This window comes from Duganella aceris, from assembly GCF_011090165.1.
Lineage (GTDB): Bacteria > Pseudomonadota > Gammaproteobacteria > Burkholderiales > Burkholderiaceae_D > Rugamonas > Rugamonas aceris.
The window spans coordinates 114042-225448 of sequence record NZ_JAADJT010000003.1; the positions used below are offsets into that span (position 1 = coordinate 114042).

General features: G+C 65.5%; 118 protein-coding genes (2 of these 118 cut by a window edge). 33 read left to right on the forward strand and 85 right to left on the reverse strand.

Translation table 11 applies throughout. The features are described from left to right. The 15 genes from GW587_RS07690 to rpsF all read right to left on the reverse strand — a co-directional run. Positions 1–265, reverse strand: the 5' portion of a protein-coding gene (locus GW587_RS07690; protein WP_166100680.1) for a hypothetical protein. Its footprint begins 122 nt before the window's first position; 265 of the gene's 387 nt are visible here — the first part of the coding sequence; it begins with the start codon at positions 263–265; its stop codon lies off the left edge, out of view. Between the two features lie 16 nt (positions 266–281). Next, a complete protein-coding gene (locus tag GW587_RS07695; RefSeq protein ID WP_166100682.1) occupies positions 282–641 on the reverse strand; it encodes a DsrE family protein in 360 nt (119 codons plus the stop codon). Next, the gene (locus GW587_RS07700; protein ID WP_166100684.1) at positions 638–2179 is read right to left on the reverse strand and encodes a sulfurtransferase TusA family protein; all 1542 of its coding nucleotides are present in this window, start codon (positions 2177–2179) and stop codon (positions 638–640) included. Before GW587_RS07700 ends, GW587_RS07695 begins: the two co-directional genes overlap by 4 nt. Positions 2180–2196: 17 nt before the next feature. Then, on the reverse strand, positions 2197–2955 hold the full coding sequence (gene phnC, locus GW587_RS07705; protein ID WP_166100687.1) for a phosphonate ABC transporter ATP-binding protein: 759 nt from the start codon (positions 2953–2955) through the stop codon (positions 2197–2199). Beyond that, a complete protein-coding gene (phnE, locus tag GW587_RS07710; RefSeq protein ID WP_166100688.1) occupies positions 2952–3782 on the reverse strand; it encodes a phosphonate ABC transporter, permease protein PhnE in 831 nt (276 codons plus the stop codon). Before phnE ends, phnC begins: the two co-directional genes overlap by 4 nt. A gap of 2 nt (positions 3783–3784) precedes the next feature. Next, on the reverse strand, positions 3785–4672 hold the full coding sequence (locus tag GW587_RS07715; RefSeq protein WP_166100691.1) for a phosphate/phosphite/phosphonate ABC transporter substrate-binding protein: 888 nt from the start codon (positions 4670–4672) through the stop codon (positions 3785–3787). A gap of 31 nt (positions 4673–4703) precedes the next feature. Further along, positions 4704–5066: a DsrE family protein gene (locus GW587_RS07720; protein ID WP_166100694.1), complete on the reverse strand. Its 363-nt coding sequence runs from the start codon at positions 5064–5066 to the stop codon at positions 4704–4706. A gap of 55 nt (positions 5067–5121) precedes the next feature. Next, the gene (locus tag GW587_RS07725) at positions 5122–5367 is read right to left on the reverse strand and encodes a sulfurtransferase TusA family protein (RefSeq protein ID WP_166100697.1); all 246 of its coding nucleotides are present in this window, start codon (positions 5365–5367) and stop codon (positions 5122–5124) included. 319 nt (positions 5368–5686) lie between these two features. Further along, a complete protein-coding gene (locus tag GW587_RS07730) occupies positions 5687–6700 on the reverse strand; it encodes an inorganic phosphate transporter (protein WP_166100699.1) in 1014 nt (337 codons plus the stop codon). A 17-nt stretch (positions 6701–6717) separates the two neighbouring features. Continuing rightward, a complete protein-coding gene (locus GW587_RS07735) occupies positions 6718–7344 on the reverse strand; it encodes a DUF47 domain-containing protein (RefSeq protein ID WP_166100701.1) in 627 nt (208 codons plus the stop codon). A 74-nt stretch (positions 7345–7418) separates the two neighbouring features. Further along, positions 7419–8804: a replicative DNA helicase gene (locus tag GW587_RS07740; protein ID WP_166100704.1), complete on the reverse strand. Its 1386-nt coding sequence runs from the start codon at positions 8802–8804 to the stop codon at positions 7419–7421. Positions 8805–8924: 120 nt separating this feature from the next. Beyond that, a complete protein-coding gene (gene rplI / locus GW587_RS07745; RefSeq protein WP_166100708.1) occupies positions 8925–9377 on the reverse strand; it encodes a 50S ribosomal protein L9 in 453 nt (150 codons plus the stop codon). Between the two features lie 34 nt (positions 9378–9411). Continuing rightward, positions 9412–9702: a 30S ribosomal protein S18 gene (gene rpsR, locus GW587_RS07750; RefSeq protein WP_008450941.1), complete on the reverse strand. Its 291-nt coding sequence runs from the start codon at positions 9700–9702 to the stop codon at positions 9412–9414. Positions 9703–9717: 15 nt separating this feature from the next. Then, positions 9718–10023, reverse strand: a complete 306-nt coding sequence (gene priB / locus GW587_RS07755; RefSeq protein WP_166100710.1) for a primosomal replication protein N — start codon at positions 10021–10023, stop codon at positions 9718–9720. A gap of 30 nt (positions 10024–10053) precedes the next feature. Then, positions 10054–10443 (reverse strand): 30S ribosomal protein S6, encoded by a 390-nt coding sequence (gene rpsF, locus GW587_RS07760; RefSeq protein ID WP_166100713.1) that lies wholly within the window; start codon positions 10441–10443, stop codon positions 10054–10056. Between the two features lie 307 nt (positions 10444–10750). On the opposite strand from rpsF, the gene lexA reads away from it, so the two are divergent. Then, complete coding sequence (gene lexA, locus GW587_RS07765; RefSeq protein WP_166100715.1) at positions 10751–11386, forward strand: transcriptional repressor LexA; 636 nt, start codon at positions 10751–10753, stop codon at positions 11384–11386. A 16-nt stretch (positions 11387–11402) separates the two neighbouring features. Here lexA and GW587_RS30970 read toward each other — a convergent pair whose 3' ends face one another. The 20 genes from GW587_RS30970 to GW587_RS07865 all read right to left on the reverse strand — a co-directional run bounded on the left by GW587_RS30970 (position 11403) and on the right by GW587_RS07865 (position 33807). Continuing rightward, the gene (locus GW587_RS30970; protein ID WP_207393388.1) at positions 11403–12182 is read right to left on the reverse strand and encodes a tetratricopeptide repeat protein; all 780 of its coding nucleotides are present in this window, start codon (positions 12180–12182) and stop codon (positions 11403–11405) included. Positions 12183–12269: 87 nt separating this feature from the next. Continuing rightward, positions 12270–13514, reverse strand: a complete 1245-nt coding sequence (locus tag GW587_RS07775; RefSeq protein ID WP_166100718.1) for a cystathionine gamma-synthase family protein — start codon at positions 13512–13514, stop codon at positions 12270–12272. 153 nt (positions 13515–13667) lie between these two features. Next, positions 13668–15194 (reverse strand): amidophosphoribosyltransferase, encoded by a 1527-nt coding sequence (gene purF / locus GW587_RS07780; RefSeq protein WP_166100720.1) that lies wholly within the window; start codon positions 15192–15194, stop codon positions 13668–13670. Between the two features lie 38 nt (positions 15195–15232). Beyond that, positions 15233–15721: a CvpA family protein gene (locus GW587_RS07785; protein ID WP_166100723.1), complete on the reverse strand. Its 489-nt coding sequence runs from the start codon at positions 15719–15721 to the stop codon at positions 15233–15235. Position 15722: 1 nt separating this feature from the next. Next, positions 15723–16745: an SPOR domain-containing protein gene (locus tag GW587_RS07790; RefSeq protein ID WP_166100726.1), complete on the reverse strand. Its 1023-nt coding sequence runs from the start codon at positions 16743–16745 to the stop codon at positions 15723–15725. 22 nt (positions 16746–16767) lie between these two features. After that, positions 16768–18054 (reverse strand): bifunctional tetrahydrofolate synthase/dihydrofolate synthase, encoded by a 1287-nt coding sequence (gene folC, locus GW587_RS07795; RefSeq protein ID WP_166100729.1) that lies wholly within the window; start codon positions 18052–18054, stop codon positions 16768–16770. 81 nt (positions 18055–18135) lie between these two features. Then, a complete protein-coding gene (gene accD / locus GW587_RS07800; RefSeq protein ID WP_166100731.1) occupies positions 18136–19008 on the reverse strand; it encodes an acetyl-CoA carboxylase, carboxyltransferase subunit beta in 873 nt (290 codons plus the stop codon). 380 nt (positions 19009–19388) lie between these two features. Continuing rightward, positions 19389–19658 (reverse strand): BrnT family toxin, encoded by a 270-nt coding sequence (locus GW587_RS07805; protein WP_371875556.1) that lies wholly within the window; start codon positions 19656–19658, stop codon positions 19389–19391. A 92-nt stretch (positions 19659–19750) separates the two neighbouring features. Further along, on the reverse strand, positions 19751–20548 hold the full coding sequence (trpA, locus tag GW587_RS07810) for a tryptophan synthase subunit alpha (protein ID WP_166100735.1): 798 nt from the start codon (positions 20546–20548) through the stop codon (positions 19751–19753). A gap of 9 nt (positions 20549–20557) precedes the next feature. Further along, a complete protein-coding gene (trpB, locus tag GW587_RS07815) occupies positions 20558–21790 on the reverse strand; it encodes a tryptophan synthase subunit beta (protein ID WP_166100738.1) in 1233 nt (410 codons plus the stop codon). Next, the gene (locus GW587_RS07820; protein WP_166100740.1) at positions 21756–22463 is read right to left on the reverse strand and encodes a phosphoribosylanthranilate isomerase; all 708 of its coding nucleotides are present in this window, start codon (positions 22461–22463) and stop codon (positions 21756–21758) included. Before GW587_RS07820 ends, trpB begins: the two co-directional genes overlap by 35 nt. 10 nt (positions 22464–22473) lie before the next feature. Further along, positions 22474–23277 (reverse strand): tRNA pseudouridine(38-40) synthase TruA, encoded by an 804-nt coding sequence (gene truA, locus GW587_RS07825; protein WP_166100743.1) that lies wholly within the window; start codon positions 23275–23277, stop codon positions 22474–22476. 49 nt (positions 23278–23326) lie between these two features. Then, positions 23327–26143, reverse strand: coding sequence for a motility hub landmark protein FimV (locus GW587_RS07830; protein ID WP_166100745.1), 2817 nt, complete (start codon positions 26141–26143; stop codon positions 23327–23329). A gap of 266 nt (positions 26144–26409) precedes the next feature. After that, the gene (asd, locus tag GW587_RS07835) at positions 26410–27537 is read right to left on the reverse strand and encodes an aspartate-semialdehyde dehydrogenase (protein ID WP_166100748.1); all 1128 of its coding nucleotides are present in this window, start codon (positions 27535–27537) and stop codon (positions 26410–26412) included. 24 nt (positions 27538–27561) lie between these two features. Continuing rightward, positions 27562–28632: a 3-isopropylmalate dehydrogenase gene (gene leuB / locus GW587_RS07840; protein WP_166100750.1), complete on the reverse strand. Its 1071-nt coding sequence runs from the start codon at positions 28630–28632 to the stop codon at positions 27562–27564. A gap of 13 nt (positions 28633–28645) precedes the next feature. Continuing rightward, complete coding sequence (gene leuD / locus GW587_RS07845) at positions 28646–29293, reverse strand: 3-isopropylmalate dehydratase small subunit (RefSeq protein ID WP_166100753.1); 648 nt, start codon at positions 29291–29293, stop codon at positions 28646–28648. A 22-nt stretch (positions 29294–29315) separates the two neighbouring features. Next, positions 29316–29438 carry an entericidin A/B family lipoprotein gene (locus tag GW587_RS07850; RefSeq protein WP_166100755.1) on the reverse strand — a complete coding sequence of 41 codons (123 nt, stop codon included), beginning with the start codon at positions 29436–29438 and terminating at the stop codon, positions 29316–29318. 25 nt (positions 29439–29463) lie between these two features. After that, a complete protein-coding gene (gene leuC, locus GW587_RS07855) occupies positions 29464–30867 on the reverse strand; it encodes a 3-isopropylmalate dehydratase large subunit (protein WP_166100758.1) in 1404 nt (467 codons plus the stop codon). A gap of 205 nt (positions 30868–31072) precedes the next feature. Next, the gene (locus GW587_RS07860) at positions 31073–32971 is read right to left on the reverse strand and encodes a chemotaxis protein CheA (protein WP_166100760.1); all 1899 of its coding nucleotides are present in this window, start codon (positions 32969–32971) and stop codon (positions 31073–31075) included. Further along, entirely contained in the window at positions 32971–33807 is an 837-nt protein-coding gene (locus GW587_RS07865) for a protein phosphatase CheZ (RefSeq protein WP_166100762.1), read from the reverse strand. The genes GW587_RS07860 and GW587_RS07865 overlap by 1 nt, the downstream gene beginning before the upstream one ends. 310 nt (positions 33808–34117) lie before the next feature. Between GW587_RS07865 and GW587_RS07870 the strand changes: the two genes are divergently transcribed. From GW587_RS07870 to GW587_RS07895, 6 genes are all read left to right on the forward strand, one after another. Beyond that, positions 34118–34591 (forward strand): universal stress protein, encoded by a 474-nt coding sequence (locus GW587_RS07870; protein WP_166100764.1) that lies wholly within the window; start codon positions 34118–34120, stop codon positions 34589–34591. Positions 34592–34678: 87 nt separating this feature from the next. Further along, positions 34679–35323: a response regulator gene (locus GW587_RS07875; protein ID WP_090314830.1), complete on the forward strand. Its 645-nt coding sequence runs from the start codon at positions 34679–34681 to the stop codon at positions 35321–35323. A 269-nt stretch (positions 35324–35592) separates the two neighbouring features. After that, positions 35593–36387 (forward strand): Crp/Fnr family transcriptional regulator, encoded by a 795-nt coding sequence (locus GW587_RS07880; protein WP_166101571.1) that lies wholly within the window; start codon positions 35593–35595, stop codon positions 36385–36387. A 155-nt stretch (positions 36388–36542) separates the two neighbouring features. Continuing rightward, positions 36543–36743, forward strand: a complete 201-nt coding sequence (hemP, locus tag GW587_RS07885) for a hemin uptake protein HemP (RefSeq protein WP_207393389.1) — start codon at positions 36543–36545, stop codon at positions 36741–36743. A 92-nt stretch (positions 36744–36835) separates the two neighbouring features. After that, a complete protein-coding gene (locus tag GW587_RS07890) occupies positions 36836–37168 on the forward strand; it encodes a hypothetical protein (RefSeq protein ID WP_166100767.1) in 333 nt (110 codons plus the stop codon). Between the two features lie 14 nt (positions 37169–37182). Beyond that, a complete protein-coding gene (locus tag GW587_RS07895; RefSeq protein ID WP_166100770.1) occupies positions 37183–38475 on the forward strand; it encodes a DUF2325 domain-containing protein in 1293 nt (430 codons plus the stop codon). 106 nt (positions 38476–38581) lie between these two features. On the opposite strand, the gene GW587_RS07900 is transcribed toward GW587_RS07895, so the two are convergent. From GW587_RS07900 to GW587_RS07920, 5 genes are read right to left on the reverse strand one after another with little or no spacing between them, the layout of a single operon-like run. Beyond that, a complete protein-coding gene (locus tag GW587_RS07900) occupies positions 38582–39946 on the reverse strand; it encodes a sulfite reductase subunit alpha (protein ID WP_166100772.1) in 1365 nt (454 codons plus the stop codon). Next, positions 39943–40968 (reverse strand): FAD:protein FMN transferase, encoded by a 1026-nt coding sequence (locus tag GW587_RS07905; protein WP_166100775.1) that lies wholly within the window; start codon positions 40966–40968, stop codon positions 39943–39945. Before GW587_RS07905 ends, GW587_RS07900 begins: the two co-directional genes overlap by 4 nt. Before the next feature lie 7 nt (positions 40969–40975). Further along, complete coding sequence (locus GW587_RS07910) at positions 40976–41800, reverse strand: DUF4198 domain-containing protein (RefSeq protein ID WP_229259350.1); 825 nt, start codon at positions 41798–41800, stop codon at positions 40976–40978. Between the two features lie 9 nt (positions 41801–41809). Beyond that, positions 41810–42319, reverse strand: coding sequence for a DUF2271 domain-containing protein (locus tag GW587_RS07915; protein ID WP_166100778.1), 510 nt, complete (start codon positions 42317–42319; stop codon positions 41810–41812). 18 nt (positions 42320–42337) lie between these two features. After that, on the reverse strand, positions 42338–42985 hold the full coding sequence (locus GW587_RS07920; protein ID WP_166100781.1) for a PepSY-associated TM helix domain-containing protein: 648 nt from the start codon (positions 42983–42985) through the stop codon (positions 42338–42340). A gap of 201 nt (positions 42986–43186) precedes the next feature. Between GW587_RS07920 and GW587_RS07925 the strand changes: the two genes are divergently transcribed. Continuing rightward, entirely contained in the window at positions 43187–43684 is a 498-nt protein-coding gene (locus GW587_RS07925; protein ID WP_166100783.1) for a pyridoxamine 5'-phosphate oxidase family protein, read from the forward strand. Positions 43685–43742: 58 nt separating this feature from the next. On the opposite strand, the gene GW587_RS07930 is transcribed toward GW587_RS07925, so the two are convergent. The 6 genes from GW587_RS07930 to GW587_RS07955 all read right to left on the reverse strand — a co-directional run bounded on the left by GW587_RS07930 (position 43743) and on the right by GW587_RS07955 (position 50756). Continuing rightward, positions 43743–44102 (reverse strand): KGG domain-containing protein, encoded by a 360-nt coding sequence (locus GW587_RS07930; RefSeq protein ID WP_166100785.1) that lies wholly within the window; start codon positions 44100–44102, stop codon positions 43743–43745. Between the two features lie 128 nt (positions 44103–44230). Next, positions 44231–44887 (reverse strand): ligase-associated DNA damage response endonuclease PdeM, encoded by a 657-nt coding sequence (gene pdeM / locus GW587_RS07935; RefSeq protein WP_166100787.1) that lies wholly within the window; start codon positions 44885–44887, stop codon positions 44231–44233. Next, entirely contained in the window at positions 44884–47343 is a 2460-nt protein-coding gene (locus GW587_RS07940) for a ligase-associated DNA damage response DEXH box helicase (RefSeq protein WP_371875564.1), read from the reverse strand. Before GW587_RS07940 ends, pdeM begins: the two co-directional genes overlap by 4 nt. A 359-nt stretch (positions 47344–47702) precedes the next feature. Then, positions 47703–49334: an ATP-dependent DNA ligase gene (locus GW587_RS07945; RefSeq protein WP_166100791.1), complete on the reverse strand. Its 1632-nt coding sequence runs from the start codon at positions 49332–49334 to the stop codon at positions 47703–47705. Further along, positions 49327–50490, reverse strand: a complete 1164-nt coding sequence (locus GW587_RS07950) for a ligase-associated DNA damage response exonuclease (RefSeq protein WP_166100793.1) — start codon at positions 50488–50490, stop codon at positions 49327–49329. The genes GW587_RS07945 and GW587_RS07950 overlap by 8 nt, the downstream gene beginning before the upstream one ends. 83 nt (positions 50491–50573) lie before the next feature. Beyond that, positions 50574–50756, reverse strand: a complete 183-nt coding sequence (locus GW587_RS07955) for a hypothetical protein (protein WP_166100796.1) — start codon at positions 50754–50756, stop codon at positions 50574–50576. Positions 50757–50951: 195 nt separating this feature from the next. On the opposite strand from GW587_RS07955, the gene msrC reads away from it, so the two are divergent. Next, positions 50952–51458: a free L-methionine (R)-S-oxide reductase MsrC gene (msrC, locus tag GW587_RS07960; RefSeq protein ID WP_166100798.1), complete on the forward strand. Its 507-nt coding sequence runs from the start codon at positions 50952–50954 to the stop codon at positions 51456–51458. On the opposite strand, the gene GW587_RS07965 is transcribed toward msrC, so the two are convergent. From GW587_RS07965 to GW587_RS07990, 6 genes are all read right to left on the reverse strand, one after another. After that, the gene (locus GW587_RS07965; protein ID WP_166101579.1) at positions 51455–52678 is read right to left on the reverse strand and encodes an RNA polymerase sigma factor; all 1224 of its coding nucleotides are present in this window, start codon (positions 52676–52678) and stop codon (positions 51455–51457) included. The two genes, msrC and GW587_RS07965, sit on opposite strands and share 4 nt — an antisense overlap. Positions 52679–52709: 31 nt before the next feature. Further along, positions 52710–53522: a YciI family protein gene (locus tag GW587_RS07970; protein ID WP_166100800.1), complete on the reverse strand. Its 813-nt coding sequence runs from the start codon at positions 53520–53522 to the stop codon at positions 52710–52712. A 39-nt stretch (positions 53523–53561) separates the two neighbouring features. Then, on the reverse strand, positions 53562–53975 hold the full coding sequence (locus GW587_RS07975) for a YciI family protein (RefSeq protein WP_166100803.1): 414 nt from the start codon (positions 53973–53975) through the stop codon (positions 53562–53564). A gap of 10 nt (positions 53976–53985) precedes the next feature. Beyond that, a complete protein-coding gene (locus GW587_RS07980; protein ID WP_207393390.1) occupies positions 53986–54447 on the reverse strand; it encodes a VOC family protein in 462 nt (153 codons plus the stop codon). 85 nt (positions 54448–54532) lie between these two features. Further along, positions 54533–55942 carry a heavy metal sensor histidine kinase gene (locus tag GW587_RS07985; protein ID WP_166101584.1) on the reverse strand — a complete coding sequence of 470 codons (1410 nt, stop codon included), beginning with the start codon at positions 55940–55942 and terminating at the stop codon, positions 54533–54535. Further along, positions 55942–56613, reverse strand: coding sequence for a heavy metal response regulator transcription factor (locus GW587_RS07990; protein WP_166100804.1), 672 nt, complete (start codon positions 56611–56613; stop codon positions 55942–55944). The genes GW587_RS07985 and GW587_RS07990 overlap by 1 nt, the downstream gene beginning before the upstream one ends. Positions 56614–56751: 138 nt before the next feature. Between GW587_RS07990 and GW587_RS07995 the strand changes: the two genes are divergently transcribed. The 3 genes from GW587_RS07995 to GW587_RS08005 are packed head-to-tail and all read left to right on the forward strand — an operon-like array spanning position 56752 to position 58866. Beyond that, a complete protein-coding gene (locus GW587_RS07995; protein ID WP_166100806.1) occupies positions 56752–57081 on the forward strand; it encodes a CzcE family metal-binding protein in 330 nt (109 codons plus the stop codon). A gap of 4 nt (positions 57082–57085) precedes the next feature. After that, positions 57086–57499, forward strand: a complete 414-nt coding sequence (locus tag GW587_RS08000; RefSeq protein ID WP_166100808.1) for a DUF305 domain-containing protein — start codon at positions 57086–57088, stop codon at positions 57497–57499. Continuing rightward, positions 57496–58866, forward strand: coding sequence for a YncE family protein (locus tag GW587_RS08005; RefSeq protein WP_166100810.1), 1371 nt, complete (start codon positions 57496–57498; stop codon positions 58864–58866). Before GW587_RS08000 ends, GW587_RS08005 begins: the two co-directional genes overlap by 4 nt. A 128-nt stretch (positions 58867–58994) precedes the next feature. Here the strand turns inward: GW587_RS08005 and GW587_RS08010 are convergent, their stop codons facing one another. After that, a complete protein-coding gene (locus GW587_RS08010) occupies positions 58995–59738 on the reverse strand; it encodes an alpha/beta fold hydrolase (RefSeq protein ID WP_166100813.1) in 744 nt (247 codons plus the stop codon). A gap of 87 nt (positions 59739–59825) precedes the next feature. Then, on the reverse strand, positions 59826–60725 hold the full coding sequence (locus GW587_RS08015) for an alpha/beta fold hydrolase (protein ID WP_166100817.1): 900 nt from the start codon (positions 60723–60725) through the stop codon (positions 59826–59828). Between the two features lie 189 nt (positions 60726–60914). On the opposite strand from GW587_RS08015, the gene GW587_RS08020 reads away from it, so the two are divergent. Then, positions 60915–61277 (forward strand): MerR family transcriptional regulator, encoded by a 363-nt coding sequence (locus GW587_RS08020; RefSeq protein WP_166100820.1) that lies wholly within the window; start codon positions 60915–60917, stop codon positions 61275–61277. A gap of 17 nt (positions 61278–61294) precedes the next feature. Then, positions 61295–62047: an SDR family NAD(P)-dependent oxidoreductase gene (locus tag GW587_RS08025; protein WP_166100824.1), complete on the forward strand. Its 753-nt coding sequence runs from the start codon at positions 61295–61297 to the stop codon at positions 62045–62047. 2 nt (positions 62048–62049) lie between these two features. On the opposite strand, the gene sigJ is transcribed toward GW587_RS08025, so the two are convergent. After that, on the reverse strand, positions 62050–62949 hold the full coding sequence (sigJ, locus tag GW587_RS08030; protein WP_166100826.1) for an RNA polymerase sigma factor SigJ: 900 nt from the start codon (positions 62947–62949) through the stop codon (positions 62050–62052). Between the two features lie 115 nt (positions 62950–63064). Between sigJ and GW587_RS08035 the strand changes: the two genes are divergently transcribed. After that, positions 63065–63700 carry a hypothetical protein gene (locus tag GW587_RS08035; protein WP_166100828.1) on the forward strand — a complete coding sequence of 212 codons (636 nt, stop codon included), beginning with the start codon at positions 63065–63067 and terminating at the stop codon, positions 63698–63700. Positions 63701–63705: 5 nt separating this feature from the next. Further along, positions 63706–64674 (forward strand): lipid A deacylase LpxR family protein, encoded by a 969-nt coding sequence (locus GW587_RS08040; protein WP_166100830.1) that lies wholly within the window; start codon positions 63706–63708, stop codon positions 64672–64674. On the opposite strand, the gene GW587_RS08045 is transcribed toward GW587_RS08040, so the two are convergent. The 3 genes from GW587_RS08045 to GW587_RS08055 form a co-directional block, all read right to left on the reverse strand. Further along, positions 64671–65585: a hypothetical protein gene (locus tag GW587_RS08045; protein ID WP_166100832.1), complete on the reverse strand. Its 915-nt coding sequence runs from the start codon at positions 65583–65585 to the stop codon at positions 64671–64673. The two genes, GW587_RS08040 and GW587_RS08045, sit on opposite strands and share 4 nt — an antisense overlap. Before the next feature lie 97 nt (positions 65586–65682). Then, positions 65683–68685 carry a sensor histidine kinase gene (locus tag GW587_RS08050; protein ID WP_166100838.1) on the reverse strand — a complete coding sequence of 1001 codons (3003 nt, stop codon included), beginning with the start codon at positions 68683–68685 and terminating at the stop codon, positions 65683–65685. An 82-nt stretch (positions 68686–68767) separates the two neighbouring features. Next, positions 68768–70222: a Gfo/Idh/MocA family protein gene (locus tag GW587_RS08055; RefSeq protein ID WP_166100843.1), complete on the reverse strand. Its 1455-nt coding sequence runs from the start codon at positions 70220–70222 to the stop codon at positions 68768–68770. Positions 70223–70503: 281 nt separating this feature from the next. On the opposite strand from GW587_RS08055, the gene GW587_RS08060 reads away from it, so the two are divergent. Then, on the forward strand, positions 70504–71094 hold the full coding sequence (locus tag GW587_RS08060) for a hypothetical protein (protein WP_166100847.1): 591 nt from the start codon (positions 70504–70506) through the stop codon (positions 71092–71094). Between the two features lie 18 nt (positions 71095–71112). Here GW587_RS08060 and GW587_RS08065 read toward each other — a convergent pair whose 3' ends face one another. Next, positions 71113–71412 carry a hypothetical protein gene (locus tag GW587_RS08065; RefSeq protein ID WP_166100852.1) on the reverse strand — a complete coding sequence of 100 codons (300 nt, stop codon included), beginning with the start codon at positions 71410–71412 and terminating at the stop codon, positions 71113–71115. Positions 71413–71582: 170 nt separating this feature from the next. Between GW587_RS08065 and mutS the strand changes: the two genes are divergently transcribed. Together mutS and GW587_RS08075 are read left to right on the forward strand one after the other, a co-directional pair. Further along, complete coding sequence (gene mutS / locus GW587_RS08070) at positions 71583–74264, forward strand: DNA mismatch repair protein MutS (protein WP_166100857.1); 2682 nt, start codon at positions 71583–71585, stop codon at positions 74262–74264. Then, a complete protein-coding gene (locus GW587_RS08075; RefSeq protein ID WP_229259351.1) occupies positions 74261–75325 on the forward strand; it encodes a hypothetical protein in 1065 nt (354 codons plus the stop codon). Before mutS ends, GW587_RS08075 begins: the two co-directional genes overlap by 4 nt. Positions 75326–75337: 12 nt before the next feature. Here the strand turns inward: GW587_RS08075 and GW587_RS08080 are convergent, their stop codons facing one another. Then, entirely contained in the window at positions 75338–75877 is a 540-nt protein-coding gene (locus GW587_RS08080; RefSeq protein ID WP_166100860.1) for an FKBP-type peptidyl-prolyl cis-trans isomerase, read from the reverse strand. A 126-nt stretch (positions 75878–76003) separates the two neighbouring features. On the opposite strand from GW587_RS08080, the gene GW587_RS08085 reads away from it, so the two are divergent. From GW587_RS08085 to GW587_RS31230, 9 genes are all read left to right on the forward strand, one after another. After that, entirely contained in the window at positions 76004–76927 is a 924-nt protein-coding gene (locus GW587_RS08085; protein WP_166100862.1) for an AraC family transcriptional regulator, read from the forward strand. A gap of 93 nt (positions 76928–77020) precedes the next feature. Then, positions 77021–77575: a carboxymuconolactone decarboxylase family protein gene (locus GW587_RS08090; RefSeq protein WP_166100864.1), complete on the forward strand. Its 555-nt coding sequence runs from the start codon at positions 77021–77023 to the stop codon at positions 77573–77575. Position 77576: 1 nt separating this feature from the next. Then, positions 77577–78641 (forward strand): acyl-CoA dehydrogenase family protein, encoded by a 1065-nt coding sequence (locus GW587_RS08095; protein ID WP_166100867.1) that lies wholly within the window; start codon positions 77577–77579, stop codon positions 78639–78641. Between the two features lie 287 nt (positions 78642–78928). Continuing rightward, the gene (locus tag GW587_RS08100; protein WP_166101589.1) at positions 78929–79729 is read left to right on the forward strand and encodes an ABC transporter ATP-binding protein; all 801 of its coding nucleotides are present in this window, start codon (positions 78929–78931) and stop codon (positions 79727–79729) included. A gap of 10 nt (positions 79730–79739) precedes the next feature. Further along, on the forward strand, positions 79740–80978 hold the full coding sequence (locus tag GW587_RS08105) for an ABC transporter substrate-binding protein (RefSeq protein ID WP_166100869.1): 1239 nt from the start codon (positions 79740–79742) through the stop codon (positions 80976–80978). Positions 80979–81061: 83 nt separating this feature from the next. Beyond that, positions 81062–81751, forward strand: coding sequence for an ABC transporter permease (locus tag GW587_RS08110; RefSeq protein ID WP_166101592.1), 690 nt, complete (start codon positions 81062–81064; stop codon positions 81749–81751). A 119-nt stretch (positions 81752–81870) separates the two neighbouring features. Then, entirely contained in the window at positions 81871–82992 is a 1122-nt protein-coding gene (locus GW587_RS08115; RefSeq protein ID WP_166100871.1) for a cupin domain-containing protein, read from the forward strand. An 18-nt stretch (positions 82993–83010) separates the two neighbouring features. Beyond that, on the forward strand, positions 83011–83487 hold the full coding sequence (locus tag GW587_RS08120) for a DUF7931 domain-containing protein (protein ID WP_166100873.1): 477 nt from the start codon (positions 83011–83013) through the stop codon (positions 83485–83487). A gap of 294 nt (positions 83488–83781) precedes the next feature. Then, entirely contained in the window at positions 83782–84012 is a 231-nt protein-coding gene (locus GW587_RS31230) for a hypothetical protein (RefSeq protein WP_166101595.1), read from the forward strand. Between the two features lie 95 nt (positions 84013–84107). Here the strand turns inward: GW587_RS31230 and bamC are convergent, their stop codons facing one another. From bamC to GW587_RS08170, 9 genes are all read right to left on the reverse strand, one after another. Next, complete coding sequence (bamC, locus tag GW587_RS08130) at positions 84108–85295, reverse strand: NlpB/DapX family lipoprotein (RefSeq protein WP_166100876.1); 1188 nt, start codon at positions 85293–85295, stop codon at positions 84108–84110. Positions 85296–85377: 82 nt separating this feature from the next. After that, entirely contained in the window at positions 85378–86253 is an 876-nt protein-coding gene (gene dapA / locus GW587_RS08135) for a 4-hydroxy-tetrahydrodipicolinate synthase (RefSeq protein ID WP_166100878.1), read from the reverse strand. Positions 86254–86337: 84 nt separating this feature from the next. Continuing rightward, entirely contained in the window at positions 86338–86886 is a 549-nt protein-coding gene (locus GW587_RS08140; RefSeq protein WP_166100881.1) for a class I SAM-dependent methyltransferase, read from the reverse strand. A gap of 18 nt (positions 86887–86904) precedes the next feature. Next, positions 86905–88107 (reverse strand): tryptophan--tRNA ligase, encoded by a 1203-nt coding sequence (locus GW587_RS08145; protein WP_166100883.1) that lies wholly within the window; start codon positions 88105–88107, stop codon positions 86905–86907. A 9-nt stretch (positions 88108–88116) separates the two neighbouring features. After that, the gene (locus tag GW587_RS08150) at positions 88117–88791 is read right to left on the reverse strand and encodes a site-2 protease family protein (RefSeq protein ID WP_166100885.1); all 675 of its coding nucleotides are present in this window, start codon (positions 88789–88791) and stop codon (positions 88117–88119) included. 74 nt (positions 88792–88865) lie between these two features. Then, positions 88866–89489, reverse strand: coding sequence for an L-threonylcarbamoyladenylate synthase (locus GW587_RS08155; protein WP_166100887.1), 624 nt, complete (start codon positions 89487–89489; stop codon positions 88866–88868). 3 nt (positions 89490–89492) lie between these two features. Then, a complete protein-coding gene (gene htpX, locus GW587_RS08160) occupies positions 89493–90374 on the reverse strand; it encodes a protease HtpX (protein WP_166100890.1) in 882 nt (293 codons plus the stop codon). Between the two features lie 75 nt (positions 90375–90449). Beyond that, positions 90450–91283, reverse strand: a complete 834-nt coding sequence (locus tag GW587_RS08165) for a 3',5'-nucleoside bisphosphate phosphatase (RefSeq protein ID WP_166100893.1) — start codon at positions 91281–91283, stop codon at positions 90450–90452. A gap of 39 nt (positions 91284–91322) precedes the next feature. After that, positions 91323–92207: an alpha/beta fold hydrolase gene (locus tag GW587_RS08170; RefSeq protein WP_166100895.1), complete on the reverse strand. Its 885-nt coding sequence runs from the start codon at positions 92205–92207 to the stop codon at positions 91323–91325. Between the two features lie 141 nt (positions 92208–92348). On the opposite strand from GW587_RS08170, the gene GW587_RS08175 reads away from it, so the two are divergent. Together GW587_RS08175 and hslO are read left to right on the forward strand one after the other, a co-directional pair. Then, complete coding sequence (locus GW587_RS08175; RefSeq protein ID WP_166100897.1) at positions 92349–92873, forward strand: gamma carbonic anhydrase family protein; 525 nt, start codon at positions 92349–92351, stop codon at positions 92871–92873. Between the two features lie 4 nt (positions 92874–92877). Next, positions 92878–93837 (forward strand): Hsp33 family molecular chaperone HslO, encoded by a 960-nt coding sequence (gene hslO / locus GW587_RS08180; protein ID WP_166100899.1) that lies wholly within the window; start codon positions 92878–92880, stop codon positions 93835–93837. Here the strand turns inward: hslO and GW587_RS08185 are convergent. Continuing rightward, the gene (locus GW587_RS08185; protein ID WP_166100902.1) at positions 93827–94801 is read right to left on the reverse strand and encodes a bile acid:sodium symporter family protein; all 975 of its coding nucleotides are present in this window, start codon (positions 94799–94801) and stop codon (positions 93827–93829) included. The two genes, hslO and GW587_RS08185, sit on opposite strands and share 11 nt — an antisense overlap. Beyond that, positions 94798–95109 carry a hypothetical protein gene (locus GW587_RS08190; RefSeq protein ID WP_166100905.1) on the reverse strand — a complete coding sequence of 104 codons (312 nt, stop codon included), beginning with the start codon at positions 95107–95109 and terminating at the stop codon, positions 94798–94800. Before GW587_RS08190 ends, GW587_RS08185 begins: the two co-directional genes overlap by 4 nt. A gap of 114 nt (positions 95110–95223) precedes the next feature. On the opposite strand from GW587_RS08190, the gene GW587_RS08195 reads away from it, so the two are divergent. Beyond that, positions 95224–97602, forward strand: coding sequence for a TonB-dependent receptor (locus tag GW587_RS08195; RefSeq protein ID WP_166100908.1), 2379 nt, complete (start codon positions 95224–95226; stop codon positions 97600–97602). An 83-nt stretch (positions 97603–97685) separates the two neighbouring features. Continuing rightward, complete coding sequence (locus GW587_RS08200; protein ID WP_371875565.1) at positions 97686–98792, forward strand: glycerophosphodiester phosphodiesterase; 1107 nt, start codon at positions 97686–97688, stop codon at positions 98790–98792. Positions 98793–98891: 99 nt separating this feature from the next. Here GW587_RS08200 and GW587_RS08205 read toward each other — a convergent pair whose 3' ends face one another. Further along, positions 98892–99683: a cysteine hydrolase family protein gene (locus GW587_RS08205; RefSeq protein ID WP_166100913.1), complete on the reverse strand. Its 792-nt coding sequence runs from the start codon at positions 99681–99683 to the stop codon at positions 98892–98894. 122 nt (positions 99684–99805) lie between these two features. Between GW587_RS08205 and GW587_RS08210 the strand changes: the two genes are divergently transcribed. Further along, positions 99806–100645, forward strand: coding sequence for an AraC family transcriptional regulator (locus tag GW587_RS08210; protein WP_166100916.1), 840 nt, complete (start codon positions 99806–99808; stop codon positions 100643–100645). Positions 100646–100726: 81 nt separating this feature from the next. Here the strand turns inward: GW587_RS08210 and GW587_RS08215 are convergent, their stop codons facing one another. The 13 genes from GW587_RS08215 to kdsA form a co-directional block, all read right to left on the reverse strand. After that, positions 100727–101878 carry a hemin-degrading factor gene (locus tag GW587_RS08215; RefSeq protein ID WP_166100918.1) on the reverse strand — a complete coding sequence of 384 codons (1152 nt, stop codon included), beginning with the start codon at positions 101876–101878 and terminating at the stop codon, positions 100727–100729. Positions 101879–101888: 10 nt separating this feature from the next. Next, a complete protein-coding gene (locus GW587_RS08220) occupies positions 101889–104234 on the reverse strand; it encodes a TonB-dependent receptor domain-containing protein (protein WP_229259352.1) in 2346 nt (781 codons plus the stop codon). 121 nt (positions 104235–104355) lie between these two features. Next, complete coding sequence (locus tag GW587_RS08225) at positions 104356–104886, reverse strand: gamma carbonic anhydrase family protein (protein WP_166100920.1); 531 nt, start codon at positions 104884–104886, stop codon at positions 104356–104358. A gap of 5 nt (positions 104887–104891) precedes the next feature. Next, on the reverse strand, positions 104892–105530 hold the full coding sequence (locus tag GW587_RS08230; protein WP_166100922.1) for a glutathione S-transferase: 639 nt from the start codon (positions 105528–105530) through the stop codon (positions 104892–104894). Positions 105531–105541: 11 nt separating this feature from the next. Then, complete coding sequence (locus GW587_RS08235) at positions 105542–106237, reverse strand: aspartate/glutamate racemase family protein (RefSeq protein ID WP_166100925.1); 696 nt, start codon at positions 106235–106237, stop codon at positions 105542–105544. 8 nt (positions 106238–106245) lie between these two features. Continuing rightward, complete coding sequence (locus GW587_RS08240) at positions 106246–106629, reverse strand: VOC family protein (RefSeq protein WP_166100927.1); 384 nt, start codon at positions 106627–106629, stop codon at positions 106246–106248. Positions 106630–106659: 30 nt separating this feature from the next. Continuing rightward, a complete protein-coding gene (locus tag GW587_RS08245) occupies positions 106660–107115 on the reverse strand; it encodes a DUF4124 domain-containing protein (RefSeq protein WP_166100929.1) in 456 nt (151 codons plus the stop codon). Positions 107116–107187: 72 nt separating this feature from the next. After that, positions 107188–108105: a L,D-transpeptidase family protein gene (locus GW587_RS08250; RefSeq protein WP_166100932.1), complete on the reverse strand. Its 918-nt coding sequence runs from the start codon at positions 108103–108105 to the stop codon at positions 107188–107190. Between the two features lie 101 nt (positions 108106–108206). Then, positions 108207–108602 carry a VOC family protein gene (locus tag GW587_RS08255; RefSeq protein ID WP_166100935.1) on the reverse strand — a complete coding sequence of 132 codons (396 nt, stop codon included), beginning with the start codon at positions 108600–108602 and terminating at the stop codon, positions 108207–108209. An 18-nt stretch (positions 108603–108620) separates the two neighbouring features. Further along, positions 108621–109415 (reverse strand): transporter substrate-binding domain-containing protein, encoded by a 795-nt coding sequence (locus tag GW587_RS08260; RefSeq protein ID WP_166100936.1) that lies wholly within the window; start codon positions 109413–109415, stop codon positions 108621–108623. A 5-nt stretch (positions 109416–109420) separates the two neighbouring features. Next, entirely contained in the window at positions 109421–109756 is a 336-nt protein-coding gene (ftsB, locus tag GW587_RS08265) for a cell division protein FtsB (protein ID WP_166100939.1), read from the reverse strand. Between the two features lie 43 nt (positions 109757–109799). Continuing rightward, the gene (gene eno / locus GW587_RS08270; protein WP_166100942.1) at positions 109800–111083 is read right to left on the reverse strand and encodes a phosphopyruvate hydratase; all 1284 of its coding nucleotides are present in this window, start codon (positions 111081–111083) and stop codon (positions 109800–109802) included. Between the two features lie 108 nt (positions 111084–111191). After that, positions 111192–111407 carry the end of a 3-deoxy-8-phosphooctulonate synthase gene (kdsA, locus tag GW587_RS08275; RefSeq protein ID WP_166100945.1) on the reverse strand. Its footprint extends 639 nt past the window's final position, so 216 of the gene's 855 nt are visible here — the last part of the coding sequence; its start codon lies beyond the right edge, outside the window; its stop codon occupies positions 111192–111194.

The following is a 111407-nucleotide window of genomic DNA, read 5'->3' on the forward strand; positions in this document are numbered from 1 at the left end:
GGCAGCGGTTGGCCGGATAGTAGCGCGGCGCGATCGGCGCGTCCTCGCTGTCGTAGTGGGTGCCGTGCGGATGGTACTCGGTGTAGGTCGGATCGTCATACGGATCCTCGACCAACGTCGCGACCTCCTCGAAGCGGTCCAGCTCCAGCGTCGGCGGCAGCCGCTGCCAGGCCAGCAGCGGCACCGCGTGGCAGCTGCAAGTGCCGGTCACCGCCGCCGACGCCTCGGCCAGTCGTGTCAATGTCGCAAAATCAATCGCCTGCATGTTCAGCCTCCAAGTCTCAAAACACCATGAAGCGGCCGCCCGGTGCCAGACCGGCGGCCAGCAGCGACGGCGCCCCGCGGATGCCGACCACGCCGCTCATCAAATCCTCTTCCTGCATGCCCTGCCCGGCCAACGCCTGCGGACAGGCGTATAACTCCACCCCCAGCTCCAGCGCCTGCGCCAGCGACGCCAGCCAATCCGCGCCGGCGGCCGCGTCGCGATGCAGCAAGGCCACCGAGGCGCTGACGGCATGCAGCTCCACCGCCACATCCATCGCGGCGGCGGTGCTGGCGTAGCGCAACGCCGACTGCGCCGCCTCCACCGTCACCGCGCGGTCGAGCAGGATCACCAGCCGCGCGCCCGCGTCGGCGCTCATGCCGCGATCCCGTGACGCTGGCGCAGGATCGCCGCCGCCTTGGCCAGCACCGCCAGCTTGGCCTCCGCCGTCGCGCTCGAATTGAGCGGATTGTCGGCGAAGGTGGCGAAGCCGCAGTCCGGCGTCAGCAGCACCCGCTCGGCGCCGAACAGCTGGATCGCGTGCTCGGCGTGCGCCACCACGTGCTCCACGCTTTCCACATGCGCGTGCTTTTGGTTGCAGGCGCCGACGCCGATGCGGATGTCGTCCGGCAGCGATGTCAAGATCTCCATCTCGCCGGCGCGCGGCGTGCACAGTTCCAGGAACAGCGTGCCGACCTGCATCTGCCCGAGCGTATCGACCAGCGGCTGATAGTCGCCGGCCAGCGCCTTGCTCTCGTCGGCGGTCCAGTTGCCGCGACACATGTGCAAGGCGATGCGCTCGCGCGGGAAGCCCTTGGTGACGGCGTTGACCAGATCGCGCGCGAACGCCAGCTCGGTCGGGCTGTCGCCCTTGGCGCCCAGCGCGCCACACATGAAGCTGCGCTGGTTGGCGGGCCCGCTGAACACCACCTCCGACAACACCGGCTCGTCCAGCTGCACCAGCGCCGCGCCGGACGCAAGCAGGCAGGCGATCTCTTCGCGCAGCACCCGCACGATGTCCTGCGCCAAGTCCTCGCGGTTGGCGTAGGCGCGGTCGGAGATGCATTCCATCCACATGGTGCGCGTCAGCAGATACGGCCCCGGCAGCGCGACCTTGATCGGCGTCTGCGTCAGCGCGCGCGCGAAGTCGACCTCGTGCACCGCGATGCCCCGGCTGCGTCCCAGCGGACCGAACACAGCCGGATGGCGCACGTCGCCGGCCGGCACGTCCAGCGCGCGCAACTCGCGCTCAAACTCCTCCGGATCGTCGACCAGCGGCAGCAGATCGGTCAGCGGGATCAGCTGGCAATTGTCCAGCCGCGAGGCGACGAAGCTGGAATAACTGTCGCGCCGCTGCTCGCCGTCGCTGACCACGTCGGCCCCGGCGCGCAACTGCGCGCTGATGGCCAGGCTGACCGCGTCGTCGGCGGTGGCGTGGAACGAGGCCTCGTCCAGCCGGCCCTCCATGTGTTCATGCATCGCCTGCAGCATCCAGCGCGGACGCGGCCAGCTGCCGATGCCCATCACCGACAGCGGCCGGATCGCCGGCGCCGGCGCCACCGGCGGGAACACGGTCATCGGCTTGACCTCGACCAGCTCGATGCCGCCGCGCTGCTGCGCCGCTTGCGCCGCCTGCACGCCCGCGCCGCGCCGCTCCTCCAGCCTGCCCTTGGCCACCAGGAAACTGCGCTGCTTGTCGCGCTTGACGAACGACACCAGCTCGTTGCCGGTCATGCGGCACCAGGCCGGCAAGTCCTCGTCGACCGAGGTTTCGGTGGAGCGGATCTCCAGCAGGCCGCCGCGCTCCAGCGGATCGATATGGCGCCGGATCAGCAACAGCAGGCCGTTGCCGCAATCGAGATCGCCGCCGTCGAAGGCGACGTCGGCGTCATGCGGATGGTTGAACGGATTGGTCATGAGAACTCCAGGTGATGTCAGGCGGCGGCCGGAATGGCGGCGCTGCCGTAAAGTTGATGCAGCGCCGCCTCGTCGCAGGCGGACGCGGCCACGTCAAGCACGATGCCGCCCTGCCGCAGGCCGACGATGCGGTCGGCGTAGCGGCGCGCCAGCTCCGGCTGGTGCAGGCTGCAGATGACGGCGATGCCGCCCTCGCCTTCGTGGCAGATCGACGCCAGCAGCGCCATCACGCCGGCGCCGATGTGCGGATCGAGGCTGGCCACCGGCTCGTCGGCGATGATCAGGTCCGGCTGCTGCGCCAACGCGCGCGCGATCGCCACCCGCTGCTGCTGGCCGCCGGACAACGCATCGGCGCGCTGGTTGGCGTGGTCGAGCAGGCCGACCCGCTCCAGGCACTCCAGCGCCAGGCGGATGTCGTCGCGGCTGAAGCGGCGCAGCCAGCCGCGCCAGGCCGGCACATGGCCCAGCCTGCCGGCCAGGACGTTGTCCAGCGCGCTCAAACGGTTGACCAGGTTGAATTGCTGGAACACCACCGCGATCTTGCGCCGCTGCCTGCCGCGCATCGCCGCCACGTCGTGGCCGTGCAGCAGCGCCGCGCCGGCGTCGAGCGGCGCCAGGCCGGCCAGGCAGCGGAACAAGGTGGTCTTGCCGGCACCGCTGGGGCCGAGCACCGCCAGCATCTCGCCGCGCTCGACCCGCAGGCTGGCGCCGTCCAGCGCGACCCGCTCGCCATAGCTTTTGCGCGCGGCGCGCACTTCGAACAAGGGCGCCGTCATACCAGCTTCTTCCGCAGCCAGCCGCTGAGCTGATCGAGCAGTGTGACCACCACCAGGATCAGCGCGATGATGGTGAACAGCCGCGAGAAGTCCAGCAAGTCCATGCTGTTCTTCAGCTCCTGCCCGATGCCGCCGGCGCCGACCACGCCCAGCACGGTCGAAGCGCGCACATTGAATTCCCACCAGAACAAAGTGGTCGACAGCAGCACCGGCAGCAGATCCGGCAGCAGCGCGTAGACGATCGCCGTGCCGCGCCCGGCGCCGGTGCTGCGCACCGCGTCCAGCGGCCCGGTGCCTGCGTTCTCGATATGGTCGGCGAACAGCTTGGCGGCGCTGCCCCAGGTGTGCAGCGCGATGCCGAGCACGCCGGCGAACGGCCCCAGCCCCACCGCCGCCACGAACAGCAGCGCGAACACGAAGGAATCGATGCCGCGCAGCGCGTTGAGCAGCCAGCGCGCCGGGTAGTACAGTTTAGGGAACGGCGTGATGTTGCGGCTGGCCAGCACCGCCATCGGCAGCGCCAGCAGCGCCGCCGCCGTGGTGCCGAGCAAGGCCATGGCCATGGTCTCGGCCATGCGCTCGGCGAACACCGGCAGCTCGTTCAGATTCGGCGGCCAGGCCTGCGCCAGCCAGTGGCCCAGCTTGGGCAGGCCGGTCGCCAGCTTGACCACGTCGATCTGCGCCAGCTTCCAGCACAACAGATACAGCCCGCCCACCGCCAGCGCGATCGCGGCCAGCTTCAGCCTGCGGCCGGCGCCGTCGCGACGCGCCAGATGGCCGGCCAGCGCGGCCTTGACCGCGCCCTGCCCGATGAACGGAGAGCTCATGCTCAAGCCTTCTTGAGTTTGCCCAGCGTGTTGCCGGCCTTCTCGATCGACGCATAGTCGGCGTGGCTGGCCGCGACGAAACCGGTGTAGTGGTTCGGCAGCAGCGTCTTCGCCTGTTCCACCGTGATCGCGGTCAGCACCTTCTGGATCTGCGCGATCAGCGCCGGCGCCGTGCCTTTCGGGACGGCGATGGCATCGTTCGGCAGCGGCGCCGAGGTCCACAGAATCTTGTTGCTGTCCGGCTTGATCTTGCCCGACTCGATCATCGCGTTGCGGTTGCGGTCGAAGTCGGTCGCCATGTCGGACTGGCCGGCCTGCACCGCGACTTCGTTGGCGGCGTGGGTCGCGCCCTCGCTGTATTTCCAATAGCTCTTCGGATCGATCTTCCACACTTCCTTGGCGTACCAGGACGGGATCAGCCAGCCCGAGGTCGAACCGACGTCGGCGAACGAGATCGACAGGCCCTTGGTATCGTCCGGGAACTTGGCGACCTTCAGGTCCGGCTTGCCGATGATGATGGCGTGGTAGACCGGCTTCTCGTCGTACTTGACGGTGGCCAGCGCGGTGCAGCCGGTAGCGTTGTTGGCGATGATGTAGCCCCACGGCCCCATCCACGCCAGGTCCAGCTGGCCCGAGCCCATGGCGACCGCCATGCCGGCCCAGTCGGTGGTGGCGAACAGCTCGAAGTCGGCGTTCAGTTCCTTGGCCAGGTGCGCGAAGAACGCGTTGTAGGCCTTCTTGGTGTCCTCGACGGTCGGCAGCAGCGGGCCGACGCCGAAGCGCAGCTTGCGTTTGGTCTGCGCCAGGACCGGCGCGGCGGCGCCCAGCGCCACGGTGCCGGCGGCGATGGCGCCGGCGGCCAACAATTTCCTGCGTTGCGATGCGATCATGATGTTCCTTTTCTTGTTTTTGTTTGTGGGATTAGTAGCTGATGCTCGGGCAACCATCGCTCATGAACTCGACCAGCTTGGCGCCGCCGACCACCGCCGCGCCGGCCACCAATACCGCCTCGTCCAGCTTGCGCTTCTTGAAGCACGGCGAGCAGACGAACATGCGGCCGCCGGCTGCGGCGAAGTTGTCCATCAGTTCTTTCAGCGGCGCGAAACCCTCCTCATGCACCGCATCGGCCACGCCCTGCTGCGACAGGCGCACGCCCTCGATCGACAGGAACACCACGGTATCCTTGTCGGAAGCGACGGCCGCGTTGGCGACCACGAAGGCCACGGTCGCCTTGTCTGTGTTGTCGAGACCGCAGGTGAGGTTGATCAGGAATTTGCCGGACATAATGTCTCCTTGGAGGTAACAACGAAAAAGCGCGGTGATCCGCGCGAATGGGGGGTTATGACTTGGCGCGTATCCACCAGGTCTGCGCCGGGACGTCCTCGGCCAGCAGCTGATGGCCGGTCATGCCGCACCAGGCCGGCAGATCCGCCGGCGCGCCCGGATCCCGCGCGATCAGCTTGAACACCAGTCCCGGCGCGGCGCGCACCCGGCGCCGCAACTCCAGCACCAGATCACCGCAAGCCAGATCGCCGGCGTCCCATTCGACGTCATGGACGGGAGGAGCAGAGGAAGTGGAAGGCATAGACGAAAACCAAATATTGATATTTGGTCAGTCTACGGCATAGCAGAGCAAGCGCGCAATACCGCAAAGGCAGCAAACGCCCATCTTGGGGGCCTTCTCCGGCGCGATCCGGCCTGATTCGGCCTGAATGGCGCCACATCAGTCTCATCGCGTCTGAAACGCGGCACTGCCGGTCTAAAACAGTCGATAAAACAGCTCAAAACTCATTCGATCTGGCCACACGCCCCGGGGTCAAACCTGAAGCCTTCCTGATCCATAGCCACAATGAAAAACGGCCCGATCAAGATATCGATCGGGCCGCTGAAGGCTTGGTGTTCTTTTACAAAATATGCTGCCCGATCCACCAGGCGATCGCCGCCACGAAGGCCGAGGCGGGAATCGTGAAGATCCACGCCCACACGATATTGCCCGCCACGCCCCAGCGCACCGCCGACATCTTCTGCGCCGATCCGACGCCGACGATCGCGCCGGTGATGGTGTGGGTGGTCGACACCGGCACGCCCAGCGCCGTCGCGGTGAACAGCGTGATCGCGCCGCCGGTCTCGGCGCAGAAGCCGCCCACCGGTTTCAGCTTGGTGATCTTCTGCCCCATGGTCTTGACGATGCGCCAGCCGCCGAACAACGTGCCGAACGAGATCGCCGTGTAGCACGAGATGATCACCCACAGCGGCGGCATCGCGTCGCTGGCGTTCGAATAACCGGCCGCGATCAGCAACATCCAGATGATGCCGATGGTCTTCTGCGCGTCGTTGCCGCCGTGGCCCAGGCTGTAGGCCGCGGCCGAGAACAACTGCAGCCGGCGGAACCATTTGTCGACCCGCCGCGGCGTCGAGCGCACGAACACCCACGACACCAGCAACATCATCAGCGAGCCGAAGATGAAGCCCAGCAGCGGCGACAACACGATGAACACCACCGTCTTGATCAGCCCGGCCGAGATCAGCGCGCCGGTGCCGCTCTTGGCCACCGCCGCGCCCACCAGGCCGCCGATCAGCGCGTGCGACGACGACGATGGAATGCCGTAGTACCAGGTGAAGATGTTCCAGACGATGGCGCCCACCAGCGCGCCGAAGATCACGTACTGGTCGACCACGCCGGGGTCGATGGTGCCCTTGCCGACGGTGGCGGCCACGGTCAGTTGATGGAACACGAAGATGGCGACGAAGTTGAAGCAGGCCGCCATGGCGACGGCGGTCTGCGGCTTCAGCACGCCGGTCGAGACCACCGTGGCGATCGCGTTGGCGGCGTCGTGGAAGCCGTTCATGAAGTCAAACACCAACGCCAGGGCGATCAGGATGCCCAGCACGTAGATGCTCATTTGTATGGTATTCATCGGTGCTCTTTTTTGAATTATGCGTTTTCGACGATGATGCCTTCGATGATGTTGGCCACATCCTCGCAACGGTCGGTCACGGTTTCCAGCAATTCGTAGATGGCCTTCATCTTGATCAGGTTGCGCACGTCCGGTTCGTCGCGGAACAGCTTGGACATGGCGGCGCGCATCACGTGGTCGGCGTCCGACTCCAGGCGGTCGATCTCTTCGCAGATGGCGACGATCTGGCGCGAGTTGTCCATGTTGTGCAGCAGCGCCACGGCGTCGCGCACCTTCTCGGCGCAGGCCAGCACCAGCTCGGCCAGGCGCTTCGCTTCCGGCGTCACCGAATGCAGGTCGTACAGCGACACGGTCTGGCCGGCGTCTTCCAGCAGGTCCAGGATGTCGTCCATGCGGGTGATCAGCTTGTGGATGTCGTCGCGGTCGATCGGGGTGATGAAGGTCTTGTGCAGCAGGTCGACCGTGGCGTAGGTGATCTTGTCGGCCTGCTTCTCGATCGATTCGATGGCGTGCACGCGGTTTTCCAGATCGTCGAAGTTGGACATCAGGCCCAGCATCTCTTTTGCACCTTTGACGCACAGCTCGGCGTGTTGGTTGAACAGGTCAAAAAATTTGCCCTCGGTGGGCATCAAACGTCCAAACATATTATTCTCCGTTCCATTAATTACTGCAGATCGCCGCCCAGCACGAGGGCGGCGTAAAGATTAGTGGCGCTGAATTAATCGCCTTGATACAGCGCCAGATTGCCGGCGTAGTTGCCAAACTTGGTGTACTGGCCGATCCAGGTCAGGCGCACCGAGCCGATCGGCCCGTTACGCTGCTTACCGATGATGATTTCGGCCGTTCCCTTATCGGGCGAGTCCGGGTTGTAGACCTCGTCGCGATACAGGAAGATAATGACGTCCGCATCCTGCTCGATCGCGCCGGATTCGCGCAGATCGGACATGACGGGACGCTTGTTGGGACGTTGTTCCAGCGAGCGGTTCAGCTGGGACAGCGCGATCACCGGGCACTGCAGCTCTTTGGCCAGGCCCTTCAGCGAACGCGAAATTTCGGAAATCTCCGAGGCGCGGTTGTCGCCCTGGGTGGAGCCCTGCATCAGCTGCAGGTAGTCGACCACGATCAGGCCCAGCTTGCCGCACTGGCGCGACAGCCGGCGCGCGCGGGCGCGCATCTCGATCGGGTTCAGCGCCGGCGTCTCGTCGATATAGACCTGGGCGTCGTTCATTTTCTGGATCGCGTGCGTCAGGCGCGGCCAATCCTCGTCGTTCAGCTTGCCGGTGCGCAGGCGATGCTGGTCCAGCTGGCCGACCGAGCCCAGCATACGCATCGCCAGCTGCACGCCGCCCATCTCCATCGAGAACACCGCCACCGGCAGGCCCTCCTCCACCGCCACGTTCTCGGCGATGTTCATCGAGAACGCGGTCTTGCCCATCGACGGGCGGCCGGCCACCACCACCATGTCGCCCGGCTGCAGGCCGGAGGTCATGCGGTCGAGGTCGATCCAGCCGGTCGGCACGCCGGTGATCTCGGACGCACCCTCGCGCGAATACAGCTCGTCGATGCGCTCGACCACCTGGGTCAGCAGCGGCTGCACCGGCAGCCAGCCGGCGGCGCCGCGCGCGCCCTGCTCGGCGATGGCGAAGATCTTCGACTCGGCCTCGTCCAGCATCTGCTTGACTTCTTTGCCCTGCGGCGTGAAGGCCTGGCCGGAAATCTCGTCGGCCACGGTGATCAGCTGGCGCAGGATCGAGCGGTCGCGCACGATCTCGGCATAGCGGCGGATGTTGGCCGCCGACGGCGTGTTCTGCGCCATCGCGTTCAGGTAGGCCAGGCCGCCGACATCGTCCGCCTTGCCCATCTGGGTCAGGTTCTCGAACACCGTGATCACGTCGGCCGGCTTGGAACCGTTGATCATCTTGACGATCTGCTCGAAGATGATGCGGTGGTCGTAGCGGTAGAAGTCGTCCGGATTCATCATGTCCGCGATGCGGTCGAACGCGGCATTGTCGCGCAGCAGGCCGCCTATGACGGACTGTTCTGCTTCGATGGAATGCGGCGGGACGCGGAGGGCATCTAATTGCGGATCTGGGGGGGTGTTCATGGCGCGAATTATACCTGCTTGTGCCGGACTACAAAATTTATGACGAGAAAAAAGCCGGGACAAGCCCGGCTTTTTTCAAGGGTGTTGCTAACTAGACAGGCGTTGCCGCCCGCGCCAGTATTAGGCTGCTTCGCCTACGACGGCAACGGTCACTTCCACCACCACGTCGGTGTGCAGAGCGACGCTGACTGGGTGCTCGCCGGTGGTCTTCAGAGGACCGGTAGGCATGCGGACAGCAGCTTTTTCAACAGCGAAACCAGCTTTGGTCAGCGCTTCAGCGATGTCGAAGTTGGTGACCGAACCGAACAGACGGCCGTCGACACCAGCTTTTTGCGAAACGTTCACGGTCATGCCGTTCAGTTTCTCGCCTTGGGCTTGAGCGGCCGCCAGTTTCTCGGCTGCTGCTTTTTCCAGTTCGGCGCGCTTGACTTCGAATTCAGCGACGGCCGACGCGGTAGCGCGGCGAGCCATTTTTTGCGGAATCAGGAAGTTACGTGCGTAACCGTCTTTAACTTTAACGACTTCACCCAGGTTGCCCAGGTTGACGACTTTTTCTAACAGAATGATTTGCATAGTTCTTCTCCAGGATCTTATCTAAACCAGGCAATTAAGCGTGGTGCAGATCGGTGTAAGGCAGCAGCGCGAGGTAGCGGGCGCGTTTGATGGCGGTGTCAACTTGACGCTGGTAGTGCGCCTTGGTGCCGGTCAGACGTGCTGGCATGATCTTGCCGTTTTCCTGGACGAAGTCCTTCAGGGTGTCGACGTCTTTGTAGTCAACTTGTTCAACGTTGGCTGCGGTGAAGCGGCAGAACTTCTTACGCTTGAACAGTGGGTTTTGTTGCTTACGCTTTTCTTTAAGCTTGAGCTTGTTTTTGTCGAACTTTTTACCGAATGCCATTTTAGGCTCCTGTATTTAAATTGAGCTGTCTGTGACAGCACTAAAATCAATGATGTGAAACACCAGGCTTTTGCTATTGCGCGTCTTCTTGTTCAAAAAACCGGTGAACTGGTACATGCCGCCCAGTGGCGCCTGGCTGAAGCGGCCTGAAATCTCGCCCGCGGCGACCGCGGAAATTTCAAACTCGCTCAATCGGGCGATGCCCGCCTCCATCTGCTGCGACCGGTGCTGGAGTACAGCGTTCACGATCGGCATGCCGGCCGGGGTGTAGCGCAAGGCGTCCCGTTCGGCGATGAGGGCAATAAATTGGCTTTGGTTCACTGGAGCTGTGTCAGCCCGGTTTTAAAACAATCAGGCCGCTGCAGGAGCTGGAGCAGCTGCTGGGGCTTCGGTGCGATGCGATTTGGCCGCATCTTCACGCTGTACCGACTTCATCATAGGCGAAGGAGCGGTTTCGGCTTTCTTCAGCTTGACGGTCAGGTGACGCAGAACTGCATCATTGAATTTGAATGCGGTTTCCAGCTCGACCAGGGTCTCGTTGTCGCATTCGATGTTCAGGCAGATGTAGTGTGCTTTCGCCAGTTTCTGGATCGAGTAAGCCATCTGACGACGGCCCCAATCTTCAACGCGGTGCACGGAGCCGCCGCGGGTCGTTACGGTTGCTTTGTAACGTTCGATCATGGCGGGCACTTGCTCGCTCTGGTCCGGATGGACGATAAATACTATTTCATAGTGACGCATGCAAACTCCCTTAAGGACTGTGAATATAGCCCACCCTGGCGTCAAGACAGGTGTGGGAAGAGGTAAGCCCGCGACTATAGCAGCATTTTCGGCAAATGGCTAGTGTCCTACTCCGGGGTCAGAGCTAAAAACTGGACACGGGCTCTGCCGTAGCGGCCGCTACGGCAGAGCCCGTGTCCAGTTTTTAGCTCTGACCCCGGAGTGGGACATGAAATTATTTCGTGCTGAGCAACAAATTCCCTTGCATTCCGGCCCATACTGTACAAAAATACAGACTGTCTATATACACAGGCCAAGAACCGCACTCATGATCAAGCTCACCGCACGCCAGGAACAAATTCTTAATCTGATCAAGGATGCCATCGAGAACACCGGCTTCCCGCCGACCCGCGCCGAGATCGCCAACGAACTGGGCTTCAAGTCCGCCAACGCGGCCGAGGAACATCTGCAGGCGCTGGCCCGCAAGGGCGCGATCGAGATCGCCGCCGGCACCTCGCGCGGCATCCGCCTGCTCGGCGTGCACGCCGAACCGGCCGCTTCGAAGATGCCGGGGCCGCTGATGATGTCGCTGCCGCTGATCGGCCGCGTCGCCGCCGGCTCGCCGATCCTGGCGCAGGAAAACCTGGAAACCAGCTACAGCGTCGATCCCGCCATGTTCTCGTCCAAGCCGGACTATCTGCTGAAGGTGCGCGGCGAATCGATGCGTGACGCCGGCATCATGGACGGCGACCTGCTGGCCGTGAAGAAGGTCGATAGCGCCAAGAACGGCCAGATCGTCGTTGCCCGCATCGGCAACGACGTCACGGTCAAGCGCTACCGCAAGACCGGTTCGACGGTGGAACTGTTGCCGGAGAACCCGGACTTCAAAATCATCACCGTCGACCCCGAGGAAGAGTTTGCGCTGGAAGGCCTGGCGGTCGGCCTCATGCGCAGCTGGCATTAAGCGCAGCCGGCATCGCTCACTTTCTACCGACTTCCTTGGCGGTGGCCTGCATCGAAAGGTTCGCGCCGATGCGCTCCTGGTCGGCGATCATCTGCTTGGCGCGCGCGGCGGACGTCTTGACGTCGTCGTCGGTCTTGACGCGCCAGGCTTCGCGCGCGGCCAGGATCTGATCGGCCTGCTGCTTGCCGCTGGCGTTGACGGCGGCGTAGGCCTTGTCCATGCGTAGCGTGGCCTGCTGCATTTCGGCGTCGGTCATCAGATTGGCCAGCTCGTCGGGAATGGCTTTGCCGGCCGGCAGCTGGTTGGCCAGATTCTTCAGGAAGCCGTCGTAGCAGCTCATCCAGCCATCGACGCGGTCGCTGACCGACTTGATCTGCTGCGCCGTTTGCGACGTGGCCGGGATCTCCGGCTTGGCGCAGCCGAAATTGCTCAGCGCCACATCGGCGCCTTCATACCGCTGCACATAGAAGTCGATTTCGGCCTGGCGCGCCTGGCGCTTCGGCGTCAGCGCGAGCGCCGCCTTGGCTTCGGGATAACCGGCCTGGTCCGCCTTGTGGAACCACTCGTCGGCCTTTGCGCTGTCGGCGGGCACGCCGGCGCCGTACCAGTAGATCTCTCCCAGCTGGTACTGCGCCTTGGCGTTGCCGGCGTTGGCCAGCTTGGTGTAGATCGGCAGCGCGGCGGCGTAGTTCTTGGCGCCGGCCAGTTTCTCGGCATCGGCCAGATCATCGGCGCGCACCATGCCGCCAGCCAACGCCAGCGCCATCCCCATCACATAAGCAGCTTTCATCATCATCCCCATTGATCGTTACCGAAAAACTAAGTATATGGAAAAAGCCAACGGCTGACAAACGCGAAATCGCTGATTTACCACAACCGCCGGTTAACACGCCTCCAGCGCGCAGGCGAAGTCGTCCAGCAGATCGTCGGTGTCCTCGATGCCGACCGAAACCCGGATCAGCGATTCGGCGATGCCCATCGAGGCGCGGCGCTCGGCGCCCATCTCGAAGAAGATGGTGTGCGCCACCGGGATGATCAGCGTGCGGTTGTCGCCCAGATTCGAGGCCGGGATCGCCAGCTTCAGCCGGTTGAGGAAATCGAAACAGTCGATGCCGTCCTTCAGCTCAAAGCTCAGCAACGAACCGTGGCTGCGGAACAGCTCGCCGCTGATGGCGTGCTGCGGGTGCGACTTCAGGCCCGGGTAGTAGACGGCGGCGACCCGTTCGTCCGCCTCCAGCAACTCGGCCAGCGCCTGCGCATTGGCGCTGGTGCGCTGCATGCGCAAGGCCAATGTCTCGGCGCCGACCGCGATGTGGTGCGCCGCTTCCGGCGCCAGCGACGAGCCGAAGTCGCGCAAGCCCTTGGCGCGGATCTGCGCCAGCCCCCACTGCTTCGGCGCCGCCTTCTTGTAGTTCTCGAAGATGTTGGCGAACCGGGTCCAGTCGTACTCGCCGGTGTCGGTCAGGCTGCCGCCCAGCGCGTTGCCGTGGCCGCAGATCGACTTCGTCAGCGCGTTGACCACCAACCCGGCGCCCACCGTTTTCGGGCGGAACAGATACGGCGTGGTCATGGTGTTGTCGACCACGTACAGGATGCCGCGCGCCTGGCACAGCTCGCCGATGCGCTTCAGGTCCGCCACCTGCGTGCGCGGGTTGGCGATGGTCTCGACGAACACGATGCGGGTCTGCTCGGTGATCGCCGCCTCGACGTTGGCGACATCGGTGGCGTCGACGAACGAGACGCCGACGCCCTGCCCCATCGCGGTCTGCCACAGGCTGTTGGTGTTGCCGAACAAGTAGGCCGACGACACCACGTGGTCGCCGGCGCGCAGCAGCGCCTGGAACACCGCGCCGATCGCGCCCATGCCTGTGGCGAAGCAGAGGGTGCCGACGCCCTGCTCCATCTGGTTGACCTTGTCCTCCAGCGCGGAGATGGTCGGATTGCCCTGGCGGCCGTAGCGGAAGCCCGGCTCCTTGCCCTGGAATACCGAGGCCAGCTGGCGCGCGTCGGCGTAGCCGAAGGCGACCGAGGTATGGATCGGCTTGTGCAGCGAGCCGTGTTCGATGCCCTTCTGGCGGTCGTTGTGCAGGATGGTGGTGGTGAAGCCGTAATGCTTTTTATCGTTCATGTGCGTAGCCCTGGGGACGGGGGAAACTGGCATCGGCCTGCGGCGCGTGACATGGAGGTCCGCCGCAGCGCCTGCTTTACCCCGCACAGCGAAACAGGGGTCAGACCCCATGCGGGGTCTGACCCCGCGTCCGGGTGCGGGGTCGCGGGTGAATCAGCCTTCGGCGGTCGCGAGATTCAGGTTCAGCTGCGAGCGTCCCGCGTCTTCCGGCGCGGCGGCCTTGGTCGGGTGGTGACGCTCGTATTCCAGCTTGTCGAGGTACTCGCGCGAGACGTCGCCGGTGACGTAGATGCCGTCGAAGCACGAGGCCTCGAAGTTGACCAGCTCCGGATTCACGTCCGAGATCGAACGCTTCAGCGCCTCGATATCCTGGTACACCAGGTGATCGGCGGTGATCTCGCGGCACACCTCCTCGACCGTGCGGCCGTAGGCGATCAGCTCGTCGCGGGTCGGCATGTCGATGCCGTACACGTTCGGGAAGATCACCGGTGGCGCGGCCGAAGCGAAGATCACCTTCTTGGCGCCGGCTTCGCGCGCCATCTGCACGATCTCGCGGCTGGTGGTGCCGCGCACGATGGAATCGTCCACCAGCAGCACCACCTTGTCCTTGAACTCGGAAGCGATCGCGTTCAGCTTCTGGCGTACCGACTTCTTGCGCGCCGCCTGGCCCGGCATGATGAAGGTGCGGCCGATGTAGCGGTTCTTGATGAAGCCTTCGCGGTATTCCACGTTCAGCGCCAGCGCCAGCTGGATCGCGGCCGGACGCGACGAGTCCGGAATCGGCATCACCACGTCGATCTGCATGTCCTTGCATTCGCGCTTGACCTTCTCGGCCAGGTACTCGCCCATCTTCAGGCGGGTGGCGTACACCGAGGCGCCGTCGATGACCGAATCCGGACGCGCCAGGTAGACGAACTCGAACACGCAAGGGTTCAGCGACGGATTGTCGGCGCACTGGCGCGCATGCAGCTGCTTGTCGTTGTCGATGAAGACCGCCTCGCCCGGCGCGATGTCGCGCACGAAGCGGAAGCCCATGCCTTCCAGCGCCACGGACTCGGAAGCGATCAGGTACTCGGCGCCCTGTTCGGTCTCGTTGATGCCCAGGCACAGCGGACGGATGCCGAACGGATCGCGGAAGGCCAGCAGGCCGACGCCGGCGATCTGCGCCACGGCGGCGTAGCCACCGCGCACGCGGCGATGCAGCACGGTCACGGCGTCAAAGATGGTCTCGGCGTCGATCGAGATGCCGGTGGTGGCTTTTTCGATTTCGTGCGCCAGCACGTTCAGCAACACTTCCGAATCGGAATCGGTGTTGATGTGGCGGCGGTCGTTCTGGAACATTTCTTTTTTGAGCTGTTCCCAGTTGGTCAGGTTGCCGTTGTGCGCCAGCGTGATGCCGAACGGCGCGTTGACGTAGAACGGCTGCGCCTCTTCCTCGCTCGACGAGCCGGCGGTCGGATAGCGGCAGTGGCCGATACCGGAATTGCCTTGCAGCGTACGCATGTTCCGGGTGCGGAACACGTCGCGCACCAGGCCGTTGGCCTTGTGCATGGCGAACATGCTGCTGTGATTGGTCGCGATACCCGCTGCATCCTGGCCGCGGTGCTGCAGCAGCAGCAAGGCGTCATACAGCAGTTGATTGACAGGTTGATGGGAAACGACGCCGACGATGCCACACATGATGGTGCTCCTGGACTGGTATTACAGATTTAAAGAATTCAAAAATTCACATGCTGCGCCATGGCAGCGGGAAGGAAGGCCTTGACCATGCGCGCGCCGGTCCCGGCGTACGGGCTCAACAACGCCTCCCTCCAAAATTCCTGTTTCGGCAGCGACGTCATCCCGCATAAGATGACGGCGGCCAACACAATTACAAGGCCCCGGCCGAAACCGAACACCGCGCCCAGCAGGCGGTCGACGATGCTCAGGCCGCCCGCGTCGAGCAAGGCGCTCAGCGCCATCGCCAGCAGGCCGGTTAAAATCTTCACGCCGATAAACAATGCGATAAACGCAAGGATCAGGCGCAGCACCTCGCCCGGCACCACCGGCGGCAACATCACGGCCAGCTCGGCGGCGTAGGCGTTGGCGACCACGAAGGCCACCACCCAGCCCACCAGCGACAGCACTTCCTTGACCAGCCCGCGCATCATGCTGATGACGACCGACGCCGCCAGCACAAAGATCACCAAGTAATCGAACAGCGTCACGTCAGACGGTTTCCAGACGGCCGCTCAGGCCCATGCCGCTCAGCTTGGCCCGTACTTTCTCGGCTTCTTCCTTGCTGCCGAACGGGCCGACGCGGATGCGCGTCACGCCGCCACCCGGCGCCTTTTGCGTGAACGAACTGATGCCGGCTTTTTTCAGTTTCTCGCGCAGCTCGTCGACCTTGTCCTGGTCGGCCAGCGCCGCCACTTGCAGGACGAATTTTTGCGTGGACTCGGCCGGCGCCGCAGCGGCCTTCCCTTCCAGGATGGCCAGCGCGCGCGCGTCCTCCGATTTGCTCGCAGCGGCGGCCGGGGCCGGCTTGGCGGCGGCCTTGGCTTCGGCCAGGCGGCGCTCGGCGTCGATCTTGTCGGCCTTGAGGCGGGCTTCGGCCTTGACCTCGGCCTGCTTGCGTTCCAGCTCCAGCCGGTAGTCGGCTTCCTGGCGCAGTTTCAGTTCGCGTTCGGCCTTGGTCTTGGCCAGCGTGTCCGCCTTGGCTTCGGCCTTCAGCCTGGCGTCGGCCTTGGCTTCGGCGTCCTGTTTTGCGTCCGGTTTCGCGTTGTCGAGCTTGACGGCCGACACGGCGGGCTGCTCGGCCACGGCGGCGGCCGGCGCCTTGGCGGCCGGCTTCACGTCATCGACGATTTCTTCCTTGCTGTCCAGCGAAGCGCTGGCGGACACCGGCGCCGGGGCGGCGGCGGGCTTGTCTTTCGACGGGATTTTGATATCGATATCGGACGAGAACGGCTTCGGCTCGGAATCGAGCACCATCGGCAAGCCGACCGCGACCGCCAGCGCCAGCGCGATCGCGCCGACCAGGCGCCGGCGTGCGCGTTTCTTTTCCGGCAACACCGGATCGTCGGCTTCGCGGTCCTTGGAACGGCGCGACTTGGCGTTGCCGTCAGCCGACGAGGCGCGCTTGGAGCGCGCGCGCTCCGATGCGGCCTGGTCATCTGCACTGGTGTAATAGCCGCTGTCTTGCGCAGCGGCGTCTTGCTTGTTTTTACCGGATTTCGAGAACAAGCCCATGCGTGATTTCAGTCCTGTGCGTTCAATGGAATGAGGATTTTCGCGCCGCCATGACGCCGGCGACCGTGAGGAAAGATCCAAAGACCACAATTCTATCATTCTCCCCGGCCCGGCTCAGCGCATTTGCATAGGCCGCGGCCGGATCGGCGAAGATATTGATGGTGCGCTCGGCTTTTTCCTCTTGCACGATTTGCACCTTGGCCGCCAGTTCCGAAGCGCTGGCCGCGCGCGGCGACGGCAGGTCGGTCAGGCACCAGTGGTCGACGTGCTCGGACATGGCGGCGATCACGCCGTCGATATCCTTGTCGTGCATCGAGCCGAACACGGCGTAGGTGTACGGGTGGAAGCCCATGTTGCCGAGGTTCTGGTTCAGCGCCGACGCCGCGTGCGGATTGTGCGCCACGTCGAGGATCACCGTCGGGCGGCCCGGCAGCACCTGGAAGCGGCCCGGCAGTTCGACCGTCACCAGGCCGGTGCGCACTTCCTGCGCGCCGACCGGCAGTTCCAGCTTCAGCGCCTCCAGCGCGGCCAGCACGGCGCAGGCGTTGAGGATCTGGTTGGCACCGCGCAGGCTCGGATAGGCCAGCGAATTGCGCCGCTGCGAACGGCCGCCGTAGTTCCACTGCTGCTTGTCGCCGGAATAATTGAAATCGCGGCCCATGATCCACAGGTCGGCGCCGATGGCGTCGGCGTGGTCGATCAGCGATTGCGGCGGCACCGGATCGGAGCAGATCGCGGTCTTGCCGGCGCGGAAAATGCCGGCCTTCTCGAAGCCGATCTTCTCGCGCGTGTCGCCCAGGTAATCGGTGTGGTCGATGTCGACGCTGGTCACGATGGCCACGTCGGCATCGACGATGTTGACCGCGTCCAGGCGGCCGCCGAGGCCGACTTCCAGGATCACCACGTCCATGCCGGCGCCCGACAGCAGGTGCATGATCGCCAGCGTGGTGAATTCGAAATAGGTCAGCACGGTATCGCCGCGCGCCGCCTCGACCGTGTCGAAGGCCGCGACCAGGACTTCGTCGCTGGCCAGCTCGCCGTTGACGCGGGCGCGCTCGTTAAAGTCGAGGAAGTGCGGCTTGATGTACAGGCCGACCTTGTAGCCGGCGCGCAGCAGCACCGACTCCAGCATGGCGCAGGTCGACCCCTTGCCGTTGGTGCCGGCCACCATCACCACCGGGCAGCTGAACGACAGCTGCAGGCGTTCCTTGACGGCGAGAACGCGGTCCAGGCCCATGTTGATGACGGTTTCGGCGTGGCGCGATTCAAGCAGCGCAAGCCAGGCGGGCAAAGTAGTTGGGTTCGACATGATGGTGACTCAAAAGTGAAAACGGCGCGCAGGCCGGCATGATAGCCGATTGCGCGCCGTAGCGTCAGGGAGCGGGTGCTTTTACGCGATCACTTCCACAGCTTGATTTTGCAGCAACGCCAGCAGATGGGCGATTTCTTCGCGCATCTTGCGGCGGTCGACGATCATGTCGACGGCGCCCTTGGTCACCAGGAACTCGGCGCGCTGGAAGCCTTCCGGCAGTTTCTCGCGCACGGTGTTTTCGATCACGCGCGGGCCGGCGAAGCCGATCAGCGCCTTCGGCTCAGCGATGACGACGTCGCCCATGAAGGCGAACGACGCCGACACGCCGCCCATGGTCGGATCGGTCAGCACGCTGATGAACGGCAGCTTTTTCTCGGACAATTTGGTCAGCATGGCGGTGGTCTTGGCCATCTGCATCAGCGACAGCAAGCCCTCCTGCATGCGGGCGCCGCCGGTGGCGGTGATGCAAATGAACGGCACCTTCTGTTCCAGCGCCACTTGCGCGCCGCGCACGAAGCGCTCGCCGACCACGGAGCCCATCGAGCCGCCCATGAATTCGAATTCGAAGCAGGCCACGACCACCGGCATGCTCATGATGGCGCCGCCCATGACGATCAGCGCATCGGTCTCGCCGGTGGCTTCCATGGCTTGCTTGAGGCGGTCGGGATATTTCTTGCTGTCTTTGAACTTCAGCGTATCGACCGGCAGGGTATCCATGCCGATTTCATAACGGCCGCCAGCGTCGAACAGGCTGTCGAGGCGCTCGCGGGCGCGGATGCGCATATGGTGGTCGCATTTAGGGCAGACGTGCAGGTTCGATTCCAGATCGGTACGATACAGCACGGCTTCGCAGGAAGGGCATTTGACCCACAGGCCCTCGGGCATGGTCTTGCGCGCGGCAGCGTCGGAACGCTGAATTCGTGGGGGCAGCAGTTTTTCCAACCAACTCATAAATTCTCCTTGCAGCTAACTTTGTGGCCGAAGTGTAGCCGTTTCTCGCCCCCCTGTCGAACTTTCCCGTACATCAATCTTTGACTTTCGTCATGAAAATAACGTTTTTTAGAGTGTATCCCCTAGTACGGCGAAAGCCTCGTCCGCTTGCCGCGGGGGGATGTCGATATGGATCTTATGGCCCGTGTAGACAATATTTCTTAGATAGGTTTCCATAATATGCTCGGCAGACAATCCAATTTCGTCGCCGATTCGCTTAAAGTATTCTATATCCGAGTAAGCTAGCCCAATCGTTACCTTTGTCCCGATCCGATCCGCTAACGGATTTGGAACACTAACGCACCGGTTCATATCAAATTCCTCGTCACACATAGGTCACCTCATGGATAAAGTTTCATTTCGGCCGGCGTAGCCCTTCGAGCGGAAAGAATGCGCACAATATCGTCAAGTCGATAACAGTGGCAAAAAAGTAACATTCTCGTGCTACTGCTGATTCCAATTGCCCAATATCGGTCTTCATCGTCAGAGTGGTCGAAGTCCAGTTTAAATATGACGCGCGGGTCCTTAAAAACGGTGATGGCCTCATCAAAGCTAATGCCGTGCTTACGGAAATTCTCCTTTGCCTTACGCTGGTCCCATTCGAAGCGCACGGCCACTCTCCTTCAACATAGTCAGTACTTAACTATGTATCAAGGTGAGCGGCGTGAATTTGATGCCGGCCAAGCGGGCCGGCGTGCGTGGATTACGCGTCGAGTGCGGCGCGGATGCCGCTGACGAAGGTCTGGACGGCGGCGACCGCGCCGTCTTTGCCGGCGCTTTCGATTTCCTGGATGATGCGGCTGCCGATGACGACCGCATCGGCCACCTCGGCCACGGCGCGCGCGGTGGCGCCGTCGCGGATGCCGAAGCCTACGCCGATCGGCAATTTCACGTGCTTGCGGATCTCCGTCAGGCGCGCCGCCACTTCTACCGTGTCGATATTGCCCGCCCCGGTCACGCCCTTCAGCGAGACGTAGTAGCTGAAGCCGCCGCCGACCTTGGCCACCTGTGCGATGCGTTCCTCGGTCGAGGTCGGCGCCAGCAGGAAGATCAGGTCCAGTCCGGCCGCGCGCATCGCGGCGGCGAAGTCTTCACACTCCTCCGGCGGATAGTCGACCACGATCGCGCCGTCCGCCCCCACCGCCGTCGATTGCGCGATGAAGGCGTCCGGGCCGATGCGCTCGATCGGATTGGCGTAGCCCATCAACACCACCGGCGTGGTCTGGTTGGTCTTGCGGAACTCGGCCACGTAACCAAACACGTCGCGGATGCCGACGCCATGCGCCAGCGCCCGCTCGCACGCGCGCTGAATCACCGGCCCCTCGGCCATCGGATCGGAAAACGGCACGCCGAGTTCAAGGATGTCGGCGCCGCCGGCCACTAGCGCGTGCATCAGCGGCACGGTCGATTCCGGCCCTGGATCCCCGGCGGTGATGAAAGTAACCAGGGCGGTTTTGTGTTGCGCCTTCAAGGCGCTGAAAGTTGCTGCGATTCTGGACATGCTGGTTCCTTAATTGAAGTTCAAACCCATACGCTCAGCGACCGTATGCATGTCCTTGTCGCCCCGGCCCGACAGGTTGGCCAAAATGATCTGATCCTTCGGCAAGGTCGCCGCCAGCTTGGCCGCATAGGCCAGCGCATGCGACGACTCCAGCGCCGGGATGATGCCTTCGATATGGCAGCAGTCATGGAAGGCCTGCAGCGCCTCCTCGTCGGTGATCGACACATACTGCGCCCGCCCGCTGTCCTTCAGATACGCATGCTCCGGTCCGACGCCCGGATAATCCAGCCCCGCCGACACCGAATGGGTCTCGATGATCTGCCCGTTCTCGTCCTGCAGCAGATAGGTGCGGTTGCCGTGCAACACGCCCGGATAGCCCTTGGTCAGCGACGCCGCGTGCTTGTCGCCGTCCAGCCCCTCGCCCGCCGCCTCGACGCCGATCAGCTTGACGTCCTTCTGGTCGATATACGGATAGAAGATGCCCATCGCGTTCGAGCCGCCGCCGATGCAGGCGACGACATGGTCCGGCTGGCGGCCGGTCATTTCCGGCATCTGCACCAGACATTCCTCGCCGATCACCGACTGGAAATCGCGCACCAGCATCGGATACGGATGGGGGCCGGCCACGGTGCCGATGATGTAGAAAGTGTTTTCGATGTTGGTGACCCAGTCGCGCATCGCCTCGTTGAGCGCGTCCTTCAAGGTCTTGGAGCCGGACTCCACCGGCACCACCGTCGCGCCCAGCAGCTTCATGCGGTAGACGTTCTGCGCCTGGCGCTTGACGTCCTCGCTGCCCATGTACACCACGCACTCCAGCCCGAAGCGGGCGCAGATGGTGGCGGTGGCCACGCCGTGCTGGCCGGCGCCGGTCTCGGCGATGATGCGCGGCTTGCCCATGCGCTTGGCCAGCAAGGCCTGGCCGATCACGTTGTTGATCTTGTGCGCGCCGGTATGGTTCAGGTCTTCGCGCTTGAAGTAGATCTGCGCGCCGCCGGCGATCTCGGACCAGCGCTTGGCGTGGTAGATCGGCGACGGACGGCCGACAAAGTGCTTGAGCTCGTAACGGAACTCTTCGAGGAATTCGGGATCTTTGCTGTAGCGCTCGTAAGCTTCGTTGAGCTCGGCAAGCGCGTAGGTCAGGGTTTCGGCGACGAACGAGCCGCCGTAGGGGCCGAAATGGCCCTTGGCGTTCGGCAGGTCGTAATCTTTAGCGTGGAACAGGGCCTTCGCTGGAGCGTTCATGATGGGTTTCGCTTTCAATAATGGCATCTCCGGCCCGCACCGCCGCGACGAAGTCGGCGATCTTGCGGGCGTCCTTGATCCCCTTGGACGCTTCGACACCACTGCTGATGTCGACGGCGTAGGGGCGTACACCGACCACCGCGTCAGTCGCGTTGTGTACGCTCAAGCCACCACTTAAAACGACCCGAGGCGCGAGATCTTTTGGAACGAGAGACCAATCAAAACCCTTTCCTGCGCCCCCGTAGGCGTCCACATAGGTATCCAGCAACAGGCTGGTGAACAAGGGACTGGCGGCGCGGCATTGCTGCTCGTATTCTAACAAATCGGACGGCCGTGTGTCGGGTTTGACGCGGAAGACGCGCATGAACTGTCGCCCGGCCGCCGCCGCGATGGCGGCCGACTCGGCCACGGACTCGTCGCCGTGCAGCTGGATCAGCGAAATCGGCGCGATCGCGCAGGTGGCCGCGACCTCTTCCGGCGAGGCGTTGACGAACAGGCCGGTGCAGGTGATGAACGGCGGCACCGCGCGCATCAGCTCGGCGGCCTGCTCCGGCGTGACGTAGCGCGGGCTCTTTGGATAGAACACAAAGCCGATCGCATCCGCGCCGGCCGCGACCACGGCCAGCACATCCTCGACGCGGGTCAGGCCGCAGATCTTGATTCGGGTGCGCATCGTCTTCCTTTTAGAACCAGGGCAAGGCGCTGGTCGTCTCCAGCGGCAGTTCCCACTTGGGATCGTAATCGATTTTGGCCAGGTACAAGCCATCCGGCATGAAGGTCGGCGCGGCGGCGTGGCGGTCCTTGGTTTCCAGCAGCTGCCCCAGCCACTCCGGCTTCTCGCGGCCGGTGCCGATGTAGACCAGCGAGCCGACCAGGTTGCGCACCATGTGGTGCAGGAAGGCGTTGGCCGTAATCGTGAACACCACCAGCTCGCCGACCCGCTTGATCTGGATCTCGTGCATCAGTTTGACCGGCGACTTGGCCTGGCATTGCGCGGCGCGGAAAGCGGTGAAGTCGTGCCAGCCCAGCAGCGGCTGCACCGCCTGCTGCATCAGCTCCACATCCAGCGGACGGAAGCAGAATCCGGCGCGCCCTTCCAGCAGCGGCGAACGGGTCGGATTGTTGTACAGCACGTAGTGGTAGGTGCGGGCGCGGGCGCTGAAGCGGGCGTGGAAGAAATCGTTGACCGTCGGATCGCCGTCGAGCTGCTTGGCCCAGCGCACCGCGATCGACGGCGGCAGGAAGGCGTTGACGCCGCGCACCCAGGAATGGGTGTCGCGCTCGAGTTCGGTATCGAAGTGGACCACTTGCTCCAGCGCGTGCACGCCGGTGTCGGTGCGGCCGGCGCAGGTGGTGGCCAGCGGCACCCTGGCGAACTTCTCCAGCGCCTGCTCCAGCTTGTCCTGCACCGTGTGGCCGTCTTCCTGCTTCTGGTAGCCGTGCCACGCGGTGCCGTCGTACTGGACGCCGATTGCTATCCGTTTCAATTGCTGCCCAATCTAAAGTCTGAGTCAGCCATTATATAACGTGCGGCGCTTACCCCAGCTGCGCCTTCATGGCGTTGGCCTTGGCGATCTGGTCGTCGCTGCCGCCGCGCAGCACTTCGTCCAGCAGCTCGCGCGCGCCTTCCTTGTCGCCGATTTCCTGGTAGGCGATGGCGAGGTCCAGCTTGGTGTCCATTTCCATGTGATGGGCCGACAAGGCGTCGTCGCGCGCCGGGGCCGGGGCCGGGCTGGCGTCGGCGGCGGGGCCGTCCGCGGCGCTGTCCAGGTCGAGGTCGATGCTCGACAGGTCGAACTCCGGCGCGGCCGGCGGCGGCGCGGCCGTGACCGACTCGATATCCGCCGGCAGGTCCAGGCTGTCGTTGAAGTCCAGCGCGGACGGCTCGGCTTTCGGCGGTTCGCTGAAAGCCGGCACTTCCGGAATGTCAAAGCTCATCAAGTCCATTTCCAGCGGATCGGTGGACGCCGACGGGATGCGGCTTTCGCTGGCGGAGGCCGGCAGGTCGAGGCCGAAGTCCATGTTCAGGTCGTCCAGCGGCTCGGCGGCCGGCACCGGAGCGGGCGCCGGTGCCGGTGCCGGGGTGTCGAACGCCAGGTTGAAGGCGTCTTCCAGCGGCTGTTCGTCGGCCGGGGCCGGCATTTCGATGGCCGGCGCCGTGGTGCCGACCGGCTCGAAGCTCAGGCCGCCCAGGTCGAAGTCCATCAGGTTGTCCGATTCCGCCGCCACCGAGGCCGGCGAGACCGACGCGTCGGCCGCCTGCGGCAGCGCGGTTTCCATATCGCCGCCGAAGTCCATGGCGCCGCCGGCCGGCGCGGCGTCATGGCCCAGATCGAAGTCTAGCCCGGAGGATGGCTCGACGCGGCCGCCTTCTCCGACGCCGCTGCCGCCGAAATCGCTGCTGCCGCCCTGGTCGAAGTCGTTGCCGAAATCGTTGTCGAAGCTGGCCGCCGTGGCTGCGGCCGCCGTCGCGGCCGCGACCGGCGCGGCGGCGAACATGGTCGAGCCGTCGCCTTCTTCCTTGCCCATCGAGTACAGCGGATTGGACGGATCCAGCGCCAGGCCCATCGCGGCGGCTTGCGCCCACTCATCGCCGTCGCCGCGCGTCAGCGAATACAGCTCGGACGCCTGGGTCTCGAACGAACGCAGATCCTTGCGGGTGGCGTAGATTTCCAGCAGTTTCAGGCGCACCGGGTGACGCTCGGGATGCGAGCGCAGCGCTTCTTTCAGGATCTCTTCCGCCTGGGCATCGCGGCCGTAGGCGATGTAGACATCGGCCTCCGCCACCGGATCGACTTCGTTGGTGTCGAGCTGGCTGGCCGATGGCGCGAAGTTCGAATTGAACACGCTGTTGTTGGTGTCGACGCTCTGGCCGCCGGCTTCGGCGATCAGCGCTTGCGACGGCATGGCGGTGTCGCCGAGGATCGAAGTCTCGTCCTTCGGCACCACGAACTGCTTGCGGCGGCGCGAGGCGATCAGCGCGCCCAGGCCGGCCAGGATGGCGGCCAGCGCGATGCCGACGTAGTTCAGGTTGTCCATCAGGATTTCGAACACGCTCGGCTCGGCGATATTCTTCGGCGGCAGCACCAGCGTGCGCTTCGGCTTCGGCGGCTCGACCGGGACGCTGGCCTCGGCCGACGCGGCGGCCACCGGCGGCTTGACCTCGGCCGCCGCCTTGCTCTTCACGGCCATCAATTTTTCGAGGTCGTTGACGTTCTTTTCCAGCTCCTTGACGCGCGCGGCGGCCTCCTCCGCCTGCTTCTGCTTGGCGACCTTGTCTTCCTCGGCCGCCTGGCCGGTCTTGCCTTCGACCGGCGCGCTCGGCGTGGCCTTGGACAGCGTCAGCTTATCCTTGGCGGCGTTGACCGCGTTCGGCTTCTCTTCCACCTTGGCGGTGATCTTGCCCGACACGTTCTGCGAGGTTTCCGGCTCCTTGGCCGGGGTGCTGTTGGCGACCTGGCCGGCCAGCTTGGCGCGGTAGGCGTTGAAATCGACCGCGTGCGCGACCACCACGCCGCGCGCCTCGCCTTCCGGCGCGCTGCTGCGGATCGCGTCGGAATCCGGCACGGCCAGGATCTGGCCCGACTTCAGGCGGTTCATATTGTTGCCGCTGAACGCTTCAGGATTGGCGCGATACAGCGCCACCAGCATCATGTCCAGCGACACGTCGGCCGGTTTGACCTGGCTGGCGATGCGGCTCAGGTTGTCGCCCGACTTGACGGCATACTCGCTTGCGGCGCGCTTGGCCGGGGCCGGCTGCGGCTGCGGCTGTGTCTGTTGCGGTTGCGGCGACGCTTGTTGCGGCTGCGGCTGGCGCACCGGCGCCGACGGCGCCTGGCTCACCACCGGCGCCGGGGTCTGCACCGGCGCCGGCACGCGGCCGCCCAGGTCCACCGGCGCGGCCACTTGCGGCGGCTGCGCGTTGCGGATGTCGGGCGGATCCAGCAGGAAGGTGTACTCGCGGACCATGCGGCCGCCGGTCCAGTTCAGTTCCAGCAGCATGTCGACGAACGGCTCGTTGATCGGCTGGGTGGAGCTGACGCGGATGATTTGCCGCCCGTTGCGCTGGTCGACCTCGAAGCGCAGCGACATCAGCGCCGGATTGAAGTCGATGTTCGCGGTGCGGAAGGCCTCGACCGGCGCCAGCTTGGCGACCAGGGCGCCGGCTTCCTCGGCGGTGACGGCGGTCAGTTCGATCTCCGCTCGCAGCGGCTGGCCCAGCGAGGACATGACGGTCAGCTTGCCGAGTCCCGCCGCGTTGGCCGTGGCGGCCACCAGCACCGCGCTGGCTACCGCGCCGGTGAGGGTTTTCAACGCGAACGAAACGATGCTGGAGCGAGTGTTTACAGACATAGTGGGCGGCAGTAGGTTGTCAGAGGGAAAATGTTACTTTCCCAGATATACCAACATATCATCATGCACAGGAGCATGCAAGCTTTGCACGGTGTTTCTCTAGTGATACATGAACATGTGTAACGTCTATGCCTACTTTAAACCAAAAAAAGGGGTTTTCCCTATGAGAGCACATAGAGAAAACCCCTTCTGCTGTAACAATTGCAGGCCGATCAGTCGTAGGGTCGGACCCCGTACGGGGTCCGACCCTTTTGTCGCTGTGCGGGTTACGCGTCCAGCACGATGCGCAGCATGCGGCGCAGCGGTTCGGCCGCGCCCCACAGCAACTGGTCGCCGACGGTGAAGGCGGACAGGTAATCGTCACCCATGCTCATCTTGCGCAGGCGGCCGACCGGGATCGACAGGCTGCCGGTGGCGGCGGCCGGCGACAGGCCGGTCACCGACGCTTCGCGGGTGTTCGGGATGACCTTCACCCACTGGTTGTTGGCGGCGATGATGTCGTGGATCTCGTCGATCGGCACATCTTTTTTCAGCTTGATGGTCAGCGCCTGCGAATGGCTGCGCATCGCGCCGATGCGCACGCACAGGCCGTCGACCGGGATGGCTTTGGAACCGAAGTCCGCGCCCAGGCCGAGGATCTTGTTGGTCTCGGCGCCGCCCTTCCACTCTTCCTTCGACTGGCCGTTGCCCAGGTCCTTGTCGATCCACGGGATCAGGTTGCCGGCCAGCGGCGCGCCGAACTGCTTGGTCTCTTCGGCGGAAAGGCCGTGCTGGGTCGCCAGCACCTGGCGGTCGATTTCCAGGATGGCCGAGGCCGGATCGTCCAGCAAATGCTTGACCGAGCTGTTGATGGTGCCGAACTGGGTCAGCAGCTCGCGCATGTGCTGCGCGCCGCCGCCCGATGCCGCCTGGTACGTCATCGAGGTCATCCACTCGACCAGGTTGTGCTGGAACAAGCCGCCCAGGCCCATCAGCATGCACGACACGGTGCAGTTGCCGCCGATGTAGTTCTTCACGCCCTTGCCCAGCGCGTCCTTGATGACGTTCAGGTTGACCGGGTCCAGCACGATGACGGCGTCTTTTTCCATGCGCAGCGTCGACGCGGCGTCGATCCAGTAGCCGTTCCAGCCTGCGGCGCGCAGTTTAGGGAACACTTCGGTGGTGTAGTCGCCGCCCTGGCACGAGATGATGATCTCGCACTTTTTCAGTTCGTCGATGTCGGTCGCGCTTTTCAGTTTGGTTTCGTTCTTAGCCATCGCCGGCGCGTTGCCGCCCGGATTCGAGGTGGTGAAGAACACCGGTTCGATGTGGGCGAAATCGCCCTCTTCCTGCATGCGCTGCATCAGGACCGAACCGACCATACCGCGCCAACCTACCAAGCCTACTAATTTCATGTTGCTCTTCCTTGTCTAAAATTTTTATGCGAGCGCTTTGACCACAGCGTTGCCCATCTCTTCCGTGCCCACCTTGGTGGTGCCGGCCTCGTAGATGTCGGCGGTGCGCAGGCCCTGGGCCAGCACCTGCTTGACGGCGGTCTCGATGCGGTCGGCCTGTTCCGCCTTGTTCAGCGAGAAGCGCAGCATCATCGCGGCCGACAGGATCGTCGCCAGCGGATTGGCGATGCCCTTGCCGGCGATGTCCGGCGCCGAACCGTGCGACGGCTCGTACAAGCCCTTGTTGTTGGCGTCAAGCGAAGCCGACGGCAGCATGCCGATCGACCCGGTCAGCATCGCCGCCGCGTCGCTCAGGATGTCGCCGAACATATTGCCGGTGACGATGACGTCGAACTTTTTCGGCGCGCGCACCAGCTGCATCGCGGCGTTGTCGACATACATGTGCTCCAGCGCCACGTCCGGATATTCCTTGTGCACGTCGGTGACGATGTCCTTCCAGAACTGGAAGGTCTCCAGCACATTGGCCTTGTCGACGCTGGTCAGGCGCTTGTCGCGCTTCTGCGCCGCCTGGAACGCCACATGGGCGATGCGGCGGATTTCGCCTTCCGCATAGCGCATCGTGTCGAAGCCTTCGCGCTGGCCCTTGAACGGACCGTCCGGGCATTCGCGCACGCCGCGCGGCTGGCCGAAATAAATGTCGCCGGTCAGTTCGCGGATGATCAGGATGTCCAGTCCGGACACCACTTCCGGCTTCAGCGTCGAGGCGCCGGCCAGTTCCGGATACAGGATCGCCGGCCGCAGGTTGGCGAACAGGCCCAGGTTCTTGCGCAGGCCGAGGATGGCCTGCTCCGGACGCAGCGGACGATCCAGCTTGTCGTACTGGTAGTCGCCGACGGCGCCGAACAGCACCGCGTCGGCGGCCTTGGCCAGCGCCAGCGTGCCTTCCGGCAGCGGATGGCCGTGGGCGGCGTAGCCGGCGCCGCCGACCGGCGCGGTTTCCAGCTCAAACTTTTCGCCCAGCACGTTCAATACCTTGACGGCTTGTGCGACGATTTCCGGGCCGATACCGTCGCCCGGGAGGATAGCAATTTTCATAGAATTCGATCTGTTAGATGACGTTGGCCAGCCAGGGCTGGCTTGCCAGATGACGCTCTTCGAAGTCGCGGATAACGTCGGCGTGACGCAGCGTCAGGCCGATATCGTCGAGCCCGTTCATCAGGCAATATTTGCGGAAGGCGTCGATCTCGAAGGGATAGGAGACGCTGCCGTTACTGGTGGAAATGCGCTGCTGTTCAAGGTCGACCACCAGACGGTAACCGGGGAAGGCCTTGACTTCATTGAACAGATGATCGATCTGCGCTTCGGGAATGACGATCGGCAGCAAGCCGCTCTTGTAGCAGTTGTTGAAGAAGATGTCGGCGAACGACGGCGCGATGATGGCGCGGAAGCCGTACTGGTCCAGCGCCCACGGCGCGTGCTCGCGCGACGAGCCGCAGCCGAAGTTCTTGCGGGTCAGCAGGATCGAGGCGCCTTGATAGCGCGCTTCGTTCAGCACGAAGTCCGGGTTCAGCGGACGGCGGCTGTTGTCCATGCCGGGTTCGCCGTGGTCCAGGTAGCGCCATTCGTCGAACAGGTTCGGGCCGAAGCCGGTGCGGTGGATGGACTTCAGGAATTGCTTCGGAATGATGGCGTCGGTGTCGACATTGGCGCGGTCGAGCGGGGCCACCAGTCCTTCGTAGATCGTAAATTTATCCATAATGCTTTATAAAAGTCGGGTATCAATGGCCGGCGGCGCCCTGCACCGCCTGGCCGGCTTTCTGCACATCCTTGCCCATGCCGGCGATGGTGTTGCAGCCGGTCAGTACGAAGGCGAGGATGCTCAGTGCGATCAGTTTTTTCATGATAGGTCTCGGAGGATGATTGAGATCAGCGCAAAGCGCGTACGTCGACGAAGTGGCCGGCGATACCGGCTGCCGCGGCCATCGCGGGAGACACCAGATGGGTGCGTCCGCCTTGTCCTTGGCGTCCTTCAAAATTACGGTTGGAGGTGGAGGCGCAGCGCTCGCCCGGTTCCAGGCGGTCGGCGTTCATCGCCAGGCACATCGAGCAGCCCGGTTCGCGCCACTCGAAGCCGGCATCCTTGAAAATGCGGTCCAGCCCTTCGCGTTCCGCCTGGTCCTTGACCAGGCCCGAGCCCGGCACCACCATCGCCAACTTGACGTTGGAGGCGCGGTGCTTGCCGCGCACCACGTCGGCGGCGGCGCGCAAGTCCTCGATGCGCGAGTTGGTGCAGGAACCGATGAACACCTTGTCGATGCGGATGTCCGCGATCGCGGTGTTCGGCTTCAGGTTCATGTAGACCAGCGCCTTTTCCATCGCGTCGCGTTTGACGCTGTCTTTTTCCAGGTCCGGATCCGGCACCCGGCCGTCGATCGCGGTCACCATTTCCGGCGAGGTGCCCCAGGTCACCTGCGGCTTGATCTCGGCCGCGTTGAGCGTGACCACCAGGTCGAATTTCGCGCCGGCGTCGGAATGCAGCGTGCGCCAGTACTCGACCGCGCGGTCCCAGTGCGGACCGGCCGGCGAAAACGGCCGGCCCTTGACGTAGGTGATGGTGGTGTCGTCGACGCCGATGATGCCGGCGCGCGCGCCCGCCTCGATCGCCATGTTACACACCGTCATCCGGCCTTCCATCGACAGCGCGCGGATGGTCGAACCGCCGAACTCGATACAGTAGCCGGTGCCGCCGGCGGTGCCGATCTTGCCGATGATGGCCAGCACCACGTCCTTGGCGGTGACGCCGGCCGGCAGCGCGCCGTCGACCTGCACCAGCATCGCCTTGGATTTCTTTTGCAGCAGCGTCTGGGTCGCCAGCACGTGCTCGACTTCCGAGGTGCCGATGCCGTGCGCCAGCGCGCCGAAGGCGCCGTGGGTCGAGGTGTGCGAGTCGCCGCAGACCACGGTCATGCCCGGCAGGGTCGCGCCCTGCTCCGGCCCGATCACGTGGACGATGCCCTGGCGCTTGTCGTTCATGTTGAAATACGTCAGGCCGTAGGCCTTGGCGTTGTTGTCCAGCGTCTCGACCTGCAGGCGCGAGACCGGATCGGCGATGCCCTCGGCGCGCGAGGTGGTCGGCACGTTGTGGTCGGCCACCGCCAGGTTGGCCGAGATGCGCCACGGCTGGCGGCCGGCGGCGCGCAGGCCGTCGAAAGCCTGCGGGCTGGTCACTTCGTGCACCAGGTGGCGGTCGATGTACAGGATGGTGGTGCCGTCTTCCTCGGCCTTGACCACGTGGGATTCCCAGAGTTTGTCGTAGAGCGTCTTCATCATGATGTGTGCTTCCAGCTACTGCTTGTGTGAGTGATCCACTTCGATTATGCCATAGTGTGCAAGCCGACCGCGGCCGCCGCCGCCCCGGCCTCGTGAGCCGGCGCGGTTCCGCGCGTCGTTGCAACCAGAATGACTCCTTTAAAAACGGTGAAAAAAAAGCCTGCGTGGACGCAGGCTTTTGGGCTTACTGGCCTTGTCTTTTCGACTAGGCCGCCATGCGTACACTACCTCGACATCCGTCCATTAGGAAGGATAGGCCCACCACTAGCACCAGTTCGCCTTCGGCGGAACGGGCGGTGCCGGTGATGCCCTCGACGGTAATCGCGGTCATCGGTTTGATCACCAGGTCGGCGGTGCCGTCGACCGCTTCCACCGCCAGGATGTACGGTTGTGGCGCGGCGACAACAATGCCCACCTTCTCGCGGCAGCTCTCGTAGCCCAGCGAGTCGGCCAGCGAACGCACCGGCAGCGGGCGGCCCTGGTCCTTCAGCACCGGCGCGCCGCCGACTTCCATGAACACTTCCGGCAGCTCGACCACGCGCTGCACCACGGCCATCGGCAGCGCCAGCGCGGCGCCCGAGGTCGAGACCAGCATGGTCGGCACGATCGACAACTCGATCGGCAGGCGGATGGCGAACTTGGTGCCCTTGCCCAGCGACGATTCGATATGGATGGCGCCACGGTTCTTCTCGACGGCGGTCTTGACCACGTCCATGCCGACGCCGCGTCCGGAGACGCTGGACGCCACTTCCTTGGTCGAGAAACCCGGCAAGAATACCAGCTGGAAGCATTCGTCGTTGCTCAGGTTGGCCGATTCGCTGATCAGGCCCTTTTGCTGGGCCTTGGCGCGCAGCACCACCGGATCCATGCCCTTGCCGTCGTCCTGCAGCACGATCATGACGCTGTTGGCTTCCTGCCACGCTTTCAGCGAGATGTAGGATTTGGCGGGCTTGCCGGCGGCCAGGCGGTCCTCCGGCGATTCGACGCCGTGGTCCAGCGAGTTGCGCAGCATGTGCACCAGCGGATCGTACAGGCTGTCCACCACCACGCGGTCGACTTCGGTCTCCGCGCCTTCGATGGTCAGTTCGACGTCCTTGCCCAAGTCCTTGGCCAGCTCGCGCACCAGGCGCGGGAATTTCTGGAACAGGCGGCCGACCGGCTGCATGCGGGTCGCCAGCGTGGCGCGCTGCAGTTCGGTGGAGTAGCGCGAGGCGCGTTCCAGCGTTTCCGCCAGCGTCGCCATCAGCGTCTGGGCCTGGCCCTCGAATTTGAATTGCAGCAAGCGTTCCAGCAACACGGCGGCCTGGTTGGCGGCCTGCACCGATTCGCCGGCCACTTCCAGCAGCGCGTCGAGCTTGACGGCGTCGACGCGGATCGATTCTTCCTTGGCCGGCGCGGCGTGCGGACGCTCTTCGCGCTTTTCGCTGGGCTCGCGCACGCGGGTCGCCGGCGCGACCTGCACGGCGGCGGCCACGGCCGCGAGTTCGGCGGCCGGAATCGGCGCCGACGGGGCGGCCACCGGCGCGGCGACCGCAGCCACCGCAGGGCGGGTGTAGCTGCCGGCCGGCATTACGGCCTCATACATGCCTTCCCAATCCAGGCCGCCTGCGGACGGGGCGGCGGATGGCGCGGCCACGGCGGCGACCGCGACCGGGGCGGCGACCGGCGCCGGGGCCGCTACCGGGGCGGCGGCGGCCGGCTTGGCCGGCGCCGCCTGGGTCTTGCCTTCGATGGCGTCGGTCAGCAGGACCTCCAGGTCCTTCGGCAGCGCCGGCAGGCTGTCCGGCTCGGCGCCGTTGCTCAATTCGGCGAGTTGGTCGGCGACGAAGCCCGACGCTTGCAGCGCCGCCTCGATCGCCAGCGGCGTGACCGGCGCGGCGCCGGTGCGCAGCGCGTCGAACAGGTTCTCGGTCAGGTGGCAGGCGGTGACCATCGCCGGCAGGCCCATGAAACCGGCGCCGCCCTTGATCGTATGGAAGGAGCGGAAGACGGCGTTCAGTGTTTCCTTATTGTCCGGGTCGCGTTCGAGCCGCAGCAGATGCTCTTCCACATTGACCGCAAGATCCATCGCCTCGACGACGAAATCCTTGAGCATATCGTCCATTAGAATCCCAGATCAGCAAGCAGGTCGTCGACATTGTCCTGGTTCAACGCCACGGCTGGAGCCGATGGGCCGGACATCAGGGACACTTCTTTTTGTGCAATCTTCTCGCGCACCGCCGGCGGCGCGTTGTCGCGCAACAGCTCCGCCAGTTCGTGCTCGACGGTCTTGGTGATGTTCACCACTTTTTTGATCAGCTGGCCGGTGATGTCCTGGAAATCCTGGGCCATCATGATTTCCAGCAAGCGGGCCTTTTCCGACTCGGTGGCGGCCGACACCGCGACCGCGAAGGCCTGCGAGTCGCCGGCCAGTTGCTTGAACTGGTCCAGGCTCAGCTTGCCGGCGAACAGCTCGGCCCAGCGGGTTTCCATGTCCTTCGATTGTTTCGACAACACGTCCTGGGCCGGCATGCCTTCGTCCAGCGTGTTGAGCACCTTGTTGGCGGCCTGTTCGGTCAGCGTGGCGACGTATTCCAGGCGGTCCTGGGCGTCGTTGATCTGGGTCGAGGCCTCGGTCAGCGCCTTGTCGTAGCCGAGTTCGCGCAGCGAATCGTGCAACAGGCGCACGATGCCGCCCAAGCGCTCGAACATCGGCTTGTCGCCGCCCTCTTCGCCTTCGGCCGGCTCGGCGGCGGCTGCGGCGGCCGGAGCGGGCGCCGGGGCCGGGGCCGGTGCGGCGGCGGCGGGACGGGCCGACGCTACTTGATCAAACAGGCTTTCCAGGTCATCTTCCGCAGCGGCGGCCGGTGCTGGGGCAGGCGCTGGAGCGGACGCTGCGGTCTTGCTCTGAGCAGACACTTCTTCAAATAATGCGTCGAAATCATCAGCGGCGTTAGTCATAATTCCTGCTTCTCCATAATTTGTCAAAATTGCTGCCTAAACCAGCCGGCGATGGGACGCGCTTCGCCAGCAAGTTTACTGTTCTATCGTATTTGCAGATACTAACATTGGATAGATCGCCAAAGTACGCCTGAGACACAAAAGTAGTGCCTGAATGCAAAAAAAACCCGGCGCGAAGTCGAAATGTACACACTCTGGCCACAGTATAAAGCTGTTTTATTTGATAAACATCAAGTCTTTCCATACTAACAATAATGTAAATCGCGACTACAATGAAACCGTGACGCGGGGTTTGAAAAGGAGATTGACCATGTATAGCAAAATCTTGATCACGACCGACGGTTCCGCCGTCTCCAGCAAAACCGCCTGCGCCGGCGTCACCTTCGCCGAGCAGCTCGGCGCCGAGGTGCTGGCGCTGTTCGTGGCGCCCGAGTACCAGTACCCGATCTACGTCGAGATCATTCCCCCCAGCTATCCCAGCGAGGACGAATACCGCGCCGCCATGCGGCGCGCCGGCGCCGAGCACACCCAGGACGTGGTCGACTCCTGCGCCCGGCGCGGCGTGCGCTGCGAAACCATGACCGCGTTCGCCGAAAGCGCGGCGCTGAAAATCGTCGATGTGGCGCAGAGCAACGGCTGCGACCTGATCTTCATGGGCTCGCACGGACGCAGCGGCTGGGGCCAACTCTTGCTGGGCAGTGTAACCAACAAGGTGCTGTCCCATTCCAGGATACCGGTGCTGGTGCACCGCCTGATCAAAGAGCCAACCGCAAATAAAAAGTAAGTTTCATACTTTTTATAGTAACATTCGCGGGTTGATTCAAACGCAACACCTTTTACTCTTAATCACTTTCGATAGCAGCCCCTTCCTATGATTCGTATAGTCATCGCGGACGACCACACCATCATGCGTGAGGGTCTCAAGCGCATACTCGACGGCGCCCCGGACATCGACATCGTAGGCGAGGCCATCGACGGCTTCGAGGTGCTCGGCCACGTGCGCCAGGGCGGCTTCGACCTGCTGTTGCTGGACTTGTCGATGCCCGGCCGCAGCGGCGTCGACCTGATTCGCCAGATCAAGGCCGAGGCGCCCAAGCTGGCGATCCTGATCCTCACCATGCACGAGGAGGAGCAGTACGCGGTGCGCGCCATCCGCGCCGGCGCCCAGGGCTACCTGACCAAGGAAAGCGCCGGCACCCAGCTGGTAGGCGCGATCCGCAAGGTGGCCTCGGGCCGCCCGTACATCAGCACCGAGGTGGCGGAGCAGCTGGCGCTGAACATCATGATGCCGAACGAGAGTTTGTTGCATAAACAGCTGTCGGACCGCGAGTTCGAAGTGTTTTCGCTGTTGGTCGCCGGCAAGTCGATCACCGAGATCGCCAACAGCCTGCACCTCAGCGTCAAAACCGTCAGCACCCACAAAACCCGCATCATGCAGAAGATGGGCATGAATTCCCTCTCGGAGATGGTGCAATATGCCGTCGCCCATCGGCTGTTATCCCCGTTTAAAACCTGAGGACCAGACTGGGCAGTAGGAAGATTCCTACAATGCTGCGCTGGCTCCTACGTCCATATTCAGCTATTGCTGATATCTATCTCCCCCTCCTGTTGGCATACTGAAACCATCGATTCATGCTGCATGGCTACAGCATTCGCAGCAGGATTCCGCACGGCACCAGTACCGACCCTACGAATAGCAATACCTGTCTACAGGAGATGATTATGCTGTCCACGCAAACGTCTGAAATTCGTCCATCCACGACGGCGACCATGCAGTCATCGTCGATGGAAGCCGGCCGCCAGCGTCAGGGGCGGCTGTGGTCGAACCTGAAAGAGGTCTGCGATCTGCTGCACATCCCGGCCGCCTGTTCGGTGACCACCGAGGAATTGCTGTTCCAGCACGTGCAGTTCAAGACCGGCCAGCGCATCCACACCATCGGCCAACCGTTCGACACCTTATACATCGTCAACTCCGGCTTCCTCAAGACGGTGCTGATCGACGAGTTCGGCAACGAGCAGGTGCTCAGCTTCCCGATGAAGGGCGACATGCTGGGCGTCGACGGCATCCACACCCGCCACTACTCGTCGGAGGCGGTGGCGTTGTCCGACTGCGACCTGATCCTGCTGCCGTTCAAGAAGCTGACCGCGCTCGGCCGCGTCCACCTGGAGCTGGAAAACATGATGTACGGCGTCATGAGCCGCGAGCTGGTGCGGGAACAGGCGATGATCGGCATGCTGGGCGCGCTCAGCGCCGAGGCGCGGGTGGCGCGCTTCCTGGTGGCGCTGGCCGAGCGCTTCTCCCAGATGGGCTATTCGAGCAAGCTGTTCAACCTGCGCATGACGCGCCACGAAATCGGCAGCTATCTGGGGTTGACGCTGGAAACCGTCAGCCGCACCTTGTCGGCCTTCAACGAGATCGGTCTGATCAGCGTGGACCAGCGCACCATCGGCATCAAGGATGCGGAGGCGCTGAAAACGCTGCGCCGGCTGCCGCCGTCGCGCACCCGCGCCAAGCAGCAGGCGACCGCCAAGACCAAGGGCGAAACCATCGCCCCGGCCCAATTGCTGGCCGCACTGTAAACCGCTTTGTATAACCCAGCCTTGGGCCCGGTCTTCCGCCGGGCCTTTTTTTCGTTCTCCTGATCATTACGTATCAAATAACGCTTGCATTCCGCCCTTGCATCCACAATAATGAATGCAAATACGAATCATTCTTATTTAAGGAGAAAACGACCATGACCACGACCGTCCCCGCCACGCCGCCGGCCATCAGCGCCCGTCCAGCCCACACCGCGTCGATGCAGGCCATCGTTCCGGTCAAGCGCGTCACCACCGCCGGCCTGATGGAGTCCGGCCGCGAGCTCGAAATCGAACATGCGGGCCGGATCTACCGCCTGCGCATCACCCAGCTGAACAAGCTGATTCTCACCGCTTAACTGTGCGTTAAAAGGGCGCCGCCGCGCCCACTCCCCTGAGCAGCCAGCCAAACCGCCAGCCACCCTCTCCACTCTTCAATCAGGAGCGTCTGATGGCCATAGACCGTAGCAATCCGATTTTTCTCGCCCCGACCCACGGCGGACACAATCCAGAACTGATGCTGTCCGCAGTGCTGCACCTGATGTCGCACTACATGGCCGGCAACGACGACGCCAGCGGCTGTGTGAAGCTGGCATCGGTCATCGAACGCCACCTGAAAGCGCTGGCCAGCCTGCCCGATCTGGCGCCGGTGCTGAGCGCCACCTGCCAGCAACTGTCCGAGCAATGGGCCGGCGTGGTCGAGCGCAATATGCACGAACAGGAAAAGACCAATTTCCTCAGCCGCATCATGGCGCGGGCCCGTACCGCTCCAGCCACAGCCTAAGCGGAGCGTCCCCCATGTGCGAGAAACACGATCCACTGGCGGCGATCATCGCCGCCGCCATGCCGCAGGTCGCGGGCACCGCCGGGCCGACCCGTCCCGCCGAGCAGACCGCGACCCAGCAAGTCATCAAGCCGGTCATCAGCAACGTCATGAGCGTGCTGGCCGGGCAACAGGAAGCGCACGCCTCGCGCCGGCGCCGGCTGTGGGAACTGGGCCATGCCTGCCACTGCCCGCTGGTCGGGGTCGGCATTCCGATGGGCGTGCTGCGCAAGCTGGTCGACAAAGTCACCAGCGGCAAGGTGCTGGCCGACGACTATGAAGTGCACGTCGGCGCGGTCACCGAATGCGGCAGCCGCAACCGCCTGTCGGAAGCGCTACAGAAAGAACTGGAACGCCGCTACGCCGCCGTGCTGTTGCGTTTCCGCGCCGCCAAGACCAGCGAGCAGGTCGGCGAAATGTGGCGCATCGCGGTCGCCAACGGCGACGTCGCCGGCGCCTTCTGGGCTGGCCTGACGCACCCGCGCTGCACCTCCGAGCTGGAAGAGCAGATGTGCCGCGACCTGCACATGGTGCAGCACCAGGCCGGCGCCTGCGTGCGCGCCGACATCAACAAATTCAACGCCACGCTGGAAGAAAACAAACGCCTGGCGCACGACCTGTCCAAGGCGCAGCAGCGCGCCGCCGCCTTACTGGCGGAGAAAAGCGCCGACTCCGAAAAACACGCCGCGCAGCTGATGCAATTGCGCGCGCAAGCGGTCGGCAAGGACAGCATGATCGACTCGCTGAAGACCGAGTTGGAGCAACTGCGAGAATCGATCCCCGGCCTGGACGCGCGCTCCAAGCTGGCCGAGCGCCTGGTGCAGATGGAGGAACGGGAACGCGCGATGCGCAACCAGATCGCCGAGCTCAAGCTGGAACTAACGCGCAGCGCCGAACCGCCGGCGCCGATCCAGGAAGAAACGCGCCAGGTGGTCGAGCACGTCATGAAGATGCCGTTGCGTCTGAACGACAGATCGGTGCTATGCGTGGGCGGCCGCAGCGGCAACGTCGCCACGTATCGCGAGCTGATCGAACGCGAAGGCGCGCAATTCGCGCACCACGACGGCGGGCTGGAGGACAACGCCAACCGCCTCGACGCCAGCCTCGCGGCGGCCGACCTGGTGATCTGCCAGACCGGCTGCATCAGCCACAGCGCCTACTGGCGGGTGAAGGACTATTGCAAGCGCACCGGCAAGCGTTGCGTCTTCATCGACAACCCCAGCATCAGCAGCCTGGCGCGCGGCCTGGAACAAGCCAGCGCCGACTAAATCCCCCACCGGTGTCGGTGTCAGTGCCGACATTCGGACATCGGCGGAACTTCCGCACGCCAGAAAGTTCCGCCGATGTCCGAATGTCGGCACTGACACCTAATTGCTAGTAGACGTCGCGGCGGTAGCGGCCGGCTGCGGCCAGATCGTCCAGCGCTTCGCGGCCCAGAGCTGCGGCCAAGGCCTCGTCGACGCCGGCGGCCATGCCGTCGAGGCTGCCGCAGATGTAGATCGCGGCGCCTTGCGCCACCCAGGCCCGCACCGCTTCCGCCTGCTCGGCGAGACGGGTCTGCACATACAGCCGCTCAGGCTGGTCGCGCGAAAACACCATGTCGAGTTGCTCCAGCATGCCGTCGCGCCGCCACGCATCCAGTTCGGCGCGATAGTGGTAATCGTGCGCCGCGTTGCGCTCGCCGAACAGCAGCCAGTTGCGGCCCTGTCCCGCCAGCGCGCGCGCTTTCAGATGGCCGCGCAGGCCGGCGATGCCGCTGCCGTTGCCGATCAGGATCAACGGACGCTGCGCGTTGTCCTCCAGGCGGAAGCGTCGGTGCTGGCGCAAACGCAGTTGCACCGCCTGCCCCACCGCCGCCTGTTGCGTCAGCCAGCCGGAGGCGACGCCGTGGCTGCCGTCCTCATGCGTATGCAGCCGCACCAGCAGATGCACGCGGCCGTCGGCCGGAATCGAGGCGATCGAGTATTCGCGCGCGCGCGACGGGTCGGCCGGCGCGGCGACCTGCACCAGGTCGCCCGATTGCCAGGCCGGCAACGCGCCGTCCAGCGGCTCCAGCTCCAGATGGTAGACCGGCGCGCCGGCGCTGCCGGCATTCAGTTGCACCCGCTCCACCAGCCGCCAGTCGTCGAACGCGGGCGCGCTCCAGTCCGGCGCGTCGCTGGTGCCGGCCAGATGGCTGAGCTGCTGCCGCCATTGCCCGATCGCCTCGGCCGAGCTGCGGTTGACTTCGATGCGCGGAAACAGGCTTTGCGCGCCCTGCTCCTGCAACCACTGATCCAGCGCGCGGCCGAAGCCGCAGTAGTGCGCATAGGCGCTGTCGCCCAGCGCCAGCACCGCGTAGTGCAGCTGCGGCAGCGGCAAGCCCTGCGTCATCAGCCGGCCCGAAAAGGCGGCCGCCGCGTCGGGCGCATCGCCTTCGCCGTAGGTGCTGACCAGGAACAGCACGCGTTCGGCGCGCAGCAGATCCTCGGCGCACAGTTCGGACAGTTCGCTCAGTTGCGCCGGGATGCCGGCCAGCTTCAAGGTGGCCAGCGTTTGTCCCGCCAATTCTTCGGCGTTGCCGGTCTGGCTGGCGTAGGCGATGATCCAGCCGGGCGAGGCTGCGGCCTCCGCCTTGGCGCGTTGCGCGGCAAGACGCTTGCGGCGCGTGCGCAGGTACGGCGCCAGGCATACCAGCGCGTAACTCACGCCGAAGCCGGCCACCAGCATGAGTCGGGTGGGGTCGTTGGTCCAGATCATTCGTCTAGCATGCCGCGTAAATGGGTGCTCATGTGTTCGGTGAAACCGCCGTCGGCGTCGCGGACGACGAAGCGCGCCGCCAGTCCCTGCCGCTCGGCCAGGCGCAAGCCTTGCTCGCAGCCCAGCACGGTCAGCGCGGTCGACCAGGCGTCGGCCGCCATGCATTGCGCGTGCACCACGGTGACCGAGGCCAGGTCGTTGGCGATCGGCATGCCGCTGCGCGGGTCGATGGTGTGCGAGTAGCGCCGTCCATCCAGCTCGAAATAGCGGCGGTAGTCGCCCGAGGTGGCGACCGCCAGGCCGTGCAGCGCCAGCACCAGCTCGTCGGGCTGGCTGACGCCGGCATCGGCATCGGTGACCTGCTCCAGCGCCACCCACCACGGTTGCCCGTCCGGCTTGACGCCGGCGCCGCGCAACTCGCCGCCGACTTCGACCACGTAATGCCGCACACCTTGGGTTTTAAGAAAATATGCCAGCCGATCGACGCTGTAGCCCTTGGCCACGGCCGACAGATCCAGCTGCACGCCGCCCGGCTGCAAAGCGCGGCGGCTGCCCGGCTCCAGCACCACCGGCTGCGCCGCCAGTTGGGCGCGCGCGTCGGCGATCCGTTGTGCGGAAGGGGGAATGAAATCGGGCTGGTCGAAACGCCCGTGCGGGCCGAAGCCCCACAGGTTGACCAGCGCGCCGGCGCACGGGTCATAAGCGCCGACGGAATCGCGCGCCACGCCCATCGCGAACGACAGCACATCGAAAAAAGCCGGCGGCAAGACTTGCCAGCCGCCGGCCGGGGCGCGGTTGAAGCGGCCCAGGTCGGACTCGGCTTCCCAGTGGCTCATCTCGGCCACGATGGAATCGAGCTGCGCCTGCAGCCCCTGCTGAAGATCCAGCAACGCGTTGTCCGGCGCGGCCACCAGCCGCACCGACCAACTGGTGCCCATGCTGCGGCCCGCGTAGTCGCGGATCGCACCGCCTGCCGGCGCCGGGTCTTCGGAAATATGATGAGGCAGGAGTACCCGGCGCATGCGGACCTTATTCCGGCAGGATCTCGACCACGGCCGCGTAGCTGACGCGGCGCGGCGCCATCGCCGGCGGTTGGCCCGGCACCGGCGGCGTGGCCGCCGGCCAGCTGCTGCTGACCATGTACATGCCGGCCGCCGGCAGTTCCAGCGTCAGCTCGCCCTTGGCGTCGGTGTTCTTGCGGATCTCGCCCAGCGTGCCGCGATATTTGACGCCGCCCGGAATCAGGCTGACGCCCTGGTTGGCCGCCGGCTTGCCGTCCAACAGGAAACGCCAGGTGACCTTTTCACCAACGCGCAGTTCGGTCGGATTGGTGACCGGCACCATCTCCAGGCCGACGCCGGTCGGCTTGAACACCGCCATGTCCGGCTCGCCGGTCGAGACGAAAGTCTCCAGGCGGCTTTGCATGCGCGACAATTTCACCTCGGTCGCATCGGCCGGCACATCCTTGGCCAGCGATTCCTCGCTGCCGCGGAAGCGCTTGGTCTCTCCTTCCTTGTTCTTGTAGCTGCCGAACACGCTCTTCGACACCAGCTCGATCTTGTAGGTGCCCGGCTTCGGCAGCTTCAGGTCGAAGGTGCTGCGCAGCTTGCCGTTGTTGACGTTTTGCAGTTCCAGCTTGCCGCCGTCCGGACCGTTGACGACGATGCCGTCCAACTTCAGCGGCTGGTGGTCGATGTCGAACAGGCCTTCGGAGATGGCGGCGTCGACCGTGACCCAGGCTTCCTTGCCTTCGACCTGGCTCGACGACGGCAGCAGCCACGGCTTGTGCGCCTGCGCGCTCAAGGACAGGCCGGCCAGCGCCAGCGCGACTACGGTTTTATTCAGTTTCAACATGTCTCCGCCTTACGGTTTGAGTTGTACAACCACGGCGCCCAGTTCTTCCTTGCCCTGGCCGCTCACGTTCTGCGCCGACTTCGGCGGCCACTGCAGCGGCACCTTGACCACTTCACGCCCGCCCGCTTCGCGCGCCGCTTCCACCATCACCGTGTACTGGCCGGCCGGCAGCTTGTCCAGCGCGCCCTTGGCGACGGTCAGCGTGGCCTCGCCCGGCGCCTTGGTCGCGCCGCTGACGCCGTCCAGCGGCATCGCCACGTCGCGGCCGGTCTTGCGCCACCACTGACGCATGTCCTTGAGCCACTTGGAGCCGGCGTTGTCCTTCTTCTTGGTGTCGTACAACACGGCCAGGTTGGCCACCACTTTCTGATCCGAGTTCTCCAGCCAGGCGGCGATGTACGGGCGGTGGTATTCGGCCACGTTCAGCTGCGGAACGTCGAGTTTGAGGGCCAGATCGGCGCCCATGGCCGATGCACTGGCCAGTGGCAGACTAAGCGCGATGGAGTAGCGTAATTTCATGGAGTACCTGTCGTGAGATTAATGGATAAACAGCAGTGCAATTACAACGGGAATCAAAATGCCCAAGCCAACCATCGGCCAGGTGAACGGCCGGTTCGCCGCGTGGAACTTCAAAATCAGTAATCCGGTGATGCAGAACAGCAGGCAGGCGCCGGCGAAAATGTCGATGAACCAGTTCCATGCGGCGCCGGTGTTGCGGCCCTTGTGCACATCGTTGAGCCAGGAGATCCAGCCACGGTCGGTGTTCTCGAATTCCACCGCGCCGTCCTCCAGCGCGATGCGCACCCAGGCGTCGCCGCCGGCCTTGGCCAGCGGCAGATAGATTTCATCGACCGACCATTCGGCCGCGCGGCCGCCGGCCTGCACTTTCCAGTTCTGGTCGAGCCATTGCTCGGCGGCGGCCGGCAGCGGCTCCTTGGCGCCGTCGTGCGCGGCGGCGTAGTCGCGCAGTTGCGTGGTCAGCGGCGCCGGCAGCTGCGCCAGCTTGCGGGTGATGACCGGCTTGGCCTCGATCTGCGACGCGTGGTTCAGGGTGATGCCGGTGATGCTGAACAAGAACATGCCCAGCAGGCAAAGCGCCGAGCTGATCCAATGCCATTGGTGCAGATTCTTCAGCCAGACGGCGCGGCTGGCGTTGCGGGCGGAACTGGCGTTCGGTACGCTCAATGGACTTCCTTCAAGAATAAACGGGGGCCCTTGAGCCGGGCACAAACATAAATGATAATGATTATCATTTGCGAAGTCAACAACCCTTGTGTATCTATTATGTAAAGCACAGAGTCCGCCAGCGTGGTCTTCCGTACAGAATAGCGCGCGGCGCTGGGCTATGGTGTAGCCATTCCTCACACTTTATTCCGGAGGCGCATCATGCCGCTGTATTCACAGGACCAGATCAATCTCATCGCCACCAAGATCAAGGATGTGCGGTTCGGCATGTTCACCACCACCGACGACGAAAACGTGCTGACCAGCCGGCCGCTGACCAGCCAGCAGATCGACAACGAGGGGAATATGTGGTTTTTTACTTCCGACGAGGCGGCGTTCACGCTGCACCTGGCGCATCACGCGCAGGTCAACGTCAGCTTCTCCAATCCCGAGCAGAACCTGTATCTGTCGGTGTCGGGCCGCGCCTATCTGCTGCGCGACCGCGCCAAGGCGCGCGAACTATGGAATCCGTTGGCACGCACCTGGTTCCCCGCCGGCCTCGATGATCCGCACCTGGCGCTGATCCGGATGCGCATCGAATCGGCCGAATACTGGGACGCCAGCGCCAGCAAGATGAAGCAGCTGTTCCATCTTGCCAAGGCCGCCGTCAGCGGCCGCGCGCCGGTCAATATCGGCAAGCACACGACGATCTGCCTTTGATCGTCGAAGCGCGCCATAACCCGCAAGCGGGGAGCCTGCGGGTTGGAACTACCAAGCCTTACGGCTTGGAGCTGCCGGAACGGCTGGAGCCGCCGCGATTGCCCGAGCCGCCGCCATCGTCGTCCTGATCGCTGGCGCTGCCCTTGTTGCCGCCGCTGCGCGACGCGCTGCCGCTGCTGCTGCTTTGGCTGCTGCGCGTATCGTTCTTGTGGCTCATGCTGCCGGCACGACGCGCTTCTTCCGAGGTGAACTCGTGCGCCGTTCCTTTTTCATGTGCCGCGCGGCCGCCCTCGGCTGCTATTTCGCGCTGCTGCTGCGGATCCATCGAAGCGAAGCCACGTTTGCTGGTGTCGCTTTGTTGACTGCCGGATTTTTCTCCCTGCTTGCTGCCTTTACCGCCTTGATCACTGGTTGCCATGATGTGTCTCCCGAAGGTGAATACCCTGCTTGCGTCACAGGAGCAGCCATCGTAGAGCACAGCACAGACACATAATATAGGACGCGCGTAGCTGCTGACGTAGGACGATTCCGGGAACCGGTTACGATTTACAGAGGTACTTCCAGTACCGTGTCGCCGCTGCTAACGAAAACGCGCTCGCCGGGTGCCGGGACGACCGGATGGCCGCCGGTGAAGGCGCCGAACGCCGGCAACGTGATGCCGCCGGCGCCGGCAAGAAAGCACGGCAGCCGCAAGGTCTCCCAACCGGAGCGCAGGCGATACACCGGATGCACGTGTCCGGCCATCAGATAGCCGGAAGCCGGCAGATCCGGATGATGGCAGAACGCGAACGGCGCCTGTAGGTAAGGCTCGTCGAACATGTCGATGGCGAGCCGCGCCGGCGGATCGCCGGCATGCAGATCATGATTGCCGCGCACCAGGATCAGCCGCAGCGCCGGATGCGACAGCCGCCAGGCGGTCAGCGCCGCCAGCGTGGCTTCGGCGTGCGCCGCCTTGGCGTGCAGGAAGTCGCCGAGGAACAGCACTTGCCGCGTCGGATACAGCGCCAGCAGATGGTCCAGCGCATCCAGATTGGCGCGCGTGGTGCCGCCCGGCACCGGCACGCCGAGCGCGCGGAACGACGCCGCCTTGCCGAAATGGATGTCGGCGATCACCAGCATCCGCTCGCGCGGCCAGTACAGGGCTTTCTGCGCCAGCAGCAGCACTTCCTCGCCCGCCAGTCGCACCGCCAGCGCGCCGCTCATGGACCGGCAGCCTTTTCCAGCTCGCGCACCAGGCGCGCCACGCGGTCGGACAATTTCTCGGTGCTGAGTTTTTCGCGGAAACGTTCGACCATCAAGGCGAAGCCGAACGGCGAAGCGCGCTTGGTGGCGTGGTAGCTCAGGTGTCGCGCCTGCAACTCCTGCAAGGTGGCGCGCAAGCGGCCCAGTTCCAGCTCCTGCTCCAGCACTTCGCGCTGCGCCTGCGTCAGCAGCAGGTTGCCGGCGTCGTGCTGGCTGAACACGGCGAAGAACAGCGACGACGACGCCTGCAACTGCCGCGCGCTTTTCGGCTGTCCCGGATAGCCCTGGAACACCAGCCCGGCGATGCGCGCGATCTCGCGGAAACGCCGCTGCGACAGCTCGGTCGCGTTGAGACTGGCCAGCACGTCTTCCAGCAGATGCTCGGTGCTGAACAGCGACGCACGCGAACCATGGCCGACGTTGAACAGCGCGGCCCAGTCCAGCTCCTGTGGCGACAGCAGCTCGAAGCCGTAGTCGTTGACGGCGATGGAGAACGTCACCGGCGTCACCTGGCCGACGCGATAGGCCAGCAGCGAGGCCAGTCCCACGTGCACGGCGCGGCCGGCGAACGGGAACATGAACAGATGCCGCCCTTCGCGGCTGTGCATGCTTTCGACCACCGTGGTGTCCGGCGTCGGCAGCGCCGACCAGCGCTGCTGGATTGCCAGCAGCGGCTTGAGCGCCTGCATTTCCGGGCCGTCGTAGCGGTCCAGCGTGGCCAGCCGCAACTGCTCCAGCGCCGCGTGCGCCAGCTCCGACGACAACGGCATCTTGCCGCCCTGCCAGCGCGGCACCGCGCCCTTGGCGCCGGTGGCGCGCCGCACGTAGGCGGTCATTTCATGCAGGCGCACGAATTCCAGGATGCGGCCGGCGAACAAAAAATGATCGCCCTTGCGCAGCCGCGAAATGAACCCTTCTTCGACGCTGCCCAGCCGGCCGCCGCTCAGGTACTTCACTTGCAGCGACGACTCGGAGACGATGGTGCCGATGCCCATCCGATGCCGTCGTCCCAGCGCGACGTCGGGCACGCGGTAGACGCCGTCGTCGTCCGGCAGCACGCGGCGGTATTCGGGATACACGGCCAGCGTCTGCCCGCCGCGCGCGACAAAGTCCAGCGCCCATTGCCATTCATCGTCGCGCAGCTCGCGGTAGGACCAGGCGGTGCGCACTTCGGCCAGCAGTTCCTCGGAGCGGAAGCCGCCGCCCAGCGCGATCGTCACCAGGTGCTGCACCAGCACGTCGAGCGGCTTGTCCGGCACCGGGCGCGCCTCGATGTCGCGTTCCGCCACCGCCTGCCTGGCGCCGGCCGCTTCCAGCAGTTCCAGGCTGTGGGTCGGCACCAGCGTCAGCCGCGAAACGCGTCCCGGCGCGTGGCCGCTGCGGCCGGCGCGTTGCAGCAGCCGCGCGATGCCTTTGGCGCTGCCGATCTGCAGCACGCGTTCAACCGGCAGGAAGTCGACGCCGAGGTCGAGGCTGGAGGTGCAGACCACGGCTTTCAGCTGGCCTTGTTTCAGGCCTTGCTCGACCCAGTCGCGCACTTCCTTGTCCAGCGAGCCGTGGTGCAGCGCGATCAGGCCGGCCCAGTCGGGCCGTGCGTCGAGCAGGTGCTGATACCACAGCTCCGCTTGCGAGCGGGTGTTGGTGAAGACCAGCGTGGCGTTGTGCTGTTCGATTTCGGCGATCACCGGCGCCAGCATTTGCAGGCCGAGGTGACCGCCCCAGGGGAAGCGCGACGGGTTTTGCGGAATCAGCGTGTCGACCACGATCTCCTTGGCGATGTGGCCTTCGACGATGACGCCGACCGGCATCAATGCTTCGCGGGCGCGGCTCAGGTTGCCCAGCGTGGCCGACAGGCCCCAGACCAACAGCGCCGGGTTCCAGCGGCGCAGGCGGGCGAGCGCCAGCTGGGTTTGCACGCCGCGCTTGTTGCCCATCAGCTCGTGCCATTCGTCGATGATGATCATGTCCAGGCGCGCGAACTGGGTGGCGGCTTCCGGTTTGCTGAGCAGCAGGGTCAGGCTTTCCGGGGTGGTGATCAGGGTGTCGGGCAGGTTCTTGTTCTGCCGGGCGCGTTGGGCGGAGCCGGTGTCGCCGGTGCGTGCTTCGATGGTCAGGGTGGGCATCAGTGCGGTGGCGGCGTCCTGCAGGGCGCGCAGGGTGTCGGCGGCCAGTGCGCGCATTGGTGTGATCCACAGGATTTTGAGGCCGGGCTTGGGGCGGGTGCTGGTCGCGGCGGCGGCGGCGCGCTGTAAGGCGGCCAGCCAGAGCGCATAGGTCTTACCGGAGCCGGTGCTGGCGTGCAGCAGGCCCGACTCGCCGCGCGCGGCCGCCGCCCACACCTCGCGCTGGAACGGGAAGACGCTCCAGCCGCGCGACGCGAACCAGGCCTCGCGCGGATCGCCGCTGGCCGCAGCGATGGGCGCGGAGGTCCGCGCGGCACGTTTGGCGCGCGCAGGAGGCGCAGTCGCGGGCGCTGCGGCGGAGACAGCGGGCACGATGGCATGTGCTGCGGCGACACGCGCGATGGCGGTCGCGCCAGCGGCGGCAGCGGCGGCAGCGGCGGCGGGCACAATGGCATCCGCTGCGGCGACACGCGCAATGGCGGTCGCGCCAGCGGCGGCGGCGGCGGCGGGCACAATGGCATCTTCTGCGGCGACGCGCGCGATGGCGGTCGCGCCAGCGGCGGCGGGCGCAGTGGCGGTCGCAACGGCCGTTCCTGGCGACGTTGGGGTGGGGGCGCTTTTGGGGAGGCGGCGCGGGCGGGGGACGCGCGCGTTCATGGCGCGGCCAGCAGGCTTTTCAACGAATCCAGCGTATCGGCCTCCTCCACCGTCTTATCCTCGCGCCGGCGCAGGATGCGCGGGAAACGCACCGCGATGCCCGACTTGTGGCGCGGCGAGCTGGCGATGCCTTCGAAGCCGATCTCGAACACCATGCTCGGCGTGACGCTGCGCACCGGACCAAACTTCTCGATCGTGGTCTTGCGGATCGCCTGGTCGACCTGCGCGATCTCGAGATCCGTCAACCCCGAATACGCCTTGGCGAACGGCACCAGCTTGCGCTCGCCCTCGCCGCCATCCTCCCACACCGCGAAGGTGTAGTCGGTGTACAGCGACGCGCGCCGGCCATGCCCGCTCTGCGCATAAATCAGCACCGCATCGACACTGTACGGATCGATCTTCCACTTCCACCACGTGCCGACATTCTTGGTCCTGCCGACGCCGTACCGCGCATCGCGCGCCTTCAACATCATGCCCTCCACACCGCGCTCGCGCGACTCGGTGCGAATCAACGCCAGCTGCTCCCAACTGTCGGCGACGATCACCGGCGCCAGGCGCAACTGCGGCGCACGCTGCTGCGCGGCGACCAGTCGCTCCAGCAGCGCGCGACGCTCCGATTGCGGCAAGTCGCGCAGATCGCGTCCCTCGAACTCCAGCAGATCGTAAGCCACCAGCACCGCCGGCAACTCGCCCAGCAAGCGCGCCGACACCTGCTTGCGCCCCATGCGCTTTTGCAGCGCCGCGAACGGCGCCGGCGCGTGGCCGCCGTGCCAGATCAGGATCTCGCCGTCGATGACCACGCCGTCCGGCAGCTTCAGCACCGCCAGCTCCGGAAAACGCTCGGTGATCAAATCCTCGCCGCGCGACCACAGGAAATTCTGCCCGCCCCGGCTGACCAGCTGGGCGCGCATGCCGTCGTATTTCCATTCGACCTGCCAGTCCGACAGCTCGCCCAGCGTGGCCGGATCGCTCTGCAACGGGTGGGCCAGGAAAAAGGGATACGGCTGGCCGCCGCGCTGTTCATGTTCCTCGGGCGCGTGCGCCGCGATCAATTGCAAAAATCCGGCGGCGGTCGGGCTGACGCTGCCGTCGGTCCAGCCCATCAGGCGCTGCGAAATCACCTTGCCGTCCAGGCCCGCCACCGCGCTCAGCGCGCGCGTCACCAGCAGCCGCGAGACGCCGACGCGGAAACCGCCGCCGATCAATTTGGTCAGCAGGAAGCGCTCGCGCGTGTCGAGCTGGTCCCAGTACAACAGCATCGCGGCGCGGATCGCTTCCGGCGCGGCGCCGCGCAGCGGTGCGATACCGAGCTCGATCCAATCGGCCAGGCCGATGTCGCTCGGCTGCTTGGGCGGCGGCAGGATCAGCGCGATGGTCTCGGCCAGATCGCCGACCGCGTGGTAGCACTCGTCGAACAGCCACTCGTCCAGGCCGGAATATTCGATCGCGAACTGGCGCAGCAGCTTGGTCGGCACCGCCTGGCGCGGCTTGCCGCCGGCCAGAAAATAGACCGCCCACGCCGCGTCCTGCGGCGCGGCCGTGCTGAAGTAGGCTTGCAACGCCGCCAGCTTGCGGCTGGTCGCGGTGGTCTCGTCAAGCTCGGCGTAGAGGCGGGCGAATTCACGCATGACGGGCTTCCGTCGCGTCGATGTCGCCACCGGCATGCGCCGCCGAGGACGAATCCGCCGCACCGGCGCCCGCGTCGGCACGGCCCGCCGGCGCCGCCTGGCCGGCCGCACGAGCGGCGTCGGGCGGACCGGCCGAGTCGGCGTCGACAGTGCCCGGCTCGGCCGCCTCCGATGCCTCATCATCGCCATATTCGGTATCGAAGCCACTGGCCTGCAAGCCCTGTTGCTGCAACCAGCGCACCAGCACCGGAATCGATCCATGGGTGACGATCACGCGCTGCGCGCCGGTGGCGTTGATCGCCTCCATCAGCCCCGGCCAATCCGCATGATCCGACAGCACAAAACCGCGATCGACGCCGCGCCGCCGTCGCGCCCCGCGCAACTGCATCCAGCCGCTGGCGAACGCATCGCTGAAATCGCCGAAGCGCTTGACCCACGGCGACCCGGCCGCCGCCGGCGGCGCGATCACCATCGAGGTCCCGATCGCGTTCTTGGCCACATCCTGCACCATCACGGTCGGCGGCAGATACACCCCCTCGTCCCTGTAGACCTGGTTCAAGGTCTGCACCGCGCCATGGCAAATGATCGGACCGATGTCGGGATCGAGCCCGCTGAGGATGCGTTGCGCCTTGCCGAAGCTGTAGCACTGCATGACACTGGCCCGTCCCTGCTCCGCATTGGCGCGCCACCAGGCATTGATGTCGTCGTAGACCTCCTGCTGCGGCTGCCAACGATAGACCGGCAGCCCGAAGGTGGACTCGGTGATGAAAGTATCGCAGCGCACCGGCTCGAAGCCCGCGCAAGTGCTGTCGGGTTCGATCTTGTAGTCGCCCGACGCCACCCACACCTCGCCGCGATGCTCGATGCGCACCTGCGCCGAGCCCAGCACATGGCCGGCCGGATGCAGCGACACCGTGACGCCGTTGTGCACCACCGTCTCGCCGTAGGCCAGACCGTCGATATGGATCGGGCCGAGCCGCGACTTGATGATGTTCACGCCCGGCGTCGCCGCGAGGTAATGCCGGTGTCCGCTGCGCGAATGGTCGCCATGGGCGTGCGTGATCACCGCGCGGTCGACCGGCAGCCAAGGATCGATGTAAAACTGTCCCGGGACGCAATACAGCCCTTCCTTGCGCACTATCACCATATCGGACATAAGCGGCTTTCAAATAACGATAGCCGATTCTGTCTGGGCCGCAATATCCTGTCTGTCAGCTGCCGCACCGATACCGCCGGTCGCTAAGGCTCGATCAGCTCCGCCATGAAATCGATATTGTCATCCTCCTCCGCATAAATGACGACATGTTCCGCTCCCACCATCAGCATCGCCTCGATCTCGGGCGACTGCGCCGGTGGTAACTCGCTGCACATCCTGCACGCCCCCTGAGGCGGTTGAACTGTGTATTTTTTTCTGGTTGGCATGGTATTTCCATCTTCCCGGGTCGACGATCACTTCCACCAGAGTAGCGCGCACACCCCGCGCGCGCCATCGGACACTGCCTACAAATGGCGTAGGAGTGCCGTGTAAAACCACTAGGAGCGGCGGGCCCTGGCATGCAGGCCGGGAGCGGATCGGCTACCATATAGCCCTCAGCGCCACTTATTTGACAGAAGATCATGACTTTCACCATCAGCGACACCACCTACGGCACCGACACGCCCGCCGCCAAAAACGCCATGTATGACGATCTGCGCCCGCAACTGCAGGGCCTGTTGCACGGCGAAAGCGACCTGATCGCCAACACCGCCAACTTCAGTTCGCTGGTGTTCAACAGCATGCCGGGTCTGAACTGGGCCGGTTTCTACTTCCTCAAGGGCGACGAGCTGGTGCTGGGGCCGTTCCAGGGCAAGCCGGCCTGCATCCGCATCAAGAAGGGGCGCGGCGTCTGCGGCACCACGGTAGTGGAAGGCAAATCCATCGTCGTGCCGGACGTGCACGCCTTCCCGGGCCACATCGCCTGCGACGTCAACTCGCGCTCGGAGCTGGTGGTGCCGGTGCGCGGTGCGGACGGCGCCATCGTCGGCGTGTTCGACCTCGACAGCCCACATCCCAACCGCTTCGACCAGACCGACGCCGACGGCATCGAATCGCTGGTCAAGCTGCTCGAAGCCACTTTGGCTTAAATCCCCCCGGCGCGCGCCAGCAGCAGCTGGCGTTCGCGCTCGTTCTGTGTCAGGCCGGCGGCGCGTTCGAATTCGCGCCGCGCCTCGGCGTGCCGGCCCAGCTTGGCCAGCAGGTCGCCGCGCACGCTCGGCAGCAAATGGTAGTGCTTGAGCGCCGGCGCTTCCAGCAGGCCGTCCACCACCTCCAACCCCGCCGCCGGACCATACGCCATCGATAGCGCCACCGCGCGGTTCAGCTCCACCACCGGCGACGGCGCCAGCTGCGACAAGGCGTCGTACAGCGCGGCGATGCGTTGCCAGTCGGTGTCCGCCGCCAGCCTGGCGCGCGCGTGGCAGGCGGCGATCGCGGCCTGCAAGCCGTATGGCCCCAGGCCTCGCCCGCTGCGTTCGGCGCGCGCCAAGGCCGCCAGCCCGCGCCGGATCAGCAGCTGGTCCCAGCGCGAGCGGTCCTGTTCCAGCAGCAGTATCGGTTCCCCCGTCGGTCCGACCCGGGCGCGCGTGCGCGACGATTGGATCTCCATCAGCGCCGCCAGACCGTGCACCTCGGCCTCGTCCGGCATCAGCCCGGCCAGGATGCGGCCCAGCCGCAGCGCTTCCTCGCACAGCGCCGGCCGCATCCAGTCGGCGCCGGCGCTGGCGGAATAGCCTTCGTTGTAAATCAAATAGATCACTTGCAGCACCGACGCCAGCCGCTCCACCAGCTCGTGCGCGCGCGGCGCTTCGAACGCGACCTTGGCCTCGGCCAGCGTGCGCTTGGCGCGCACGATGCGCTGCGCCACCGTCGCTTCCGCCACCAGGAAGGCGCGGGCGATTTCCTCGGTGCTCAAGCCGCCCAGCAGCCGCAAGGTCAGCGCGACCCGGCCGTCGGTCGGCAGCACCGGGTGGCAGGCGATGAAGACCAGCCGCAGCAGATCGTCGCCGATGTCGTTTTCCAGCGCGTCGGCCACCGCCGCGTCCAGCGCCGGCGCGGCGTCCTGCAACTGCGCTTCGATTTCGTAGGTGAGTTCGGGCTCTTTTTGTTGATGCAGCTGGCGCCGGCGCAGCACGTCCAGCGCGCGGTTCTTCGCCACCGTCATCAGCCACGCCGCCGGCTGTTCGGGCACGCCGGTTTGCGGCCAGCGCTCCAGCGCCAGCACCAGCGCGTCCTGCGCCAGTTCCTCGGCCTGGCCGACGTCGCGCAGCATGCGCGCCAGCACGGCGATGATCCTGGCGGATTCCATCCGCCACACCGCGACCACGATCTTGTCGACGTCAGCGGCCACGGGCGGCTTTGCTGAAGGCGTTGCGCAGCCCCGCCTCCAGCAGTTCGGCGCGCAGCCGTTCTTCCGCGGCGCGCATCTCCGGCGTGAATTCCTGGTGCGCGATGCGCTCGCACGCTTCGCGGATCTCCAGCGTCAAATCGCCCGGACTCGGATACGGATAGGTCTTGGCCCAGGCGATGGCGTCCTCGCGCGACGCCGCCTGCACCATCCAGTAACCGGCGATCAGTTCCTTCACTTCGGTGAACGGGCCGTCCACCACCGTGGTCCTGGAGTTGGCATAGTGGACGCGCGCGGCGGAGGCGCTGGCCTTGAGCCCCTCCCCCGCCAGCAGCACGCCCTGCAGCACGCCCGCTTCGTTGGTGGCGTTCATGATGTCGATCACCTCCGGCGGCGGCGACATGCCGGATTCGGCATCGGCGTCGGAGCGGATGAACACCACGTAGCGCGTCAAGTCCTCCCTGCGCTGCGGGATGTTGCCGGCCGCCGTGCCGCGCTCGTCGAAGCCGATGCAATCGCCGGCGCAACCGGCGTCGCGGATTTCATACACCGCGCCGCTGTCGAACAGCGGCCACCAGCGCACCTGCTCGATGCAGTCCTCGCGCGACGCCGCTTCGATCAGCGTGAAGCCGGCGATCAGCTCCTTCGGCGGAAACGGGCCTTTGACTTCGCTCCAGACGCCGTCGCGCCGCAGCAGCCGCACCGCCTCCGCGCTGGGCCGCAGAAACGTGCCCGGCTCCAGCGCCGGCGGCTGGATGCCCCGTTCCGTGCTTTGGTTGGCGCGGCGCAGTACCATGAATTCCATCGCATACTCCTGAGCTGATATGCCTCTACGTTAGCAGCATCAGATCCGCGCGCGCAAGGCTTCTTCCTGCGCGACCAGCTCCGGTGTGGCGGCTTCGCCGAAATCCTCCATGTCATACACCTGCCGGATCTCGATCTCGGACGGGCCTTCCATCGGATTCGGACAACGCTTCATCCATTCGATGGCCTCCTCCTTCGATTTCACCTGGATCAGCCAGAAGCCGGCGACCAGTTCCCTGGTCGCGGCGAACGGGCCGTCGACGACGGTGCGCGTGGCGCCGTCGAAGCGGATGCGCGCGCCCTTGGAACTCGGGTGCAGCCCTTCGCCGGCCAGCAGCACGCCGGCGTTGACCAGCTCCTCGTTGAACTTGCCCATCGCCGTCATCAGCTCCACGCTGGGCAGCTTGCCGGCTTCGGATTCCTCGGTGGCTTTTACGATGATCATGAAACGCATGGCGTCCTCCTTATTGACCGGACGGCATTTGCTGCTTCATCGCTTCCATCATCTCTTCCGGCGTCATGTCCTTGATGTGGGTGGCGATCGACCAGTGGTGACCGAAGGGATCGGTGACCTGACTGTAGCGGTCGCCCCAGAACATGTCGGCCGGCTCCATCCGGACCGTGGCGCCCGCGTCGATGGCCTGCTTGAACGAGGCGTCGACGTCCGGCACGTTCAGATGCAGCGTCACCGGGCTGCCCTTGAGCGCCTTCGGTCCCAGGCCGCCGTATTCGGGGAAGTCGTCGGCCAGCATGACGTTGGAATCGCCGATGGTCATGGCGGCGTGCATCAGGCGCCCGCCCGGTCCCGGCATGCGCATCGTCTCGACCGCGTTGAAGGCTTTTTTATAGAACTCCAGCGCGTCGGCCGCGCCCTCGCAGACCAGGTGCGGGGTCACGGTATTCATGGTCGGCAATTTTTCAGTCATGATGATCTCCTTTGTGTGGGTGGGCCGAGTAAAACATCACTCTACCTCCACGACGAATCGGCGCAGCGGAAATCGACACGATTTTTTAAATATTTTTGGCTTTTCTGAACGACAGGAAAAATACCGTGCTCGCCCCCGGCTCGCTCTCCACCCAAATATTGCCACCATGCAACTCCATGATGGCGCGCACGATCGACAGGCCGAGACCGGCCGAGTGGCCGTGGTCGGAGCGGGCGGCGTCGGCGCGGTAGTAGCGGTTGAAGATGTGCGGCAGGTGCTCCGGCGCGATGCCGGCGCCGGTGTTGCTGACCGCCAGTTCGACGCCCTGGTCGCTCTCGCGCGCGGACAGGTGCACGGTGCCGCCGGCCGGCGTGTGACGGATCGCGTTCGAGACCAGGTTGTTGACCGCCCGCTGCAACAGCACCGGGTCGATCTCCGCCTGCAACGGCGGCGACTCCACCGTGAAGCGCACGCCGACGTCGTCGGCCAGGATGTCGAAATAGTCGTGGATGCGCTGCAGTTCGGCGCGCAGGTCCAGCGTCTCGCGCTTCAGTGCCAGCTGCGCATTGTCGACCCGCGCCAGGAACAGCGTGTTCTCGATCATGCGCGCCAGCCGTTCGTACTCCTCGGAGTTGGACGCCAGCAGCGTTTGATACTCCTCCGCCGTGCGCGGGCGCGACAAGGCCACCTGGGTTTCCACCATCAGCGTGCTGACCGGCGTGCGCATGTCGTGCGCCAGGTCGGCGGCGAAGCCGGACAGGCGCTGCACGCCGTCCTCCAGCCGGTCCAGCATGGCGTTGAAGGCGGCGCCCATTTCGCGCAGCTCGACCGGCGCGTCCTGCAGCGACAGCCGCGTGTTCAGCCGGCTGGCGGTGATGTCGTTGGCCTTGCCGATCACGGAGCGCAGCTGGCGCATGCTGTGGCGCACGATGGCATAGCCCAGCAAGGTGGCCAGCACCGCGCCGACGCCCAGCGCCAGCAGCATGTCGCTGCCGTAGCCGCGCAGGATCCGCAACCGGTCCGACTTCTCGCGCGCCAGCGTGATCTGCAGCGGCTCGCCGGTGCCCACCAGCCCGACCGCGCGCACCATGCGCCCGCTGCCCATCGCCGGCACCCAGTCGTGGATGTCGTCCAGCGTCAGCACCCGCTGCGGCGGCACGCTTTCCACCTGCGGCAGAGGGCGCGACGTGGCCGAGGTGCGCAGCAGCTGCTTGCCGTCCGGCGCCTCCACCTTCAGCATGAAATCGTTGTGGCCGAACAGCGTGTCGGTCAGCGGCCGCGCGTCGTTGACGATGGCTTGCGGCGACGGCAGTTCGGACAGGATGCGGCGGATCTGGGTCGCCTTGCCGACCAATTCGACATCGTCGCGATACGACATCTGCCGCGCCAGCGATTGATACAGATAGGTGCCGACCACCAGGAAGCTCGCCACCGACACCGCCGACAGCAGCAGCGCCACCCGCAGCGTCAGCGACAGCGGCCCAAGGCGCGACATCACGGCCGCTCCTCCAGCAGATAGCCCATGCCGCGCACGGTCTGTATCAGCTTGACGCTGTAGGGATCGTCGATCTTGGCGCGCAGGCGGCGGATCGCGACGTCGACCACGTTGGTGTCCGAGTCGAAGTTCATGTCCCACACCATCGACGCGATCTGCGTGCGCGACAGCACCTCGCCCTGGCGCTTGGCCAGCAGGTGCAGCAGCGCGAATTCCTTGGCCGTCAGCTCGATGCGGTTGGCCTGGCGCGTGACGCGGCGGCGCAGCACGTCGATCTCCAGGTCGGCCAGGCGGATCACTTCGGCCTCGCGCACCGGGCCGCGCCGCATCAGCGTCTTGACGCGGGCCAGCAGCTCGGCGAAGGCGAAGGGCTTGACCAGGTAGTCGTCGGCGCCCAGTTCCAGGCCCTTGACGCGGTCGACCACGTCGTCGCGCGCGGTCAGGAACAGCACCGGGGTCTGCTTGCGCTCGCGCAGCCTGGCCAGCACCGACCAGCCGTCCAGCTGCGGCAGCATCACGTCCAGCACGATCAACTCGTAGTCGTGTTCCAGCGCCAGCGCCAGTCCGTCGACGCCGTTGCGCGCCAGGTCGGCCACGTAGCCGGATTCCTGCAGGCCCTTGACCAGATAATCGCCCGCTTTGGGTTCGTCCTCTACAACCAGTATTTTCATGATGTTCTCCAGATGCCGCAATTGTCGGCCTTTTGCATGCCGGGTTGGATTACAAATCTGTCATTTGAGCGTCATCTTCCTGTCAGCGCCGGCTCTCTACACTGGCCTCATCGTCACTCACCACTGAAAGGAAACATCATGTTCAACATCATCCGCACCGCCATCGTCGCCGCCGCCATCGCCACCACCGCCGGTGGCGCTTTCGCCGCCAGCAACACCAAGGAATTCGGCATGGCCGCCAACGCCGACAGCGCCGACCGCCACGTCGTCATCCAGCCGGGCGCGAAGTGGGTCAACGTCAACGACGGCGACACCGTCGAATTCAATGTCGAAGGCAAGAGCTTCACCTGGCATTTTGACACGCTGCACGGTGAAAGCGCGTTCGAGCTGTCGAAAATCGCACCGCAAGGCGTCGACGCCGGCAAGGTGACGGTCTACGTCGGCGCCAACCCGCTCTACCGCGGCTAAGCCGGTGGCAGCGATACGGCGCATCGCCGCCGGCTGCACCCTGGCGCTAGCCGCGTTGTCGGCCGGCGCGCAGGAACACCATCATCATGGCGAGGCCGCCGACGCTGCGGCGACCGGCGCGCCGCCGGTGTTCGTCGCCAGCACCGCCAAGCCCTTCGGCGCGCTGATGGACGACGCCATGGCCGTCATGGACGCCGGCATGAGGCAGGCGCCGATGAACGGCGTCAGCGAGCATGACTTCGTCACCATGATGATGCCGCACCACCAGGGCGCGGTGGACATGGCCAAGGCCATGCTGCTCTACACCCAGGACCCGGAAATCCGCAATCTGGCGCTCGGCATCATCGCCGAACAGCAGAACGAGATCAAGGTGATGCAGGCCTGGCTGCAACGAAACCAAAAGGAGATACCCAAATGAAGACTATCGCCACCATGGCGATCGGCACGCTGCTGTCGGCTTCCGCCGTCGCCGCGCCGTCGCCGCTGGACCGCGTTTATACGGCCGACCAGAACACCAATACCATCTCCGTTTTCAGCCCGGCTAGCAATACGCTGCTGGGCCAGATCAAGCTGGGCAACCAGCGGCCGGACGTGTTGTCGCCGCTGTATCGCGGCGAGATCAATGTGCATGGGCTGGGCTTCTCGCCCGATCACAAGACGCTGATCGCCATCTCCAACGGCTCCAACTCGGTGACCTTCATCGACACCGACACCAACAAGGTCAAAGGAAAGACCTACGTCGGCCGTTCGCCGCACGAAGGCTTCTTCAGCGCCGACGGCAAGGAAGTGTGGGTGGTGGTGCGCGGCGAGGACTACATCTCGGTGATCGATCCGGTCAGCTTTAAGGAAACGCGCCGCATCCAGACCGAAGTCGGGCCGGGCATGGTGCAGTTCCATCCGAACGGCAAGCTGGCGTTCGTGGTGTCCAGCTTCACCCCGACGGTGGACGTGATCGACGTCGCGTCGCACACGATCGTCAAGCGCATCGGCGTGGTCAGTCCGTTTTCGCCGTTCCTGCAATTCACGCCGGACTTCAGCGAAGTGTGGATGACGCACAAGGATGTCGGCAAGGTGACGCGCATCAGCACCACCACGCTGGAAGTCACCGGCGTGATCGACACCGGCTTCATCACCAATCACCTGGCCTTCGCCACCGTGGGCGGCAAGGTGCTGGCGTATGTGACGGTCGGCGGCGAGAACCTGGTCAAGGTGTACAGCACCGGCAAGGAGGCCAGGCTGCTGGCGACCATCGCCACCGGCGCGCTGCCGCACGGGATCTGGACCTCGGACGACAGCAGCCGCATCTATGTTGGCCTGGAGAACGGCGACGGCGTGCAGGTGATCGATCCGGCCACCAACAAGATCGTCGCCACCATGCCGGGCGGGCAAGCGCCGCAGGCCCTGGTGTATTTGTCGAAGGTGGCCGCGTCGGCGGACGACCGGGCCAACCTGGTGCCGCGCGTGAATCAGGATTCGCACAACATCCCGTTGAAGGCGGTCGGCGGCGAAGGCAGGGGCTTTGTCGTGGTGCGCAACCTGGGGGTGGTGGATGCGATGGAAGCGTTCTTGTACAAGCTGAAGCCGGAGACCGCGTACAACATCTACGTCAGCAGCCAGGCGGCGCCGGTGGGCAGCTTCCGCACCGACGCCAAGGGCATGGCCAACGGCACCATGATCGGACCGGTGCGCGCGGCGGCGGCGAGCGACGCGGCCGTCAAGATGGACAACATCAGCGTCAAGCAAGTCGGCACGGATGACGCGGTGTTGGTCGGCGCCGCGCCGTAACCCGCACGGCCATGCAGGGTCAGACCCCATACGGGGTCTGACCCTTAAGTGGTAACGCAGGCGTATCGCTAAAGGTTGCGGGGTAAAAGGCCGCGCCATCCCAGCGCGGCCGACGAATGGACCCGAAATTACTTCACCGCCCTGGCGGCTTCCAGGATCAGGTTCGCAATCTCATCGGGATGCGAGATCATCGACACATGGCTCGATTGCAGCTCGATGGTCTTGGCGCCCATGCGCTTGGCCAGGAAGCGCTCCAGTTCCGGCGACGTGGTGCGGTCATTGGCCGACACCGCGTAATAAGTCGGCTTGACCTTCCAGGCCGCCTGCGTGGTGCGGCTGGCGAACAGCGTCTGCGAGATCCGTCCCTGCCCCGCGTACAGCACGAGCGCCTTGACCGGATCGACATCGCCGGCGAAGTCGCGCACGAAAGCCGCTTCGCTCAGCTGCGCGAAACCGTCGGCCGACTTGACCAAGCCTGCCGCCGCCGGCGCCGCCGGGAAGGTCGCCGCCAGCGCGGCGTAGTCCTCGCCGGCATCCGGCGCCCGCGCCGCCACATACACCAGCGCACCGACTTTTGGATCGGTGCCGGTCTCGCTGATCACGGTGCCGGCCCACGAATGGCCGACCAACACGGTCGGGCCGTCCTGCAGCGCCAGGACGCGGCGCGTGGCATCGGCATCATCCGCCAGCGAAGTAAGGGGATTTTGCACCGAGGTCACGTGCATGCCGGCCTTTTGCAGGCGAGCGATGACATCGTTCCAGCCGGAGCCGTCGGCGTAGGCGCCGTGCACCAGCACGACGTTGGTGGCGGCGGCCGAAGCAAAGCCGGAGAACAGCGTGGCGACCACGCCGGCGAGCAGAAGTTTTTTCATGATGAGGTCCTTGGGGGTGAGAGATGATTCCAGTATAGAAATCCATCCCTGTCCCGAAGATGACGCCGAGATTACAAACGGATTACATTAGTTCAGGAACTGCACCAGCGCCGGCACCACTTGTTCCGGCGCTTCGTCGATCAGCCAATGGCCCGAGCCCTTGATGATGGTGCTCTGCACATTGGTGGCGACCGAGCCGATCTGCTTGCCGAGGAACTCGCCGGCCGAATATTCGCCGGCCAGGGTCAGCACCGGCATGGTCAGCTTGGTCTTCGACATCGGGCCGAAGTCGGCGGCGTCGCGTTCGAAGTCGCTGAAGTAGGCGAAGCCGGCGCGCATCGCGCCTGGTTGCGCATAGGCCGCTGCGTAGATCTTGCGATCGGCTTCCTTCACCGACTTGGTCTTGTCGGCCGAGAAGTCGTTCCAGAAGTGTTCGAAGTAGATGCGTTCGCGACCCTGCACCAGCGCCAGCGGGGTTTCGCCGTAGAAGTGGAAGTGCCACACGGCCTTGGCCGGGAAGGCGTTGCGCCAGTCGCCGATACCGGGCACGAAGGCGTCCATGAACACCACGCGGCTGGTGTCGGCCGGGAATTGCGCGGCGTAGCCGTAGGCGACCATCAGGCCGATGTCGTGGCCGACGACGGCGGCCGGTTCCTTGCTGATGGTCTTGACCAGTTCATGGATATCGGTGGCCATGGTTTTCTTGTCGTAGCCGGATGCGGGCTTTTCGGAGTCGCCGTTGCCGCGCATGTCGGGCACGATGACGGTGTGGTTCTTCACCAGCTCGGCCATGGCCGGGCCCCACATATGGCCGGTCTGCGCATAACCGTGCAGCAGCACGACCGGGCTGCCCTTGCCGCCGACCTGGTAATGCAGCTTGACGCCATTGACTTGCGCATACTGATCGGTGAAGCCCTCTGGGGCGGCGGAAGCGAAGCCGCCAGCCAGTGCCAAGGTGGTTGCTGCGACGATTTTAGTGAAGTTCATGATGTGCTCCTCGAAGTGGTTGGTTGATGCATCCACTATATGATTCACACTTACATCCATCAATACGCCAATCCAGCACGATAAATTCATTTTTTATGAATTATGTCACACGAGGATAATCCGGCGCGTCTATAGCTTGACATTGCCACTAGTGGCAAACCCCGAGAATGCAGCGATGGAGCACTGGATATGCAGATAGGTCAACTGGCGCGCGCGGCGGAGACAAGTCCCCGGCTGCTGCGGCACTACGAACAGCAGGGATTGATCCGCTCGCGGCGGCTGCCGAACGGCTACCGCGACTACCCGCCCGACACCGTCGACCTGGTGCGCTGGGTGCGCGAGCTGCTCGATTGCGGTTTCAGCACGCGCCAGATCCAGGGCTTCATCCATTGCTTCGGCCACGAACAGGCCGATGCCGATCAATGCGCCGCCGGCCTGGCCCAGTACCGCGACAAGCTGCGGGAACTCGACCAGCTGGTGGCCGTGCTGACCGAGCGCCGGCGGCGGCTCGCCGCCCGCATGGCGCAGGTGTTCGGTCCCCTCACTTCTTAACCATCTCGGAGCATCACATGCAAAACTTTAACGACAAAGTCATCCTCATCACCGGCGGCGGCGCCGGCATCGGCCGCGCGGCGGCGCGACAGTTCGCGGCGCTGGGCGCGCGCGTCGTGGTCACCGGCCGCCGCGAAGAAGCGTTGAAGGCGCTGGCGGACCAGATTCCCGGCATCGACTACGTGGTGGCCGACGCCGCCTCGGCCGACGATGCCGCCGCCACCGTGCAAACGGTGATCGCGCGCCACGGCCGGCTCGACGCGCTGGTCAACAACGCCGGCGGCGGCGCCATCCTGCCGCTGGCCGACGCCAACGTCGAACGCATCCGCGACATCTTCGCCGTCAACGTCATCGGCCCGTCGCTGCTGGCCACCGCCGCGCTGCCGCACCTGAAGGCGACGCGCGGCGCCATCGTCAACATCTCCAGCACCTTCGGCCACAAGGCGGCGCCGGCGCTGTCGCACTACGCCGCCAGCAAGGCTGCGCTGGAGCACATGACGCGCTGCTGGGCGCTGGAACTGGCCGCCGACGGCGTCCGCGTCAACGCGGTGGCCGCCGGTCCGACCGAAACCGAATTCCTGACCGAGCGCATGCAACTGTCGGCCGAGCAAGTCGAACACGTGAAACAACAGGAACGCGGCCGCATACCGCTCGGCCGGCGCGGCGTGCCGGAGGACGTGGCGCCGTGGATCGTCGCGCTGGCGGGCGCCGACGCGGCCTGGCTCACCGGCCAGGTCATCACCGTCGACGGCGGCCTGAACGCCAGCTGAACTCAGTCCGGCGAGGCCGGCACGTTGCGCAGTTTGTCCGGATTGCGCACGATGTAGACGGCGGCGATCTTGCCATCGGCGAAGTCGAACGACTGCGCCGATTCGATCTTGCCGTCGACATAGCGCAGCAACCCCGGCGCGCCGTTAATGGTGGCCATGCGGTACTGCACCCGGCGCGGGAAGGCATGCTCTAACGCCCAGTAGAAGACGCCGGCGATGCGCCCGGCGCCGCGCAGGATCCGCAGGAAGGAATTGACCTTGCCGCCGCCGTCGGCGACCACCGCGACGTCCGGCGCCAGGAAGCGCTTCATCGCCTCGCGGTCGGCCACCGACGCCGCCTGCATGAATTTCGCCAGCAACTCGCGATGGCTTTCGGCCGGCACTTCGAAGCGCGGCTGCTCCAGCTTGACCCGCTCGACGGCGCGATGCACCATCTGCCGGCAACTGGCCTCCGAGCGGCCCAGCGTGGCCGCGATATCGGGATAATCCTCATCGAACACCTGGCGCAACAGGAAGGCCGCGCGCTCCTCCGGCGCCAGCCGCTCCAGCACCCACAGGATCGCCACCGACACATCGCTGGCCTGCTCGGCTGCCGACTCCGGCGTATGCTCCTCGGACGCCAATTCCACCAGCGGCTCCGGCAACCAGTTGCCGGTATAGCTGGCGCGCTCGTTCTGGCGCGCGCGCAGGCGGTCGATCGCCAAGCGCGTGGTCACCGTCACCAGCCACGCGGTCTCCGACTGCAAGGCCGCGTGATCGGCCTCGCGCCAGCGCAGCCACGCATCCTGCACCACATCCTCGGCGTCGGCGCGCATGCCCAGCATGCGGTAGGCGATCGAGAACAGGCGCGGGCGCGCCGCGACAAAGGGTTGATCGGATAACGGAAAAGCCAGTGTGTTCATAACATATACCTCGTAAGGGAGACGCCCAGTCGCCAGCAGAGCCGCTTCATCCAGCGTATACTCTTTCACTTGCCGCAACGATGTTCCCGTAGACATGATACTTCGCATTTTCTCATTGAAGTTGACACCGCAGGAATGGCTGCTGATACTTTTTTGCATCGCCGCCTATCCGGTGTCGCTTCGTCTCCCGCCACGCTGGGGATGGGAGGATGGGCCGATTGAAAATGCGCAGGCAGCGGTGCTGCTGGCAGGCTGCGTATGGGCCGTTTTCATTTCGCTGCGCGCGCGGCGCGCGCCGCTGGCCGCGCTGGCGCGATGCGCCGCGCCTTTGTGGCTGGTGCTGACCGCGCGCGAATTGAGCTGGGGCGCCGTGTTCATGCATCCCTTGGGCCACAGCGATGAGGGTCCGGTGTTTTCATCGGCACTGCTGTGGTACAAGCCGCTGGTGCTGCCCACCGTCGCGCTGGTGATGGCATGGATGGCGTATTCCGCCTGGCGCCATCGGCTGGACCGGCTGCTGATCGAGATCGTCGTCGACGGCCGCTTTCCCTGGCTGCCGGCCTGCCTTGCCACGCTGTGCATGCTCGGTTCGGGCTGCGCCGAAGGCCATTTGAAATGCGGCATCCAGTTCCATCACCTGCAGGCGGAAGTGTTTGAGGAACTGGCGGAACTGATCGCCTACCTGGCCTTGTTCGTCGGGCAGTACAACGTGTTCCCGCTGAACCAGGCCTCCCCCCTCCCCTCCGCGTAACGCCGATGAGCAGATCGCCCACTCACCTGCCGGCCCTCGCCATGCTCGCGCTGGCGGCCACGCCGGCCGCCGCCGGGGACACGCGCTTCGCTCTGATGTTGCAGAACGATGTCGTCGCCGGCAACGACGGCGGCGGCTACAGCAACGGCATCGCGCTATCGGCCATGCGCAGCGTGGCGCCCGGCGAGGACGCGATCCCGGCGCAGTGGCTGTTGGCGCCGGTGGCGCCGTGGCTCGGCCTGGGTCCGGCAACGCTGACGGTGTCCTCGCTCAACCAGACCATGGTGACGCCGTCCGACCTCGCCCGCAAGATACCCGATCCCGCCGACACGCCCTATATCGGCACGCTGTGGTTCCGCGCCGCGCAGGTTTCGGTGCGGGGCGCGATCGCCGACCTGCTGGCGCTGAACCTCGGCATGGTCGGCCCGGCCTCGGGCGCGAAACGCAGCCAGATCCTGATTCACAGTCTGACCCATTCCGAGCGTCCGCAGGGCTGGGACAGCCAACTGCCCAACCGGGCGCTGATCGCCGTCGACCGCTACCGCGCGCTGCGGCTGGCCTCCGGCGGCGCCGGCGACGACCGCGCGGCGGCCGACCTGATCGTGCTGGGCGGCGTGTCGGTGGGGAATCTGCAATCGTCGCTCGGCGGCAGTTTGCTGCTGCGCTACGGCAGCGGCCTGCAACGCAGCTATCCGACCGCGTTGCGCGCGGTCTCGCGCAGCGCCGACCCGATCATGCTGGGCCGGGGCTGGTTCGTTTACGGCGCCGTGCATGCGGACCGCGTGTTCTGGAACCTGGACGTCGGCGACGCCGCCAGGCTGCGCGAATCGCAGGTCACCGCCGTGGCCGGACTGGCCTACGGCTGGGACGACTCTTCGCTGTCGTTCTCGCTGCAGAGCACCAGCCCGCTCACCACCCTGGCCAGCCGCCGCAAGAGCTACGGCTCGCTGTCCTACGCCACCCTATGGCGCTAGGCGTTGCCGGGCAACTTGAACGGCGTGGCCGGGTCCAGCCGTCCCGCCAGCCACAAGGCGACGTTGCCGACATAGCGATGCACCGAGCGCAGCGCGCCGGGCGTGGTCGCCAGACTATTGCCGGGCGCCTCGCTGACGAAGTCGGGACAACCCAGCGCCGGATTCCAGTTGTAGTCGGCGAAGTGGTGGAAGGTCGACTGCGCGATCACCGGCCCGTGGCCGGCCGACGGCTCGACCGCCACCGCGAGATTGAAGCGCTTGCCGGTCGACTGGCTGACGCCGGTGGCGATCACGCGTGCCTGCGCCGCCCCGGCCGGGGCGTCGACCGCGCCCTCGTGCGGATGGGCCGGCAGATAGTGCAGCACGCCGTCGTCGCTCTCCGCGTCGTGCAGCACCGGATGCGGCGCGCCGGCGACGGTGATGCGCTGGGCGTCGCCGTTGGCGCCGGAATGAAAATTCGGCCACAGGATTTGCGGCGTGCCCAGATCGTCCGGCGCGGGCAGCGGAGTGCCCTCGGCGCGGTTGTGGCTATGGAACAGATGCATCGCGCCGATCACGTCCAGCTCGCAGATCGAACAGCCGAGGTCCATATGATCGCGCGTGACCATCAGGCCGCCACCCCGGCGGTGGAACGCCGACAAGCCTTCGCGATCGTCCGCGTGCAGGCCGTCGCCGGTGTCGACCGCGAACAGCCACACCTGGTCGTAGTCCGATTGCGGCAAGCTCGACAGCACCAGATCGGCCTGGCCGACGCTGGCGCGGTCGCGCGCGGTGACGTCGAACAACTTCCGGCCGTCGGCGTCGGCCAGGCCGGCCAGCAACTCGCGCAGCAACGAGAAGCGGCCGATGTGCCAATCGTTTCCGGTGGTCTCGATGGTGGTTTGCAACAGTATCTTGATGGGTTTATTCATGGCGGCTTCCTTGCGGCGGATTGTGGCGAAATGATAGCCTCTTTTGCAGCGACGGGTCATATCCCAAAATGGGGCGCCGCGCCGCAAGCGAACGGCGTCAACGGCGGTCCTGATAAGCCAGCGCGGCGCGCAGCGTCACCACCACGGCGGTGCCGGCGCCGGGCGTGCTGTAGATCGCCAGCCTGGCGCCGATGCGGGCGGCGCGTTCACGCATGCCGGTCAGGCCCCAGTGGCGGTGGCGGCGGCCGGCCTTGCGCACTTCCTCGTCCATGCCCCGGCCGTGGTCGCGCACCTCCAGCGTGAAGCCCGCGGCGCCGTAGCTCAGCAGCGCCAGTACCTCGGTGCTGCCGGAATGACGCAGCGCGTTGCCCACCGCCTCCCTGGCGATGGCGAACAATTCGTCCTGCGCCTCGGGCCGCAGCGCGCGCCGTGCACCCTCTTCACGCAGCGAGAACGCCACGCCGTGCTGCGCGCCGGCCGCGCCGCAGGCGGCCTCCAGCGCCGGCGCCAGCTCGCCGTGGCAGAGGTGATTGTCGCGCAGCTCCATCAACTGGTCGCGGCCCTCGTCGGCCACGGCGTCGGCGGCGTCGAGCGCGGCGTCGATCTGCCGCCGCGCGACGTCGTTGTCCGGCAAGCCCGCCTTGATGCTGTGAAAGCGCAGGATCAATCCCTGCACGCTTTGCAGATAGGTGTCATGCAGCGTGCGCGCGATGCGCTCGCGCTCCTCAAGCCGCGCGCGCATGCGCTCGACCACCCGCGCCGTGATCCGCGCCAGGCGCCGCAGGTACAGCAGGTACAAGGCGCCGGCCAGCAGCGCCGCGCACGCCAGCTTGAACCAGACGGTCTGATAGAACGCCGGCGCGATGCGGAAGCTCAGCGTGGCCGGGGCCACGCTCCACACGCCGTCCTCGTTGGCGGCCATGACCTCGAAACGGTAGTCGCCCGGACCGAGATTGGTGTAGAACGCCTGGCGCCGCGTCCCGGAATCGCGCCAGACATGGTCTTGTCCGATCAGCCGGGACCGGAAGCGGGCCCGTTCCGGGATGGACAGCACGGCGGCGGTGAAGTCGATCTGCAGATTGCGGCTATGCTCGGGCAGGCCGATGCCGTTGACGGCGCGGTAGCGCCGGCTGTCGGTGTCGAGCCAGGTGATCAGCGGCGTCGGCGCCAGCCGGTTGCGCCCGATGCGGCGCGGATCGATCCAGCCGACGCTGCTGGTGGTGGCGTACCACAGGCGTCCGTCGGCCGCCTCGGTCAGCGAGTCCAGCGGCCGCAATTGCGCCGACACCCCTTCATGCCCGTCCAGGTGGTCGAACCGTTCGGCCGCCACCCGGTCGCCGCCGCCGGCCAGCGCGGCGCTCAAATCGGCGGCGCCGACGCGGATCAGTCCTTTCACCCCGTGCAGCCATAACTCGCCGGCGCCCGTCTCCACGATGCCGGAGACGCCCGCGAAAGGCTGCCCGGCGCTGTCGTTCAGCATGACGAAGCGGCCGTTGTCGAAGCGCGCCAAACCCTGGTCGCCGCCTATCCACAGCCTGCCGCGCCGGCTGGACATGGACAGCACGTTGCCGACCGCCAGACCGTCGGTCGGACCGAAGCGTTGGATCTTCCCCCGCCACAGCATCGCCATCGCGTTACCGGTGTAGCCCAACCACAGCCGCCCCTGCGCGTCGGCGTGCAGCGAGACGGCGGTGCGCGTGGCCAGTTCGGGGTGGCCGCCGCCGGCCAGCCACACGCCGTCCTGCAAGGTGTGCACGCCGCGCCGCACCACCGAGACCCACAGCCGTCCATCATCCGCCATCGCCAGCGCCTGCACGGCGGTGCCCTGCAGCGCCGGCGCCAGCGGCCAATGCCGCACCTGGCCGGCGCGCCGCTGCCAGATGCCGCCGAACGTGCCGAACCACAGGCCGCCGTCGGCGTCGCGCGTGCTGGCGGTGGCGGACGGCATGTCGCTGTCGATGCGGCGCCCGTCGGCGGCGATGGCGAAGGCGTGCGGCGCGGCCTCATTCACCGTCATGTTGCTGCCGATCCAGACGTCGCCCTCGGCCCCGGCGGCGACGCTGAAGTCGGCCCTGCGCAACGGCGTTTCCAATACCGTCGCGCGGGTTTCGCGCACCCGGTCCACGCCATTCTCGGTCAGAAACCAGAGATTGCCTTCACGGTCATCGAACGGTCCCTCGCTGACCCGAACGCCGCTGAAACTTTGCGGCGCCAGCAACTGCTTTTTCAGATTGAAATCGGGGTCGTACAACCGCATCCCATCGCCGCCGCCGATCCACCACCCATTGCGACCATCCCGATATACGCTGTAGGGCAAGGTCGGGGCGTCGGGCAACCGCAGCGGCACCGTGGTCTCGGAGATCGGGTCGAACACTTGCGGCATGACGCCGTATTTCATCACCAGCACTTTGCCGTCGGCGTTCAACTGGCTGAAGGTCATGCCGCCCGGTCCGGGGACCTGGCGAAACCGCAGCGTGCCGGGCACGCTGCGGAACAGACCTGCGGCGTGGCGGACCAGCAGCCCGCCGTCCCGCAACACCACGAGCGCCGGCTGCTCGCCGGCGGGCAGGCCGTCGGCCGGCGTCACCTGCCGCCAGCGCGCGCCGTCGAGCCGGTAGATCCCGCCCGAGCAGGAAAACCATGAGGTGCCGTCGGCGGTCCTGGCGAATTGGTAGATGCTGCGCGACGGCACGCCCTCCGCCTCGCCGTAGTGGCGCACCGCGCCGTGGTCGAACACGCTGACGCCGCCGAAGGCGTAGCCCAGCCACAGCGCATCGCCGAACAGCGCCAACGCGCGCACATTGGGAGACAGCAGCTTGTGGCCGCCGACTTCATCGACCCGCTCGAAGCGCACGCCGTCGAAGCGGAACAGGCCATCGGACGCGGCGAACCACAGCATCCCGGTGCGGTCCTGCGCCATGGTGTTCGGATCGGACGGCGCGCCGTCCCGCGCCGTCCAGGCCGTGTGTGACAGACTGGAACGCCAGAACGGCAGCGGCTCGCCGGCGGCGGCGATGGCGGAAGCTGCGGCGGCCGCCACAAACAACGCCGCCGCCCACGAGGCGAGGCGCGGACGCTGCGGTGCGGGCGAATTATCCATGGGCGCGGTTATGACTAAAAAGCAATAGCCTACCGCATCATCCGCCCGCACTCAATGTCTCCATGGTCCGGGGTACGCCGGCTCAGGGCATCTTCAACTTCAGCGGCATGGCGATCGGCGCGCCACGGTCCGGCATCGGCGCGCGCAGCGGCGGTGTCAGGCCGGTGACCAGGTCGGCGATGCGCACCGTCGTCCCGCTCTCGAAGCAGCGGTTGGCGGCGATGCCGACCAGGCACGAGTAGGCGCCGGCGCGTTCGTCGGAGACGCGCCGGTACTTGTCGGCCGGCGCCTCGCCGAAGATCTCCTCCAGCATCACATCGTCGCCGCCGCCGTGGTTGCCTTCGCCGGTCCATGGCTTGATCTCGCGTGGCGCGCCGCGCAGCGGAATGATGCGCGTGCTGACCGTGTCGCTGCGGCTCTGCACCGCGTTCGCCCCCGCCATGCCGGCCGCTTCGACGATGCTGTGTTCCAGCCGACCCTTGGTGCCGTTGAAGGCGATGCGGTAGCCCTCCCACGCATCGTAGGCCTGCAGGCCGTAGTTGAGCTGCACGCCGTTGTCGTAGCGGACCATCACCGTCATCGTGTCCTCGATGCTGATTTCCGGCCGCCACACGCACTGGTCGCGGAAATAGCCGTCGTGCTTCTCGTTGTCGAGGTAAAGCTCTTTCAGCCCCGGATCGGCCGCCAGGTCGAAGTAGAAACTGCACTTGGCTTTCTCGGTGCAGGTCAGGCAGCGCTCATGCGCGCCTTGCAATCCCATGCGGCGCGCCGTCTCCGGCGTGTAGAACTGACGCGACCCGGCGGCCTGCACCCGCTCCGGCTGCGCGCCCAGCCACCAGTTGACCAGGTCGAAATGGTGGGTGGCCTTGTGCACCATCAGGCCGCCGGAGTTGGCCTTGTTGCTGTGCCAGCGGCGGAAGTAGTCGGCGCCGTGCACGGTGTTGAGCAGCCAGGTGAAGTCGACCGACAGCACGTCGCCGATCTCGCCGCTCATCAGCAGATCCTTGACCTGGGTGCGCGGCGGCGAATAGCGGTAGTTGAAGCAGACGCGGATATGCCGCCCGCTGCGCTTGACGGCGTCGAGGATGCGCTGGGCCTTCTCGGCGGTGGTGGTCATCGGCTTTTCGGTGATGACGTCGCAGCCGGCGTCGAGCGCGCGCACGATGTACTCGTCGTGGCTGGCGTCGGTGGTGGTGACGATGACGAATTGCGGCTTGGTGTCGCGCAGCATGCGGTCGAAATCGGCCGCCGCGTAGGCGACCGGCTGACCGGCGCCGGTCTCCGCGATGCGCTTGACGGCCAGCGCGGCGCGGCCGGCGTTGCGGTCGCAGACGCCGACCACCTCGGCGCGGTCGCGGTATTTGCCGGTGATGGCGCGGGTGTACATGCGCGCCCGCGATCCCACGCCGACCACGGCGTAGCGTTTGCGGGCGCCGGCGTCGGCGGCGTAGGCGCCGGTCGCCAGCATCAAGCCGGCGGCGCCGGCCGCCTTCAACAGGCCGCGCCGGTCCATCGGTGCCAGGTCTTTATCGTTCATGCGCACTCCTTTTGTTGGTGGGTTAAGGATGGACACGAGGATATACGCGCATTGCCCTCCGAACTTGCCGCAAGCAGTCAAGAAAATGACTACTTGTGTTGCGGCGCGGCAAACGGCTGTCGATGCCGGCCTCTCTCGATGGGGATATCGCCGAAGTCCCTGGCCCGGCTACACTGGCGTGATTTTATTTTTTCGGAGCGCGCATTATCGACACGTATTCCCCCGCAAGCGGCGGCGCCTGGCGACGCCGGGCATGGCTGACGCTGATCGCCGGCGCACACGTGCTGGCATTGATAGTCTGGCGGGCGGACCATCGCCTGGCGACGCCGCATGCCACGCAACGCCAGGCCGTCACCTACATCCTGGCGCCGCTGATGCCGACGCTCGAGCGGCGCAGAACGGCTCAGGCGCCGGTCCGGCCTTCGCGCCATATCGCGCCCGCGCCGATCACCGCGCCGCAGCCGGCCGTGGCGGTGCCGGCGCAGCCCCCGCAAGCGATCACGCTCAGCACGCCGCCGGCGGCGGATCCGTTCGCGCAACCGCCACCCAAGGCGGCCGAGGATCTGCTGCAACGCTCGCTCAAAAGCGCGGCGCTGGCCGACCGGCAGATGCGCAAGGAAGCCTGGAACCCGCGCGACAAGAAAATCGCCAACGACAGCACCGCGCTGGCGGCAAGGCTGGGCGGCGCCTACGTCGGCGGCGATGGAGGACTCAGTCAGGAAGCGACCACGCTGGACGACGGCCGGGTATCGAGCAAGATCCACGCCGGCGGCAGCACCTATTGCGCGGTCAAGGAATCGAACGGCATGACCGGCGGGCGCGATCCCTTCCGCGACGGCATCAAAACCAAGGTCACCACCTGCCCACGCTAGCCCGGCGGCGACCTCTAATCAACCTGCGGCCGCCGATCCGCCGATGGCCATGATGACATCGTCCCTGGTATAGCGTTTGTCCAGCCAAGTCGCAGCGGAGGTGGCGGCCGCAGCGACAACGCGGGCGGCGAGCTGCCCCTGGCCATCGAGCCACAAACATCGGGCTTGCGCTATGCGGGCGGCATCAAGGTAATAGCCGTCCTGGATGATTTCAGACCTCGCCACACAGCATCCAAATGCGTTGGCGGCATCGGCATAATTTCCCAAGCGATACTCGCATAGTTCATCTTGCCCTCTTTGCAACGGGATTTCCGCCACACTCTTCGCTATCCATTGTAGCGCCGTGCAGCCCTATTTCCCGGTCCGGGGAAGCGAACCATTCCGCGCACCGTCTCCGAATTCGTCATCGCGGCGCCGAAAGCGTTAGAATGCTGGGCTACGCGCGCTGGCTGATTGAGCCGCCGCAAAACCAGACTCATAAAGAACCAATGACCACCGTCCCGAACGAAATCAACGCCGCCGCCGTCAAGAACAGTCCCACCGAAAAAGTCACGCCGATGATGGCGCAGTACCTGTCCATCAAGGCCGAGTACCCGGACATGCTGGTGTTCTACCGCATGGGCGATTTCTACGAGCTGTTCCATGCGGACGCGGAAAAGGCGGCGCGCGTGCTCGGTATCACGCTGACCGCGCGCGGTTCGGCGAATGGTCAACCGATCAAGATGTGCGGCGTGCCGTTCCATTCGCTCGAAGGCTATCTGGCCAAGCTGGTCAAGATCGGCGAATCCTGCGCCATCTGCGAACAGATCGGCGACCCGGCCACCAGCAAAGGTCCGGTCGAACGCAAGGTGATGCGCGTGGTCACGCCGGGCACGCTGACCGACGCCGACCTGCTGCCGGAAAAAGCCGAACGTCCGCTGCTGGCGATGTGCATCATCAGCCAGCGCAAGGTCGCCACCGCCGGCCTGGCGTGGCTGTCGCTGGCCAGCGGCGCGCTGAAGCTGATGGAGTTCTCCGGCGACAGCCGCACCGTCACCCAGCGCATGCTGCAGGAACTGGAGCGCATCGCGCCGGCCGAGATCCTGCGCGGCGACAACGCCGACCTGTTCGAGGAAAACCTGACCTGCCACGTCAACCGCGTGCCGGACTGGCATTTCGACGTGGTCAGCGGCCACAAGTCGCTGCTGGATCAACTGAGCGTGGCGACGCTGACCGGCTTCGGCGCCGACGGCCTGGGCGCGGCGTTCGGCGCGGCCGGCGCGCTGCTGCGCTACGCGCAGTCGACCCAGGGACGCGGCCTGCAACACGTGCGCACGCTGTCGACCGAAACCGAAAACGAATTCATCGGCCTCGACGCCGCCACCCGCCGCAACCTGGAACTGACCGAGACCATCCGCGGCCAGGAATCGCCGACGCTGTTCTCGCTGCTGGACCACTGCCGCACCGCCATGGGTTCGCGCCTGCTGCGCTACTGGCTGCACCACGCGCGCCGCGACCAGGCCGTGGCCCGTTCGCGCCACCAGGCCATCGCCGCGCTGGGCCATGCCGACGCCACCGGCGGCCTGGCCCACACGCTGGCGCAGGTGCCGGACATCGAACGCATCACCACCCGCATCGCGCTGCTGTCGGCGCGCCCGCGCGACCTGGCCAGCCTGCGCGACGGCCTGTCGCAGCTGCCCGCGCTGCGCCAGGGCATGGGCCGCGCCATCGGCGACGGCGACGGCCTGCTGGCCGCGATCCACGCCGACATCGCCACCCCGGCCGCCTGCCTCGACCTGCTGCAACGCGCCGTGGCGCCGGAACCGGCGACGATGGTGCGCGACGGCGGCGTATTCGCGCGCGGCTACGACGCGGAGCTCGACGAGCTGCGCGCGCTGTCGGAAAACGCCGGCCAGTTCCTGGTCGATCTCGAAACGCGCGAACGCGCCCGCACCGGCATCGCCAACCTGCGCGTCGAGTACAACAAGGTGCACGGCTTCTACATCGAAGTCACGCACGGCCAGACCACCAAGGTGCCGGACGACTACCGCCGCCGCCAGACGCTGAAGAACGCGGAGCGCTACATCACGCCGGAACTGAAGGCGTTCGAGGACAAGGCCCTGTCGGCGCAGGACCGCGCGCTGGCGCGGGAGAAGATGCTGTACGACCTGCTGCTGGGCGACCTGGCGCCGTACATCGGCACGCTGCAGACCATCTCGAAGGCGCTGGCGCAGCTGGACGCCCTGACCTCTCTGACCGAGCACGCGCTGCGCCACAACTGGTGCGCGCCGCAGCTGGTCGCGACGCCGTGCATCAACATCGTCGAAGGCCGCCACCCGGTGGTCGAGAACCAGATCGAGCGCTTCATCGCCAACGATTGCCGCTTCGTCGACGAGCGCCGCCTGCTGCTGATCACCGGCCCGAACATGGGTGGTAAATCGACCTTCATGCGCCAGGTGGCGCTGATCACGCTGCTGGCCTACATGGGCAGCTACGTGCCGGCGCAGAGCGCGGTGATCGGTCCTATCGACCGCGTCTTCACCCGCATCGGCGCGACCGACGACCTGGCCGGCGGCCGCTCCACCTTCATGGTGGAGATGACCGAGGCGGCGGCCATCCTCAACGGCGCCAGCGAGCATTCGCTGGTGCTGATGGATGAAATCGGCCGCGGCACGTCGACCTTCGACGGCCTGGCGCTGGCGTGGGCGATCGCGCGCCATCTGATCGACACCAGCCGCAGCTTCACCCTGTTCGCCACCCACTACTTCGAATTGACGCAGCTGCCGGAGAGCCATCCGACCGCGCACAATGTGCACCTGTCGGCGGTGGAGCACAAGGACAGCATCGTGTTCCTGCACGCGGTGCAGGACGGCCCGGCGTCGCAGAGCTACGGCTTGCAGGTGGCGCAGCTGGCCGGCGTACCGCAGCCGGTGATCAAGGCCGCGCGCAAGCACCTGGCGCGGCTGGAGGCGCAGGCGCTCGACGCGACGCCGCAACTGGACCTGTTCGCCGCGCCGTCCACCGACTCGGACGACGAGGAAGTCGCGCCGCCGGCCCCCGCCCCCGCCAGCCCGGCGTTGCGCGAGCTGCTCGACGCGCTCGACGACCTGGATCCGGACGCGCTGACCCCGCGCGAGGCGCTGGACCGCTTGTACCAGCTCAAACGCCTGACGGAGTCGGCGCAGGCATGATGCGCGCGCCGCGCTGCCGCCACGCCACGCCGCGCGCCGCCATGACGGCGGCGCGCGCTCTGGCGCGGCTGCTGGCGCCGTTCGCACCGTCGGCGTCATTGGCGTCATTGGTGTCATTGGTGTCGCTGGCCGCGCCGGTCACCGCGCACGCTGCGCAGCCGCCCTCCGCGCCGGCGCCGCGCGCCTTCCAGTTCGTCGTCATCGGCCACGCCTTCAAGGCGGCGGCGAATGAAGCGGTGCTCAAGCGCGCCATCGCCGACACGGCGCAAACCGATCCCGCCTTCATCGTCGCCACCGGCATCAAGGCCGCCGCCGAACCTTGCAGCGACAGGCTGTACGCCCAGCGCCGCGAGCTGCTGAACGACTCGGCCCATCCGCTGATCGTCTCGCTGGCCGGCAGCGACTGGAGCGCCTGCCTCAACTCGGCCGGCCGCTCCAACGCCATCGAACGCCTGAACCGCCTGCGCGAACTGTTCTACGGCGACGGCGAATCGCTGGGCGCGCGCCGCATCCCGCTGACGCGCCTGTCGTCCACCGCCAAGTTCCGCAGCTACGCGGAGAACGCACACTGGGAATACGGCAAGGTGCTGTTCGCCACCGTGAATCTGCCGTCGAATAACAACCACTACCGCCCCGAAGCTGGCCGCAATAGCGAGTACGAGGACCGCCTGGTGGCCAACCGCGCCTGGCTGCACCGCCTGTTCACGCTGGCGGCGCGGCAGAAGCTGCAGGGACTGGTGCTGTTCTCGGACGGCGATGTCGGATTGCAGGCGAACGAAGGCTTCTCGCTGCTGCCGAGTTTTCAATCGAAACAGGACGGCTTCGCCGAACCGCGCCGGCAGATCCAGGCGATGGCGGAAAAATACAAGGGGAAGGTGCTGCTGATCGATGCGCAAACCAGCGCGGCATCCGCCGGCGCAGGCGGCGCCGAACCGGCCATTCACTGGCGCGGCAACGTCGGGCATCTGAGCCTCGGCGCCGAATGGGCCGAGGTGCGCGTCGCGCCGGGCGCCGCCACCCTGTTCACGCTCAAGGGCGGCGGCGCCGACGCGACGCAGTAACGCTGAACCGACTTAGTGGATCGGGTGGATGGCGACGTGGTCGCCCTCTTCGCCTTCGTCGTCCTCGTCACCATGGTGACCGTGGGCGCCGTGCACGTGGCCGTGGGCGATTTCCTCGTCCGACGCTTCGCGCACTTCGGCGACGCTCAGCGAGAAACGCAGCGCCATGCCGGCCAGCGGATGGTTGCCGTCCAGAACGACTTTGTCGTCGGCGATATCGGTGACGGTGAAGATCATCGCTTCGTCGCCTTCGTCGCCGTCGGGCATGCCTTCGAACTGCATGCCGACTTCCAGCGGCTCCGGCAGGCGGTTGCGCGGCTCGACCTTGACCAGCGCGGCGTCGTAGTCGCCGAACGCGTCTTCCGGTTCGATCTGGATGGTCGACGAATAACCGACTTCCTTGCCGTCCAGTTCTTCTTCGATTTTTGGCAGCGTGTTCTCGTAGCCGCCGTGCAGATAGACCATCGGTTGACGGCCGTCTTCGATCAGATTGTCCTGGGCATCGGACAGTTTGTAATTCACAGTCACGACCGTGTTCTTGGCAATCTTCATGTTAAATTCCTTTCTTTGGTAACCCCCGGATTATACCTTGTATCCCAAACCGGCTCCGGCGGGCGCCGCATAAGGATATAGCAATTGATTCTGTAGCCGGCGCCCCGCTGGGCCTACAATGGCCGCATGCATCCCGCCGTCTCCGACAAACTCGCCCAATGGCTGCTTGGCAGCATCCAGCTGGACGCCGCCGCCATGCACGTGGGCCGCTATTGCGGCCCGTGGCGGGTCTCGACCGCCGGCCAGGCGCGGGCCAGCTTCCACCTGGTGCTGGCCGGCGCCTGCTACCTGCACATCGACGGCCAGCCGCCGCTGCGGCTGCACGCGCGCGACGGCGTGTTCCTGATGAGCGATGTGCCGCACTTCCTCAGCGCCTCGCCCGATCCGGCGGCGCCGGTGGAACGCCGCACCATGCTGCCGCTGGGCGATGCGGCGCCGCACGATCAGGTCGACGGCGCCGGCCTGGCCTGCGGCTTTTTCCGCTTCAGCGGCGCCCTCAGCCCGCTGCTGATCGGTTCCTTTCCCGACTACCTGGTCTGCCGCAGCGGCGACGCCGCCCTGGGCCACAGCGCCGCGCTGTTCGACATGATCCTGGCCGAAGCCGGCGGCGATCCGGAACGGCCGTCGCCGTTGATCGCGCGCCTGGTGGAGCTGCTGTTTTTCTACCTGATCCGCCACGCCGGGCAGCAACAGGCCTTGACCGCCGGCTTGCTGGCGCTGGCGCAGCGCGGTGAGTTCATTTCGCTGCTCGACGAGATGCTGCGCAGCCCCGGCGAGGATTGGAGCATCGCCCGCATGGCCGACGCCGCGCACATGTCGCGCGCCGCCTTCTGCAAGCATTTCACCGGCGCCGGCGGGGTCACGCCGGCGCAATTCCTGCTGCACCTGCGCATGCGGCTGGCGACCCAGCGCCTCAACGCCGGCGACTCGGTCGAACAGGCGGCGAGCCACGTCGGCTACCAGTCGCACGCCGCGTTCAGCCGCGCCTTCAAGCGCATCGTCGGCGAGCAGCCGGGCGCTTACCGCCGGCAGTCGCGCGCGGCCGCATAAAAAGACGTTTGAACAAAAATCGACGACGTTCGGGCATGGCGGCCCAGGCGGCGGGGCCGGATAATGCGTCATCATCGTTCACGAAAGACCGACATGTCCCGTCTCACCCTGCACACGCTCGACACCGCGCCGGCCGACAGCCGCCCTTACGTTGAAAAGGCGATCGCCAACAACGGCTTCCTGCCCAACCTGATCGGCGTGCTGGCGAATGCGCCGCAGGCGCTGGAAACCTACCTGACCGTCTCGGGCATCAACGCCCGCACCAGCCTGACGCTGATCGAACGCGAAGTGGTGCAGATCGCCGCCGCGCGCATCCACGGCTGCGACTTCTGTGTCGCCGGCCATTCCGCCGTCGCGCTGAAGAAAGCCGGCCAGCCGGCCGAGATCGTGCGCGCGCTGCAGTCCGGCGCGGACACCGGCGACGCCAGGCTGGACGCGGTCGCGCATTTCGCCGCCGCCGTCATCACTCATCGCGGCGCGGTCGGCGACGCCGAGCTGCAAGCCTTCCTCGACGCCGGCTACAACCAGCAGCAGGCGCTGGAGGTGGTGCTGGGCATCAGCCTGGCGACGCTGTGCAACTTCGCCAACAGCCTGGCCGGCACGCCGGTCAATCCGCAGCTGCAACCCTACCTGCCCGGCGCGGTCTGAGATGGCTGCCCTGCACGAGTGGCTGGCCCTGCACGCCGACGATCTCGATCAATCGGAAGCGCTGGCCGATGAGGTGATGCCGGCGCTGGCGGCGGCCGGTTGCTTCGGCGCCGGCGTGCCTGCGGCGCTGGGTGGTGGTGGCGGCGATGTGCGTGACGCGATCCTCGGCATCGCCGACGTGGCGCGGCATTCGGTGACGGCGGCTTTTGTTTACTGGGGTCAGCGCAGCTTCATCGAGTACCTGCTGCAAAGCCCGAACGCGGCGCTGCGCGAGCGCCTGTTGCCGCAGCTGCTGGACGGTACGCTGGCCGGGGCCACCGGCCTGTCCAACGCGATGAAGTTCTTGTCCGGCATGGAGACGCTGCAAATCAACGCTACGCCGGCCGGCGACGGTTGGACCCTGGACGGCAAACTGGCCTGGGTCACCAATCTGCGGCCGCAACGCTTCGTCGCGGCGGCGGCGGTGGCGCCGGTCAACGGCGCGCCGCCGGCGGTGGTGGCCTTCGCCAGCGACGCTTCCGGCGTGCAGCGCAGCGCCAACCTGCAACTGATCGCGCTGCGCGGCAGCCACACCGCCGCCATCCGTCTGGAGCGGGTTGCGGCGGGCGCCGACAACATCATCAGCGCGCAGGCGCCGGACTGGTTGCCGCGGGTGCGTCCCGCCTTCCTGGGCATGCAGTGCGGGATGTCGATCGGCTTGGCGCAGGCCAGCCTGGAACAGGCGGCGCGGGTCGCCGCCAACGCGCGCGGCGAACAGCTGGTCGAACGCATCGCCGCCGCGCGGCAGACCCTGGCGGATCTGACGCAACAGCTTCTCGAGGGCGTGGCCGACGGCCGCTTCATCGCCGCCGCGCCGGCGCTGTTCCGCTTGCGCATCGCGCTGGCGGAGCTGGTGCAGCAGGCGCTGGCGCTGGAGCTGCAAGCCAAGGGCGGCCACGCCTACCTGGAGCAGGAGCAGGACGGCTTCGCGCGACGCTGGCGCGAATCGGCCTTCATCCCGGTGATCACGCCGAGCATCACGCAACTACAGGCGGCGCTGGCCAAGCACGCCGCGACGCCGGCATGACGCTCGCGCCCGCGAACGGGCCGGCAAGCAAGCAGGCGGCCATGACGACAGGCCAGCCAGCAGGCACGGCGACGCCCGAGGCGGCAGTGACAACGTCCGAGGCAGCGATGACGACGCTCGAGGCGGAGGTGACGACGTCCGAGGCACCGATGACGACGTCCGAAGCGGCGGTGGCGACGCCTGAGGCGGCGGTGGCGACGCCCGAGGCGGCGGTGGCGACGCCCGAGGCGGCGGTGACGGCGCCCGAGGCGGTGACGGCGCCCGAGGCGGCGACGGCGCCGCGCCAGCTGGCTGGCGGCGCGGCCGGCGTGGCGCCGCAGGGCTGGGCGCTGGACGCACGGGGGCTGGCGTTCGCCTACCCAGGCGCCGCGCCGACCTTCAGCGACATCACCTTGGCGGTGCGGCCGCGCGAGATCGTCGCGCTGCTGGGCGGCAGCGGCTGCGGCAAGTCCACGCTGCTGCGCGTGCTGGCCGGCCTGCAAGCCCCGTCCGCCGGCGACGTCCGTTTTCTCGGCGCACCGCTGACCGAACCGAGCCCGCGCAGCGCGCTGGTGTTCCAGCAAGCCAGCCTGCTGCCCTGGCTGAACGTGACCGCCAACGTCGGCTTCGGCCTCGACTTCGCGCGCCAGCCGAAGATCGCCCGCGACACCCACGCGCGCCGCGTGCGGGACGCGATCGCCGCCGTCGGCCTGGCTGGCAGCGAGAAGCGCTACCCCGCCGCGCTGTCGGGCGGCATGGCGCAGCGCGTGGCGCTGGCGCGCGCGCTGGCACGCGAACCCGAACTGCTGTTCGCCGACGAACCCTTCTCCGCGCTCGACGCCATCACCCGCGCCGAGATGCAAACCCTGTTGGTGGACGTGGTGCACCGCTGGCACAGCGCCGTACTGCTGGTCACCCACGACATCGACGAAGCCATGCTGGTCGCCGACCGCATCGTGCTGATGGGCGGCCGCCCCGGCCGCATCGTGCGCGAATGGACGCTCGACCTGCCGCAACCGCGCCTGGCCGACACCGCCGCACTGGGCGCGCTGCGACTAGACATCCTGGCCGCGCTGCACGACCAGCGCGCCATCCCCTCCTCTTCCTAGAAAGCCCGCCATGACCGACACCAGCAATCCGTATCACATCTGCGCCGCCTCCGACTGCGACTGCGGCATGACCCGGCGCGACTTCCTGCGCCTGTCCGCGCTCGGCACCGCCAGCGCCGCCGCACCGCTGCTGTTCGCCGGCGACGCCATGGCGCAACAAGGCCCGAAAGGCGACGACCAGCCAGTGAAGATCGGCTACCTGCCGATCACCGATGCCACACCGCTGCTGGTGGCGCACGGCCGCAAGCTGTTCGAGGCCGAGGGCCTGCAAGCCGAGACGCCGCGCCTGTTCCGCAGCTGGGCGCAGATCGTCGAAGCCTTCGTCTCCGGCCAGGTCAACGTGATCCACCTGCTGTCGCCGGCCACGCTGTCGGTGCGCTACGGCGCCAAGTTCCCGGCCAAGGTGGTGGCGTGGAACCACGTCAACGGCTCGGCGCTGACGGTAGCCAAGGAGATCAACAGCGTCGCCGACCTGGGCGGACGCAGCGTCGCGATCCCGTTCTGGTACTCGATCCACAACATCCTGCTGCAGCAGATCCTGGCCAAGAACGGCCTGTCGGTGGTCAGCAAGGGTCGCGAAGGCAGCATCGGGCCGAAGGAAGTCAACCTGGTGGTGCTGGCGCCGGCCGAGATGGTGTCGGCACTGGCCAGCAAGTCGATCGCCGGCTTCATCGTCGCCGAGCCGTTCAACGCGCTGGCCGAGACCAACGGCGTCGGCAAAGTGCTGCGTTTCTCCGGCGACGTCTGGAAAAACCACGCCTGCTGCGTGACCTTCCTGTCGGAGCGCGACATCACCACCCGTCCGGAATGGGCGCAGCGCGTCACCAACGCCATCGTCAAGGCGCAGCTGTGGACCCGCTCCAACCAGATCGACACCGCGCGCCTGCTGTCCAGCAGCGACGCCCACCGCTACACGCCGCACGCATTGCAGGTGCTGTCGAAGGTGCTGACCGTGACCGACTACGCCGACTACGAAAAGACCGGCATCATCGCGCACAAGGATTGGAACCAGCGCCGCATCGACTTCCAGCCCTTCCCGTTCGCCTCGTACACCGAACAGATGATCCGCGCGCTGAAAACCACCCGGCTCGAAGGCGACACCGGCTTCCTGCAGAAACTCGATCCGGCCGCCACCGCGCGCGACCTGGTCGACGACCGCTTCGTGCGCAAGGCCATCGCCGCCGTGGGCGGGCCGTCGGTGTTCGGTCTGCCGGCCAGCCTGACCCGCAGCGAAGTGCTGGCGGTCTGACGGTGGCCGGTCGCATCGATGCGTTGAACGCGCGCCTGCTGCTGCCGCTGGCCGGCTTCGCGGCGGCGCTGCTGCTGTGGCAAATGGGCGTGACGGCGCTGGAAAAGAACACGCCGATCGCCGCCGCCTTCGCGCCGCTGGAAGCCGGCCGCGCGCTGCTGCACTTGCTGCAAGGGCCGGACATCTGGCGCGACATCGGCCTGAGTCTGCGCCGCGTCGGCTACGGCCTGGCGGCGGCGGTGGCGCTCGGCGTGCCGCTGGGCGTGCTGGTAGGCAGCTCGCGGCGTTTCGCGGCGGCGCTGATGCCGTTGTTCCAGCTGCTGCGCATGGTGTCGCCGCTGTCGTGGATGCCGTTGGCGGTGATGACGCTGGGCGTCGGCGACGCGCCGGTGTACTTCCTGTTGGCCTTCGCGGCGGTCTGGCCGATCCTGCTCAACACCGCCACCGGCGTGGCGCGGCTGGATCCGAACTGGCTGCTGCTGGCGCGCAGCCTGTCGGCCACGCGCGCCGAGACGGTGCTGCGCGTGGTCCTGCCCGGCATCACCGCCGACATCCTGACCGGGGTGCGGCTGGCGATCGGCATCATCTGGATCGTGCTGGTGCCGGCCGAGATGCTGGGGGTGTCGGCCGGCCTGGGCTATTTCATCCTCGACGCGCGCGACCGGTTGGCGTACAACGAGCTGATGGCGGCGATCGTGCTGATCGGCATACTCGGCTTCATGCTGGACTGGCTGGCCCGCGCCGCCCATGCGCGCTGGCTGCATGTACGCTAGCAGCACCCCGCACGGCGATCCGCTGCGAAGTCTTCCCCCGCACGGCGATCCGCTGCGGGGTCGGACCCCGCATGGGGTCCGACCCCTCTATCGCTTGGGGGTGAAGGTTATAATGGCGTATGAAAAAATTACCGCTCCTCGGCGACATCACGCCGGCGCAGTTCTTGCGCGACTACTGGCACAAAAAGCCACTGCTCATCCGTAACGCCATCCCCGGCTTCAAGCCGCTGCTCAGCCTTGAAGCGCTGACCAAGCTGGCCGCCACCAACCACGCCGAATCGCGCCTGATCACCTCGGTCGACGGCGAGTGGAACATGCAGCACGGCCCGCTGGAAAACCTGCCGCCGCCGGACCAGAAAGCATGGACCATGCTGGTCCAGGGCGTCAACCTGTTCGACGCCAAAGCCGACGACCTGCTGCGCCAGTTCCGCTTCATCCCGGACGCGCGCCTGGACGACCTGATGGTCAGCTTCGCCACCGACGGCGGCGGCGTCGGCCCGCACTTCGATTCCTACGACGTGTTCCTGCTGCAGGCGCAGGGCCAGCGCCGCTGGCAAATCGGCCCGCAAAACGACCTGAGCCTGGTCGAAGGCATGCCGCTGAAAATCCTGGCCAACTTCAAGCCGAACGAGGAGTTCGTGCTGAACCCGGGCGACATGCTGTACCTGCCGCCGCACTACGCGCACGACGGCGTCGCCATCGGCGATTGCCAGACCTATTCGATCGGCTTCCGCTCGCCGTCCTACCAGGAATTGGGCGAGAACTTCCTGCAATTCATGGCCGACTCGATCGACCTGCCGGGCCGCTACGCCGATCCGGAGCTGGAGGCGACCGCCAAGCCGGCCGAGATCCCGCGCCACATGCTGACCGAGCTGACCGAGGAATTGAACAAGGTCCGTTTCACCGAGGAGGACATCACCATCTTCTTCGGCGAATACATGTCGACGCCGAAGCACAATGTGTTTTTCACCGGCCCTGCCAAACCGCTAACGGTGGGCAAGTTCGGCGAAGCGGCCGCCAAAAAAGGCCTGTCGCTGTCGCGCAAGTCGCAGATGCTGTACCGCGGCAAAAACGTCTTCATCAACGGCGAATCGTTCGGCATCGGCCGCGCCGACAAGGTCACGCTGGAGCTGCTGGCCAACAACCGCCGCCTCGAAGGCGCCGAGCTGGCCTCGGCGTCGGACGACGTGCTGGAAGCGTTGTATACGTGGTATCAGGACGGCTGGATCGAGCTGGGCTAACGCACAACGGGAGGCGGCATGGAGAAGCAAGTATTTCCCTTCACCACCAGGACCGAGTTCGTCGGACACCTGGCCGACTGCCTGGGCCGCGCCCGGCACACGCTGCAGCTGTTCGATCCCGACTTCGCCAGCTGGGAATTGGGCAGCAGCGCCAACGATGCATTGCTGCGCCGCTTCCTCAAGGACGGCGGCCGGCTGCAACTGGTCGCGCACGATGGCCGCCAGATGGAACGGGACGCGCCGCGTTTCCTGCGCCTGCTGAAAGACTACGGCCATTTGATCGACGTGCGCCGCACCAGCCAGCAGTTGCGCCAGCTCACCGATTCCTTCTGCATCGGCGACCAGCGCGACATCGTGCGCCGTTTTCACTCCGATCATTTCCGTGGGGAAGCGGTTTTCGATTGCCCCGCAGATACTCAGACAAGTCTGGAACGTTTTATTACAATTTGGAGCGAATCCGGACCCGGATTGTATGCAAACTCAACCGGATTATGAGTCAGTTGGGGGTAGAATGCGGGTGTTCGATGCGAACACTGGTGAGGGTGCGGACCCGCTGGAACGGGGTCTAAACCGAAATGTTGCGATATCGCAAAATAGTTGTGCGAACGGCTCTTTGTCCTATTGCGATGCACTAAAAATCGCTATAATATTCGGTTAGGAAGTTTCCGTTGTCTGGCAGGCACCATTTTCGGTACGAAAGCCTTCGAAGACGACCTAATGAGCGATAATTACCGGTAATTATTAATCGCAACAATCGTGTTTAATTTTGAATTAATTAAGGAAATCCCCATGAAAAAATCCCTGCTGATCGTTTCCCTGTTGGCTGTTGCTCTGGCTGCTTGCTCGAAAAAAGAAGAAACCGTTGTGACCCCAGCTCCAGTAGCTGCTCCAGAAGCTCCAGCAGCTGCTCCAGCACCTGCTCCAGCTCCAGCTGCTGACGCTGCTGCTCCAGCCGCTGCTCCAGCTGCTGACGCTGCTGCTCCAGCACCAGCTGCTTCGGCTCCTGCTGCTTCGAAGTAATCAGCTTGTGTGAAACCGGCCTACGGGCCGGTTTTTTTACGCCTATACGTTTTGAATAGGCATATAAAAAAACCGGCTTGCGCCGGTTTTGTTTATTACTTGAGCTGTTCGTGCAGCAAGGTCAGGATCTTATCGCCGACCGGACCCGCTTCCGCAGTACCGGTATTACTCAGGACAGTAACTGTGCTGCTGTTACCGGCGCCCGCTTTAACCGAAATACGATAGCGCTGCGCTTCCTTATCGGCTTCCGACGCCGAACCCCAGCTAAACAATTTGCCGAAGAAACCTTTGGTTTCGGTGACGTCGTCGATATAACGCACGAAGTAAATACCCTGGGTGCGATCGCGGTCCTCGACGGTGAAGCCGGCGCGGTCCAGCGCCAGGCCGACTCGGCGCCAGGCGCGGTCGAAGCCCTCGTCCACCTGCACCGCGCGCTCGGCGCCGGCGCCCACCAGCGACGCATGCTGCGGCTGCACGATGGCGCTGTCGACGGCGCTCTTGGCGACGGCGGTATCGGTCGGCGCACCGTTGCCCAGCTTGGTCATCAGACGCGCCAGGAATTCCGCTTCCAGGCCTGGGTCGTTGGGACGCGGCATCCAGGTGGTGGTTTCCTTCTGCGCGCCGGTGGCGACTTCCTGCGCGCCACGGTGGCTGATGTAGATCTCGCTGGCGCCGTCGGAACGACGCTCGATGCGGGTGCGGAACTTGTCGCGCTCGCCGCTGGAGTAGACCGAATCGAACACCTTGCCGATGGTGTTGCGGATGAAATCCATCGGGATCTTGGCGCGGTTTTCGTTCCACTCGGTTTCCATGATGCCGGCGGTCGGCAATTCCTGCGACAGCGTGAAACCGGAGTCTTCCCAGAACTGCTTCAGTTGCGGCCACAGCTGCTCCGGCGTCTGCTTCAGCACCAGCCAGCGCTGGTTGCCGTCGCGCTCGACCTTGATGTCGTTCATGCTGAGCGGCACCACGGTGCCGGCCGGCGGCTGGCCAGGGATGACGACGGTGGTGCCGGCGGCGCCGCCGACGCCCTTGGAGGCGTTGTAGCCGGAAGCGGTGGCCACGCCGTTGTTCGAATCAGGCAGCGAGTAGCGGTTATCTTTCTGCAATTGCGTCAGATCCGGCGGCACGTCCAGCGTGCTGGCCTTCTTGGCCGACTTGTAGTCCACCTTGTCGTTGCCGATGACCGAGCCGATCATGCCGCAACCGGTCAAACTGGCCGCCAATGCGCCAACCACCAGGGCGCGCTGCGAGGAAATAGAAGCTGTCTTGCGAATAGTCATGTCGTTACTGTTTAAGAAGCTGAAGTGCAGCAAAATATGATCCGAACCAGGTCGGGGCTTGTTGCTTGTGCTACGGGGTGTTTTACAGCGCGCCAGCTTCTCGCAGCGCCGCGCGGACCGCCTCGTGACAGTCGGCCGCCAGGGGAACCAGCGGCAGACGGATGCCGGCAGGCATCTTGCCCATTTCCGCCAGCGCCCATTTGACCGGGACCGGGTTGGGCTCGATGAACAGTTTCTGGTGCAGCGGGAACATCTTGTTGTTCAGCGCCAGCGCCGTGGCCAGATCGCCGGCGATCGCCGCCCGGCACATGTCGGCCATGGCGCGCGGGGTGACGTTGGCGGTCACCGAGATGTTGCCGGCGCCGCCGGCCAGCATCAAGGCCATCGCGGTCGGATCGTCGCCGGAGTAGACGGCGAACGACTTCGGCGCCAGGCGCAGCAGGTCGTAGCCGCGGCCGACGTTGCCGGTCGCGTCCTTGACGCCGACGATGTTCGGGATCGCGGCCAGGCGCAGGATGGTCTCGTTGCTCATGTCGGCGACGGTGCGACCCGGCACGTTGTACAGGATCACCGGCAGGTCCACCGCTTCGGCGATGGCCTTGAAGTGCTGGTACATGCCTTCCTGGGTAGGACGGTTGTAGTAGGGAACCACTTGCAGCGTAGCGTCGGCGCCCGCTTCCTTGGCGAAACGGGTCAGCTTGATCGCCTCGGCGGTCGAGTTGGCGCCGGCGCCGGCGATGATCGGGATGCGGCCCTTGGCATGGGCAACCGTCGCCTTGATCAGCGCACAGTGCTCTTCCACGCTGACGGTGGCCGATTCGCCGGTGGTGCCGGCGATGACGATGCTGTTCGTACCTTCGGCGATGTGCCAGTCGATCAGCTGATTCAGACCCTCGAAGTCCAGACTGCCGTCCGCGTGCATCGGGGTGACGATTGCTACTATGCTGCCCTTAATCATAGGAAACCACTGCATAAAGTATTAAAACAACGATTGTAGACGATAGGCCGCGCCAATGGTGCATTCCGGGCGACAAATCGGCGCTCAAAATGGGGGTAAAAGCGCGGCCACGCGCGGGAAATCCGGCTTCACGGCGCACAGTCGTTGCACCATGGCAGCTTTCGGGCTGTCAACGACACCATCCTCAAAGGCCACCACCCGCAGGCCCTGCTCGTGCGCCCATTCCAGCAGCTCGCCCGGCTGCAACAGAAACGCCGGATTCGACGGTTTGCCGAACTGCGCGTTGCCGTCGGCGAAGGTCTCGTAAATGAGCACGCCGTTGGGCGCCAGGCTGGTCAACATGTCGGCGATTAACGGACGATGCAGGTAGTTTGTGACCACGATGCCGGCGAATCGATCCGGACCGAAGGGCCAGGCGGCGCCCGCCTCCTCCAGGTCGATGGCGCTGGTACTGATGTCGGGGCCGGCGGCGGCGGCCAGCGCGGCCGGATCGCGGTCGACCGCGACCACCGCATGGCCCAGCGACGCCAGATGGCGCGAGTGGCGGCCGCTGCCGCAGGCCAGGTCCAGCACGGCGCCGCCGGGGATCAGCGGCGCATATCGGTTCACCCAAGGGGATATGGTATCGGTCATGGCGTTCTTTACTGAATTTTACGAGTAGGCCAGGCCCATCGCTTCGCGCACGTCGCGCATGGTTTCCAGCGCCAGCTTGCGCGCCGCGTCGTTGCCGTCGGCGACGATGGCGCGCACCAGCGACGGGTCGTCGAGATACTGCTGGGCGCGCTCGTGCATCGGCTCCTGTTCCTTGACGATGGCGTCGATCACCGGCTGCTTGCACTCGATGCAGCCGATGCCGGCCGACATGCAGCCCTTGACCACCCATTCCTGGGTCGGCGAATCGGAATACACCTGATGGAATTGCCAGACCGGGCAGCGCGCCGGGTCGCCGGGATCGGTGCGCCGCACGCGCGCCGGGTCGGTCGGCATCGTTCGGATCTTCCTGGCGACCGACTCCTTGTCCTCGCGCAGGGCGATGGCGTTGCCGTAGCTCTTGGACATCTTGCGCCCGTCCAGGCCGGGCAGGCGCGATGCCGCCGTCAGCCGCGCCTGCGGTTCGACCAGGATCAGCTTGCGGCTGCCTTCGAGGTAGCCGAACAGGCGTTCGCGGTCGCCCAGCGACAGGCTTTGCGCGTCGTCCAGCATCGCCTTGGCCTGTTCCAGCGCTTCTTCCTTGCCGTTTTGCTGGTAGTCGGTGCGCAGTTCGTTGTACAGCTTGGCACGCTTGCTGCCGAGCTTTTTCACCGCCAGCTGCGCCTTCTCCTCGAAGCCGCGTTCCTTGCCGTACAGATGGTTAAAGCGGCGCGCGATTTCGCGCATCATCTCGATATGCGGCACCTGGTCCTCGCCGACCGGCACCTGGCTGGCGCGGTAGATCAGCACGTCGGCCGCCTGCAGCAGCGGGTAGCCGAGGAAGCCGTAGGTCGACAAGTCTTTGCTGGACAGGTTCTCGATCTGGTCCTTGTAGGTCGGCACCCGTTCCAGCCAGCCCAGCGGCGTGGCCATCGACAGCAGCAGGTGCAGCTCGGCGTGCTCCGGCACGCGCGACTGGATGAACAGTGTCGACTGCGCCGGATCGATGCCGGCGGCCAGCCAGTCGATCAGCATTTCCCAGGTGCTGCGTTCGATCACGGTCGGGTCGTCGTAGTGCGTGGTCAGCGCATGCCAGTCGGCCACGAAGAACAGGCTGGGCAATTCGGATTGCAGTTTGATCCAGTTCCTCAGGGCGCCGTGATAGTGGCCCAGATGCATGGAACCGGTGGGGCGCATGCCGGAGACGACGCGATCGGGATACATGGCTCAGCCTCAACTCAAGAGGAAGGTCAGCGGGAAAACCAGCACGTGGAAAATGCTCTGCAGGATGTGCATGCCGCCGATCAGGAACTCGGGCAGCGGGCCATATTGCATCAGCACGATCAAACCGAAGAACACATACACGCCGTAGCGCTCGATCTGCGCATACTTGCGGGCCAGCGCCATCGGCAGGATGCCGGTGACGATGCGGCCGCCGTCGAGCGGCGGCAACGGAATCAGGTTGAACACGCACATGGCGGAATTGACGCCGATGCCGGCGCGGCACATCTGGATGAAGAAATCGCTTTGCTCCAGCTTCAGGCCGTAGCTGAGGATCACCCACAGCGCCATCCAGCCCAGGCCCATGACGAAGTTGGCGCCCGGGCCGGCGGCGGCCACCAGGGCCATTTGCTTTTTCGGATTGCGCAGGCGGCCGTAGTCGACCGGCACAGGCTTGGCATAGCCCAGCGCCGGCAGATGCAGCAGGCTCAGGACCACCGGCAGCAGGATGGTGCCGAACGGATCGATGTGGCGCAGCGGATTCAGGCTCAAACGGCCTTCATTGGCTGCGGTGGGGTCGCCGAAGTAGCGGGCGACATATCCGTGTGCGGCTTCATGCAGGGAAATTGCAAAAAGAACAGGGATGGCGTAGACCGTGATGGTCTGAACAATACTATCAATATCCATGGAGGGATTTTACCAGAGGCTACAGGGTGATCTTGCGGCGCCGTCGAAGGCCGGCGCGCTTGCCTTGTGGATGGTCAGAGTCCGAATGCGGATGCGTCGCCGCGCCCCTGGCGCACCAGCTCGGCCTCGGGACCGGTCAGGTCGATCACCGTGGTCGGCTCCAGGCTGCAGGCGCCGCCGTCGATGATCAGCTCCAGCTGCTTGCCCAGCCGTTCGCAGATGGTGTCGGCGTCGTTCAGCGCATCGGTCTCGCCCGGCATGATCAGCGTCGTGCCCAGCAACGGCTGCTGCAACTCCTCCAGCAGCGCATGCACGATGGCATCCTCCGGCACGCGCAGGCCGATGGTCTTGCGCGATGGATGACTGAGCCGGCGCGGCACGCACTTGGTCGCTTCCAGGATGAAGGTGAACGGACCCGGCGTCGCCGACTTCAGCAGGCGGAACTGGCGGTTATCGACGCGGGCGTAGACGCCCAGCTCGCTCAAATCGCGGCACAGCAGGGTCAGATGGTGTTTCTCATCGATGCCGCGGATGCGGCGCAGGCGTTCGACCGCCGCCTTGTCGTCCAGGTGGCAGACCAGCGCGTAGCAGGAATCGGTCGGCACGGCGACAATGCCGCCGCCGTGAATGATCTGCGCCGCCTGTTTGATCAGGCGCGACTGCGGATTAACCGGATGGACCTGGAAAAATTGACTCATACGTTAAGATTGTACGCTACGCAAGGCGGCGATACGCTGCTCGAACGGCGGGTGGGTGGAAAACAGCGCGCCCCAGCCGCCACCGTTGGTGATGCCGGACGCCGCGATCGACTGCGGCAGCGCGCCCGGCTGCATGCCGTTCAGGCGCGCCAGCGCGTGCTGCATGGGCACGCTGCTGCCCAGCAGCTTGGCGGAACCGGCGTCGGCGCGGAACTCGCGCTGGCGCGAGAACCAGGCCACGATCAGCGAGGCGGCCAGGCCGAAGATGATTTCGCAGACGAACACCGTCACCATGTAGCCGATGCCGGGACCGCTTCTCTCACTATTATTCTTCAGCAGCACCTTGTCGACGAAGAAACCGACCACGCGCGCCAGGAACACCACGAAGGTGTTCACCACGCCCTGGATCAGGGTCATGGTCACCATGTCGCCGTTGGCGATGTGGGCCACTTCGTGGCCGAGCACGGCCTCGACTTCGTCGCGGTTCATGTTTTCCAGCAAGCCGGTCGAGACCGCGACCAGCGCGGAATTCTTGAACGCGCCGGTCGCGAACGCGTTCGGCTCGCCCGGATAGACCGCCACCTCCGGCATGCCGATGCCGGCGCGCTCGGCCAGCGCCTTGACGGTGTTGACCAGCCACAGTTCGGTCGACGAGGACGGGGTGTCGATGACGCGCGCGCCGGTCGACCACTTGGCCATCGGCTTGCTGATCAGCAGCGAAAAGATCGCGCCGGTGAAGCCCACCACCAGCGAAAACGCCAGCAGGCTGCCCAGTTCCAGCGTATCGCCGGCGCCCGGACGGCCGATGCCCAGCAGCGACAGGACGATGGACAGCACCAGCATCACGGCGAGGTTGGTGGCGATAAACAGGACGATGCGCTTCATTGAGAGGTCTCCGGTATGGGCAAGTTTACCCAAATCATAAGGTATGACCGAGTTACCGTAAATTCAAGGTATGGATCAGAACCAGTCGTGCCAGACGGGCGTCACGTTGGCCGGCAACGGCGGCAGCAAGGCGAAATCGATGCGCGACTCGCCCGGCGCATGGAAATCGGTGCCGCGCGAGGCCAGGAAGCCGTAACTGTTCGCCAACTGCGCATACACCGGGTACTGGTCCGGGGTATGGCTGCCGGTCACCACCTCGATGGCGGCGCCGCCCAATTGCTTGAATTCGTCGAACAGCTGGCCCTGCGCCAGCTGGCTGAAGCGGTAGCGTCCCGGATGCGCGATGACCGCGATGCCACCGGCGCCACGTATCCAGCCGACGCAATCCTCCAAGCTGGCCCAGCAATGCGGCACATAGCCAGGTTTGCCTTCAGACAGGTATTTCTTGAAAACTTCCGGGATGTTCGCACAAATCCCGCTTTCCACCAGAAACCGCGCGAAGTGAGTGCGCGACATCAGGTCCGGGTTGCCGACGAACTTCAGCGCGCCCTCGTAGGCGCCCTCGATGCCGGCCAGCGCCAGTTGCCGCGCGATCTCGCGGCCGCGATTGTCGCGTCCGGAGCGGGTGCAGGCCAGGCCTTCGACCAGCGCGGGGTTACGCTCGTCGATCTGCAATCCGACGATGTGCACCGTCTCGTTGGCCCAGGTGATCGAAATCTCGACCCCGGTGACGAAGCGCATGCCCTGCGCCTCGGCGGCGGCGCGCGCGGCGGGAATTCCGCCCACCTCGTCGTGGTCGGTCAGCGCCCATACGTCGACGCCGGCCTTGCGCGCATGTTCAGCAACAGCGGCCGGGGCCAGTACGCCGTCGGAGACGTTGGAATGGCAATGCAGATCAACTTTTAACATGCTGTCATTGTACGCTGATCGGGGATATTTCACTCGGCCTTAGCTGCCGAGAAACTCCTCTATCATTTGCGCCAACGCGACCGGCTGGTCATGATGCAGCATATGGCCTGCATCGTGGACCATCTTGCAGCGTACGTCGCGCAGGTGCGCCAGGCGCCGCTCCAGTTCGGCGCGCCCTTCGGCCTTGTCACCCATCCAATCCCACATATTGGTCTGGTCGGCCTCGACCCACAGCACCGGCGCGCTGATCGCCTTCCAGCAAGCCATCACGTCGTCGACGTGGTACGGCAGCGGGCCGGGATTCTTGTGCAGCGGATCGCCCAGGATTTCCCACTCGCCGGCATCGTTCTGCGCCGCCCAGTGCTGCGACAGAAAGTCGGCGCGCTCGTCGCTGAGGCGCGGATTGGTCTTTTGCAACCGCGCGGCGACGGCGGCCCGGCTTGGATAGTTGCGCATCTCCGGTTTTTCCAGCAGGCTGTCCATCCATTTGGCGTATCGTCCCGGCGCCTGCTCCGGCCTGGCGCCGCGCAGGCCGGCGCCCTCCAGGTTGATCAGCTTGCGGATGCGTTCCGGGCGCGCGCCGGCGTACAGCCCGACCACATTGCCGCCCATGCTGTGCCCCAGCAGGTTGACCGCCTGCTCCGGCGAGTAATGGCGCAGGATGGCGTCCAGGTCCGCCAGATAGTCGGGGAACCAGTAGGTGTCGGCGGCGGTGCGCTGCGACAGGCCGAAGCCGCGCCAGTCCGGCGCGATCACGTGCCAGTCGCCCTGCAGCGCATCGACCACGAACTGGAACGAGGCGCCCACGTCCATCCAGCCGTGCAGCATGAACAGCTTGGGCGCGCCGTCGCGGCCCCAGTGGCGCACGTGGCAGCGCAGGCCGCGGATGGTGAGGAATTCGGAGCGCGAAGGTGTGAGTGTCATGGTTGAACCTTGAAAATACGGCAGGCGGCGCAATATCCAAGCATTGCTGGCCGCAAAGTAAAATAATAGCACGACCGTTCGATAGCTGCGCAAGCGTAAAATAGCGCATCCCGCCGCACTCTGCATTCAACGAAGGTTCCAATGTCAATATATCAACTGGGCGATCACGTACCCGAGATCGATGCATCGTCGTTTGTCGCCGACAGCGCCAGCGTCATCGGCAAAGTCACGCTGCGCGCCAACACCACGGTGTGGTTCGGCGCCAGCCTGCGCGGCGACAACGAACGCATCACCATCGGTGAAAACAGTAATGTACAGGAAGGCACGGTGATGCACACCGACATGGGCTACCCGCTCGACATCGGCAAGAACGTCACCATCGGCCACCAGGCCATGCTGCACGGCTGCACCATCGGCGATGGCGCGCTGGTCGGCATCCAGGCGGTGATCCTGAACGGCGCCAGGATCGGCAAGGGCTGCCTGGTCGGCGCCGGCGCGCTGGTGACCGAAGGCAAGGAATTCCCGAACTATTCGCTGATCATCGGCGCCCCGGCCAAGGCGGTGCGCCAGCTGACGCCGGAGGAAGTCGCCGGCCTGGCCGACGCGGCCGACAGCTATGTCAAACGCGGCCAACTGTTCAAGACGCAACTCAAAAAGATTGGATAACACAATGAGCATTACCCCCCTCATCGCCCAGGACACGCTGCAGAAATTCATCTTCGACAACGCCGCCGTGCGCGGCGAGCTGATCGATATCTCCGCCACCTGGCGCGAAGTGCTGTCGCACCACGACTACCCTACCCCGGTCAAGAAACTGCTGGGCGAGATGGTCGCGGCGGCCGCGCTGCTGTCGGCCAATCTGAAGTTCAACGGCTCGATCATCATGCAGATCCACGGCGACGGTCCGCTGCGCCTGCTGGTGGTCGAATGCGATGCCGACCTGCGCCTGCGCGCCACCGCCAAGCTGGATCCCGAGGCGGTGATCGCCGACGACGCCAAGCTGCCGTCGCTGCTGAACGCGACCGGCAAGGGCCGCTTCGTCATCACGCTCGATCCGGCCGACAAGATGCCCGGCCAGCAGCCCTACCAGGGCATCGTGCCGCTGGACGGCGAATCGGTGGCGACCGTGATTGAAAACTATATGCTGCGTTCGGAACAGCTGGACACCAAGCTGTGGCTGGCGGCGGACGACAACGTCTCGCGCGGGCTGCTGCTGCAAAAGCTGCCGGACCACGGCGGCACCACCGGCGCGGCGCCGCTGAGCGCGGACGAGGCGCTGGAAACCTGGAACCGCGCCGTGATCCTCGGCTCGACCTTGAAGGAGCAGGAGTTGCTGGACACCGGCATCGATGTGCTGATGCAGCGCCTGTTCTGGGAAGAGACGATCCGCGTGTTCGAGCCGCTGCACCCGGTGTTCCACTGCACCTGCACGCGTGAAAAGGTCGGCAATATGCTGAAGATGCTGGGCCGCGAAGAAGTCGACAGCGTGCTGGCGGAGCACGGCCATGTCGGCGTCAACTGCGACTTCTGCGGCCAGCACTACGACTACGACAAGGTCGACTGCGCGCAGCTATTCGCCACCGACGCCCCGGTCGAAGTATTGATCGCGCCGAGCGACGTCAAGCACTGATCCGCCGCCGCGCGTAGCGCTGCGCCAGCACGGCGCAGAGCATCAGCTGCAGCTGGTGGAACAACATCAGCGGCAGCACCACGGCGCCCAGCGCGCCGCCGGCGAACAGCACCTTGGCCATCGGCACGCCGCTGGCCATGCTTTTCTTGGAGCCGCAGAACACGATGGCGATGCGGTCCTCGCGGTTGAAGCCGAGGCGCCGCGCCAGCTGCGCGCTGATGGTCACCACCAGGGCCAGCAGGATCGTATCGATCAGCAGCAATCCGCCCAAGGTCTGCCACGACAGTTGCGACCACAAGCCCTGCCCGACCGCCTCGCTGAAGGCGGTGTACACCACCAGCAAGATCGAACCCTGATCCACCAGCCGCGTCAGCATCTTGTTGCGCTCGACCCAGGCGCCGATCCAGCGCCGCGCCACCTGGCCGGCGACGAACGGCAGCAGCAACTGGGCGCAGATCTGCAACGCCGAATCCAGCGACGAGCCGCCCTTCATCTGCGCCGTGGTCAGCAGGCCGACCAGCAACGGCGTTAAAAATATCCCCAACAGATTGGACGCCGACGCGCTGCACATCGCCGCCGGCACATTGCCGCGCGCCGCCGCCGTGAAGGCGATCGACGATTGCACGGTGGACGGCAGCATGCAGACGAACAGGATCCCCAGATACAGATCCGGCGTCACCAGCGGCATCAGCAGCGGCTTCAGCGCCAGCCCCAGCAGCGGGAACAGCGCGAAGGTGCACAGCAGCACCAGCAAATGCAAGCGCCAATGGGTGATGCCGGCGATCACCGCCTCGCGCGAAAGCTTGGCGCCGTGCAGAAAGAACAGCAAGCTCACCGCGATGTGGGTGACATCGTTGAAGAGCACCGCACCCCGGCCGCTGCTCGGGAAAAAACTGGCCGCGATGACCGTCGCGATCATCGCCAGCGTAAAGTTGTCAGGCAAAAAACGGGGACGCGATCTCATTTTTTCGGACACTTCACTTCCAACACATCGATGGTGCCGACCGTCTTGGCCATCGTCGCGCTGCGCACCAGGTCGACGCGCTCGATGCAACTGGTCTGCACCAACGGCAAACGATCGTAGGTCCGGGTGCAGCTGATCACCGCGTCGGCGCCGCCGCCGCAAAAAAATCCCTCGGTCTGCATGCGCACCAACGCCTGGTCCATCGGCATGCCGGGCTGGATGGTCCGGTTGACGAAATTCCCCAACCGCGACTGGTCGACAGTGGAACAGCCCGCCAGCAGCAAGGCCAGCATCAAAAATCTGCGCATCGTAAATCTCCTTAATTCCAGCCAACAGTGTAACGCATGGTCATCAAGCCGTAACACTTGCTCCCTAATATGCGGGGCGTTGCTATTCCCTCAAACTGGTTTTCAAGGCAAAACATGAACAAGAAATTTTCCGCCGTCTGCTTCGCCGCGCTGAGCTTCCCGATGCTGGCGATGGCCGCCAATGTGGCCGCCGCCGTGGCCGACATGGCCGACACCCCGGCCGCCGAGGTCGAAGCGGCCGCCGCCGCCGCGCCGATGGCCGTGGTCGAAGTCGCGACCCGCAAGACCCGCTCCTCGGTCGACCTGACCAAGGACGACATGCAGAAGATCCTGCCCGGCATCAACCCGCTGAAGGCGCTGCAAACCCTGCCGGGCGTCAGCTTCCAGACCGCCGACCCGTGGGGCAACAACGAACAAAACCTGTCGCTGTTCATCCACGGCTTCAGCGGCCCGCAGCTGGGCTACACCATGGACGGCGTGCCGCTGGGCGACCAGCAATACGGCAACTACAACGGCCTGTCGCCGCAGCGCGCCGTCATCAGCGAGAACGTCGGCCGCGTGATCCTGTCGTCGGGCGCCGGCGACCTGTCGACCGCATCGACCAGCAACCTCGGCGGCACCATCGAAACCTTCTCCGCCAACCCGCTGGCCAGCCGCAACCTGGCGGTGCAGCAGACCGTCGGCAGCTACAAGACCTCGCGCACCTACCTGCGCTACGACACCGGCAACTTCGGCGACGGCAGCAGCGCCTACATCTCCGGCGTGCACCACGAGCAGAAGGCGTGGGACTTCCAGGGCCGCCAGGGCGGAGACCAGATCAACGCCAAGTACGTCAACAACAGCAGCCTGGGCAAGCTGACGCTGTTCGTCGACTACTCGGACAAGATCGAACCGAACGAAGACAGCACCGTGCGCTCGGCCACCGAGAAGTACCAGCCGTACACGCGTCCGTTCATGTACCCGAACTTCCAGCAAGCCTTGTCCTACCTGTCGCCGACCGGCGGCACGCCTGCGGCCGAAGGCAACAACTACCGCAACTACTACAGCGACGCGCAGCGCACCGACTACCTGACCTACGCCAAGTTCGACATGAACCTCGGCGAGTCGACCACCTGGTCGAACCAGGTCTACTACCACAACGACGACGGCGTCGGCGTGGTCGCCGGCCCGATCGGCGTCGCCGGCTTGCCGGCGCTGTTCGCGGTGTATTTCCCGGGCCAGAACCTGAAGCAGGTGTTCGGCAATTCCGGCTACGCCACCCGCACCACCGAATACGTCATCAACCGCAACGGCTGGCTGTCGACGCTGAACACCGAGTTCGGCGACCACAAGCTGCAGGCCGGCCTGTGGCTGGAACACAACCGCTCGTCGGCGTACCGCCGCTGGTACGCGCTGGACGTCAACAACCCAAGCTCGCCGTACGACCGTCCGAGCAATCCGCTGATCACGCAATACGGCAGCGAGATCGACAACAAGGTCGCCCAGATCCATCTGCAGGATGAATGGCGCGTGCGTCCGGACCTGGCGCTGCAAGCCGGCTTCAAGTCCAGCCTGCAATTCGCCGACGGCCAGTTCCCGGTACAGCCCAAGGCCGGCGCGATCGCCAACGGCTCGCTGGCGCTGCCGGTGGGTGAGATCATCACCAAGAAATGGTTCCTGCCGCAAGCCGGCGCGCGCTGGGACATCACCGCGCAAGACCAGATGTTCGTCAACGTGCAGAAGAACATGCGCCAGTTCGTCACCTACGGCGGCGGCGGCGCCTCGCCGTGGAGCCTGGCGAGCCAGCAAGCGTTCGACCTGTTCCGCGACACCGCCAAGCCGGAAACCTCGGTCACCTATGAAGCCGGCCTGCGCAGCAGCCACCAGCTGAACATGGGCGCGGTCACCGCCTTTGACGGCCAGGTCAACCTGTACCACGTCGACTTCAAGGATCGCCTGCTGACCATCAGCCCGACGCCGGTGATTTCGTCGATTATCGGCGGCAACCCGCTGCTGGCCAACGTCGGCAGCGTCAAGACCGACGGCATCGACTTGTCGGGCACGGTGCACTTCGGGCGCGGCTTCTCGTTCTACAACGCGCTGTCGTACAACCACTCGACCTACCAGGACAACTACCTGAACGGCAAGGACGTGGTCGCCACAGCCGGCAAGGCCGTGCCGGGCAGCCCGGAGTGGATGAACAAATTCGTCGCCACCGCCACCGTGGCCGACACCGAGTTCCAGCTGATCGGCGACTACGTCGGCAAGCGCTACGCCACCTACACCAACGACCTCAGCGTGCCGAGCTATTTCCTGATGAGCCTGGGCGTATCGGGCAAGCTGCCGTTCCTGAACGGCGGCTGGGTCAAGAACGCGCGCTACCGTTTGAACGTCAGCAACCTCGCCGATCGCGCAGGCAGTTTGAATGTGGTGGTCGGCGCGGCCAGCGGGACTTACAATACATTCCCGATTGCACCACGTCAGGGCTTCCTGACTTTGATGGCGGACTTCTGATGACCAATCTTTATTTACCTTCGCGCCTGTCGCGCCGCGGCTTCATTCAAACGGCGGCGGTGGCCGCCGGCGCCTCGCTGCTGATGCCGGCCTCGGCGCTGGCGGCGGCGGCAGCGGCCGCGCCCGCCACGCCCGACCTGTCCGGCCTGCCGGGCATCGCCCCGGTCGGCGCCGGGCCGAAGACGCCGCTGGTGTTCGGCCATCGCGGCTCGAGCGCGCTGCGTCCGGAGCACACGCTGGCGTCGTACGCCAAGGCGATCGCCGACGGCGCCGACTATGTCGAGCCGGACCTGGTCAGCACCAAGGACGGCGTGCTGGTGGCGCGGCATGAAGCCTTCCTGAGCGAGACCACCGACGTCGCCAGCCGCCCGGAGTTCGCCGGCCGCCGCACCCGCAAGACCATCGACGGCGAAACGCACGAAGGCTGGTTCGTCGACGACTTCACGCTGGCCGAGCTGAAAACGCTGCGCGCCATCGAACGCATCCCGGCCTACCGTCCGGGCAGCGCGCAGTACAACGGCATGTTCCAGGTGCAGACGTTCGAAGAGATCATCGACTTCGTCGCGGCCGAAGCGGCGGCGCGCGGGCGCATCATCGGGCTGGTGCCGGAGCTCAAGCACTCGACCTACTTCGCCAGCGTCGGCTTGCCGCTGGAGGACCGCTTCCTGGCGATCCTCGGCGCGCACGACTACACGCGGCGCAATCCGGTCGAGATCCAATCGTTCGAAGTGGCCAACCTGAAATACCTGCGCGGCAAGCTGGGCCAGCGCGCCAACCTGCGGCTGATGCAGCTGGTGATCGGCGAGAACGTGCGTCCGGTGGACGTCGCGGCGGCGGGCGGCACGCTGACCTTCGCGCAGATGTGCACGCCGGCCGGCCTGCGCGAGATCGCGCAATACGCCGACGTGGTGGCGCCGCCGACGCGCTCGATCATCCCGTTGAAGAAGGACGGCAGCCTGGCCGCGCCGAGTTCGATCGTCGACGACGCGCACAAGGCGGGCCTGCGGATCGAACCGTGGACCTTCCGTCCGGAGAACCACTTCCTGGCGGCGGACTTCCGCAACGGCGCCGGCGACACCGCGCGCAACGAAGCCGGCTCGATCGCCGAGATCAAGCGCTACGTCGCCACCGGCCTGGACGGCTTCTTCACCGACGACCCGGCCCTGGGCCGCGCCGCCGTCGGCGCCTGAAAACTCCGGGGTCAGAGCTAAAAACTGGACACGGGCTCGACCGTAGCCTGCGCTACGGTCGAGCCCGTGTCCAGTTTTTAGCTCTGACCCCGGATTGTCTTATTTCTTTTCCAGCTGCCGCAGCACTTCCTCGGTGCTGTACACCGCGTTGGCGATGTAGCGGAAATTGACCAGCGCGCTCAGATAGCCGTCGCCGTCCGGCAGTTTCGGACCGGCCACGGCATCGCGCACCACCGCCACTTCGAAGCCGCGCTCCAGGAATTCACGCAGGTGCGACTCCACGCACAGGTTGGAGGCCATGCCGGTCAGGATGATCTTGTCGATCCCCTGTTTGCGCAGCTGTAGCATCAGGTCGTTGCTCTGCGGCCCGTACAACTTGTGCGGCGCGGCGATCACGGTGGCGCCGTCTTCGATGTATTGCTTGAACTCGGGCATGAAATCGGCGCCGGAATCGCGGAAGCCGTCCAGCGTCAGCGCGCCCTTGCGGTCGAACAGGTGGAACTGGTGCTGATAGGTCTCTGCCGGAGCACCGAATTTCCATTTGTGGTCGTGCGGATAGTAGTAGTGCGGTGAGATCGCCACCACCACACCGGCCTTCTTGCTCGCGGCAAACAGTTGCTGGAGATGCGGCACCAGCTTCTGCTCGGTGACGCTCTCGCCGAAGACCGGCCAGCCGGCGCCCTTGGCGCTCATGAAGTCGATCTGCGGATCGATCACCACCATCGCGGTGCGCGACAGATCCCAGGTGAAGTTCGACGGCGGCAGCGCGGGCTTGGCCGGGTTCTCGTACGCCGGGTTGGCGGCGGCGGCGTGATTCATCGACAGGCCGGCGCCGAAGGCGAAGGCGGCGGCGACGGCGAGGCGGGCAGACAGGGACTGGATGTTCATCATGTACTCCGGTTCGGTGGGTGAGGACGCCACGATAGACGTGTCGCGGTCTGCAATGGTTCGCCGCAGGTTCGCTTTCGTCCCGACGGCGGACGAAAGCGGTCACGCCGGGGTACACTGCTCGCATGGATACCATGACCCTGAGCCAGGCCCTGAGCCAACTGGACATCAACTCGTCCGTGTTCGACGCGGTGGAAGTCGACGGCGCCTGGTCGCCCGACGGCGCCGACGGCGGCGAGGCGACGCTGTTGATCGTGCTGCGCGGCAGCGGCACCATCACGCTGGGAGACACGGCGCTGCCGGTGCGCGCCGGCCAGCTGTGGCTGGTCGACGGCGCGCGGCCGCCGGCGCTGACGGCCGCCCCCGACGGCGACGGCCTGGCGGTCGCCACCGGGCTGCTGCGGGTCAACCTGTTGGATGGGCGCAGCATGTTCGACTTCATTCCGACGCCGCACATGCACGACGCCGCCGGCACCGAGCTGTTCACCGGTGCCATCCCGGAGCTGCTGCGCGAGTCGGCGCTGGGCGGGCCGGGCTCGGACGCGATCGTGGTGTGCCTGATCCGCCGCCTGGTGACGGTGCTGGTGCGCGACGCCTGGCCGGAACAGCAGCAGATCCCGTCGGCGCGGATCAGTACGCAGGGGCAGCAATTCCAGAAGATCGTCGACCTGATGCACAAGGATCCGGCGCGCCGCTACACGCTGGACAATCTGGCGCAGGCGACCGGCATGAGCCGCACCGTGTTTCACCGCACCTTCAGCGAGACCTACGGCAGCTCGCCGCTGACGCTGTTAAGAAAAATCCGCCTGAAGAAGGCGGAGTTGTTGTTGCGGCAGACCGACATGCCGATCAAGACCATCGCCTCCCGGCTCGGCTACCAGAGCCGCAGCCACTTCTGGCAAACGTTCAAGGACGCCAACGGTGTGGATCCCGAACGCTACCGCCAACTCCGGGGTCAGAGCTAAAAACTGGACACGGGCTCGACCGTAGCGTGCGCTACGGTCGAGCCCGTGTCCAGTTTTTAGCTCTGACCCCGGAGTATCAGGTCATTTCAGCGCGGCGGTCAGGTCGGTCCAGGTTTGCGGCTGCGGCTTGTTGCGCTCGCGTACGCCGAAGAAGCTCACCACCAGCTCGCCGTTCTTGTCGAAGAACTCCACCGACGTCACGCCGGCGCGCTTGATCACGTAGCCGCCGCTGAACGCGCTGTCGCGCAGATGCAGGTTGAACTCGGGATCGAGCACGTTGAACCAGCCACCCGCTTCCATTACTTTCACCACCTTGCCGCTGTAGATCTGGATCACCGATTCGTTGCCGAGGAAGGCCATGATGTCGAGTTTTTGCCGGGCCGATTCCTCCAGTAACTGCCGCACAGCTTGCGGTCCGATCCGCTGCGCTGCGCCCGCCGGCGCCAGCCGCATCGCTTGCTCGCGCGAGACGCCGAACTCGCCCAGCAGCCGGTTGAACTGGTGCACGTCGGTCAGCTCGCTCCACGCCAGCTGGAATTCTTTGACGTCGATCGCGCTGTCCGGTTTCTCGGCCGCCTTGGCCGGGGCCGCCGTCACCTTCAAGTCGGCGCTCTGCTCCGGATTGCGGTAATCGGCCACCAGTTGGTCGAACACCGCCACCCCGGCCTCGCTCTTGACGTACAGCTTGTGCGCGGCGTTGCCGTGCGTGTCGAAGAATTGCAGGCTGCGCGAGACCACGCCGTCTTTGCCCGGCTGGACCACGGCGAACGCGTACCGCCAGTTCTTGAACGTGAAGCGCAGGTCGATCTCGCCGCCCAGGTAGCCGCCGGCGATGTTGCGCAGCCGCGCTTCGCGTTCCTTTTCCTTGTCGGCGTCCAGGCCGACGATCTCTTCCTGCGGCTTCAACCGGGTCGCGACGCCGGTGCGCTCCAGCACGCCGTTTTCATTGCGCGTCAGCGCCATCACGGTGCCCAGGTCCAGTGCGCGGCGCATGATTTCTCGTGGTACGTTGTCGCCTTCCTTCAGCCGCGTGACGGTCTTGCCGATGCCGTTGGCGGCCAGCAGTTCCGCCTCCGACACATTCAGCGTCTTGGCGGCGTCGCGCAGTTGCAGCTTCGGCTGCTCGGCGCGCAGCGCGTCGTAGCGTTCGGCCAGCGTGGCGGCGCCGGCCGGCAGCGCGGTCAGCAGCAAGGCGCCGGTCAGCGCCAGGGCGAATCGGTGTTGAGCTTTCATGGTGGTCTCCTTAATAAATCACTTTGATGTTGACCGCGTAATTGCGGCCGGGACGGGACATGCGTTCGATGTCGGCGATGGTGGCGACGCTGCTGGCCGGCGCCAGGCTGCGCGCCGAGGCGTAGTCCCAATACTTTTTGTCGCCGATGTTGTAGACGCCGGCGCTGATCGCGGCGTGCTTGCCGATGTTCCAGTAAGCGGTCAGGTCGAAGGTGGTGTAGCCGGGCACCGCGAAGCGCGGCGTGGTGACGCCGCCGATCACGTCGCTCTGCGCTTGCTTGTCGCGCACCGTGCTGAAGGTGAACGCGGCGCCGCCGCGCAAGCCCGGATCGTCGTAGGCGAAGCTGGCGTTGGCCTTGTACGGCTGCACCGAGACCAGTTCGCTGGACTGGCCGGTCAGCGCGTTTTCCGCCGAGCCGCGCGAGATGCCGGCCGCCAGCGCGACGCTGTAGCCCTTCATCCGCGACAGCCACTGGCCCAGCGCGAAGCTGCTGCTCAGCTCGCCGCCCCAGGTCTTGGCCTTGGCCAGGTTGACCGGCCGGAACAGGCCTTGCGTGATGGTCGGGTAGTTGACCGGGTCGGCCGGCTGCGCGGCGTATTCGATGAAGTTGCTGTAGTTGGTGTGGAACAGTGCGAAACTGAAGTTCAGGCCCGGCGTCGGTTCGCCCTTCAGGCCCAGCTCGACGGCGTTCCCGGTTTCCTTTTTCAGCGCCGGATTGCCCAGCACCGCGTAGCCGTTGCCGGCGCCGGTGTAGCTGAAGGAGTCGTAGCTGCCGGTACGCTCGGCCACGGTCGGCAGGCGCGTGCCACGGCTGTACTGCGCGTAGCCGTTGAAATGCGGCGCCAGCTCGACCGACAGGTTCACGCTCGGCGTCAGGTAGGACTCGGTCTCCTCCTTGATTTCCCTGGCGGCGGCCGGCACGGCGACCACGTAGCCGGCCAGGTTTTGCGGCGTCATCTTGCGGTGCTCGCCACGCAGGCCGGGCGTCAAGGTGAACTGCCGGCCGCCCAGCGCGAAGCCGAACTCGCCGCGCAGGTAGGCGGCGTATTTGTCGGTGTCCATGTCGACCATGCGGTTCTTGACCGTGATCTGGTGCGCGCCGGTGCGGGTGACGGTGCGGTCCTCCAGCCACGGACGGCGGGCGTCGAGCTGTTCGTAGCTGATGCCGTAGGACAGCAGGCTGTTCGGACTGAGCTGTTTGGTGGCGTCCACCGCGATGCCCTTGTTGTCGTTGTAGAAGCCGGTGCTGATGTGGCGGGTGTAGGGCTGGCCGCCGCTGACGTAGGCGGCGTCGGTGATATCCACCACTTCGGATTTCTGCGAGTACAGCAGCGTGTCCAGCGTGTCGAACAAGCTGCCGTCGCTCGGCGTGTACTGGTAGCCGACACTGTAGCGGGTGCGCTTGGTGTTGGAATTCTGCAGCGCGCCTTCCGGGTACAAGGCGCTGGTCTTGTTGGCGTAGATGCGGTCGTGCTCGGCCTGGTAGCTGTCGATGGTGAAGTTGAGCTTGTGGCCCGGGGCGAAGCTCCAGTTCAGCTTGGCCAGCACGGCGTCGGAATCCCAGTCGTCCGGATTCAGCGGCACGGTGCTCAGGCTGTCGGAACCGGTGCCGGAGCGGTGCACGGCGACGATCAGCGCCTTGACCTGCTCGCCGAGGGTGGTGGCGGCGGTGATCGCGTGCATGTTGGCCGAGCGGTCCGAGACGCGGCCGAATTTGTACTCGCCGTACAGATTGCGCGAGCCGTTCAGGTAGTCTTCCGGCGCCTTGGTGACGAAGGAGACCGAGCCGCCCAGGCCCGGTGTGCCGGGGCCGGCCGGACTGGCGCCGGAGCCGATGCGCACTTCGCGGAAGGTTTCGGGGTCGAAGTATTCGCGGCCGACGCCAAAGCCGTTGGTGGTGTTGCCGTCCGGCTTGGGCGCGGCGTCCGGCAGCGAGATGCCGTCCAGCTCCAGGCTGACGCGGTTGCCTTCGACGCCGCGAATGTTGAAGCCGGTGTTGCCGGCGCCATCCCAGACGTTGCCGCTGCCGCTGGCCGCCGCCGGCACGCTGACCAGCGGCGAATAGCGGGCGATGTTGGCCATGTCGACCGCGCTGTTCTGTTGCAGCTGCTCGGCGCCGATGACGGTGCTGCTGCCGTGGCGCGACGAGGCGGCGTCATCGCGCCGCGCCTTGACCAGGATCTCGGACAGCTCCAGCGATGATTTGGCCGGCACTTCCTGCGCGACGGCGGGCAGCGCGGCGGCCAGCATGGCGAGCAGCGCCGATTGCACGGCCACGCCCATCAGGCGCGGACGCGGGGCGTGTGGGAACGAAGGCGCGGCGGTATGCCGGGCGCCGGATGAAGTAGCGGCCATAGGATTCCAAGAGAGAGTAGTTGAACAGCTGGCTCTCGAAACCTACGGCGATTGCTGGCAAAAACGCCATCTTAACAATAATGATTCTCATTTACAAGATCTAAATGAGGATCGTCCCGGCCTAGCCCGCCAGGTAATTGTTCTTGACCCGGACGTAGTGCTCGGCCGAATACTTCAGATAGGCGATCTCCTCAGGCGTGAGCGCCCGCACCTTCACCGCCGGACGGCCGACGTACAAGAAGCCGCTCTCCAGCACTTTGCCCGGCGGGACCAGGCTGCCGGCGCCGATCATCACGCGGTCGGGCACCACCACGTCGTCCATCAGGATGGTGCCCATGCCGATCAGGCACTCGTTGCCGATGGTGCAGCCGTGCAGCAGCGCCGAGTGGCCGATAGTGACGTAGTCGCCGATGATCAGCGGCGAGCCGTCCGGCCGGGCCGGGTTCTTGTGCGCCACGTGGCCCATGGCGAAGTCCTGGATGTTGCTGCAATCGCCGATGACGATGCGGTTGACGTCGCCGCGCAGCACGGTGTTGCACCACACCGAGCAATCGCGGCCCAGCGTGACATCGCCGATCACCTGCGCCGACGGATGCAGGTACAGGCCGTCGCCGGCGACGGGGCTGGTGTTGAGGTAGGAAGACAGCGGCATTGCGTTTATTCTTTCACGGGGTAGGTGCCGGCGCCGTGCGGCGCGGCCTGGAATTCGGGCAGCGCTTCGGCCTGGCGCGAGTAGTCGGCCAGCGCGGGATACGCGGCGGCGCCGGCCACGTCCGGCAGCATGTGCTGGATGAAGTGCCAGGTGACCGCGATCATCACCCCGGCCGGCGGCATGGCGGCGCTGCTCGCGTCCAGCGGCTGCTGCTTGAGCGCGGCCTCCAGCAGATCGAGCGCGGCCAGCAGTTGCGCGCTGACGCGGCTCAGCCACGGCTGGTGCAGCTTCTCCGGCGGGCGGACGTTGTGTTCGTAGACGACCTGCACCGCCTTGTCGCAGGCGGCCAGCGCCAGGCCCAGCAGATGCTGCGAACGCAGCAGCTCGCGCGGCATGGTCGGCGTGCGGCGCGCGGTCGGCATGGCGATGAATTCGGCGTATTGCAGGATCACGGTCGAGTCCATCAACAGCGTGCCGTCGTCGGCCAGCAGGGTCGGCGCCTTGACCACCGGATTGAGGTGCTTGAATTGCTCGAAGGTGCTGAACACCGACAGCGATTGATGCTCGAAGGGCAGCCCCAGCATCTGCAACGAGACCGCGACGCGGCGGACATAAGGGGAATCGAGCATGCCGATCAGTTTCATTTGCTTCTCCGTTATTGGGTGAGCGCCCATTCCGCCGCCTTGCCGGCGTGGATGGCGGTGGTGTCGAACAGCGGCACGGCGGCGTCCTGTTGCGCCACCAGCAGTGAGATTTCGGTGCAGCCGAGGATGATCGCCTGCGCGCCTTGCGCCACCAGGCCGGCGATGATGCGGCGGTACTCGTCGCGCGAGGCGTCGACGATGCTGCCGAGGCACAGCTCCTCGTAGATGATGCGGTGCACGATGTCGCGGTCGGCCTGGTCCGGCACCACCACCTCCAGCCCGTGTCGCTCGCGCAAGCGGTCCTTGTAGAACGCCTGCTCCATCGTGAAGCGGGTGCCGAGCAGGCCGATCTTGCCGAAGCCGGCGCGCTTGATTTCGTCGGCGGTCGGGTCGGCGATGTGGAACAGCGGGATCGTCACCGCCGCCTCGATCGCCGGCGCGACCTTGTGCATGGTGTTGGTGCACAACACCAGGAAATCGGCGCCGGCCGCCTGCAGCGAACGCGCCGCGTCGGCCAGCAGCGCGCCGGCCGCGTCCCAGTCGCCGGCGTGCTGCAGGCGCTCGACCTCGTGGAAGTCGACGCTGTACAGCACCACCTTGGCCGAATGCAGCCCGCCCAGGTGCCGCTTGACCGTCTCGTTGACCTGACGGTAGTACGGCACCGTCGATTCCCAGCTCATGCCGCCTATCAGTCCTATGGTTTTCAAACAATCTCCTATTGACGTGCGTAGCTGACGGTCAGCATCTCCCATTGATGGCCGTCGGGTTCATTCCAGTAGACGATGCTGCCGCCGTGCGCGCGATCGACCGCGTGGTCGACCGGGCCGTGCACCGCGCTGCGGTAGGCGATGCCGGCCGCCTGGATGCGGGCCAGGATGGCGTCGAACGCCTGCTGGTCCACGCGAAAGCAGCAGTGTATCAGGGGGATGGGCTCCGGCCACTGGTCGAAGTCGAAGGTCAGGCCGTCGTTGACGAACACCGCCGCGAACGGGCCGACGCTGGTGGGCGACCACGGCACGTCCAGCAGCTCGGCCAGCAACTTGGCCGCCGCCAGCTTGTCGCGCGCCGGCACCATCAGATGATCCAGTTGTATCGCCATCGCAGCCTCCCTGAGCAAGCAGGGATGATTTTAGCGGCAAAAGCGGCGGATGTCGTTTTCGGCGGTTTGCAAATCGTTGGCGTCGATGGGCATGCCGTTGCTGTGGGCCAGCTTGTCGCTCTTGATGTCGCGCGCCAGGTCGCAGCGCGAGGCGTCGGTGTCGATCTTGCCGCCCCGGTAGGACGCCTGCTTCGGCGGCGTCTGCGCCGCCGGCGCGGCCGTGCGCGGACGGTAGCCCGGCTGCATCAGCTTGTGCTGCTGCAGGCGGCGGAACTCGGCGTCGCGCTGCTGCCAGGTCGGGCCGGCCACGGCAGACGCCGCAGGGGGCGGCGGCGGCGCCACCTTCAGCTCGGCGACCTTGCCCTGCCCGGCCTGGAACTTGTTGTCGGTGTAGTTCACCACGCCCTTCTCGTCCACCCATTTGTAGACTTCGGCATGGCACAGCGGCGACAGCGCAAGCAAGACGGCGAGCAGTAGTTTCGGCATGGATTTTTCGGATCGAAAAACGACCCGCCGATTCTACGGAAATTTTGCTATTACAAAACTATTGAATTGTCACTAAGATTGCAATAAAACCCTCGCGCCGCGCGCCACCGCGCGCGACACCGCCATCACGTCCCAGTTGGTCAGGCGGATGCAGCCGTGCGACTGGGTCTTGCCGATCTTGCCCGGCTCGGGCGTGCCGTGGATGCCGTAGTGTTCGATGCTGAGGTCGATCCACGCCAGGCCGACCGGATTGTTCGGCCCGGCCGCGATGCGCGCCTTGCCCTCGCCCGCCTTGGCGTCCCAGAACAATTTGGGGTTGTAGCGGTATTCGGGATTGGTGGCGACGCCGCGCACCTGCCAGCTGCCCTCGGGCAGCGGATCGTGCTTGCTGCCGGTGCTGGCCGGGAACTGCGCGAACGGCATGCCGCCGGCGTCGAGCAGGGTCAGCGTGCCGTCCTTGGCGTCGACCAGGATAGACGCGGCTTTCGGCAGAGGTTTTCCGGCGGCCACATTGGGCACCATCAGCTTCTCGCCGGCGCGCTTCAGCGACTTGCCGGGATTCAAACGGCGCAGCAGCTCCGGGCTGCAATGGAATTTCTCGCCCAGCGCCTCGGCCAGGCTGGCGTAGGCCAGCGTCGGCAGTTTGGACTTGGCTGCCATGCCGGCCGGCACCTTGGCGTACGGGCCGGCGACATCCTGCGCGGTGATGGTGTAGACATCGAGCACCGGCGCCTGGTCCTGCGCCAGCAGCGCCCAGGTGGCGGCGTCGATCAGGCCGGTGACCGGCAACTGGTTCAGTTTCTGGAAGCCGCGTATCGCCTGGCGCAGATTGCTGCCATAGGAAGCGTCGATTTCTCCGGAAGAAAAGTGCGCGCGGTCGAGCAGCACCTGGGCCCGCAACACTTCGTCGCCGCGCGATTGCGGGCCGATCACCGGCGCCGCGTGCACACTGGCCGAGGCCAGCGCTACAGCAAATAAAAGAACTCTCAAGCAAAAATCCGAATCGTGGCGCGAAAACCTATTCTAGCGTATGCGCGTCCGATCGTTAGCGAGCCTATCGTGCCGCGCGCCCTCCCAGCCGGCGGCGGCGCTCAGGCGGTCAGCTGCTGCGCGACTTCCCAACTGTGGCCGGCGGTATCGACGAAGTTGGCGGTGCGCATATTCCATGGACGGTCGACCGGGCCGTTCAGCAACGTCACGCCGCGCTCGCGCAGCCGCGCGCAGACCGCGTCGACGTCCGGCACCCAGATGCTGATCTGGAAACGCGAACCGGCCTCGCGCGGGGCCACGACGCCGGGCACGATGATCTCCGGCGCGTTCGCCACATGCAGCAGGTTGACGATCAGGTTGTCGAACCGCACGGCGACCGAGTTGGCGTCCTCGTACACGATCGGCACGCCGAACACATCCAGATAAAATGCCTTCGCCGATTGCAGGTCTTCGACAAACAGGCTGATCGCACTGAGGTGGTTCAACGGCGTGGTCATGTCTATCCTCCCGGGGTTTCAATCCTGCTTGCGGTATTTTTGCATCACGTAGCCGAGGCGGTTACGGTTGTTGTCGAGCCAGGTCCACAGCGCTTCGACCTGTTCGCGGTGGGCGCGATAGTAGCTGTCGTTGAAGGCCAGCCACAGGCGGGTGTTGACCATCGGCTGCGGCAGTTGCACCACCGTGCCCTTGTACTTGTCCAGCGTGGCCTTGAGGTGGGCCGGCACCACCGCCGCCACCACCACGCCGTCGACGCGGCCCAGCTTCAGCTTCTCGATGTTGCGGTCCAGGTCGCGCCCGCCCTCGTCGACGGTCAGGCCCGCTTCGCGCAGCCGTGCGGAATAGCTGTTGCCCTGCGGCGCGCCGAGCACCTTGCCCTGGAAATACTGCATCGGATTGGTGCTGGCCGGCAGATTGTCCTTGGCGCGCACCAGCACCACCAGCGTATTGTGCAGCGCGCGGTTGAGATCGATATTGCCGGCCTTGTCGCGCGGCAGCGCGATCTCGGCCGGATAGTAGGCCTGTTCGCCGATCGTGGTCATGTCGATGTCGCCGTTGACCAGCGCTACCTTCAGCCGCGCCACCGGCAGCCGCACCCAGGTCGGCTCGCAGCCGAAGCCGGCGCCGATCGCGGCGTCGTGGATCAGGTCGACGCTGGCGCCCGGCGGATTGGGCACCTTGTCGCCGTCGCCCATCCAGTACGGCGGGCGGTGCTGGTCCATATAGCCGACGCGCAAGTGCACGCAGCCCGCGCCGCGCGCCAGCGGGGCGGCCACGGCCAACATCAGCATTATGCCAGCGCGGATTTTCATGACGGTCAGGGGACGGGAGCGTCGGCGGCGGCCGGCTTGGGCGCCAGCGGCACCGGCGCGGCGGCCTGGCCCTTGCCGACGATCTGGATGAAGATTTCGTTTTGCTTGATCATGCTCAGCTCGTAGCGAGCGCGCTCCTCGACCGCGCCGGTGCCGTCCTTGAGGTCGCGCACTTCGGAATCGAGTTTGGCGTTGCGGGCGAGCAGTTCCGCGTTCTTCTTGTGGGCCGCGTCGACCTGCGCCTCGAATTCCTTGACGCGCAGCCAGCCGCCCTTCCCCAGCCAGAGCGGGTACTGTATCAACAGCAGCAGCACTGTCAGTGCGAGGGTGATCAGACGCATGGGAAGGAAAGCGGCCGGATCCGATCCGGCCGCGCTTGCTTGATTACTTCAGATTATAGAACGCATCGCGGCCCGGGTAGGAAGCGATATCGCCCAGGTCTTCCTCGATGCGCAACAGCTGGTTGTATTTCGCCATGCGGTCCGAGCGCGACATCGAGCCGGTCTTGATCTGCAGCGCGTTCATGCCCACGGCGATGTCGGCGATGGTCGAGTCTTCGGTTTCGCCCGAACGGTGCGAGATCACGGCGGTGTAGCCGGCGCGCTTGGCCATTTCGATCGCGGCGAAGGTCTCGGTCAGGGTGCCGATCTGGTTGATCTTGATCAGGATCGAGTTGGCGATGCCTTTCTGGATGCCTTCCTTCAGGATCTTGGTGTTGGTGACGTACAGGTCGTCGCCGACCAACTGCACCTTCTTGCCCAGTTCCTTGGTCAGGATCGCCCAGCCGTCCCAGTCGCCTTCATGCATCGCGTCTTCGATCGAGATGATCGGGTACTTGTCGCACCAGGTCGCCAGCAGGTTGGTGAACTCGGTGGCCGTCAGCGACAGGCCCTCGCCTTCCAGTTCATACTTGCCGTCCTTGTAGAACTCGGACGCGGCGCAATCGAGGCCGATGGCGATCTGCGTGCCCGGCTCGTAGCCGGCTTCTTCGATCGCCTGGATGATCAGCTTGATCGCTTCTTCATGATTCGCCAGCGATGGCGCGAAACCGCCTTCGTCGCCGACGTTGGTGTTCAGGCCCTTCTTGTGCAGGATCTTTTTCAGCGTGTGGAACACTTCGGCGCCGTAGCGGACCGCTTCCTTGAACGACGGTGCGCCGACCGGAATGATCATGAATTCCTGGATGTCCAGGTTGTTGTCGGCGTGCTGGCCGCCGTTGATGACGTTCATCATCGGTACCGGCAGTTGCATCGCGCCCGAACCGCCGAAGTAGCGGTACAGCGGCAGGCCGGCTTCTTCGGCGGCGGCCTTGGCCACGGCCATCGACACCGCCAGCATGGCGTTGGCGCCCAGGCGGCCCTTGTTTTCGGTGCCGTCGAGGTCGATCAGAGTGCGGTCCAGGAAGGCTTGTTCATTGGCGTCCAGGCCCATGATGGCTTCCGAGATTTCGGTGTTGATGTTTTCGCAGGCTTGCAGCACGCCCTTGCCGAAGTAACGCTTCGGATCGCCGTCGCGCAGCTCGATGGCTTCGCGCGAACCGGTCGATGCGCCCGACGGTACGGCGGCGCGGCCCATCACGCCCGATTCCAGCAGCACGTCGCATTCGACGGTAGGATTGCCGCGCGAATCCAGGATTTCACGGCCGATAATGTCAACAATAGCACTCATGTCATTCTCCAAAGTTAGGCGATACGAAGTCGCGCCGCGTCTTTACGCGCGTTGCGGGTCAGGATAACGGGAATTATGCCCGACGTCAGGAGACATCGGGCGACTGCTTTAGTTGAAGCTGTTCTCCAGGAAACCAGCTTTCTTGGTGACGCGGTCGAGTTCGATCAGAACCGACAGCAGATCCTTCATGCGGCCCAGCGGCACGGCGTTCGGACCATCCGACAAGGCTTCCGCCGGGTTCGGATGGGTTTCCATGAACAGGCCGTCGACGCCGACCGCCACCGCCGCGCGCGACAGCACCGGTACCATTTCGCGCATGCCGCC

What these genes read in the sequence shown, in the direction of transcription:
- GW587_RS07695 (WP_166100682.1), bottom strand. Translation starts at nt 641, where the DNA reads ATGAGCGCCGACGCGGGCGCGCGGCTGGTGATCCTGCTCGACCGCGCG.
- GW587_RS07700 (WP_166100684.1), bottom strand. Translation starts at nt 2,179, where the DNA reads ATGACCAATCCGTTCAACCATCCGCATGACGCCGACGTCGCCTTCGAC.
- phnC (WP_166100687.1), bottom strand. Translation starts at nt 2,955, where the DNA reads ATGACGGCGCCCTTGTTCGAAGTGCGCGCCGCGCGCAAAAGCTATGGC.
- phnE (WP_166100688.1), bottom strand. Translation starts at nt 3,782, where the DNA reads ATGAGCTCTCCGTTCATCGGGCAGGGCGCGGTCAAGGCCGCGCTGGCC.
- GW587_RS07715 (WP_166100691.1), bottom strand. Translation starts at nt 4,672, where the DNA reads ATGATCGCATCGCAACGCAGGAAATTGTTGGCCGCCGGCGCCATCGCC.
- GW587_RS07720 (WP_166100694.1), bottom strand. Translation starts at nt 5,066, where the DNA reads ATGTCCGGCAAATTCCTGATCAACCTCACCTGCGGTCTCGACAACACA.
- GW587_RS07725 (WP_166100697.1), bottom strand. Translation starts at nt 5,367, where the DNA reads ATGCCTTCCACTTCCTCTGCTCCTCCCGTCCATGACGTCGAATGGGAC.
- GW587_RS07730 (WP_166100699.1), bottom strand. Translation starts at nt 6,700, where the DNA reads ATGAATACCATACAAATGAGCATCTACGTGCTGGGCATCCTGATCGCC.
- GW587_RS07735 (WP_166100701.1), bottom strand. Translation starts at nt 7,344, where the DNA reads ATGTTTGGACGTTTGATGCCCACCGAGGGCAAATTTTTTGACCTGTTC.
- GW587_RS07740 (WP_166100704.1), bottom strand. Translation starts at nt 8,804, where the DNA reads ATGAACACCCCCCCAGATCCGCAATTAGATGCCCTCCGCGTCCCGCCG.
- rplI (WP_166100708.1), bottom strand. Translation starts at nt 9,377, where the DNA reads ATGCAAATCATTCTGTTAGAAAAAGTCGTCAACCTGGGCAACCTGGGT.
- rpsR (WP_008450941.1), bottom strand. Translation starts at nt 9,702, where the DNA reads ATGGCATTCGGTAAAAAGTTCGACAAAAACAAGCTCAAGCTTAAAGAA.
- rpsF (WP_166100713.1), bottom strand. Translation starts at nt 10,443, where the DNA reads ATGCGTCACTATGAAATAGTATTTATCGTCCATCCGGACCAGAGCGAG.
- lexA (WP_166100715.1), top strand. Translation starts at nt 10,751, where the DNA reads ATGATCAAGCTCACCGCACGCCAGGAACAAATTCTTAATCTGATCAAG.
- GW587_RS30970 (WP_207393388.1), bottom strand. Translation starts at nt 12,182, where the DNA reads ATGATGATGAAAGCTGCTTATGTGATGGGGATGGCGCTGGCGTTGGCT.
- GW587_RS07775 (WP_166100718.1), bottom strand. Translation starts at nt 13,514, where the DNA reads ATGAACGATAAAAAGCATTACGGCTTCACCACCACCATCCTGCACAAC.
- purF (WP_166100720.1), bottom strand. Translation starts at nt 15,194, where the DNA reads ATGTGTGGCATCGTCGGCGTCGTTTCCCATCAACCTGTCAATCAACTG.
- GW587_RS07790 (WP_166100726.1), bottom strand. Translation starts at nt 16,745, where the DNA reads ATGGGCTTGTTCTCGAAATCCGGTAAAAACAAGCAAGACGCCGCTGCG.
- folC (WP_166100729.1), bottom strand. Translation starts at nt 18,054, where the DNA reads ATGTCGAACCCAACTACTTTGCCCGCCTGGCTTGCGCTGCTTGAATCG.
- accD (WP_166100731.1), bottom strand. Translation starts at nt 19,008, where the DNA reads ATGAGTTGGTTGGAAAAACTGCTGCCCCCACGAATTCAGCGTTCCGAC.
- trpA (WP_166100735.1), bottom strand. Translation starts at nt 20,548, where the DNA reads ATGTCCAGAATCGCAGCAACTTTCAGCGCCTTGAAGGCGCAACACAAA.
- trpB (WP_166100738.1), bottom strand. Translation starts at nt 21,790, where the DNA reads ATGAACGCTCCAGCGAAGGCCCTGTTCCACGCTAAAGATTACGACCTG.
- GW587_RS07820 (WP_166100740.1), bottom strand. Translation starts at nt 22,463, where the DNA reads ATGCGCACCCGAATCAAGATCTGCGGCCTGACCCGCGTCGAGGATGTG.
- GW587_RS07830 (WP_166100745.1), bottom strand. Translation starts at nt 26,143, where the DNA reads ATGTCTGTAAACACTCGCTCCAGCATCGTTTCGTTCGCGTTGAAAACC.
- asd (WP_166100748.1), bottom strand. Translation starts at nt 27,537, where the DNA reads ATGAAATTAGTAGGCTTGGTAGGTTGGCGCGGTATGGTCGGTTCGGTC.
- leuB (WP_166100750.1), bottom strand. Translation starts at nt 28,632, where the DNA reads ATGAAAATTGCTATCCTCCCGGGCGACGGTATCGGCCCGGAAATCGTC.
- leuD (WP_166100753.1), bottom strand. Translation starts at nt 29,293, where the DNA reads ATGGATAAATTTACGATCTACGAAGGACTGGTGGCCCCGCTCGACCGC.
- GW587_RS07850 (WP_166100755.1), bottom strand. Translation starts at nt 29,438, where the DNA reads ATGAAAAAACTGATCGCACTGAGCATCCTCGCCTTCGTACTGACCGGC.
- leuC (WP_166100758.1), bottom strand. Translation starts at nt 30,867, where the DNA reads ATGATGAAGACGCTCTACGACAAACTCTGGGAATCCCACGTGGTCAAG.
- GW587_RS07860 (WP_166100760.1), bottom strand. Translation starts at nt 32,971, where the DNA reads ATGGACGATATGCTCAAGGATTTCGTCGTCGAGGCGATGGATCTTGCG.
- GW587_RS07865 (WP_166100762.1), bottom strand. Translation starts at nt 33,807, where the DNA reads ATGACTAACGCCGCTGATGATTTCGACGCATTATTTGAAGAAGTGTCT.
- GW587_RS07870 (WP_166100764.1), top strand. Translation starts at nt 34,118, where the DNA reads ATGTATAGCAAAATCTTGATCACGACCGACGGTTCCGCCGTCTCCAGC.
- GW587_RS07875 (WP_090314830.1), top strand. Translation starts at nt 34,679, where the DNA reads ATGATTCGTATAGTCATCGCGGACGACCACACCATCATGCGTGAGGGT.
- GW587_RS07880 (WP_166101571.1), top strand. Translation starts at nt 35,593, where the DNA reads ATGGAAGCCGGCCGCCAGCGTCAGGGGCGGCTGTGGTCGAACCTGAAA.
- hemP (WP_207393389.1), top strand. Translation starts at nt 36,543, where the DNA reads ATGACCACGACCGTCCCCGCCACGCCGCCGGCCATCAGCGCCCGTCCA.
- GW587_RS07890 (WP_166100767.1), top strand. Translation starts at nt 36,836, where the DNA reads ATGGCCATAGACCGTAGCAATCCGATTTTTCTCGCCCCGACCCACGGC.
- GW587_RS07895 (WP_166100770.1), top strand. Translation starts at nt 37,183, where the DNA reads ATGTGCGAGAAACACGATCCACTGGCGGCGATCATCGCCGCCGCCATG.
- GW587_RS07900 (WP_166100772.1), bottom strand. Translation starts at nt 39,946, where the DNA reads ATGATCTGGACCAACGACCCCACCCGACTCATGCTGGTGGCCGGCTTC.
- GW587_RS07905 (WP_166100775.1), bottom strand. Translation starts at nt 40,968, where the DNA reads ATGCGCCGGGTACTCCTGCCTCATCATATTTCCGAAGACCCGGCGCCG.
- GW587_RS07910 (WP_229259350.1), bottom strand. Translation starts at nt 41,800, where the DNA reads ATGTTGAAACTGAATAAAACCGTAGTCGCGCTGGCGCTGGCCGGCCTG.
- GW587_RS07915 (WP_166100778.1), bottom strand. Translation starts at nt 42,319, where the DNA reads ATGAAATTACGCTACTCCATCGCGCTTAGTCTGCCACTGGCCAGTGCA.
- GW587_RS07925 (WP_166100783.1), top strand. Translation starts at nt 43,187, where the DNA reads ATGCCGCTGTATTCACAGGACCAGATCAATCTCATCGCCACCAAGATC.
- GW587_RS07930 (WP_166100785.1), bottom strand. Translation starts at nt 44,102, where the DNA reads ATGGCAACCAGTGATCAAGGCGGTAAAGGCAGCAAGCAGGGAGAAAAA.
- pdeM (WP_166100787.1), bottom strand. Translation starts at nt 44,887, where the DNA reads ATGAGCGGCGCGCTGGCGGTGCGACTGGCGGGCGAGGAAGTGCTGCTG.
- GW587_RS07945 (WP_166100791.1), bottom strand. Translation starts at nt 49,334, where the DNA reads ATGCGTGAATTCGCCCGCCTCTACGCCGAGCTTGACGAGACCACCGCG.
- GW587_RS07950 (WP_166100793.1), bottom strand. Translation starts at nt 50,490, where the DNA reads ATGTCCGATATGGTGATAGTGCGCAAGGAAGGGCTGTATTGCGTCCCG.
- GW587_RS07955 (WP_166100796.1), bottom strand. Translation starts at nt 50,756, where the DNA reads ATGCCAACCAGAAAAAAATACACAGTTCAACCGCCTCAGGGGGCGTGC.
- msrC (WP_166100798.1), top strand. Translation starts at nt 50,952, where the DNA reads ATGACTTTCACCATCAGCGACACCACCTACGGCACCGACACGCCCGCC.
- GW587_RS07965 (WP_166101579.1), bottom strand. Translation starts at nt 52,678, where the DNA reads ATGGAATCCGCCAGGATCATCGCCGTGCTGGCGCGCATGCTGCGCGAC.
- GW587_RS07970 (WP_166100800.1), bottom strand. Translation starts at nt 53,522, where the DNA reads ATGGAATTCATGGTACTGCGCCGCGCCAACCAAAGCACGGAACGGGGC.
- GW587_RS07975 (WP_166100803.1), bottom strand. Translation starts at nt 53,975, where the DNA reads ATGCGTTTCATGATCATCGTAAAAGCCACCGAGGAATCCGAAGCCGGC.
- GW587_RS07980 (WP_207393390.1), bottom strand. Translation starts at nt 54,447, where the DNA reads ATGACTGAAAAATTGCCGACCATGAATACCGTGACCCCGCACCTGGTC.
- GW587_RS07985 (WP_166101584.1), bottom strand. Translation starts at nt 55,942, where the DNA reads ATGTCGCGCCTTGGGCCGCTGTCGCTGACGCTGCGGGTGGCGCTGCTG.
- GW587_RS07990 (WP_166100804.1), bottom strand. Translation starts at nt 56,613, where the DNA reads ATGAAAATACTGGTTGTAGAGGACGAACCCAAAGCGGGCGATTATCTG.
- GW587_RS07995 (WP_166100806.1), top strand. Translation starts at nt 56,752, where the DNA reads ATGTTCAACATCATCCGCACCGCCATCGTCGCCGCCGCCATCGCCACC.
- GW587_RS08005 (WP_166100810.1), top strand. Translation starts at nt 57,496, where the DNA reads ATGAAGACTATCGCCACCATGGCGATCGGCACGCTGCTGTCGGCTTCC.
- GW587_RS08010 (WP_166100813.1), bottom strand. Translation starts at nt 59,738, where the DNA reads ATGAAAAAACTTCTGCTCGCCGGCGTGGTCGCCACGCTGTTCTCCGGC.
- GW587_RS08015 (WP_166100817.1), bottom strand. Translation starts at nt 60,725, where the DNA reads ATGAACTTCACTAAAATCGTCGCAGCAACCACCTTGGCACTGGCTGGC.
- GW587_RS08020 (WP_166100820.1), top strand. Translation starts at nt 60,915, where the DNA reads ATGCAGATAGGTCAACTGGCGCGCGCGGCGGAGACAAGTCCCCGGCTG.
- GW587_RS08025 (WP_166100824.1), top strand. Translation starts at nt 61,295, where the DNA reads ATGCAAAACTTTAACGACAAAGTCATCCTCATCACCGGCGGCGGCGCC.
- sigJ (WP_166100826.1), bottom strand. Translation starts at nt 62,949, where the DNA reads ATGAACACACTGGCTTTTCCGTTATCCGATCAACCCTTTGTCGCGGCG.
- GW587_RS08040 (WP_166100830.1), top strand. Translation starts at nt 63,706, where the DNA reads ATGAGCAGATCGCCCACTCACCTGCCGGCCCTCGCCATGCTCGCGCTG.
- GW587_RS08045 (WP_166100832.1), bottom strand. Translation starts at nt 65,585, where the DNA reads ATGAATAAACCCATCAAGATACTGTTGCAAACCACCATCGAGACCACC.
- GW587_RS08050 (WP_166100838.1), bottom strand. Translation starts at nt 68,685, where the DNA reads ATGGATAATTCGCCCGCACCGCAGCGTCCGCGCCTCGCCTCGTGGGCG.
- GW587_RS08055 (WP_166100843.1), bottom strand. Translation starts at nt 70,222, where the DNA reads ATGAACGATAAAGACCTGGCACCGATGGACCGGCGCGGCCTGTTGAAG.
- mutS (WP_166100857.1), top strand. Translation starts at nt 71,583, where the DNA reads ATGACCACCGTCCCGAACGAAATCAACGCCGCCGCCGTCAAGAACAGT.
- GW587_RS08075 (WP_229259351.1), top strand. Translation starts at nt 74,261, where the DNA reads ATGATGCGCGCGCCGCGCTGCCGCCACGCCACGCCGCGCGCCGCCATG.
- GW587_RS08080 (WP_166100860.1), bottom strand. Translation starts at nt 75,877, where the DNA reads ATGAAGATTGCCAAGAACACGGTCGTGACTGTGAATTACAAACTGTCC.
- GW587_RS08085 (WP_166100862.1), top strand. Translation starts at nt 76,004, where the DNA reads ATGCATCCCGCCGTCTCCGACAAACTCGCCCAATGGCTGCTTGGCAGC.
- GW587_RS08090 (WP_166100864.1), top strand. Translation starts at nt 77,021, where the DNA reads ATGTCCCGTCTCACCCTGCACACGCTCGACACCGCGCCGGCCGACAGC.
- GW587_RS08095 (WP_166100867.1), top strand. Translation starts at nt 77,577, where the DNA reads ATGGCTGCCCTGCACGAGTGGCTGGCCCTGCACGCCGACGATCTCGAT.
- GW587_RS08105 (WP_166100869.1), top strand. Translation starts at nt 79,740, where the DNA reads ATGACCGACACCAGCAATCCGTATCACATCTGCGCCGCCTCCGACTGC.
- GW587_RS08110 (WP_166101592.1), top strand. Translation starts at nt 81,062, where the DNA reads ATGGGCGTGACGGCGCTGGAAAAGAACACGCCGATCGCCGCCGCCTTC.
- GW587_RS08115 (WP_166100871.1), top strand. Translation starts at nt 81,871, where the DNA reads ATGAAAAAATTACCGCTCCTCGGCGACATCACGCCGGCGCAGTTCTTG.
- GW587_RS08120 (WP_166100873.1), top strand. Translation starts at nt 83,011, where the DNA reads ATGGAGAAGCAAGTATTTCCCTTCACCACCAGGACCGAGTTCGTCGGA.
- GW587_RS31230 (WP_166101595.1), top strand. Translation starts at nt 83,782, where the DNA reads ATGAAAAAATCCCTGCTGATCGTTTCCCTGTTGGCTGTTGCTCTGGCT.
- bamC (WP_166100876.1), bottom strand. Translation starts at nt 85,295, where the DNA reads ATGACTATTCGCAAGACAGCTTCTATTTCCTCGCAGCGCGCCCTGGTG.
- dapA (WP_166100878.1), bottom strand. Translation starts at nt 86,253, where the DNA reads ATGATTAAGGGCAGCATAGTAGCAATCGTCACCCCGATGCACGCGGAC.
- GW587_RS08140 (WP_166100881.1), bottom strand. Translation starts at nt 86,886, where the DNA reads ATGACCGATACCATATCCCCTTGGGTGAACCGATATGCGCCGCTGATC.
- GW587_RS08145 (WP_166100883.1), bottom strand. Translation starts at nt 88,107, where the DNA reads ATGTATCCCGATCGCGTCGTCTCCGGCATGCGCCCCACCGGTTCCATG.
- GW587_RS08150 (WP_166100885.1), bottom strand. Translation starts at nt 88,791, where the DNA reads ATGGATATTGATAGTATTGTTCAGACCATCACGGTCTACGCCATCCCT.
- GW587_RS08155 (WP_166100887.1), bottom strand. Translation starts at nt 89,489, where the DNA reads ATGAGTCAATTTTTCCAGGTCCATCCGGTTAATCCGCAGTCGCGCCTG.
- htpX (WP_166100890.1), bottom strand. Translation starts at nt 90,374, where the DNA reads ATGAAGCGCATCGTCCTGTTTATCGCCACCAACCTCGCCGTGATGCTG.
- GW587_RS08165 (WP_166100893.1), bottom strand. Translation starts at nt 91,283, where the DNA reads ATGTTAAAAGTTGATCTGCATTGCCATTCCAACGTCTCCGACGGCGTA.
- GW587_RS08170 (WP_166100895.1), bottom strand. Translation starts at nt 92,207, where the DNA reads ATGACACTCACACCTTCGCGCTCCGAATTCCTCACCATCCGCGGCCTG.
- GW587_RS08175 (WP_166100897.1), top strand. Translation starts at nt 92,349, where the DNA reads ATGTCAATATATCAACTGGGCGATCACGTACCCGAGATCGATGCATCG.
- hslO (WP_166100899.1), top strand. Translation starts at nt 92,878, where the DNA reads ATGAGCATTACCCCCCTCATCGCCCAGGACACGCTGCAGAAATTCATC.
- GW587_RS08185 (WP_166100902.1), bottom strand. Translation starts at nt 94,801, where the DNA reads ATGAGATCGCGTCCCCGTTTTTTGCCTGACAACTTTACGCTGGCGATG.
- GW587_RS08190 (WP_166100905.1), bottom strand. Translation starts at nt 95,109, where the DNA reads ATGCGCAGATTTTTGATGCTGGCCTTGCTGCTGGCGGGCTGTTCCACT.
- GW587_RS08195 (WP_166100908.1), top strand. Translation starts at nt 95,224, where the DNA reads ATGAACAAGAAATTTTCCGCCGTCTGCTTCGCCGCGCTGAGCTTCCCG.
- GW587_RS08200 (WP_371875565.1), top strand. Translation starts at nt 97,686, where the DNA reads ATGCCGGCCTCGGCGCTGGCGGCGGCGGCAGCGGCCGCGCCCGCCACG.
- GW587_RS08205 (WP_166100913.1), bottom strand. Translation starts at nt 99,683, where the DNA reads ATGATGAACATCCAGTCCCTGTCTGCCCGCCTCGCCGTCGCCGCCGCC.
- GW587_RS08210 (WP_166100916.1), top strand. Translation starts at nt 99,806, where the DNA reads ATGGATACCATGACCCTGAGCCAGGCCCTGAGCCAACTGGACATCAAC.
- GW587_RS08215 (WP_166100918.1), bottom strand. Translation starts at nt 101,878, where the DNA reads ATGAAAGCTCAACACCGATTCGCCCTGGCGCTGACCGGCGCCTTGCTG.
- GW587_RS08220 (WP_229259352.1), bottom strand. Translation starts at nt 104,234, where the DNA reads ATGGCCGCTACTTCATCCGGCGCCCGGCATACCGCCGCGCCTTCGTTC.
- GW587_RS08225 (WP_166100920.1), bottom strand. Translation starts at nt 104,886, where the DNA reads ATGCCGCTGTCTTCCTACCTCAACACCAGCCCCGTCGCCGGCGACGGC.
- GW587_RS08230 (WP_166100922.1), bottom strand. Translation starts at nt 105,530, where the DNA reads ATGAAACTGATCGGCATGCTCGATTCCCCTTATGTCCGCCGCGTCGCG.
- GW587_RS08240 (WP_166100927.1), bottom strand. Translation starts at nt 106,629, where the DNA reads ATGGCGATACAACTGGATCATCTGATGGTGCCGGCGCGCGACAAGCTG.
- GW587_RS08245 (WP_166100929.1), bottom strand. Translation starts at nt 107,115, where the DNA reads ATGCCGAAACTACTGCTCGCCGTCTTGCTTGCGCTGTCGCCGCTGTGC.
- GW587_RS08255 (WP_166100935.1), bottom strand. Translation starts at nt 108,602, where the DNA reads ATGACCACGCCGTTGAACCACCTCAGTGCGATCAGCCTGTTTGTCGAA.
- GW587_RS08260 (WP_166100936.1), bottom strand. Translation starts at nt 109,415, where the DNA reads ATGAAAATCCGCGCTGGCATAATGCTGATGTTGGCCGTGGCCGCCCCG.
- ftsB (WP_166100939.1), bottom strand. Translation starts at nt 109,756, where the DNA reads ATGCGTCTGATCACCCTCGCACTGACAGTGCTGCTGCTGTTGATACAG.
- eno (WP_166100942.1), bottom strand. Translation starts at nt 111,083, where the DNA reads ATGAGTGCTATTGTTGACATTATCGGCCGTGAAATCCTGGATTCGCGC.